Genomic DNA, 115343 nt, shown 5'->3' with positions numbered 1-115343 from the left:
CGCCAAGTTTGCCGATGGAACCGGAGAACATGTGATGTATTGCAAGAATTTTCGCCGCCTTCGCCATCCCATTTCCATCTTCCTGTGCAGATTGAAATCCTTGTTCAATTAAAACTGCAGTTAAATGTTTTCTATCGATAACAGTAAACCGTTCCGTTTTCTGAAGCGCTGCTGCAAGCATATCCATCACGCTTTCTGCTTCGCCGGCTTTCATACCAGCTCGCGATTCAAAAGGGAGTATACCGCAGTTCATCTTTGGTTTTTTAACAACTTGTTCGGGTGCAGCACATCCGAGAAGAATAAAAGAAATGACAAAACAACATACAACAGTTCGGCACATCGTGCACCTCTCTGCAGGTAGATGAGTATAGATTTTTGAATGATGAATTCAGGATGCTCGGTTTTATTTTTTAGTACCAACCTTCTCTTGTACCAACTCTTTGATCAGTTTTTCAAGTTCAATATGGAAATTTTCATTATATCCGCGGTTGATCTTGCGCACAATTCCAAATTTATCTATGACAACAATCATGGGCAGTCCATGCACCGTGTAGAGCTGCGCAAACCGCGTTGCCGGATCGAGAAGACATTGCACATTGTACCCCCTCGACATGTATACCTGTCGGATCGTATCTTCGTTTAATTCGGATTTCTCCATGGTGTTGATAAGAAAGAATTTTATAGGTTCATTCTTCATTTCCTCAGATATTTTTTCAAGAAGAGGGATCTCAACTTTACATGGCTGGCACCACGTTGCCCAAAAACTCAGAACAACAACATAACGGTTTTTATTTTTCCAAGAATCACGAAGAGTCTCGCCCGTGTAATCGCGCAGAAAAACGGCATTATCCGTGAGAAGATCCCGCATAACGAAAGATGGAGCTACGCTGCCCACCTTGAGGGAATCACGTCTATATATATTCGAAGATGCAGCTGGATTGCCGGCACCTGCTGAAACTGATACATTTGAGATTATGAGAATACCTGTGAATATTCCAAGTACTATTGATTTTTCAAAATATTTACAGATTGTCATTCTTTTCTTTCCTCTCTCTTCAATTATTCACACTTTCTCATATAACGAAATCTTAACAAGAAATTACCCCTATGTCAAGGGAAACCAAAGATTCATAATAATCTCAAAGATGTCGCTTCAACACAAATATAGCAATATTAAGGTTACGGTTGCATTTCGTCTGGCACCTTGTTAGATTAGCAACAATTATATTTTAAAGAATCCTCCGTAGTACATACCAAAAAAGGCAGACTTTATGAATCCATCCACGATCGTTAAAGCAGGTCTCAAAAAGTATTACGGTTTCATCTTTGCTGTAGGGACTATTCTACTCGCAGAACTTTTTTTCAATACATCGTTCCTTCCTTCTTTAGGAACAAACCTCTTTCAAGCGATAGAACAGCGTGGATGTGATATGCTCATGCGTGCACGCGGCGTAAGACCGTACGGCAATGACATCATCATGGTCAAAATTGACGATTACACAGATAAATTGCTTGGGTGGCCTATACCCCGTGATCAATACGGTGCCGTCATGACACTTCTCAGTAATTCAGGTGCAAAAGCCGTCGCACTTGACGTTCCTCTTCCTCCCAAAAAAGATGTCGATACAATGCAAAATATTTTGTTAGTAGAATACTTGAAACAAGCACAAGGGACATTTCAAGTTATTGGTCCATATGTTCCTTCATCAACAGAGAGACAACACGTCAGTCGTCGCGATGTAGACAGCGCTGCACATTACATCATAGGACGTTTTGGAATTCCAGCTCCATATCTGAATCATTTCCCACGCGCACCAATCATCAACGATTATCCATTTCTTGAATTGGCTGAAGTTTCGACCGGCATCGGACATGTATTGCTTATTCCCGATACATTAGATGGAATTATTCGCTCAACTCCTTTATTCGTAGAATACGCTGAACGACTCTATCCATCTCTCGGAATGACGTTGGCAATGTATGTATTGAAGATTGATCCAAAAGACATTTCCTTCGAAGATACTGACGATGGAACTATAGTCAGAGCAGGCACAATGGAAATTCACACAGGATTGTGGGGTGAAGTTCGTATTAACTATATCGGAAAGGGAAGCCAACTTCCTTCTGTATCCTTATTTGATATACTCGCAGCAGCTAAACAAGGGAATGAAAAATTCTTTGATCAATTTAAAAATAAAGTTTGCATTATAGGTCCGACTATCCGTTCGGTGGGTGATTACTATGCAAACCCGCTTGAAGAATCATCAGCTGGATTCTTTACTCATGCAAACATTTATGACATGATCGCCACCAACAGATTTTTAATTCCGGCGCACGCATGGATTCAATTCTCCATTCTTGCTCTGATCACTTTGGCAATCGGATTCGTTGCACATACGTGGAAGATGCGTGCTGGAGTTGGAATCCTTCTCTTGGTTGCAGTACTCTATTCCATCTTCGCTTATAGTGCATTCGCATTTTTCAACGTTTTGTTCCATATTGCCGAACCGTTGTTTGCATTCTCCTTATGTTTTGTTTCAACCATTGCTTTTCGCGCTGCAACCGAAGGTCGTCAGCGGAAAATGATTACCGATCTGTTCGGACGTTATGTCGATAGTACCATTGTCGATATACTCATTAACGATCCACAACTTGTTAAACTTGGCGGTGAAAAGCGTGAGATATCCATCCTCTTTTCCGATATAAAAGGATTTTCTACCATTTCAGAAAAAGTAGATGACGAAACACTCGTCAAACTTCTCAATGTCTATATGACTGATATGACAAATGTTATACTCAAGCATCAAGGCACCGTCGATAAATTCATTGGTGATGCGATTATGGCATTTTGGGGAGCACCCCTGAAAGATGAGAACGCTACGTTCCACGCTTGCGTGTCAGCACTTGAAATGCAGTATCGACTCGAACGATTGCAGCCAAAACTGTACAAAATTGGTAATGTGGAAGTCAGGCAGCGTATCGGGGTTAACACGGGGACATGTACGGTTGGAAACATGGGATCTGAGCAAAGACAAAGTTATACAGCAATTGGAGATCCGGTCAATCTTGCCTCGCGATTAGAGGGTGCAAATAAACAGTACGGCACATGTATTCTTATCAGCGAAACAACGTATCAACAAGTAGCAAAACGTGTCGTTGCCCGCGAAGTAGATCGCGTTCAGGTTGTTGGAAAAACTGAGCCGACCCGAATCTATGAATTGATCAATCTCGCCGATAAGCCGATAACTGATAAAATGAAATATTTCCTTGAGATATATGCTGAAGGGTTGAAATCATATCGAGAGCGCCGTTGGGATGAAGGTATTGCATATATGGAACATGCGACGCAAAAAATTCCAGATGACCCGGTGTGTCTGCTCTACATCGAACGGATGAAACTTTACCAAATCTCCCCGCCTCAGTCCGACTGGAATGGCGTCTTCGTGCTTCATTCAAAATAAATAAAAATATTCAGCTCAACAAAGTTCACCTTACATAATCGCAACGTTTTTTCAATCGAGGATTCTCTTGACCTTGACGCTGTGGTGCGTTCGTTGATAATTCACTGTTGTGTGGAAGAGAGGCGAACGTGTAAAAAGATTTATTCGGTAATCGCAAGAACGAGCGGAGTGTTATCGCTTGCGACAGATGTTTTTGTCTCAAGAACTGATATTCAATCGAGATGCACATTTGAAAACATTGAAGGCAGCGTGAAAACTGTAACTTTGGAGGATTGCTGTTTCAGTTGGTTCCGAAGTGCGACAGCTTCAGACGAGGTTGATGAAGTATTACTATTTTGGATACTTGCCAACGTGTTCAGCGTTGGTTTTACCGGGCGGTTGACTGCGAACATGACTGTTTGTGTTGCCGAGTTTGTTGTTTGTGAAAATGCCAAAGGACTCAACACAAGAGCTAGAATAAAGAGTGAACTTATGGAAAGAAGTTTTTTCATGATTTTACTTAATTCGTAAGCGTTAATGTAACCATTCGTGATGTTGCTGGAAGCTCAGTGACATCTGCATTCGCTGCAAATGTGTAACTGATAGTTTGATCTGTCTCGACTCCCGTGCTGATTCCCGTCACGACATTTACCGGAGTCATTGCATTTGATAAATCAACTGAACCGACGCTTGCGGCTTTGCTGCTTGCCAATTTAATCATCAATTTTGTTCCAGCAGGCATCCGATCACTAATGGATGCAACGATTTTCATATTACCAACATTTGTCGATAAACTATATTTTGTATTCTCATCGCTGATCGAAGTAGAGTTGGATCCGCTGGCTTCATCTTTAATAATAAGCTGACTGGGATTGCCTACTACCGAAATCTTGGAAATCGGCTTCACTTCAAGTGTAACAGATTGCGTGGCTGTATTACTATGACCTTGTGAACGTACTTCATCGAAAGCTATGGCTACTAGTAGGAGAAGGACTATGGCAGTAAGAATTTTCACACGTGAGACTTGGATGAGTGTCATAAAAGAACTATTCATTTGCATAATGTATTGTCGACCAAGGGCCAGTAATCAGCTGTTGTGAGAACGGAGAGTATTCTTGATGCATTGAATGAAGTGCACAAGCGTTACGGTGTTTTATATGTCAATGGCACATTGAAATAATTCAGATTATTTTTGATTGAAGTGAAGAAGGGACAAAAACCGAAAGGAGGTTTCAGTAAATTTTTAATGATTTAAATTAGTAGTGAGAGAAATTTTAGTATCCGCAGCCACCACGCTGATAGTTGAGTGTTACCACTCCCTTAGGTTCAATGTCACCGTTCTTCCTAAACGTGTACCAGATATCACGGTGCAAGAAATACACTGGTCTGTCTCAACTACCTTGCCATTTCCGATAACCACATTCTTTGGAGTTCCATCTGACAGATCAACTATCCCAAGACTTGTACCCTTCTTGCTTGACACTTGAATTAAGAGCTTCGTTCTCGCCGGCATTGGTTCGTCAATGGATGCTAGGATCTTCCAATTTTGGGAATAGGTCGACAGGTTATAGTGTCCCTCTACCATTTTACTGTGAAAAGCGAGGAATCGATTGGAACCATTGTTCACGGAAATGGAACCAAAGGGCTTTATTTCAAAAGCACCCAGTGATACAATGGCTGTCATGACTAGTAGTAGGAAAAGGACTATGGCTATAGGATTTTTCAACCTTCGTGTTGGAGTAATATATGCAAAAGGATTATTCATTGTCAAGTGGTATTTTGTATTTATATTCGCAATTAAGTTTTTCATATGCTTGATTTGTTTACTTCATTTTAAATGCCAGACAGACCAAACCTGACTCGCTTTTTAGTGTTCTGTTAAGTTATTTAAAAGAAAGGAGTTAAGAGATAGGAAAAAAACAGCAAATTTTATTTTAGGTATGAAAAATTGAATTTTCTACAATAGCGATTCTGCGTGTACAATTGATATATATGAGAGAATCAGGATGGTAACTGGTAACTAAAGAGGTAGATTGAAGAGATTTTATTGCTATTCGAAATTGAAATTGTGGCCGAAATCCATAGCGTCTTCTCTGGATTTGAAAACACCAATAAAGACGCAAAATCGTAAGCCCAATGCTGGCTCACGTGCAATCATAACGTACGTTTTGAGTCTTGGGAATTTAGTTATTTGTTTCACTACTCGCCTCACTTTTGATCGTGTGGCCCAAGAAGAAACTTGAAGAACGTACCCGGTTTTCTTTATATTGGAAATCACTATGCATGGCTTCTCAGCTTTCATTACTGGCGGAGGAGTTACAATTTTCTTTTCAATGATTGGAGGTGCTTCCTGAATCACCTTGCTTAAAACTTTTTTTTTTCCGCTTTTCATCAGGAGATTGTCCAGCGCCTTCAAACGAGATATTACGCGACGTGCATGGACATTGTCGGGATACTGATCGTTGAGAGCCTGGTAGGTGTCTCGGGCTTTCTCTCGTTCATCTATCTGCTCATACGATCTGCCCAGCATATAGTATGCATCAGGTTTTTTATTAGATGAATCCAGAGCAATAACTTTTTGGAAATGTTCTATAGCGTCACTATAATTACGTGTAGCATAATTGCATTCACCCATCCAGTACTCACAGTTACCGGCGAGAGATTTTTCAATTCCTCTCTCAAGCAAACTGCTAAAGAGGGCATGAGCATCGCCGTAATTTTTCTCTTGGAAAAGTGAAATTGCTTGAGAATATTCTTCACGAAGAGATGAATCTACACTTTTTTTCTGGGTAGGACTTGGTGCCGGTTCGATATTTTCTTTGAGAATGTTGGAATCAATATTGTCTCTCTTGCCGGGCAGAGAGACAATGAACTTTCTGACGGAATCACTCGCTATGACTTTCATCGTATCCACTTCTTGAACCGGTTTTGTCACTTTGAATAGGCTTTCACATACAATGACAAGGTCTTCAATGATATCCCCTTGCATCGAGTGATGCACCGTAACGGCGAGAGGACCGCTCTGCTGGATTGCTTGAAGAAATTTAAGTTGCTCAGGATCAACCGCAAGCGTATAACTCCCGGGTGCGACATTCATCGCATAGAATCCTCCATCTGCAAATGTGCGAAGCGTATCGCCGAAATTTCCTTCGGTTGCCCGCATGATGACGCGGCTTCCACTGAGTGGACTACGAATTCCTTCCCTTTCTAAATAGACGTTTCCAGAAATAGTTCCACCACGATAAAATGGAATTTCGATCCGCCTCATTTGATTCGGATCGACAACAAAAGAAAACTTATCGATTGTGGGCACGAGATTAGGATCGACCTGTTGTTTGTCAACCTCTAGATTGTATCGGAAGTAGCTTTCTAGCTGCGTCACCCGGATGATGCTGTCTCTGCCAAGCTCAATCTTGCCACTTCCTTCGACTTTGACCCCTCTTGCCGGAATGAGCTCGTCTCCAGCATTGTACTTACCGTTATAATTGTTATCGACAAACAGTTTTACATCAACGCCGCCTTTACCAATTTGTTCGCGGTTTGATAAGAACACCGCGCCACGGTCGAGTGCTACCGAGCCATAGAGTGATTGGCGAGATGTCATGCTTTCATTCGAGAAATCAAAGACCGAAGAGGTGCGCGTAAAATTTAAATCCATAATCAGGCCAGCCTCAAACGATGTTGTGTTGCCTGCAAAGTTACGATCAAACCCTAGATTGAATTGAAAGATCTGCATAAATGTTTTAGAAAATTGGAGGCTCGCATCCTGAAGGGACCTGGTCTGCAGATCGTATGTTACGGCACCGCGCAAGAAAAATGCCTGCAAGAAATTTGGGAGAACCGACGAGCGTGGCAGCATGTACATAGCCGTCGTTGTAAGGAGACCATTACCATTAAAGTTCAAGGGACTCACTTCGGTGCCAGTCATTACTTCACTATAGCTCATGAGCCACTGTAAATTGATAAGACGGGTTAAAAGATCGAGTCGTTTCGACAAACGTTTTCCCGACGCAGCATCCGTGTAGTCCTCGGAGATCCTGAATCCGGTGCCAGATGAGATAAACGTTAGAGGCAACGAGAGAGCCAGGCTTGCATTCTGCTGAGGCGATGTGCCGATGAGTGTATCACTCAATAAATATTTTGAATATGAGACAAATACACCTGCATTTGAGGCAAAAATAGCGTTCGCATTGAAGAGGTAATATGCGTCCGGTGCCACATTAACATTGAAAATGTACTGGGAAAACAAGCGGGACGAAAATCCGAAATTATATATCGGTTTCAGGAGATCGGTATTGTTGCTGCGCTCGAGGCCTCCATTGAGCGTCAGCCAGTTCGCAGCACCAAAGAGCAAATTTACATTTCCAAAATATGCATTATTCGCCGGATCTACATTATTATTCACTTTACCTGCTTGTATATTGTAACTAAGAATCCCCTTTGGTACAAACGAGAATGGTATCTGAATTTGTTTCTCACTAACATTTATATCACCATATTTGGAAAACGTTTTAATTGAAATTTTCTCTGTTCCGTACGTAAGTGGAAACTGAAATCGATAGTAGCCTGCCGCGTTAGCTTTCTGAAATCCAATCAGGCGGTCATTCAAAAACAATTCGACCTCAGACTCAGGATCGGTGAACCCATCAACGATGTAATTGTCAAACATGACGCGCGGTTCAATAGGTTCGTTTGATAAAGCAATGCCTGTAACCCTCGGAATAAAATCGCTGCCAGTCGTAATCTGACCTGCCGTGAACGAACTGAAATAATTATTCTGCCGCACGACGTAACGCCAGCGAAGGTCGCTGACAGAAGCGGCCTGCCCTGTTGCACCAACCAAGCTCACCTGAATATCTCCTCCAGCCACTTCACCCCCGCCAGTAAACGTATAGTTCGTTCCCTTTGACGAGAGCTTGTCCAACGAAGTAGATACGTTGTAATCGAGGACGGCGCCACCGAGGACTGAACGATCGAGAGCATAACGCAGTGGATATTTCACCGACGGGCCGAAGTCGCTTCCCACTTCCGAACGCACCAACGCCGCCTTCTTGCGAACGAGCGCAGGTAATTCCTTGGACGTCTCGGCAATAATCTGGAGCCGGTTGATGTTCACTATGCTGCTGATGCCAAAGATTTCTTCGAATTTTTCAGCTGCTATGTAAATATCCATCTCCCCTTTGAACATCTCTTCCAATGTCAGTACATATACTTTATCTCCGAGAGAAATCTCATGCCTGACCGGATTAATTGTCATTGGCATTGCAGAGGAAATATACGTCCCTTTAATGGTATTCTGTCCCTCGATGGTATAATAAACTTCAAAAATATTGAATAATACTGTGACGGGAAGAAAGATTTTATCATTCTTCACTGCAACCGATATGTTATAGCTGCCCAATCCCTTGAGAGTGTACCCAAATACCACTTCATCATATTGGGAGGATTGCTGCGCGAGCGATCGGGATGGAACAAGAAAACAGAATAAAAAAAATATACGAAGAGTTAATAAGAAGGTTTGTACATCGTTATAATAATTTCTTGAAGGGATGAACTCATGCACATGCGGATGAATCCGGGTCGGTCTTGTTTCTTTTTGTTCTAAACAACCTTCGTCCCCGACAAAGTTTCTTCGAACACCTTGTACCGTGTAAATAATCTTTCTAAAATATTCTACAAACGTTCCCGTTACTATCGATAATGAGTAAAAAAAACAACAATGCTTGAATTGTAAATATGGATTTGGGGTATCTGCATTATTGATAGACGGCATAACCCACAGGCTGTCCTGAGTCCCATACAACAATCTTTTCGAGCGAAGCCATAATGAAGCATATGTACCTTCTCTTATGATGCCACATTGCATCATTCAAGATTCACATTCACTTCTTTGGTCACCGGTTGAGCTTGCAATAAGTCTTCCGTCGCAACATCCGACCGCTTGGTTTCAAATGTCACAAGAAGTTTATGCTTACCCTTTGCCACTTTTGAAAGGTCAAGGTCTATCTTGTTTTTCATGCGAAAATAAATTGATGCTGTTGCTTCAGACAAAGCCACTTTTTCATTTGCAGCAGAATACAACTCTGCCTTCATGCTGCCGATGAAAGGCGCATTGCCTGTGCGCTCTACATCCACAACAACTGTTAGCTTATTGTTCTTCAATGATGTCATGACATCGTGTACGATTAGACCGGTAGAGACATTCCCTTTCCTGTAGAAAACAGGGAAAATCTGGTCAAACTTGAAATTGATTTGTGCCGTGACTGCATCTGTTACCTTTTTCTCGACGTCAGGTGTTTTCTGAGCCGACGTTACCTTAACTCTGGAGAAAAAGAAAGCATCTTTCACAGAGCTGTTCGCGCGCACTTGCAACCTGACAGTTTGTTCTTGTTTGGCGTTCAAAATAAAACTTTTTGGATATGCACGAACCATTGGATTTAGTGCATATGTTTTTGCAGCAACCGTATCGTTGTAATTCATTATGGCATTGCCCATACTGTCAGCATCGGTATATCCAAATGCAAAGCTTATGCTCACTTCTTGGGGAACTGCAGAATTGTTTGTGATATACATATTCCCGATCCCGCTCTTCGAATCAATAAAGAGCATTGAGGGCGCTACGGTTACCTGGGCAAGAAGCATTTCGGGCACCAAGAATAATGCGGGTATCAGGAAAATTAATAATCTTGAATTGCAACACGTCAAGTGTTTCATTCTGATACTTTTTTCCTTTCTTAAATATTTTTTAACCCCACAGAAAACGTAAACGTCACTCAATTGGGAAATGAGCAACATAATAACAAACAGAAAGCCCTAAAGGTAAGGGCTTCCTGTCTGTGACATCTTAATAAAGCAATTACTAACGATAATTGCAATGATTTTCTATTTGTACTCAACTGAAAAATTAGCATTACCAGAGAACAAACCCGTTTCTGCTCCTGCTGGCAGAGATCCTCCAACCCACAAAGAGTAATTTCCTGCACCACTAGTTACCACATCAGCTCCTGAGGCTAAAGTACCAGCGGTTGCTTGATTCGCTGCACTGGCGTCGCCATTAACTGCAAGTGTTAACGTCAAGGGCGTTTTACCACTTTGTGTCAGTGAAATAGATGCTGGCCAACTGATCAGAACATCTGTCGAGTTTGCACCAGTGACCGTGACTGTACCAACTGTCACTCCGGAACCTACATATTGATGGGCCAAGCCTTTGGGATCAATAACAGCTGTCTTGCTCGCCGGAATGTTTCCGAACGCCATATTTGTTGCATCAATTGTTAAAGCAGTCATAACAGTAGCAGTTGCAGCGACATTTTTATTAACAGTCTGTGCCTGCATATTGCCGGCGACTAAAACCACCAGCATCGCTACTAATAGGGCAAAACTAAATAAATTGCGTGACATATGAACCTCCATTTAATTGTTTGTTTATTTATTGTGTATTAGTTTTTGTTTTATTTTCTTCTATCAATTTCATAGTTAACTTATATCAATCTCCGTGCCAACACAAATTCCCCTTTTTTCAAACGATTTTCGAGCATTAGATAGATTATTATGCCCATAATGAGATTATTGACTCATATTGAGAACTATTATATTTTGTTTAAATACACGATATTATAAAAAGAATCGACATTTTGATACGGTTTGGTATCATAATGATACAAAATTACATAATTGTTCTTACGATGGTATTTTATGATATTTTTAGGATCATTATAATTAAATCTTGCTGGTACAAAGACTTTTAAAGTGCGCATCTATTTACATGAATATTATAATAGGACATTAAACAAAGAAACCATTGACAAATATTGTGTCAGGAAAACATACAATGAGACAGTTTTTTCGAAGTCCAGAGGTTAAAAAGTTGAAATGTTGAGTGGGTTTTATCGCTATTTGTTGCAGTATGAATCTATTAAGAGGATGGGCATTCTTACATATACTCAAGGGTTATAGTCGAGACCGGCAATGGGCCTTTATTTTTTATTGTGGCTTTCTGATGATGGACTAAGAAAAATGTATATGCGACAAAAAGTGGATCACTGAGTTTCATCGAACGCTTTAAAAGATTATTATTTCTTAATCTGAATTGCATAGAATTCCTGTTTGTGATTGTCGCCCGTGTGAAATAAGTCGTTCCATCATTTAAATAACCACAGTCAATTCGCATCGGATATACACTCTGTTTATTCTTTTCAAACAGCTCTGGATTTGTAAAGCTCAGAAGTACAGTTATATTTTCGTATGCTGAGATAGAGAATCCAAAATCGAGGCTCACGATATCTTCACCTCCGTTTTTTACTGAGACCAATTCATTCATGTGTGTTATATCTTCTGCAAACAGAATTTGCAAGTCGCCATCCATCCTCGTAATATTTATAGATGGCAAGACATTCAGCTTGATTTTCATCGAAGATTTTATTTGTGCCTGACTCTCACCCGACCATCCCGCGAACAATATCAACATGACTATCATAGCTTTAAATAAGCGAGCAGCAAAGCAATGCAATTGTTGATTTGTCAAAGCCATACTATCAATATGTTGTGTAATTAACGGATACATTGATTGTTCCAGTATATGATCCAGCATTCACATTACCCACAGGTCCGAGTTTTCCGTACAGAAATAGATATGCCGTTGCAGGTGGAGCTGTATATCCACCGTGTGCAGGAGTAGGAGGGGGGGCAGGTATACCCGCTGTCCTGCGAATCATCGGAAGCGTAATTGCAGTAAATCCTGCAGGAACTTCAACAGCATGCCCCTTTGCCGTGGCCGCATCGGCACTTCCGAGATTTGAATATGCAAAATTACAGATGAATGGTATCTGGCTGCTTGCTCCTGTTGTTAAGTACGTAGAAGCGAATATTGTTACCGTAATATCCCTTGTCGCATCTGCGTCAATTTTAATATACTGAGTTTCGTTGTCGGTCAATGCGATAGTGACTATAGTATTGCTATTGCTAACAATTACCGGTTGCTTTTCATTAAAGTTCAAAGTAGTAGCACTTGCGACCAGAGAAATTCCCTGAGAAGTTGTATAGGCACCAAAATTAATTTTTTGCGCTGCTCCAAAATGGACTCCAAATACAATCAACAGGATCAGCATTTCCCATCGTTTCAGTATGTGTGTAAGCGAGATCATAAAATGTATTCTACGTCGATTTTCAGTTCCATAGTATAATTACCGGGTATAATGTTTTCCAGACCGGAAAGCTGTCCTCCCACCCACAGATAATACAGTCCACCATCACTCAGCTTGACCTCATTTTTCTGCGTGAGAATAACCGATTTCTGCTGGACATTATCCGTACTTCCGCTAACATTGTAGGTGAAATAAAGTTGTGATTTGCCGTTTTCGTGCTGTAGAATCGATTGCTTTTCATTCGTAATCCGCACGAGACTATTCGGAGAACCAACGATTTTTATCTGTCCGGAATGCGAATCTCTTTGTGGATCCACGATGAGATCTGTCGGCGAGAGATTGCCAACCTCGAATTCCAAGTCCTTCATCACAATCAGATCTACATTGCCCACAACATTTGCGGAGGCAGTGATCTTCGTTACAACCTGAGTTGTCGTTTGTGCATCTGCAATGTAACCGATAAGCAAGCTGATCGCAAGTACATATATCAAGTATTTTATCATCTCAGCACGACCATTTTTTTAGTTTGTGTTTTTTCTGCTGCGGTCATTCTGCAGAAATAGACGCCGCTGGCAACGTTTGTTGCATTCCACAATACGACATGATTCCCGGCAGGATATTCCTGGTCGGTCACCGTGGCGACTCTTTGGCCCAGTATATTGAATACCAAGATCGCTACGCGAGACTTTGTCGGAATTGAAAACGAAATGTTCGTAGTGGGATTAAATGGATTCGGATAGTTCTGTGCCAATTGAGGAGAAGTCGGCAAATAGCCTGTCAAATCGCCGTTCGCCGAGATTACTAAGCGGAAACGGGATGCAGATGTGCTGCTCTTCGATAATTTGGCGTTGGGAACTTTCTGGACAACCGGCTGGGGCAATGCAAACATTGATTGTTGATTTGATGCAACACTGAATTTCTTTTGTAAAAGACTGCTGCCCGATGATATCAAGTCGGATGGTGTTGTGTATTGGAACGTCAACTCGCCCGCTTCTGTGATAGAGGTTGCCGTTCCGGTTGCGTCGTCCATGAGTAAGATGTTCCAGCCAGCCGGAAGCTGTCCGTCCCAATTCCAACGGAGTGTAAATGAGCCGCTCAGCGGTTGACCGCCAACTGTTCCACCAACGTACAATGGAAGTGCAAACGGTCGGGTATAACCCGTATCTGGTAAATTCTGGATCTGCATGGCAGGCTGGTTCGTTCCGGCGACAGAGTATAGTATTAAATAATTATTTGAGAGCGGGACCAGACTGAATGCATCGTATGGATCGTACGTCAACTTTCCACTTTGGCTGAACATCAAATATGCCTGCGTTTGAAATCCATTGGCAGAGAGCTCTAATCCGAGAATGGGCGTTGTTCCTGCGACACTTGTATCTGCTTTGCCAGATGTGTTTTTTTGAAGAGAGGCCAATTTAGCGATGTTCGTGTTTTTCTGTCCAGTGGAGACGGATGCCAACTTGCTATTACTTGATGCTATTTTTCCTAGGAACGCACCTCCGGATGTTTTTACATCGTTGTCGCATTTCAATGAAGGACTGGCAGCATTTGCTTTCACCCAAAACGCCTGAAACGGTGCGATCTTTCCGCTTCCAAGATTTCCCGTGGTGCCATTCCACGACTTGTAGCCACTGGTGGCTGGATCCCAAATATAAATTGTTCCATCCATATTCGTCTTTGTCCACCCTGAAGATGCATCCCAATTGATCGTGGATGGAGTCGGATTGCCAACCAGGTTCCAGCCATAATCGACTGCGTTCGTATCGACGAATGTTGTATCATGTGAGGTTGCAAATCGTGCAGTTGCTGTCACGCTGTAGTCAAATGCTGTAGGATCAAGCGGGTTTTCCGTCCCTGTGGTTGTCATCGTCAACGGAAGGACATCGCTGTAGTTGCTGGCTATATCGGGTCTGAGTGCACCATTAAATACAAAGTACATGTAACCCTTTCCCAGTGTGACAGCATCGGAATTGCCTGAGGGTTGTCTCCACGCCTGCAATGAAGTTCCTTGGCTTGTCTCATCCCACGACATGAGATTGGGCTGCAATGATGGATAACTCGATCCCGTAAAGCCCTGCGTCACAAAGGGATTTGCGAACATCGAGCCGACATTCACGTTGTTAGGAGCGGCGAGCATGCGCCACCCCTCGCTGCCGGTGATCTTGGTTCGTACCTGAAGCATCGGTGCGCTGCTCGTGAGGTTGACATAATTCGATCCTTCATCGAGTATAATTTTTCCGGATCCTTGCGTGCTAACTGTGCCGGAGTTGACAGTGAACCCTATGGTTAAGCCAACCTCAAGAGATGCTCCTGTGGCGACAGACCACGTAGCGGTTGTGAATGTGGTCGAGCTTCCCAGTGTGACAACGCCGTTGGTGTTGTTGATGGTAATGTTTGCACTCATCGAGGTCGGGAGTTCCGGACCTGTCGTTTGATTGCCGCTTCCTGCGTATTCGAGCCCGGCGCCCGCACCATAGGTCAGGCTGTTGCTTCCCAGCGGACCGAACGTGGCTGTTCCTTGCATCGAGAGCGTCGAACTAATGGTTGTGTTACCGCTAAGTGTCTTTATTCCACTTCCCGCCAAAGTCAACTTGTTGTAGGTTCCACTAATCACTGTTTGCGCACCTGATCCATCGTATTGCACGTTGCCACCCCACGTCTTGCCTGTCGGGATCGGGGCAGCGCTGGTCGAAGTGAGAACGGCGGTTCTAATTGTCCCGCTGTTCGTAAGCGTTGCAGACGTCAAAGCCAAGACAACTCCGGATCCGAAATTAAGAACATCGCCAGAAGTGACGATGAGGGCATTGCTCACCGTCAACGTTACCGAACCTGAAGTTGGCTGTAGGTTTACAGAGGAATTGCCTGAGAGGAGCAATCGCCCTATAGATTCGTTAGGCAAATCGGTGATTGTCACAGTTCCACCGCCACTAAACTGAATGACATCATTGGCTGCAGGAGTTGTTCTGGAGGGTGTCCAATTGGCCGCAGTAGTCCACGAAGCAGTACCGGTTTGATTCCATACGTAGATGACATAGGTAATCGTTGATACTGACTGAGTTCCTGTTCCACTTTTCACCGGGTTGCCACCCAACGTCGCCACGAATACGCCACTCCCTGCGGAGCTCGGCGCGGTCACCGTCGCGGTATACGTACCATTACTATTGTCCGTCACCGATCCGATCAACCCCGTGCCGGATGACAACGTAATCGTTACGGTCAATCCACCACTGGTCAGAAAATTTCCATTAGCGTCCTTCGCCGTCACAGTCAGCACCTGTGTGCTCACTCCATCAGCTGCGATGTTTGCACTCGTGGGCGTCAACGTCGATTGCGTTGCATCAGCAGCCCCGGGATTGACATTGAAGGTCGCCGTACCGGTCTTGCCTGATCCGGTGACGATGAATGTCATGCCCGTCCCTGCAACTGTCGGCGTCACACTCACGCCTGAGAGCACTCCTGAAGTAAATGCTGCGGAGGTGCCCGTAATCCCCGCCGTGCCACTGTAACTCACCGTGCTCGTGAAGCTCGTCACCGTGTTGTTGTTCACATCCTGTGCTGTCACTGTAACACCCGTGATCGCAGTCCCCGCCGTCTGTGGTGAGCCGATCGCCGAGAGCGCAAAATGATCCAACGCTCCTGGATTGACATTGAAGGTCGCAGTACCGGTTTTGCCTGATCCGGTAACGATGAATGTCATACCAGTCCCTGCAACCGTCGGCGTCACACTCACGCCTGAGAGTACTCCTGAAGTAAATGCTGTGGAGGTGCCCGTAATCCCCGCCGTGCCGCTGTAACTCACCGTGCTCGTGAAGCTCGTCACCGTGTTGTTGTTCACATCCTGTGCTGTCAGCGTAACACCAGTGATCGCGGTCCCTGCCGTCTGTGGTGAGCCGATCGCCGAGAGCGTAAAATGATCCAACGCCCCTGGATTGACCGTCAAACTCGAACTGGCCGGACCTGTCGTTGTCCCATCGCTCGCTGTAATTGTTGTTGTCTCTGCCTTCGTCAGCGTAGTGGCCAGTGTCGTCGTCGATTGGCCGTTGCTGAAACTCACAGCCGTCGTGTATGTCGGCGAGCCGCCCGGGCCTGTGTAGCTGATCGTCTTTGCACCGCTATACGAGGACAACGTGTTGAAGCCTGCGTCAGTCGCCGTGATCCGTACAATATTGAATGATGTGCCGGCCGTCTGCGCTGTCACCGTCCCTGAGTTGCCCGTTCCCGAAGTAAACGTCTCACCCGGCAGCGTAACCACCAGCTTCGATATCGTGCCGATGTTGATCGTCACGCTTCCCGATGTTCCAGTCTTGCTGTCTGCTGAAGTCGCGGTGAAGGTGCCTGCGCCTGTGTTGCCGATGTACTTCATGCCCAACGTCGTAAGGTTGGCCACACCCGAACTGAAATCCCCAGCACTTGTTAACTTGTTTCCACCCGAAAGACCCGAGACCGTACCTGTCAGCGGCGATACTGCAGCGATCGTCACATTGTTCGCTGAGAGATCGAACGCAGTGAAGGTGGCATTCAGGATATCCTGAGCCGTCAATGTGTTTGTACTCGTAAAGGCCGTACCGTTTATCTGTGGACTACTCAAAGAAAACACGAAGTGATCAAGTTGCTGTTCACCGATTGCAAAATCACCGAACATGGTCAGACCTGTTGCCTGAGTATTTGTCGCATTCTTCGTTCCGATCGTTGTTGTGGTCCAGGTTGAAGAACTGTAATTCCGGATAACAAAATTAGATGTATTCGCACCGCCAATGACATCGCCCGCAGCGAAATTCAAAGTCGCCGAGTAGTTGGTGAACGTAATGCCGGAATTGGTCAGGGTCCAATAGCGATTGACATCCTTTGATGAATTAATTCCGGATGTCGAAATGTTTGGATGCTGACCTGTTGTCGTATTGATTTTCAAGTTTCCGGCTACAGAAACACTGGCAAAAAGGGTCGTTACGGGCGTGTAGTTAGTTGCATCGCCGATGTCAAACGTTTTCGAGACATTCGTACCAGTCGCAATCGGAAGTTGCAAATTGCCGTAAACGTACATCCCTGAACCCGCACCGATGACTGAACCAGAAGATCCTATGACAACGTTATTTGCCCCTGTCGTAATCTTGCCGGAGGAAAACGTCAAGCTGTTAGTAATAGTCACCGAGCTGTTCAGGTTGACACCGTTGGAATTGTTGATGATGACACCACCGGTGCCGCTAAACGTTGCCGGAAACTCGGGTCCTGTCGTTTGAGTAGCTGATCCCTTGTATTGCAATGTTGCTGCTGTGCCGTATGTCGGGACGGCAGAGGCAGTAGCAGTACCCTCCATCGAAAGTATGCCGTTAACCGTAACGCCCGTTGTCGTCTTCGCACCGCTTCCATCGAGCGTTAGATTTGTGTACGTGGTTGGATAAACAGTTACAGGGCCCGCATATATATATTTTACAGTTGCACCTGTTCCGTTAAACGTCATGGTATTAGTTGGATTTGCTGAAAGATTGAATGGTGTAGCTCCACTCAACACAAGTATTCCGGTAGCCGCGCCATTTGCTGTAGTGAAAGTGGAAGTCGGCTTGGTAGCTCCCGAAGTAACTGCATTGACGGTTGTCACTGACCCGCCAACAGTTACAGTTCCACTCTGCAAATCAAAAGTCGGATTATTTACTTTGTTTCCAGTGCCATTGGCGTTGCCGTTAAGAATCAGGTTTCCATTTATTGTCAGATTGGATATTGTCGAGGTTAGAATATATGCATTGACAGCATTACCAGCAGCTGAAGTACCAGTAGAACATATATTAAGAGATGCGCAGATTAATGTCCCTGGTCCAGTTCCATCCTGAATTATAAAGGTACCATTTTTGGCGCCGTCAGGCAGACTCACGGCAGTTGTCACTGTAAGAGTAACTCCCGAATTGACAGCAAGAGTGCATACCACTGCTTGACTTCCAGTGGGGATTGATATAGAATTGCAGGTCCTGTTGCCATCTACCGTCAATGTGAACCCTTTACCGATCACAATGTCATCTGTGGCAGCTGGAATTGTTCCCCCCGGCCATGGAGCATTCGCAACCGTAGAACTCCAATTGCCACTGCCTCCAGTTGTAATGGTTGCAGCTCGGAGGTGAGCTGCTGTAAGCAGCAACCCGGCGATCAGGATGAGACGCAATATGTAAGTTCTCTTTCTCAATATTTAAATTTTAAAAATTTTCGTGTCATCTTAATGTATGTCATAAAAGCATTCGTGACCACCATTTGCACATGCAATAGCTGTCTACTTGAAATGTTTCGTGTACATACCTCCAGAAGTTTACACACAATACTTTTTCCAGAAGTGTTGTGTCCATCTTTTATATTTTCGGCATAGGTTAAAAATACATTTTAATAAGTTCTTGTTCCCCTATAAACTTTCCGAATTTCAATGAACTCAGATGATAAACTGCTTCATCGAGTTTTTGCTATACACATCTGCTCCTTTGATGACCAAGAAAGAATTAGTATCATTTTCTTGAAATCATCATTTGTTTAACCTATTTATTCATATAATTTATGTCAATCTACGTGCCATCAAAATTCCAGTTTTTTAGTATTTTTTAGGCATCAGAAGCATTTCTATGTGCAATATTGAGAATTGTGACTCAAAATGAGAAATGTCAATTTGTCGCTATTAGAAACGTTATTAATTATTATTTGACTTTTATGATACAATCGCGTATCATAATGATACAATTATAATAAATATAACATTTCTATTTAAGCGTTTTTTACAATATTTATAGGATTTCTACAAAGAATTTATGCTGGCATATAGATTGATAGATGTACGATGTTCATTATTAATCAATCGTCAAAAAATGCCCTTCAAAATGGAATCAATGGCAAATAGCGTCGAGAGTACGTTAGATGAGTCTGCTCATTTCGGAATTCAGAGGTTGAAGAGCCGAATTGTAAACCAGATTACACATGAATTTCGCACGCCCCTCACTTCAATCATTGGTTTCGCAGAGATGCTCAGCGAAGATATTCCGATCGATGAACATCAACGTGTGGAATATGCCAGTTATATTCGAAACGAGGGATTACGACTTACGAAACTTGTCGACGATCTTATTAGACTTGATTCTCTTGAACAAGGACAAGTTGATCTTCAGTTCAAGGAATCTGAAATTCAGGAAACAGTAAGAGATGCTATAAAACTTATTGCAGAAACAGCACTCACTAATTTCGTAAGCATTTCCGTAGAGATGCCAAATGAGCCTATCCTCTTAAAGATTGACCATGAAAAAATTGTCCATGCTCTCTATCAGTTGCTCCATAATGCCGTCCGATTCACAAAACATGATGGTCTTATAAATTTAAAAATAGAGGCGACAGATAGACATGTAGAAATCTCTATCCGTGACAGTGGTCCGGGAATTTTAACAAGAGATATACCATTTCTCTTTAGAAGATTTGGGAAGCTCTACCGTCCAGGCAAAGAAACGTGTGGCAGTGGAATTGGACTTGCAATCGTGAAATATATTGTTAATGGACACAATGGTGATATCTCCGTACAAAGCCAAGTCGGAGAAGGTTCAACCTTCACAATCCGAATTCCTATTCTTTCATGTTGATTCATCCGATTTTTTTCTTCGTACATAGAAATTAATCCGATAGTGAGTGCACAACGAATATATATTGTTGATGACGAACCCTCAATTGCAAAACTTCTTGAATTGTGGGTCGGGAAACGATGGGGGTACTCTGTCGAAGTTTTTGCTAATGGAAAGACTTTTCAGGATCGGTTTATAGAACCTCCCGACCTTGTCCTGTTGGACATTATGCTTCCAGACATAAATGGTATTGATTTATTGAAGGAGATCAAGCGGCGAAATCCTGAGATTCCGGTTATTATGCTTTCTGCTCAGGAAAGTATTGAAGTAGCTCTTAATACTCTCAAATTAGGTGCCGCTGATTATTTTAGTAAACCCATCGACTTACCAAAGCTTGAATTCGCAATAAAAAATGCTCTCAAACTTGCTGAATTATCACGTGAAGTAGAGAATTTGCAAGAAAGTGTCGGAGTACGCCTGCACTTCGACAACATAGTTTCACAGAGCGGTGAGATGCAAGATGTGTTCAAACTCGTAAACAAGGTCATTCATGTCGATATTTGTGTTCTCATATTAGGCGAAAGCGGTACTGGCAAGGAGCTCATCGCCCGCGCAATTCATTATAACGGCGAACGCCGAAGCGGTCCATTTGTCGTCGTGAACTGCGCTTCCATTCCTCATGATTTATTGGAGAGTGAGCTCTTTGGCCATGAGAAGGGTGCATTCACCGGTGCCATTCAACGACGAATTGGAAAATTTGAACAGGCAAATGGCGGGACAATTTTTTTAGATGAGATCGGCGAACTCGATCTCACACTGCAATCAAAAATACTGCGCGTTATTCAGGAAAGACAATTTGATCGAGTCGGTGGAAGTGAAACACTCACAACTGATGCACGGCTTATTTTCGCTACACATCGCAATCTTTGGGAAGAAGTGAAACAGAAAGTTTTCCGCGAGGATTTATATTACCGCATTTCGACATTTCCGATTATGCTTCCCCCACTCCGGCAGCGGAAATCGGATATTCTTATACTCGCAGATCATTTCTTAAAAACGCTTGGAAAAGAACTTGGGAAACCAAACATTCAATTCTCACGTAAGGCTCTCGACCTTCTTTACAATTACCCGTGGCCGGGTAATGTACGTGAATTAGAAAATGTCATTCAGCGCGGTCTGGTTTTGACAGAAGGACAGACACTTACGGAGCGGGAATTGCCGATCTTTATTCAGTCCTACGGTTCTGCTGAAACAGACATCAAACAAAGTTCCATCTTCCAAGAAAATCAAGGTACGATCATCCCATTTGAAAAAATCAAAGAAAATGCTGTTCAACAAGCTTTGAAGATTACAAACGGGAATATCGCAGAAGCTGCACAAAAGTTAAAAATCGGCCGTGCTACTTTGTATCGGCTTGTAGAAAAGTACAAAATTAAAGTTTAAAAAACTGCCTCTCAACAAATTCCACAGCATTTAATCTCCTTAGTATGAATTCCTGTCTGCAACATTTAGGAATGAGTTTATTTTTTGATGCCCCGCAAGCTGTGATCCATAAGATCAAAAAAGGAATAGATCCATTCCATTATTTCTGACAGCTTCGAATGAAATATAGATTTCATTTGTGCGTACAAATAAAAACCCCGACCATTGTTCAACAGTCGAGGTCAATAAAGGAAGTTGTATACTCTAGATCATTCTCTCTTCATACAGGAACAAAAGAGATATTACGCAATGTATGTTGATGAGGACGTATCACCACCTCGTCCTGTCCAGTTCGTATGGAAGAATTCGCCGCGCGGCTTGTCAATTCGTTCATACGTATGTGCGCCAAAGTAATCTCGCTGTGCCTGGAGAAGATTTGCTGGCAGACGCTTCTGCCGAAAACCGTCATAGAATGCTAACGAAGAACTCATTGACGGCATTGGAATTCCCACCTGTGCTGCTGTCGCGACAACCTTCCGCCATGATTCCTGACAGTTCGACATGATCTTTTTGAAGTACGGATCGAGAAGCAAATTGGTAAGTTCCGGATTCTTATCATATGCATCCTTGATTTTTCCAAGGAAGGTACTGCGAATAATACATCCGCCCCGCCATAGTAGTGCGATTCCGCCATAATTGAGGTCCCATTTGTACTCTTTTGCTGCTTCCTTCATCAACATATATCCCTGAGCATACGATGTCAATTTAGAGGCATACATTGCTTTACGGATATCTTCGACGAACTTTTTCTTCGTACCGCTGATTTTTTGCTTCGCCGGCCCTTTGAGGATTTTTGAAGCTCTCACACGTTCATCCTTGATCGCAGAGAGGCAACGTGCGAACACAGCTTCCGAAACCATTGTCATAGGGATTCCAAGATCGAGTGCAGAGACACTCGTCCACTTGCCTGTTCCTTTCTGACCGGCTGTATCAAGAATAGAATCGACAACATACTTTTTATTTTCATCTTTATAGTTGAGGATGTCGCGTGTAATTTCGATAAGATAGGACTTGAGTTCGCCTTCATTCCATTCTTTAAAAACATCAAACATTTCTTTATTGCTCATGCCCAGGCCTTCTTTCATCATCTGATAGCATTCGCAAATAAGCTGCATATCACCATACTCAATGCCATTGTGCACCATTTTCACAAAGTGACCGGCGCCATCGCTTCCTACCCAATCGCAGCATGGAGTACCATCTTCCACTTTCGCCGCAATCGCTTGGAAGATTGGCTTCACAACCGGCCAAGCTGCTGCTGAGCCGCCGGGCATAATGGAAGGACCTTTCAATGCACCTTCTTCGCCCCCGGAAACGCCTGTGCCGATAAACAACAAATTTTTGCTTTCCAGATATTTTGTTCTTCTGATTGTATCCGGGAAATGTGAATTACCACCGTCGATAATAATATCGCCCGATTCGAGGAATGGAATCAATTGCTCAATAAAGTCATCCACTGCTTTGCCTGCTTTCACCATGAGCATCACTTTACGCGGGCGTTTCAATGCATCAACAAGATCCTTCATCGAATGCGTTCCAATGAATTTCTTTCCAGCACCGCGTCCCTGGATAAATTTATCCACTTTCTCTACTGTTCGATTAAACACTGCAACAGTAAAACCTCGGCTTTCAACGTTGAGTACGAGATTCTCGCCCATCACTGCTAATCCAACTAATCCAAAATCAGCTTTTTGTTCCATTTTCTTTGTCCCCATCAGTAAGTTGTGAATGTTTCTATTTGAATCATATAAATGATTATTTGAATCGTCCCTCGTGCGCCCATAATCCCAATGCTGGATTTGAAATGTAGAATATTTTCTCTCCATCAGGCATGTTGTTAAAGCCATCTTTGAGTTTTTCAGGGTCGTACTTCCTCGTCATCTCATTCAACTCTGCATATTGAAAGTTGACACTTTCGATTTCCTGTTTCGTAAGATATCCGGGGCAATAAGTAATCGAGAAGCGCCTTTCTGATGAACCGTGAATCAAATGTGCCGCTGCACCGAGATTATTCTTTAAATCATCATTCTCTTTTACTAATTGCAGGACTTTTGGAGTTCCAACATATCCGTACTTACGTATAAGCATATCGATCTGTTTATCTTCCCCGAATTCTTTTAAGGCGGGAGCGAGTACTATCAACTCTCCCCCATCGGCAATGGCCATACGAGTACGATAGATACTCTTGTTTCCAAGCCAAGTGCTCTTAAATTCTGAAGGATCAAGATAGACAACAACTTTTTTCAACGGTTCATCGACCATCTGGAAGTTCACTTTGACCGACAATGCTGCGGCACAATTGAAGCATTCCATATCATCGCCAATAAACAAACCGCGCACCTTCAATTGACCGTCTGCACCTCGTGATACTACTGTTTGCACATATATGATCGGCAGGTGTTTAGCAAAACGATCAGATGCATAATTATAGACTCGGCGCACAGGATTATCTGCGCGGCCCATAATGCGTTCCATTCCATACACAGCTCCAAGGAAATGGCTTTTATTGATTCCCTCCGGCCCGCCGCACCCGACAAGAATATTTTTATTGTAATTCGCCATCCCAATAACTTCATGCGGTACAACCTGACCCAATGACAATATCAAATCATAATTTCCTTCAATCAGCAATTTGTTAACTTGTGCCTTCCACGCATAATCCAATCTCCCTTCCGACTGCTGATAAATAAACTCGGACGGAACTTCGCCAAGCGTTACAACATCTTTTCGCCAATCGTGTACTCGAAAAAGACTCAGCGGAGTGCTGCCAAACATCGTCTTGATTTCTTCCTCGGTCATAGCAGTATGTGTGCCAAGTGCAGGAAGAATGTCAGTCAAGTTCTCTTTGTAATATTCCCAAGCAAGCCTTGTGAGAATTCCTGCATGTGAATGGAAGCGAGTAAAATCAGGTGGAATGGCTAATACTTTTTTCTTCACACCTAATTTTAAAAACGCTTGAGTAAGTCCTTTTTTCAGATCTTCTTCGTAGAGAACGTCACGTTCCGAACCACGGCTATAGAGCAGCATAATATATTGTCCTTTTTCTCTCCACGTACAAAACACGAGAACGTCACCGATCGTTCTCCGATGACGTTCCTGCCAAATTCTTCAACGAAAAGTTAGCGTTGAATACGGGCCGATCCACCTTTCGCGAATGCTTTGACTTGATCAACCGAGACCATCGTTGTATCACCTGGTGTTGTTGTGAGCATTGCTCCATGCGCCCATCCAAGATTGACTGCTTCTTGCGGTTGTTCGCCAGATAAGAGACCATAGAAAAATCCTGCCGCATATCCATCACCGCCGCCAACGCGGTCGATAACGTCCAATTCAGCGGTCGGAGAAACATAAGTTTTTCCATCGATCCATGCAACGGCAGCCCAGCTATGATGATTCGTCGAATGCACTTCGCGCAATGTTGTCGCTACAGCTTTAACATTGGGATGTTTCTTAACAACTTTGTCAATCATTCCCAAAAAGGCAGAAGGGTCAAGCTTTGATTTTGATTCAACGTCCTGACCGGGGATACCAAGACCCTTTTGCAGATCTTCTTCGTTACCAACGAGCACATCAACGTTTTCTACGATGCGGGCAATCACTTCGGCAGCTTTTTTCTCGCCACCCCAGATATTCCATAACTTTGCACGGAAATTAAGATCAAAACTCGTGATGGCCCCGGCTTTTTTCGCCGCCTTCATTCCTTCAATAATTACTTCACCCGTTGTTTCAGACAAAGCCGCAAAAATTCCACCGCTGTGGAACCAACGAACTCCGCCTGCGAAAATTTCGTCCCAATTAAAATCACCCGGTTTTAATAAGGCGCCGCCTTCATTTGAACGATTGTAGAATACGACTGGCGGGCGAACACCATGGCCTTGATCACTATAGACAGTCGCCATATTTGGACCGTTTACTCCATTGTGTTTGAAGTGCTTGTAAAACGGTTTCACGCCCATCGCTCTCACACGCTCAACAATAAGATCGCCGATTGGATAATCTACCATTGCAGAGGCAATACCAGTTTTCATCCCGAAACAGTCTGCTAAATTTGCTGCTACATTGAATTCGCCGCCGCTGACATGAATTTTGCACTCGGTCGCTTTTCTAAATGGAATGATGCCAGGATCCAAACGATGTACCAATGCACCCAATGAAACAAGATCCAATGCACCCTCTTTTTTTATATTCAAACCACTCATTGTTTGCTCCTTTTATTTAAACCGTCAGTTTTCAGCTATCAGCCATCAGTTTAGTCGTTATACTTATTATTTCTTACTTCTTACTTTTATCTTTATTACACACCTGAATATGCCGAGAATCCACCATCGATCGGCAAAACAATACCTGTAACGAATTTCGATGCAGGCGATAACAGCCATAACATTCCGCCTAATAAATCATCAGGCGTGCCAAAACGTCCGCTTGGCGTATGGTCGAGAATCTTCTTGCCGCGTGCAGTTAATTCACCGGTCGCTTTATCCGTGAGAAGGAATCGATTTTGATCTGTTAAGAAAAATCCGGGTGCAATCGCGTTCACACGAATGTTCGGCGTATACTCCTGCGCCATATGAACAGCAAGCCATTGCGTAAAATTGCTGATGGCCGCTTTTGCTGCTGAGTAAGCTGGAATACGTGTCAGCGGACGGAAAGCGTTCATCGAAGAAACGTTTAAAATAATTCCTTCCTTCTGAGCAACCATCTGCTTGCCGAAGATTTGACTTGGGATAATGGCTCCAAGTAAATTAAGATTTGCCACAAATTGAATTGCTTCGGATGGAATATCAAAGAACGACATCTCTGCACTGGTCGTTGCCTTTGGATTATTTCCTCCTGCACCGTTGATAAGAATATCAACCTTACCATATTCGGCAAGAGTCTTATCAGCAGCTTCCTGCACTTTCGCTTTATCAAGCACATCAATAAAAATCGCTTTGTGCTTTCCTTGAGTGCCTGCTAACGTAGCAAGAACTTTTTCGCCAAGCGACATATCGCGATCGAGTATAACAATATTCGCATTACATCCAGCAAGACAACGTGCCATCTCGCTGCAGAGCACTCCTCCGCCGCCGGTAATTGCAATCGTCTTTCCGGTAAAATCATACGCTTTTGTTACTTCTTGTAAGTTCATTTCATTATCCTATATAAAAAGTTTATAGAAGGAGATGTGCTTCCTTCTTATTTATTAATAATCAGTGATTGGTTTATATTTGGGAACCAAGAACTTCATTACACACCAACCGATAAGGTATGCTACGGCACAAATTGAGAAGATGATGAAGTAACCCGATTTGATTCCTTCAAAACCCATGAATTTCATTTGTGTCATATCGCTATAATCGAACAACACACCAGAACCTTTGTTGATCATGTAAGAACCAATCCCTCCAGCCATTCCACCGATGCCTGTCACTGTGGCGATAGCTGATCTTGGAAACATGTCACCAACGGTTGAAAAGATATTGGCAGACCAAGCCTGATGGGCTGCACCTGCAATACCGATAATGATAATTGGGAACCAATAGGAGTAATTCCCCAGTGGTTGGGCTAAAAGCGCTAAAAGCGGGAAGAATGCAAAAATCAACATCGAACGCATACGTCCTGCATATGGGTTCATACCTTTCTTGGTGACAAAATAAGAAGGTAACCAACCACCAATAATCGACAACAAAGTGATTGCGTAAAGGACAAATACCAACAATTGAGCGGTTGAGTTGTCTGAAGGAAGGCCATAAACAGAGCTAAGGTATGCCGGTGTCCAGAACAGGTAAAACCACCATACTCCGTCGGTCATAAACTTACCAAAAGCAAAAGCCCAGGTTTGTTTGTACTTGAAACATTCTTTAAACGTAAGTTTCCGCATAGCCACTCCCTGAGCATCTAAGGGATTTTGATCATTGTCTTGTTGGATGTAAACTAATTCATCTTTATTCACATGTGGATTTGCCTGCGGCTTCTTGTACAAGAAGACCCAAAATCCCATCCACAGAAAACCGAGTGCTCCAATAACGATAAATGCCATTTCCCATCCAAAGTTCGCAGCGATTATCGGAATAGAGAAAGGAGCAACAAGCGCGCCTACAGTAGCACCGGAGTTAAAGATACTTGTAGCATAGGCACGGTCCTTTTTTGGAAAGTACTCGGCCGTAGCTTTAATAGAAGCTGGGAAGTTTCCTGCCTCACCAAGTGCTAGAACAAAGCGTGCGAATACGAACAGAGTAACGGTCACGTTTATTACCAGGCCAACATTTGAGACAGTACTTATGGCTTCTCTTGCCCCTTTAAAACCTACGAGCCATTGGCCTGTAATGACACCAGAAGTTGCTATTCCGCAGAAAGCGTGAAGGCAAGCACCCGCCGACCAAACACCTATGGCCCAAAGAAAGCCTTTTTTAGTATCCATCCAGTCGACAAAACGACCGGCGAACAACATACTAAAAGCATAAAAAATAGAGAAAAGGGATGTAATGTTCCCATAGTCATTATTTGTCCAATGAAACTCAGGAGCAATAAAGTCTTTCCATGTCAAAGAAAGGACCTGACGGTCCATGTAGTTGATGGTGACGCCGAAAAATAACATTGCACAGATAATCCATCGATAGTTGGTTATTTTATTTTTTGGTTCTATCACACCTGACATTTCATACTTCCTTTAATTTATTATTGATTGATATTACAAAAAAAGTATCAGACAAACAGTCCAACGGTGACTACCAATCTTCCATTTCACCTCATTAATATCCGATATTATTCGCTCCTTTAATTTTGTGGCTCATTGTTTTGTTAAAATGGAAATGAACGACTTTGATGAAAAATTGCTGCTTTCAAGCTCACATCAGACATCATACAAGTTCAGAACACTGGTTTTTATCTATGGTAATTATTTGATAATATAAGATAGATTTAACAATTTCACCACATTTTAAGCATTTCTCTTAAAAAGATTTTATTTAGCTCAATTTTTGTACTTACCGTAGATTTTAGTAATAAGTGTATATTAATTAGGGCTTATACCAAATAAATATACAAATTGCGTATACATAAGCCAATTTTATCATCCTCTTGCTGTTTGCAGCATTTGCTCAACAGGCACTACTCTCCATTCATAATTCGTTCAGCAGTTCAGTAGTAAGAAGGTCATATAGCATAATGATTTTTATCAAGGATATTTTCAAAAGGGCCAATTTTTACAAAGATATACTTCTTCTGGATGTATTTTCAGTATGACGTTTATAAGGTATCACTTCAACAATTTAACTTTCCGAAAATTCTTCCGGTATATGAAGATGAAATAGAACTTTTTTATTTTGAATATTTCTTTACTGTCTTTTTTTACGTATTGTTTTTTTGCCTTTCCTTTCCTTTCTCCGTATGTTTTATCATTAGGAAGTATTTTATCACATTTTTATTATACGACGAATAGGTGCCCGTTCCATGAAAATCATCGTTTTTCTTTTTTTTCTTTGCACTTCCATATCATTTTCTCAGTTCTCAGATGAAATACCTCGGTCGGCACCACGGTCTTTTAATCCGATCACATTTGAAGTTATTCCATATTGGACGAACGACACAACATCCATCGACCTCATAGTATTTTACAGAATCAATCCCGAGCTTTTTTTCTTTGCCAAAACAAGCATGGCTCAACAAGAGATCTACGAAGCAAAAGGCGAACTTGTATTTGAAATATTTGATGAAAAAGACGTCGCCATTGCACGCGATTTCAGACCGTTGAGGATCGAACGAAATTCGCTTCCTGCAGAAGGTGTTCCGTTTTCCGAGGAAATACAGGGAGCACTTACTTTCAAATTAAAAAAAGGATTATACAAAATTGTTGTGGAGACAAAAGACAGCGAGTCTGGTAAATCATTCATTAATCGTGATGCGAAAATTGATGCACGAACTTTTTCTGCCGGTCTAAACGTCTCCCCTGCGATTTTTGTTGAGCCACTATCATCCGATACACTTTTAAACAAGCAAAATGAATTCTTTCCGATGAACCGCGGCGGTAGCGTTGTGCTCGGTCAAGTTGGGAGATGTTTGCTTCAAGTAATTTCACCGGATACAAACACAGATATCCATCTCGCATGGAAAGTGAACAGCAAAAACGAAGCTGATGAAGACTCTCCACAAAAATTGCTCGGCGAATATTTCGTTCAGCAAAACGGCACGCCTATCATTATTGAGAATTCAAAACATACTTCAATTTCAATAAAAAAAGATTCGAAGTATAGTCGAATAATCTTTTTTCCAATTCCGACGGAACGGTTAGAGACAGGTAAATATCAGATGAGTATCACGGTGACACAAGGAACACAGAAAGCTACAAAAGATTTCTTTTTCAATATTATCTGGCCATTGAAACCGTATTCTCTCTCCGACTTCAAACTCGCTATCGATGCGGTGCGCCATATAGCAACAGAAGAAGAACTTGATAGCATGACAGCTTTCAGTTCGAGCAAATCCGTAAAAGCGTTCCGTGCATTCTGGCACAAACGCAATCCGGATACGACACGCGCATTTAATCCAGCCATGGCAGAGTATTACCGCAGGGTCGATGAAACGATCAAGCGGTTTTCTTCAACAAACGAAATGGATGGATATAAAACAGATCGTGGACGAATTTATATTTTATTCGGTTCGCCATCCATCACAAACCGCTTGCTGAAACCCAATTCTGCACCGACAGAAATCTGGACGTACGAAAAGTTAAAACGAAGATTTACTTTTACAGATCAGCGGAAAACAGGCAATTATATTCTTATGAAAATGGAGAATTATTGAAACCGGTTATAGCACTTACCATAGGCGATTTTAACGGTGTAGGCCCTGAACTCGCACTCAAAGCAGCACTCAATCATTTAGTACTAAAAAGCTGTACTCCTCTGCTTGTTGGTCCTCTCAGAGTATTTGAACACTCGGCAAGACAATTTAAAATGAAATTGAAATTTGAAAGAGCGACTCTTGCAACGCTCCAGCATTTACCACCACATACAATTCCCATTGTTGATGTTGGCGACGGTATTGGCGCTGATATCCAATATGGCATTCCGACCAAAGCTTCTGGAAGATCGGCCGGAATCGCCCTTGAACGAGCTGTTGAATTGTGTTTGCAAAATAAAGTAGCTGCAATGGTCACTGCACCAGTTTCCAAAGAGGCACTCAATTCTGCCGGCTTTAATTTTCCCGGTCAGACAGAAATGATTGCTCTGCTGACCCGCTCCCAGAGTGTGGCCATGATGCTGATCTCAGACACGATGCGTGTCGGATTGGTGACAATCCATACCGGGTTGAAGAACGTTGCAGCACAAATATCCAAGGAAAAAATCATTGAGAAGATTGCCATTATCGATGATTCGCTGAAGAAAGATTTTCGATTGAAAAAACCAAAACTCGCCATCCTCGCGCTCAATCCGCATTGCGGCGAGAATGGACTTATAGGAACAGAAGAGAATGAAATTATCATTCCTGCAATTGCTGAATCTCAAGCAGCGGGAATTTGTGCCGAAGGTCCTTTTCCCGCCGATGCATTTTTTGGCAACCGCTCGTATGAAAATTTCGAAGCTTTTGTTGCGATGTACCACGATCAAGGATTAATTCCATTAAAGATGAGTTCTTTTGGAAAAGGCGTGAACTTCTCGGCCGGGCTCAAAATTATACGCACATCACCAGACCACGGCACTGCATACGATATTGCCGGAAAGAACAAAGCCACTCTTTCGAGCATGCTCGAAGCAATCAAACTAGCGCTCACCATATCAAAGAATAGGCGGAAGTATGATTGATCTACAAAACGTTAGTGTTTCATTTGACAACCAGCATGTGCTTAACAGTATAAATTTTTCAATGAAACAAAGCGAGTTTGTCTATTTGGTAGGTCAGACAGGTATGGGAAAAAGTACACTAATGCGTTTGATGTATTTTGATCTCCTGCCATCCTCCGGCAAAGTAAGGATTGCCAGTTATGATTCTGCAACCATCACAAGCCGCCAAATACCGCGTATACGGCGGCGGCTTGGAATCGTTTTCCAGGACTTTAAACTGCTGGAAGACCGCACGGTGTATGACAATGTCGCATTTGCGCTGTTTGTAACGAATGCACGGCGCAGTGAAATCAAAAAGAAAGTATTGCACGTCCTTGCAGATGTCGGCTTGAGTCATAAACGTTATCAGATGCCGCACGAATTATCCGGCGGAGAACAACAGCGCGTTGTCATCGCGCGGGCTCTCGTGAATGAGCCGGTCGTTCTCTTAGCAGATGAGCCCACAGGTAATCTTGATCCGACATCTTCTGCAGAAATCATGGAACTACTCACAAAAATTAATATGCGCGGGACTGCCATCTTAATGGCAACCCATAATTACGATCTCGTTAAGAAATATCCTGCCAGAGTTGTTCAATTGAAGGAAGGAAAACTTTCAGAAGTGGAAATGAAAAAAGGAAAGTAACTTTGTAACCATCGCACGGGCACAAAACATAACCTTGGATACCGTGCGAAGATCATTCCTTATTTTACCTGCTCTACGCGTGTTACTTCCGGGTGCTCGATCATTAATGCTCGTTCGATACCAGCCCGCAGTGTCATGATCGACATCGGACAGCCAGCGCACGATCCAAGCAATCGTACTTCAACAATGCCATTATCTTTAATCTGTACTAATTGAACATTTCCCCCATCGATTGCAAGAAATATACGCAGGCGCTCAAGACTCGCTTCAATGGCTTCTTTTGTTACCACGTCTTTATCCTTATAAGAATAAATCTATTCTTTTTTTGTCGAAGATGATATCGAAAGTTCTTCCTTCAGCATCTTCTTCATTCATTAATTCTGATTAGGAACCAATATCTCTATCTTTGGCATCGATGGCGTTCCAAGATATTGAATACTGATTTGTGCCGCAAGCTGCCGCGCTATGCCTTGAATAATTTTCCCCTGTTGGGAATTCGGTTCTCCGTGAACAATGGGGTTACCCTTATCTCCGCCGATCCGTACCTTCGTGTCAATTGGAATTTCGCCAAGGAATGGAACATTGAGTTCTTCTGCCGTTCGCTTGCCACCGCCGCTGTCAAATATATTTTCGCGCTGACCGCAGTGACTGCAAATGAAGTAACTCATATTTTCAACGATGCCCAGCACCGGAACATTCACTTTATTGAACATTACCAGTCCCTTCTTCGCATCGGCAAGTGCCACATCCTGCGGTGTTGTAACTATTACTGCACCTGTCAACGGAATTGTTTGCACGAGCGTAAGCTGAATGTCGCCTGTGCCCGGGGGCAGATCGAAAATAAGATAATCCAAATCGCCCCAATTGACATCAGACATAAATTGCTTCACTGCGCCGCTTGCCATCGGTCCGCGCCAAATAACCGCTTCCATGGGGTCTACAAGGAAACCGATCGACATCACTTTAACGCCGTATCGTTCCAATGGTTGAAGTTTATTATCCAATACTTTTGGCCGCTCGTTGATACCAAACATAAGCGGGATACTTGGACCGTAAACGTCAGCATCAACAAGTCCAACCTTCGCACCATCCAGAGCCAACGCAACAGCAAGATTCACTGCGACAGTCGATTTACCGACACCGCCTTTACCGCTTGCAACAGCAATGGTATTCTTCACACCGGATAAAATGTTGTCCTTTTGCGCATGAGTGTTTCGCTGGACGTTTGAAGTCATAGTGATATCGATCTTCCCGACTTCATCAATGGCGCCGCGAATTGCCTTCTCGCAATCAGCAATAAATTGATCTCGCACCGGACACGCAGGCGTTGTGAGCTGTAAATCGAACTTGATATTGTTTCCTGTAATAACCAGGTTCTTCACAAATCCGAGTTCTACAATGGTACGGTGTAAATCAGGATCTTTAACTTGTTTCAGTGATTCTAGAATATTTTCTTCAGTTAATTTTAACATAGGAATCGGTTTTTCTCTTTAATTTTGTGAGTAACTAAATTTATTGTTCAGATAGAACGAATGCAGCGCGGATTCGGTTCCTTATCCTTTTATCACTCCAACTGGCACCATCTTTGCTACCTTCAAAGAAATACCCGCATTGTGAACAACATCTACCACCGCGCTGACATCTTTATACGCATCCGGCTTCTCTTCTGTGAGACCACTCTTCGACGCACCACGCACATGAATTCCCTTTTGTTTCAGATCATGAATCAATTGATCCGCGCTCATATCTTTTTTTGCTGCATGCCGACTCATTGAACGTCCGGCTCCATGGCACGTAGAACCGAATGTCTCTGCCATTGCCCGTTCTGTTCCGACTAACACATACGAGCAAGTTCCCATACTGCCGGGAATCAGCACTGGTTGTCCTATTGTATAATAGTCTTTTGGAATATCGGGATTGTGTTTTGGGAAGGCGCGCGTGGCTCCTTTTCTATGCACCAGCACTCGTCCTCCAACGCTATGTGTTTCTTCTTTTGCAATGTTATGGGTTACATCATACACCAGTCGCAGATTACTTGAGCCAAGCACACGTCCAAACACCTGCCGGGTCCAATGACTCATCATCTGGCGATTAGCAAATGCAAAGTTTGCTGCTGCGCCCATTGCCTTCAAATAACTTTGCCCTTCTTTCGACCCGATCGGTACACATGCAAGCTGCCGATCGATAACTTTGATGCCATAGTGCGGCATCGCTTCTTGCATGACCTCCAGATAATCTGTGCACACTTGGTGACCAAGTCCGCGAGAGCCGCTGTGGATCATCACGACGATCTGATGAAGCCGCAAACCAAAAAGTTCTGCTGCTTCTTCATTAAATATTTCTTGTACGCACTGTAGTTCGATAAAATGATTGCCAGAACCAAGCGTACCAAGTTGATCTCGTCCGCGTTGCTTCGCGCGCTTGCTCACGGCATTTGAATCTGCCTTGATCATTCTCCCGCACTCTTCAATATGGTCAATATCTTCTTCGGAACCATAGCCGTTTTCCACTGCCCAACGAGCGCCATACTTCAATACTTCATCAAGCTGCTCATACGACAAATCAATAATTCCTGATTTTCCAGCACCGCATGGGATATCCCGGAACATCTGATTGAGCAACTCATCAAGTTTATCATTCACATCTTCCCGTGAAAAATCGGAAGCAAGCAACCGCACACCACAGTTGATATCGAAACCAACACCGCCTGCGGAGACCACACCTTTTTCGATATCCGCTGCCGCCACACCGCCAATTGCAAAGCCATACCCTTGATGCGCATCCGGCATAGCAAGCGAGCGTCCAACAAATCCAGGAAGTGTTGCTACATTCGCAACTTGATTGAGTGTCTCATCATGTTCAATCGCTTTAATTAACGTGTCACTCGCGTAAATTAATCCCTCAATCCTCATTCCACCCTTGAAGGATTTTGGGATCAAATACCGATAGTCGTCTAATTTCTGCAACGTCATTTTTTAGATGTCCACAAACACGCGTGCTATCCAAAGATCACCGAGCTTTTTAACCATCAGTTGATGATAGGTAATTGCTTTGACGTCAAGGTTGAGTTCATGTTTCGATGCATCAAACTGTTGACCAAGAACAGTTGCTTGCAATGAAGTATTATTCATCATATCAAACTTTACATCGGCTGTTAAAAATTTTTCACCATCATACAGGTAGAGAATTTCTGTCAGCCAACGTACTAACAAATTTTCACGATCACGTGCAATAATAGAAATCAATCGCTTTTCGTCCGCTTTAACTTTTGATGATCCGGCAATGATCGACATTAATCCGCGCGCAGCATTTTGGAATGCTTCCGCCATTGTTGCGCCGCGAGCTTCTATTCCAAGATCGGATGGGTGTTCAAGGATTTCAAAGGGCGGTTTCAATTCAATTTAAACCAATGTTCTTCCGCTCAATCGTTTCAGTGCTTCCAAATAAAGTGCCGAGGTTTTTAAAACCACATCAATGGGTAATTTGGGTGCAGGCGGTTTTTTGTTGAAATCGATTGAAAGAAGATAATCACGAACGAACTGCTTATCGTAGCTTTCTTGTGCACGGCCAGCCTCATATTTATCCTGCGGCCAGAAGCGAGATGAATCCGGCGTGAGCAATTCGTCAATAAGTATCAATTCACCGTTTTCATTTAATCCAAATTCCATCTTGGTGTCGGCAATAATAATGCCCTTCTTCTCCGCTATCTCTGCTCCATGACGATAAATTTTCAAGGAGATGTCTCTCACGTTCTCAGAAAGTTCTTTTCCAATGATATTGGTCATCTTTTCGAATGAAATATTCTCGTCGTGTTTGCCGACTTCTTCCTTCGTCGTCGGTGTGAAAATCGGTTCTGGAAGCTTCGACGATTCAACGAGTCCATCCGGCAATTGAATACCGCATACATTTTTACTTTTCTGATATTCAATCCAGCCGGACCCAGAGAGGTACCCGCGCACGATGCACTCAACAGGCAATGGATTCGTTTTCTTCACAAACATTGAACGGTCGTTCAGAGAATCCCAATACGGCTTGCACGCAGAAGGGAAATCATACACAATCGAAGAAATGAGATGATTCTGGATGATGTCCTTCGTTTGGTCAAACCAGAAATCGGATATTTGCGTGAGCACTTTTCCTTTATAGGGAATGCCTTCGTTCATTATAACATCAAACGCTGAGAGGCGGTCAGTTGCCACAATAAGTAATGCATCATCGAAATCATAGATATCGCGTACTTTGCCGCGATTTTTCAATTTCAATGCGGGGAAATTTGTTTGCGTGATAACCGGTTCCATAATATTGCTTATCATAATTCCTCGTCTGTGAATGAACAAGTGATGGTGAGCGATTCTTCCAATCGTTTCATATATTCGCTGCGCGGAATCTCGCGCGCTCCAAATTTTTCCAAATGCGGTGTGAGATACTGAGTATCGAGCAATGTAAATCCGCGTTCCTTCATTCTTTTTACAAGATTCACCAGTGCAATCTTAGAACCATCCCGCAGTCGACTGAACATCGATTCGCCAAAAAATGCTCCGCGAATTGCAACACCATACAGGCCGCCAACGAGTTTATCATTTTTCCATGTTTCAACACTGTGAGCAAGCCCGAGCTGATGAAGCTGAATATAGCTTTGAATAATTGTTTCCGAAATCCACGTTTCCTCTCGTTCCGCACACGCTCGCATTACTTCTTCAAAACGCTTATTAATACAAACTTCAAAATCTTTCTTCTTCAGCGTTAGTGTGAGACTGCGAGGAACATGAAATTCATTCAAATCAAAAATCGTACGGGGATCTGGTGAGTACCAATTTATTTCCCCTGTCTTCGAATCTGCCATCGGAAAATAGCCGTTGCAGTATGCTGTACACAAAAATTGTGGATCAATGATCTTTATGTGCGACGAATGCGCCTGCATTGTTTGTTGATGACTCCATATTAAACTATAGTAATCACATCAGCTTTCCGGTCTTAGTCTCCGAATGAAGTCCCGACCATTTTTGCAGCTTGTATATATTGCGAATCGAGCGGTACAGTTCGGAGTTTTAATATAGCTTCTTTTACAGGCACGGCAACAACTTCGGTTCCGCGCAGACTGACCATGTATCCGAATTTACCTTGCGCTGCCAATTCAAGCGCCATAGCACCAAATCTTGTAGCAAGGATACGATCGTATGGAGTTGGACTGCCGCCGCGCAAAACATGTCCCAACACGACAACGCGTGTCTCAAGTCCGGTTGCCTCTTCAATCTTTCGTCCAACAAGATCACCGATTCCACCTAAACGAACAGGGTCGGTACGTTTTTTATCCATTTCTTTCACGACGACATCACCCTCGGCAGACCTCGCTCCTTCTGCAACACAAATGATGCTGAAACGATTTCCGCGCTTACTGCGAAGAAGGACATGTTCATAAACCTTATCCCACTTAAACGGGATTTCCGGAATCAGAATCGCATCCGCACCACCGGCAATTCCAGAGCCAAGTGCAATCCATCCCGCATACCGTCCCATCACTTCTACTACCATGACACGATGGTGTGAGGAAGCAGTCGTATGAAGACGATCAATTGCTTCGGTTGCAACTGAGACAGCGGAATCATATCCAAACGTCACATCCGTCGCAGAAAGATCATTGTCGATAGTTTTCGGAACACCTATAAAATTGAGACCAAGTTCTGTGAAGCGATCAACGATGTGCATCGTTCCATCTCCGCCGACGGCAATAAGCGCATCCAAATTCCAGTCGCGGTAATTCTGAATGGCATGATGCGAATAATCCAACACTTCGATGCCCTGCGGTGTCTCCACGGGAAACTGAAAAGGATTTCCTTTGTTGGAAGTACCAAGAATTGTTCCGCCCATATTGACAATACCGCCGACATCTTTCGGTGTTAATTCACGCATCCTTCCTTCCACAAGACCTTCAAAGCCATCCAAAATCCCAATGACTATCGAATTAAATTGTGTCATTGCTGGTTTCGCGATACTACGAATAACCGCATTCAAGCCTGGGCAATCGCCGCCGCCGGTAAGAATTCCGATTCTCTTTAAAGTATTTTTCATTTTTATCGTTTCACTCATGAATAATGATTTCACTTGAAAGATACAAAAAAGTGCGATTTGTTTCCATTCGCTCAACCAAACGAAAAAAGCCCCTCCAATTATGCTGGAGAGGCTTCTTTCAAAATCATTTGAACAAATTACGCCTCTTTCTTTTTCTCCTCTGCGCTCTGCTGATATTTCTCACCAAGCCAGGCACCAAAGAGCGAAATCAAGAATCCCATGATCAATCCTGTAATAAGATACGTTGCAGGAACTTTAAGTAAAATAATGAATCTCAGGAAAACCCAATCGAGAATGACTGCTATTAAACCAGCAACTGCAGGCTCTTTGAGTGTCACACCTGGTGATTTTACTCCGACAATAAATCCTGTCACAACAAAACTCAGAATGAATCCGGTAAACGCAATCTTAAAAAGATGGGGGGGAAAAAGAGTTGAGAGTAGAAAAACGAATAACACGTTAAGCGCGAAACCGATAACAATCCCAACCAGCACCCACTTCCAAAGAAACTTATTTACAAGTTTTTCTTCAGCCGAAGATTCGTCTCCCTGCAATTTTTCACCCGCCCAGCCGCCGACCCAAGAAAAACCAACGCCGAGAATCAAGAGAAGCAGGTTGATAGATTTTGTAAATTGGATTTCTGCTTTCGTTATTGTAAGCAGAAGAAGCATCACCACCATCACCAGCGCTCCGCCCACGGATGCTTCATTAATTGTGATGCCAGGAGAAAAGTATCCAATAATAGCACCTGTTACAATAAACCCGCCCAACATAATCAACGCTTGAACTTCGCCGCTATGGAAAGTCGGCGCCACCATGAAATACGATGCCCCAACAATGATAAGTCCTGCAATAACCGATAAGGTGACCCATTTCCAATGCAGCTTGGGCTCTTGGTGTGCATTGTGTACCATAATGTTCTTCCTTTTATTGGTTTGTAAACTGGTGGTATATTTAAACTAAACCAATGGTGAATATCTCAAAACAATAAAGGAAAAGCAAGAAAGTATTGCAATTTATTTTATCTCCTTGACTAAGAAGATTCCCGCACTCCTCTGCCAAACGCCTCGTTCTGGCAGGTATGAATGACTCAATCGACTCAATTGTACTTTTAGAATATCAACAAACTGATAAATATCGTTACTAAAAATAGAAGAGCCATCGAAATCAATTGCAATATACCAATAAGCAGGGTCTGTCCAATCATTTCCATCCGTGACCCATCATACATATGCTTCAATGCCAGATAGAGGTAGATCGGACAAATGATGATGGGCGCCACCAATGTCAACGATGTCCCAACAATCCGATTCACAACCAAGGATACGATGAGCAAAAGGAATAAAAAACTATGATAATGGATTGAAAACACCAAGGTGCCGATGTAATACTGTGCCTTCTTGCGGTTCAGAAGGAAAATAAAAAATGCAAATAAAGGCATCAATGCAAACATCATATATGAAATCCCCTTCACCAAAAAGTGATTGAATCCTTCCTGTCCTTCCGTTCCGATTCGTGCCATTTGACGCACTATGTATCTATTCAGTACTGACAGAGCAATGCCGCGGGATTGAATGAGAGAATCAAGTTGTGCATACTGAAGCCCCCGCAACTCCTGGGAATTAATATTATAGAATGTTATGCCAATGTGAGTCGATGGTGAATCCGCTGGAGAGACCGACTCATGCTTACCGGACAGCAACGATAAAAGAAGAAAAAACAGAAAACTAATGAAGATGTACAGCCTGACAGGAGCAACATACCGTGCACGTTTCCCTTTGATGAATTCTGAAGTCACAAACCCGGGCTTGAACGCTAGTGTTTGTACTGTCCGAACGGATTTTGTATCGAAATGGAAAATTCCTTCCAGCGTCTCTTCCAGGAAATGCCGCAGCGGGACGTTGAGATCGTGGTTCGCCTGTCCGCAGTGCGGACAATACGTGTATGATGTTTCAATCCGCGTGCTGCAATTTGCACATACCGAATATTTCCGTTTTGAAAAAGTTCGATGCATTCGTTTTATTCGTTACCCTAATTTGAATTCTTCACATGGTTTATATGAAGATCATTCGTGTGCGAGGCTCAATTTTTAACTGCACGGCCTCTCTGAAAACTTGTCGGAGTATATTCCATCAATTCGATGTCGTTGCCATCCGGATCTTTAATCCATGCCTGTTTCGAATTATCCATCCCAACTGACACAGGTGAAATATTCACCCCTCTTTTGATCAGAAGCTCCCTGTACGTTTCTATATCCTTCACCTCAAAACATACATGCCGGTATTTATTTCCATGCTGTAATGGCGCTACGCTGCCGCCCCATTGCCGGACTGCACCGGCTTGATCAAATATTTCGATGAACGTTGTCTTGCCGCACTCAATATACCAACCAAAGGGCACACCCTTATTGTTATCAAGAGTAAATGCAATTTTTAATCCGAGTTTATGGACATAGAAATCAATCATTTTTTCAGGTTGATCAGAAAAAAAATTGATGTGGGCTAGTTGGGTAATCATGGAAATCTCCGTTTTTGGATCGTATTAAAGCAACGTTAATTTACTGTCATTCTTTGCAGATTTAAAACATGCATCCAGCACGCGTTGTGTTGTTACAGCCATTAACGGCCACTCTTTATTCAATTGTCCCGAACAGATCTGATTGACAAAATTGCGGATCATGAGCGTATCCTGTGCATGAATTCTGCTTTCGGTATGCTCACTTGTGCAATTGCAGCATTTAACTCGCGCTTCGATATTATTCACATCAAACGATGGCTCATGGATGTTCACTGGATGGACAAAATCAGGAATAGACAAACTCCCTTTCGTTCCGCTGATAGTGCTCCACTGTTGAAATGCTGTCAAGAATGAACAGTAGAAATCGGCAGATGTATCATTGCTAAATATGAGCTCTCCAGAAAAATCTGTAGGTGTCGGTGCGGGGCTTGTCTTGCCGCCGCGCTGAGATAGAATTCTTCCTGTGACAGCATAGGGTACGTGCCACTTCATTGCCCACAATGAAAAACGAATGTTATACCAGCCAAGATCGCCAAGACAACCGGTCGGTTCAAGTTCGCTGTGCAGACGGATGTTCGTGCGCAGATAGTCTTCCGGGGCTCTGAAACTAAACATGGAAGAGATCCGCTTGATCTGACCGATACTCTGGCTATCGTCCAGTACTTTGCGAATGCGCTGTAGACGAGGATTGTGCATAAACATCACACCATCCATAAATTGCACTTTATTTTGCTGGCAGGTTTCTACCATCTCTTGTACATCGTTTAAGTTTATTCCGCATGGCTTTTCGCAGAGCACATGCTTCCCTGCTTTGGCTGTCCGTAAAACCCACTCCTTGCGTAACCCGGTCGGCAGCGGAATATATACTGCATCGATATCCGGTGCATCAATCAATTGCTCGTAATTGCTATATGCCTTCGGCTGGACTTCAAATTTATTCTCGGCCTGGCATGTTTTAATAAACTGCTTGCTCCGTTCAATGGAACGACTTGCCACAGCGGTCACAATAGAGTTTCCGCTGTTGAAAATAGCGCGCCAGTTTTGACGAGCTATGTCTGCTGTGCCTACAATACCCCAACGAAGTTTTTCCATGTTCTCATGCTCGCTTCTATTGTATCAATGAAGATGGCAACCTTGTCAAAGTTCACTTTGATGAAACGTAGGTACCTTTGACAAGGTTCTCTTTTATTCTTTGTCTAACGTACCTTACTAAGATTACGCTGCGTCTGCCACTCACTTTTATCAGCGGGTGGTATGAGAATTTGATCTGATTCCCGGCGTTTTAGATGAAGTGCTTCCGTTGGACAAACAAGCACGCATAACCCGCATCCGAAACAATGTTTTATATCCACAGCAAGTATTGCATCCGGAATCGAGAGCGCATGAAATTGGCATCGGTCGATACAAACGCCGCAGAGAGAACATTTCTCTTCCTCCAATGCAATCTGAAAATCTGAGTGCGCAACAGCGCTGAGAATTCCATATTCAGCAATGCCTCTCATAATCCCGCAGCAGCACGTGCAGCAATTACAGATATATTCTACCCCATCCCGATAATTGCCGGAAGAATGCACAAGTCCTGCCTCTTCCGTCTCCCACAGGATTTTAAGCGCTTCTTCTTTGGTAATCGCCCGATCCACTTTACTCCGATCAAAAGCGTTCTTCAGAGATGCAAAGACCAGGCACGTTTCCAATTTATGATGACACTCTTTACCTAACAACAGCTGCTGCTTACGACAAATACAATCCCTCACTCCCCATGATTGTGCTTTCTCCAGCATTGCGTTTGCCTGCTCATAGGGATCGATATTCACTTTGAGTGGAATTGCCCTCCCAACCGGTATAACACGATGAAGCGCCGGTGTCGGACGCAGCACACCACCCTGCGTCTCCCGGAAATACTGTTCAAATAACTCTGCCATCTCTTTATCCATTCGCGGCAATTGTCCTTCGTAAAATCCCACGATAAACGGACGCAGGGCATAGGCAAACTCTCCTTCTCCTTTTCGCAGATCGATTAATCCTTTGGCAACCATTCGTTTCAATGTATCACGCGCCTCCCTGGGATCAATTCCTGCCCTGTTGGCAATTACTGCTCCAGTTTCAGATTCCAGGTTCATTGCACACGCCAGCACTGCCTCTTCCGGTGCAAAAATTTTAGCCAGCATCCGGTATTCAACACCGTTTTGTGTTTGCGGGAATCGATTGGGAAGTTCGTCTAACTTTTGAGCTAAACGTTGGAATATCTCATCCTTCATTGTCAACTTTAATTATTGAATAAAAAGATTTTTAGAACTATCTATTGAGTTCATTTTTTTTCCTGTCCAACACTTCCCTGATTTTAAGCAAGAGTTGAGTGTTTCTATATGGTTTCTGTATAAAGTCTTCTATTCCGAGTTGTTTCAATTCCCATTTCATGCGCTCATCTAAATAACCACTAGCAACAATGAACTGAACATTGGGATCAATTTCTTTCATTTTTTTGACAGTATCAATCCCATTCATTTTTGGCAAACCAAGGTCACTCAATACAAGTGCAATTTCTTCATGGTACCGAGTAAACAGTTTTAACGCTTTTTCACCATCGGATGCTTTAAAAATAGAGTAATCATGGGATCGTAAGATCATATGAAGCATGCCCAAAATCAATTCTTCATCTTCAACAATGAGAATCGTTTCAGTTCCGCACGGTAGTTCTGCTGGCGACAGTTCTTTTTTCTGCAGCTTTCCTCCAATGAAATTCGTTGCCGGGAAGAATAACGAGAATGTAGATCCCTTGCCAACATTGCTTTCCACACTTATAAATCCTTCATGCGAGTGAATAATTCCATAGACTACAGAAAGCCCCAGTCCTGTACCTTTCCCATACTCTTTTGTCGTAAAGAACGGATCGAAAATGCGTTGGAGTATTGCTTCATCCATTCCGGAGCCGGTATCGGTAATGCGCAAGCACACATAGGATGGATGAATAGCAGTGGGAAAACGTTCCCGTACTGTATTCTGCAAAAGGAGTGTTGCATCGATTGTTATACAACCACCGTGAGGCATCGCATCTCGCGCATTAATACAAAGATTCATTAATGTTTGATGTATTTGTGTTTTGTCACCCATAATAGCAGGAAGATCCTCTGCATAATTCTCAGTGAATGTAATTGTTTTTGGAAAAGTTTGTTTGAGCATGGAAAGCACTTCTTGCATCACCATGGGAATGTTCAACGGAAGAAAATTGACTTCCGTCCTCCGCGCAAATGCCAGAATCTGATCCACGAGGGCTGCGCCCCGTTCGACCGCTTGCACAATGGCACTCATTCCTTCTTTATGCATCACGGCATCAAGTCGGTTCTTCTCCACAAGATCGGCGTAACCGAAAATAATGCCGAGGATATTATTGAAGTCGTGTGCGATACCGCCTGCCAGTGTCCCGATGCTTTGAATTTTTTGTGTTTGCAATAATTGATTTTGCAATTTCTTTTGATCTGTAATATCGCGTACGACTGAAATCATGCAAGCTTCCCCCGCTACTCTGATCGTACTTGCGGAAAGTAAACCTGTAAAAGATATTCCCTGTTTATTGATAAACTCTATTTCTATGTTTTCCACTCTATGCTGATTTTGAAGAAAGATCATTATTCGGTCAGGATCTTCCATGTTCTTCCAGATATTGATTTCCTGCGCACTGTGTCCTATCACTTCTTCCCTCGTATATCCATACTGGCGTGTAAAACCGTCATTCACATCTATGTACACATTGTTTTTCATGTTGAGAAGTGTAAGAGAATCTGGACTCGTCATAAAAACCTGCGAGAATCTTTCTTCAGACATCCTTCGTTGATCTTCCGCTTGTTTTCTTTCGGAAATATCTCGGAGCACGACGACGACTTCGTCGTTTGTGAGGGCGACAACACGTGCTTCCCAGTATTCTTTTTTGCGTTGAATTGGTAGCTCGTATTCAGATTCTTGTATGGATTTTTTTTTCAGCGCTGCTTGCGTTATAGCCATCATTTGTGAAGCAATAGAATCCGGGAGGAGCGATTGAATCTTCTTTCCGAGAAACTCCTGAGGTGACGAAACCAGTGTTTGATCTCGTGGTGCAGAAAAGTCTAAAATTGTACCATCGCGGTTTAAACGGAATACCAAATCCGGAAGTGCGGAAAGTAATGCTCGATTCCGTGCAACACTCTGCCGCAAATTTTCTGTGAGGAATGATACGATGACAGCTGTTACCATAAGTATAATTATCATATCCATTATATCGCGCGTATTGACGTTGAGATTCTGCGATGGTATGATCAATCCTTTTACTTCTGCAATCATAATGAGTGCGAACGAGAAAATAATGGCGACTGTTAATATGAAGAACGAACGTTTACTTAACAGCAACCCTGCAATAACAATGGACACAGGATAAATAAGAATGCTTATATCTCGCGAGCCTTCGCCGGCAAATAAGATGAGTAGTGTCTCCAAAATAAACACTGACACTACCAACATGCGGCTTGCCCATTTCAAGTTCCCCCGATAATTGAGCCATAAAGTAAACCAAAGGAGGACTTCTTCAAGAAGGAGTGTATAGACCGTATTCCAATGCCCTATGGTCGCCCTCGTGTACATGGGAATAAAGATGAGGAATGTTATACTAAGACAGATCGTATGGATTATCTGTCTAATGCGGTTCTCATCCTCATCGAGACTGCGCGGAGGAAGAAACATTTCGATGAATTTCCATTTCATCTTGTGCTTCCTTAAAAGTATAACATATCTTAAGGCGGTTGGTATCGGTGGTTGGAAACTACACTTATTCTAGGCTGAAGTCAACGCAAATAAGAACTGAGTGCGCCAAACTACTTTTTTCCTTGATCATCACTTTCAAAAGGCAGAGCATTTTCATATAAATGAACTGATTCTGAATTTACTATGCCTCTCTCTACGACCTCGTGATACATCCTCCGTGGTTTGAGATATCGAAACCCCTGCCTATCTGAACCTGAGAATCAATTATTATGGTTTTGTGAACACTACGATCGGAGGAGCCCATGTAATGGGATCGTTCAATTTACCCCACTTATAATTTAAAACTTCCATCCGTTCTGGAACGACCTTAATGAGAACAAGATATTTCCAATCGGGAAACGCCTGCTTCCAGTATTCACGTTTTCGTTTTTGTATTTCCATCGTATCGTTGACCAGGACAGCGGTGCCGGTAATTGTAACATTTCCGGTTGCCTTTGAATGGTCCGCATAGTACAGGCATACTTTTGGATTATTCCGGATCTCTTGAACTTTTAGACTCCGTGTATTTGTTGCCATCCACACTGTCATATCTTCTTCGGGAGGAAAAGGATTCATGGTTCGCACATCGGGATGGCCGGAAGAATCGATGGTCGCAAGCGCGCAATACTTCTGCGATGCCATAATTTCTTTTGCAGCTGCGATAAGAGAATCTCGCTCTGCATTGGAAGAGTTTTTTTCTTGTGCGCGCGCACTCGTTATAACAAAGAGGATTATCAATAACCGTTTCATTTCTGTTCCTTCAATGAGTGTACGAATTATTTATGTAATGTAAGATGAGTGACAGTACTCAATTTCTCTTTGACGTGGATTGAAACATATTCTCCATCTTGTTCTCAATCGACTAATATTACTTAAGCAAGAGAAGCGCCTTTGTTTTTACATAACTACCTACCCGGAACTGGTATAAGTATACGCCGCTCGATAAGTTTTTCGCATTCCAATGATTACTCTTCCGCAAACTTCTTTATTGCGTCAAAGTACTTGACGATGGCTTTCGCTTTATTTTTTCCAAACGACAACCAATGCCACGTCGTTTCTGGATTTGGATTATCTACGGTTGGAATACGGATGATTGGCTTGCCTTGATATTCTCCGATAGTAGGCTGCACTTCTTTCTTTTCTTCTTCCATTGGATTCCCCTTTTTGAATAATTATCTGCTATTTATTTTCTTTTCAAAAATACTCTTAACGCACCTTTTCATATTATTCTACTCCAGGTATATCAAAGGGACGTTCAATTGAACGTTCTTACAAATGTTCCTTTTTATCTAATATTGTAAAATATTTCGAACTTTGTCTACAACTCTACCACTTTTTCATTATTTCGTTAAAACATTCAATAAGAAGATACATCAAGTAACAAAAAGGAGAACACTCTCATTTACTTTTCACAAAAAATGGCGCTACCTGCGCACGCGTTATCTCAATCCTTTTCCAAACATTACCTTTAACGTACGGTTCGTTATTGAGCCATTGTTCTTGAAGCTCCTCCCGTGATTGATAATCGCAGACAATCATTGACCCGATCATTTTTCCATCATCGTTGAGAATAGCAGCCGCATAGATCCACTTGCCTGTATCGTGGAGTTCTTTTGCTGACTTTAAATGATCTTCACGAACTGCAAGCCTCCTTTCGAATGCCTTTTCATCAGTTCCGTCGTATGCTATGACAATGAATTGCATCTCAAATCTCCTTGATATTTTTACCGTTCAATAATTTTTTAGTGACGGGATGTTTTTAAGATAGGTTCTAGTCAAATATATGTCCTTTTTTGAATTGACGTACACTGACTAAATTAAGAATTGCGCCGATGCCGAATAAAATAGCAAGATGCGGCACAATAGAGATAAAACCGACACCTCTCCATAAAACTTCCATAAAACCATCAATCGACCAATACACAACCGTCAGCTTACTAAAGAACTGGATAGTTGAGGGCATGAAAGTAGTCGGAAACCATGCCCCGCCGATCGCACTCATACTCAATATCAATAAAGTTCCTAATCCGTTTGCCTGCTGGCGAGTTTGAGAAAACGCAGCAATCAACATCCCGAGCGCCGTGCACGCTACTGATGCAGCAATGATGAGCAGCATGAGATTCAAAAAATTTGCGAATATATCCACCTGGAACATCAACCACCCAAAAACGAACATGAAAAGCAATTGTATAATACCGAGCGACATATTGAAAATATATTTGTTCCAGAGAATATGTGTCCGCGAAACCGGAGAGGTCAGCATTCTCATGAGTACTCCGGATCTCCGCTCATCAAACAACGATGAGGACGTCGCCGTCAATGTGAACATTAGGAACATAATGCCCCACCCGCCGACACTCCGTGTTGCCCATGGATTCTTCATCTCTTTACCGATAAGCTGCTGGTTCTCTATGCGAACGATATTATTAAGAAAATTTGTATTGCCCTTGGTGGAATCATCGCCTGTGGTCTTGAAATTGGAAAGTGCGGGATGCAAAATGGTATTGGTGTCGACCTTGAAATATTTGTGCATCAGAGAAGCCATTTTGTGATTAAAGGCATCACCGGATTCGATTCCTAAATATCTCTCGGCTTGTCGTAGACCGCTTTGCGCCATGACCGATGGAAACTGGCTGAATACAACCTGCTGGATTAATCCCCGCACAGTCTGTGTTTCCATATCATTCTTCGGATCATAATAGAATTTGACATAGAGCCCAACCGATGTATCCGCATACGTATCAGGCGGGAGAACGAGTGCAGCGGCAGCTTTCCCGCTACGAACATATTCCTGAATTGAAAGCGTATCGAATACAATTGTCGTTCCGGAATCCGTCTTAAAAGATTTGATTACCCGGAATGCTTTTATAGTATCAAGTGAAGATTCTATACTCTTCGCTACGGGAGATGTACTTTGATTCAACACCGCAAGCCGTATTCCCTGGGGACCCGAGCCCGATCCGCCGAAAACTGCTCCAAAAATACTCATGAGTACCAGCGGCACAATAAAGGTCAGCGCGACGGAGACTTTGTCGTTCCAGAAAATCCGGTACGAGCTTTTAAATAACCGATAGACTTGTTTCAATCCCGTAACCTCCTTCCTGTCAGTTGGAGAAACAACGCCTCCAAGGTCGGGCGCTGCAATTCAACCCAGGAATATTTAATTCCCTGCTTTTCTATACCCGCAAAAAATTTCGATAGCAAAAATCCCTCTGCTGGTTTCAACTCGTAATGATCGTCTTCTTCAAGTAGCGTTCCGTATTTCTCAAACGCCGACCGGTTCTTTGCAGTCGACGGATTCTTGATAATTGCAATTGTTTCTTCGTACGCAAGTTTTTCTAAAAGTTCATCTACAGTGCCACCTGCAATGATTTTCCCATGATCGATTATTCCGATTCTACTGCAAAGCCGCTCCGCTTCTTCCATATAATGCGTTGTGTAGATAATTGTTTTCCCTTGCTTGTTCAGGGAAGTAAGAAAATCGAAGATCGCGTTGCGCGATTGAGGATCGACGCCGACGGTCGGTTCGTCGCACAGTAATACTTTCGGATCGTGCAATAAGCTTGCGATCATATTGAGCCGCCGTTTCATGCCGCCCGAAAAGGTTTTTACTTTATCTTTACGCCTTTCGAACAACTCAACGGCATTGAGCTGTTCATCAATGCGCTTCTTTAAGAGCTGTCGGGGGATATCGAACATCTGCCCGAATATTTCTAAGTTTTCTTGTGCAGTAAGCTCATCATACAATGCGAGAGATTGAGGAACAAATCCGATTTTCTTCCGGATCTCTAAAGTATCCTGAGTCACGTTGCCGCCATCGATTGTGATCGTGCCGCCGTCCGGATTGATGTACCCAACGAGCAGGTTCATCAAAGTAGTCTTGCCTGCCCCATTTGGTCCTAACAAGCCGAAGAATTCCTGTTGCTGCACCTCTAATGTGATTGCATCCAAGGCTGTGACTGTTGAGTATTTTTTTGTGATTTGTTGGATGGTGATCATAAATTCTCTGTAACTTTCTTTGTTAGTGAAAGTCTCTAACGGATGGATGATACACACAGGATAGTTTACGTAATTATTTGAGAAAAGATATGATGAAATGTGCTTCAGGCGAAGACCATCCCACGCTCTCTTCTGTTATCCCTATATGTTTTAAGCGAGGAGCAAAGTCATAGTTTCCCTGTCCGCCATAAACGGAAATCTCTTAGAGTTTGCAGGTACCTTCTCCTTCAACGAAATTTCATTTTTTCGGTTCAGGTGGAAGATTCTTTACAGACGTCTCCGGCCCAAGTACTATTGCCAGCCATCGTGTTTGTTCATTGTTCTCTAATACAAATTTCAGGGTCATTGTAAATGGAATACACAGCACCATACCGATAATGCCAAGCAGGTTTCCCCAAAAGATTAACGAGAGGAAGACTACCAATGTGGACAAGCCAACTCCCCGCCCTACGAGTTTTGGCTCAATAACAGTGCCGACAATAAAATTCACGAGAATAAATCCAAGAGCCGTAAGTGCCGCATGACCTGGACCCAATTGAATAAACGTCAGAAGTATTGCGGGAACGGCAGCGATAACCACACCGAGGCTCGGCACATAGTTCAGCAGGAATGCCAGAAAACCCCAGAGCACGGGAAAATCCACGCCAAGGAGAGACATCCAGATTCCGATGAGAATTCCTGTTAACACACTGATGCCGGTCTTGATGACCAGATAATGATTGATGTCATCGATGAATTTACTGAATTTTGAAAATTCTACTTTCGGATCGTTGAGAATAGCACCGAGCTTTATTGGAAAACTTGAGAGTTCGAGCAGGATGAATGTGACCGTAAGAAATATCAGAAAGATACTGGAAAGTGTTGACGTCAATCCTGAAAGCAAACCAGCAGTCAAACTCATGATCGAACCCAGATTCACATACTCGAGCACAGCATTTTCCTTGATCGCAAAACCCTTGCTTGCTATGAATCCTCTCAACACATGAAGTTCCTCTTGGATGCGCTGCTGATAAAACGGTATGCTATCGGAAAAGGAAGCGAGCGATGTGCCAACGAATCCTCCGATCAGCAGCAACAGGAAGATCATACACGCCAGAACAGCCAGCACAGCAAGAACAGAGGGGATACGCTTTTCCTTGAGCCAGAGCACTGGCGGTGCTGCGATCACTGCAAGAAAAAGTGCGACGAGCATAAGCACGATTACGGACTGTGCCTGAACGATGCCCCAGGTAAGAATAACAAGCGATGCAGCAACGACAAGTAAGCTTGATCCGCGTTGAATATTACTTTTTTCGGGCATAAAGAAACTCCTTTGATTTTTTTCCATAACAACACTGAAAAGATTGCTTCTATAACAATTCTTTCATGACCACATGCCCACCGCCCGCCAATCACGCATTGATGCCTCCTGCAAAACTCTGGCGGGTACGAATGGATCTGGCGAAGACATTACGTCATGACGTTTGGGGCAAGCCGGTGGCCACTCAATAATGAAATATTTACATCTTGAGAAATTCCAGCAGCTTGTAAATCAACATTGCAGGCCAAATAATGGCTTTCAAGAGACCCAACACTCCCTCCCAGAATGTAGCTGCGTGTTGAATGAAATAAACCGCGGCACCAATGAATGCCATACCATAGATTCCACCCGCAAGGCCGTTATCTTTCATTTTATTTTTCCTGTCGGGATCATTTGTACATATGTTATTTTCTGTTGTCATTTTATTCCCTCGTTTTGTGGTTGTTCATTCCGTAGTTAAAAGTGCAGTCCATAACGATTCCAACTCCCCTTTATGATAATGGGGGTGCATTCGAATGATACACGCAAAAGCGTGCATCCAAAACAGGAAAAGATATTCTTCCGAAGGATGTGGGTTCAGATGACATACATTTAAAATCATCTACAGAAGGCGCGAGGAAGTTTACTGAGGAAAAGCATCCAACTGTTTTTTATCCTGGACGTCAGGAATAGACTGCACTGTTTTGAATTTCTCAGTGAGACCGGCCAATTGCTTATCGGCTTTGTCGTAGTTGTTCTTTGCATTGTTCAATTGTGAACCCAGCGTTTCAAACACGTCGTTGAATTTCCGCAGTTCCGTTCCCAGCAGTTCAAGATTTTGAAATATTTCTTTTGCACTTCGCTCAATCTGCAATCCTTTCAGGCCGAGCGCAATCACACGCAAATACGCATAAAAGCTGTTAGGGGAAACTGGAATAACATGCCGTGAATTTGCATACGATTGCAAACCCTCATCATCAGGAAATGATTCATCCTTAATAATCGTTTCATAAAAAATATTCTCAGCCGGTATATACATCAATGCAAAATCATACGTGCCTTCATCGGGCAGAATGTATTTTCCTGCGATCGCATCGATGTGTTTCTTCACATCCGCTCGAAACAATCTTGCAGTAGATTTCTTTTCCTGTTCAGATTTCGCTCCGAGCATTTTCTGAAAGTTTTCAAGCGGAAATTTCGAATCTACTGGAACCATTCGGCCGGCGAGCCGAATGACGGCATCGACTGCCTGCCCACCTTTAAACCTGTACTGTATACCATAGGCATTTGCGGGAAGAACCTGCTTGAGCAAATCTTCCAGCAACAATTCACCGAGCCCGCCGCGCAGTTTCGGCGCCTTCAGCATTTCTTCCAATTTGGAAACGCTTTGGCCTAACTCTTTAATTTCCTGTGTCGCTTGACCAAGCTCGCCAAGTTTATTCTGCACATCCTGAATAACCTTCGCCGCATTATCCAGACGAGAGCCCATTTGACCTGTGTTATTTTGCAACTGCGATGTAACGCTGCTTAATTGCGAAGTCACAGTTGTCAGCTGCTGGTTTACGGTGTCTGTCGTTGATTGCAGACTTTTAAACACAACGTCAGTCGTATTCTTCAGAGATGTAGCAAGCGTATCTGCGGTGTTCTTGAGGTTCTGACTTACTTCACCGCGCAGCGCATCAACCTGCTGCTGAAATAGCAGAGAAGTATCGGAAGAATTTGCTCCTTTTTGTGAAGAGAGCCGAAGCAATAGGACGACAATCAAAATGACAACTAAAAACAACATAATGAATGATGCAACTTCCATGTTCCCTTTTCCTTTTTACTCTTTCTCATTCCTCAATTCGCTCCTGATGGAGCATAATTGTTATTCTTCGGTTAAGTTCTATGCGCCGAATATGATAGCTTTTCAACTTCAATTTATCTTATTAAAAACATCGCTGTAGTTGTTACCGCGAACATAAAAAATAACAAGCGTGCAAGCGGTAAATGATTTCGCTTCATCCATCCCCATGCAATTGCCGCTCCGCTCATCACCAAAATAAGGGTAAGTGTACTTATCATACATTCTGTTACATTGAATGTTTTTCCATAATAAAAATCCAGGCTACGTTCATTCCAGAACCGTCCATAAATGACAAGGAGGTGTGCCGCGTAGACCATTAACGATTCCCTGCCGACATCTAATACAAACGACTTCTCAGTTTTGCGATAATCTGCATAGAACCAGCAAGCGGTAAGAAGCAGCATGACAATTCCAAGCCGTTCAAAAAAGAATAATGGATTTGCACGGATATCTATTGGAAGGATGCGCATGCCGGATTGCAATTCCATTCCGATCATGCACGCAACAAACAGAAGAGCTCCTTCAAATGCAAAACGTAAGATGAATTCTTGCTCCTTTTTTTGTTCGCGGGCATCAATATATCGGGAAGCGAAGTACCCTCCAAAGAGCATAAACGCCAGCCACGGGAATAGCGGGAAAAGCGAATAATGCAGGCCGTTTATGTATGCTGAGATTGGAGCCGGAATTAAATTCAAGAAATCATAATTCCATACGAAGATCGTTGTAAAAACAACGAACAATCCGCTTGTAAAGAGGAATGTCCGATATGTCCGTCCATTCTTTATAAACAATCTCGTTATAAAAAGCACGAGTAATCCAAACGCGATGCAGTGAAGAACATCTGCCTGATAGAAATTCAGCCACCCCTCTTGTGTCGTATCGCTCATTATGCGACGGAATGAAAAAAATGGCAGATGCAGAAAATACCCTGTGCCCCACACCAATCCGATTCGCCCAAGCTGTTTCCAGAATGCAGATCCGTAGGTCCGAAAAGACTCAAGCTTCCTTTGGCTCGCAAGCACGAAAACAAAACCGGAGATAAAAGTAAAACTTGGCGCAACTAATCCATTGATAAAATTCAGAATGTGATACCAGGGAGTCGTTTTCAACACGGGCAGGATAAAGGTGTTGAACACATGCACTTCAATCATCACAATCAGCGCCCATCCGCGAAGAAGGTCGATGAACGCAAGTCGATTTTTTGCTGGAGCAGCCATGGGAAACTTCTGAGCAGGTTAAATGAGTTTCATTTTCTTTCCAACTTTTTCAAATGCTTCAAGAGCGCGATCGATATCCTTTTTCGTGAGCGCCGCCGACACTTGAGCGCGCAGCCGCGCTGCGCCTTTCGGAACAACCGGATACCACAATCCTTTGATATAGACTCCGGCTTTAAGCAATTGGCTGCTCATTTCCTGCGCGATAGACGCTTCGCCAAGCATGATCGGAACAATCGGATGCATACCTTCGATAATTGTAAAACCGACATTCTTGATTTCTTTTCTGAAGTATGCCGTATTCTCCTGAAGCCGCCTGACAATTGATTTGTCTTTCATCAATAAATCGAATGCCGCCATCGAGCCGCACACGACAGCCGGCGGAAGCGAGTTTGAAAATATATAGGGCCTTCCTTTTTGGCGCAAGTACGCTATCATTTCTTTCGCACCGCTTATGAAACCGCCTGCCGCACCGCCAATAGCCTTGCCGAGAGTCCCAACGGTGACATCAATTTTACCAAGCACGTTGCATTGTTCCGCTGTTCCTCTGCCGGTCTTGCCGCAAACGCCAATACCGTGAGCGTCATCCACAAAGACCACAGCATTATACTTTTGCGCGAGCTCAAGAATTTTGGGCAGCGGTGCTATGTCGCCTTCCATACTGAAGACGCCATCTGTGGCGATCATCCGTATGCGGTAATCATTGTTTTTATCGCCTTCCAATTGCCTTTCCAGGTCGGCAGCGTCTCCGTGATTATAAATTTTACGATCTGTCGTTTCCGCACGGCAGAGCCGCTGTCCGTCAATAATACTGGCGTGATTCAGCCGGTCGCTGTAGATAACATCTTTGTAGTTTTCGTATCCAAGCCTCTCGTTTGTCAGGGCAGAGAAGAATGCAACATTCGCCGCAAAGGACGAGGAAAAAAGAATCGTGTCTTCCGATTTCAGAAACTTCGATATTGTATTTTCCAGTTCAAGATGAATTGTTTGTGTGCCGGTAAGAAAGCGTACCGAGGCAAGCCCGTATCCATATTTCTTGATGCCATCGATTGCAGCTTTGCACACAGCAGGATGATTCGACATTCCCAAATAATTATTCGACGCAAGCATAACGACTTCTTTGCCGCGCACCTTGACAACGCCCCCTTGTGCAGATTGGAGCGCAGTTTCATACTTCATCGTTTGAGATTCTTCGAGCCGTTTCAGCTCGGCGGCAAGCAATTCGTTGAGGTTCATAATCGGCTGGCCTCCACTATTCGTCAAGTAACAGTTATTTTATTTGCAATTGAATGTATGAGATGACTTCTTATACTTTCTTCCTCAGCCGTATCGAGAACGATCCATCCATTCCATGCTTGTGCCTGAAGGTTTCTACCTGTCCAAGATTTCCAACAAGATCCTGATGAATAATGTTGATTCCAGATTCGATAGAGAATTCAGGATGCTGCTCAAGAAATTCTTTAATAAGATTCATATTTTCGTCTGGTTCAATGGTGCACGTGCTATACACAAGGATACCGCCGGACTTCACAAGTTTCGCTGCATTCTCCATAATCGATTTCTGTAAATGCACGAGTTTTGGAATATCATCTGCGTCACGCTGCCACTTTGCATCAGGTTTCTTCGAAAGTACGCCAAGTCCCGAACAAGGTGCATCTACCAAAACTTTATCCGCAGGAGGAATTTCAATTGTTGAGCCATCATCGGTTACTAAATGCACAATCGTGATACCGAGCCGCTGACATGCGTTCTTCACAAGATGGAGACGAGTCTCATAACGATCGACAGCAATAATTTCGCCGATGTTTTTCATCAATTCACCAATAAAAGTCGTTTTCCCGCCCGGTGCAGAACAAAGATCGATGACACGTTCTCCGGGTTTTGGATCCAGTAAAAGCACTGGTATACCGGCACTTTCATCCTGCACGGAAAAATATCCCTGCTGGAAGAGTTCCGAACTGCCGATGCCTGCCATATGCTGAACCCGAACAAAATAATCGAGATACTGCGACCGAGTATATTGAAGCTGATGCTTTTCTAACAATGAAAGGAAATACGTGAAATCAACTTTTAAGCGATTGACGCGCAACGCCAAATCGGGAATTGTATTGTTTGCTTCCATCATCCGTTTCGCGTCATCATACCCGTAGCGTTCCACCCAGCGTTTCGTCATCCACACAGGATGTGATTCGATGACTGAAAGATTTCGGATCTTATCTTCTTCCGGATCTGGATAACGAATGTTATCAATGTTACGGATGATGTTGCGCAGAATAGCATTTACGAGATCGGCTGCTTTTTGACCGCGTAACCGTTTAATGAACTCCACGGCCTCGTTCACCGCGGCAGAATGCGGCACCTTGTCAAGAAATTGGATTTGATACAAAGCTACGCGAAGTGCATTCTTGACATTGGTCTCCGCTTTTGTGAAGTTGCCGTGAAAAAAGCCCGTCAAGACCCAATCGAGTTTCATTTTCCAGCGAACCACACCGGTTACTATTTCATTCATCAGACCCTTATCTAACTCGTTCATATCCTCCGAACGTAATTCGGCATCTAATAATTTATCCAGATACGAGTCTGAACGCTCAATGCGATTGAGAATTTTTACCGCTGTTCCGCGCGGACCGTCATATGCATTGGTTGGTTGAGGTTGATCTTGTTGATCTGTGTTTTCTTGCATTCAATCTTCTTTCAATGAGAATGCCCTGGACTGCAACTTTTTGAGATAGGCTGGCAATGGATGAACAACAGGAATTGTACAAAGTGATCGTCTTTAAACATATAGATTTGTTGTGCCATCGGTCAGGTCTTTTTTGAACGGGTGCTCACGTGAAAGTTCAGTGTTATGAACAATATCACTGCCGACAACAAAAAAGCGGAATGCATGTTTCACAACACATTCCGCCTTTGCAATCTCAACGTCGTACTTATGCTCCAGCAGTTGCCGCCGCCGGCTCTTCTTTCTTTGCTGCATATTTCTTTTTGAATTTCTCTATGCGGCCGGCTGAATCAAGCAGTTTCTGTTTGCCCGTATAGAACGGGTGGCAATTGGCACAAATTTCTATATGGAGGTTGCCTACTGTAGAGCGGGTTTCAAAAACGTTTCCGCATACGCAGGTAACGACCGCTTTTTTATATGTTGGGTGAATTCCTTCTTTCATCACTATCCTCAAGACTTTATATTATGAACTATTTATAAAATAAGAAAAAACGGATTGATTTGCAAAGGTAATTTTTCCAAATCACAGCACACGTGCTGTTGTGATTGATGTTAGAATGCAGGTATATTCTTTTATTAATCAAATACGACAGTTTTTCGTCCATCGACAAGGATGCGATCTTGCAAGTGAAGACGGATTCCACGTGCAAGTACCAAACGTTCTAAATCTCTCCCTTTTCGGATCAAATCATCCAATGAATCTTTGTGTGAGATCCGGATGATGTCTTGCTCGATGATCGGTCCTTCATCAAGGACTTCTGTTACATAGTGACACGTTGCTCCGACAATCTTCACGCCTCTTTCATACGCCTGTTTATAAGGATTGGCACCTGCAAACGCCGGCAAGAATGAATGATGGATGTTGAGAATGCGATGTTCGTATTGTTTAACAATCGTCGGTGACAGCACTTGCATATAACGGGCCAGAATAATAGTATCGATCCGTTCGCGCTGGATCAATTCTAATTCTTTTATTTCCTGCTCCGCTTTATTTTCGTTGCTTACAGGAAACACATGAAATGGAATATGATACCGTTCAGCTAAAAAACCAAGATCGGGATGATTGGAAATAATCAGCGCAATTTCTGCATCGAATTCTCCCAGCTCATGGCGCCATAGAATTTCTTGAAGGCAATGAGCATGCTTCGAGACAAAGATTGCCATCTTCCGCTTGTTTTGATTGAGCCTGATAAACCATTTTGCTTGATATTCACGTGCGAGCGGCTGGAATACCTCTTCCAATGTATCCGGAGGGACGGTAAATGTTTTCATATCCCACGTTACTCTCAGGAAAAATATATGATCATCCTCATCGACGTGTTCATCCAAATCAACGATATTCCCGCTGCGTTCAAATATGAATTGGGCAATCTGGGAAACTATACCCCTTCGATCCGGACACGACAACAACAATGTCGCCGTGAGATTTTTATCTTTCATATCAAACTCCTTTTACTTTATTAAAATAGTTGAGTCTCAGGTTAGTTGCAAGATGTTCGTGAGAATGTTTTAGTATGCGTTTTGCAGAACGACATCGGCGTCTTGCACCTTTAATTCCTTTCACATGCCAGGTAAGAACTGTAGAAATCCGGTCCACATAAAAAACCGGCATTTCGAGTAAACATGCAAGATTCAATGAAATCTTGAATATCAATCTCTTATTCTGTAGATTCTAATCAATGAAACGAATACTATTGATACTGATACTTACTGGTTATACTGTAACAACGCTCCTTGCCCAGCAAGGGATATTCAATTTCCTTCGTACAGATGTGAGCGCGCGCGCCGCCGCATTGAATGGCAGTTTCGTCTCGATGAAGGATGACCCGAATGTCCTATTTTATAATCCGGCATCAATAGGAACGTTGAGTATGCCAAAAGTTTCTGTGAGTTATGTGAACCATCTCATGGATGTCAATGCCGGAACTTTGAGTTACGGACAATATATTGAAGGCATCGGAAATATCGGTGCCGGCATCATTTATATGAATTATGGCTCATTCAACAGGACCGACGAATTTTTGAATGTGCTGGGAACATTCGGCGCTGCCGATGTTGCGCTTGTAGCTGGAATAGCAACCCATTACGATGATGATATTCTTGTAGGTGTCAATGCAAAATATATATACTCTTCTATTGCTGAATATGGTTCCACCGCACTAGCAGTTGATTTCGGATTCCTGTACGATATTCCTTCGCAGAATCTTTCCATCGGCGGCAGCGTATTGAATATCGGCAAACAATTACGAACATACGCCGGCGTAAATGAATCACTTCCTCTTGATGTGAAAGTGGGAGTCACCAAACGACCAGAACATCTGCCTGTTTCACTCAATATTGATTTTCACAGGTTGAATGAAAGCGGCGATAAATTCCTTGACCGCTTCAGTAACTTTACCGTTGGCGCTGAATTTCTCATGAGCAAATCACTATGTGTGCGTGTTGGGTACAATAACAAACAGCGCAAGGAATTCAAAACGGGAACATCTGCAGGGCTTGGAGGATTCTCACTTGGTTTCGGGCTTGTCTTGAGTGAATATCAAATCGATTACGCGTATAATTCATACGGCGATTTTGGCGGGATACAACGATTTTCTCTCGGAATCAATCTGTAGAAGCTGTTACGCAGAATAAGATTTTTTCGTATACACACTTCCACTAGCGTAAAATCAAATCCAATAATTTTTCGCTCAAATAAAAAAGCAGCATCCCACCGAATACTAACAAGGGCGGCATACGGTTTTTCGTTTTATTCACTTCCGGAATTAAATCGCTTGCGCCAACGTAGGTAACTGTCCCCGCGGAAAATGCAAATGCTATTCCAGCAAGTTGTGCATTCACATGTTCCAGCAAGAACACCGAGCACGCACCTAAAAAGGTTGCCAGGCCAATACCAATCGCAGAATATAGGACGATAGTGCGCGAGAAGCCGGCAGTCATCATAATTGAACCGATGGTAAGTCCTTCTGGAAACTTATGCAAGAGAATTGCAAAAAAGATTAAAAGTCCAAGAAAAAAATCATATTGCAACCCGACCGATATAGATAATCCATCGAAGAATGCGTGAACGAACAATCCCGTGAAAGCGGAATATCCGGTCGTTCTCGACACCATCACATCGTGGTGTGTCTCTTCTCCAAAATGCAAATGTCCTACAATCGTGTGTTCAAAAAAGTGTATCGTGGCAAAACCGAGGAGAATCCAAAGAGCGGCAGATTCGCCAATGAATTGAAAACTTGTCGGCACGAGTTTTAGAAAAACGAGGGCCAAAATAAATCCGGCGCTCAGCGCAAGGAGCGTTTCCTGAACAAGCGTTGGCCAGCGTTTGCGGGAAACGATGAGTGATCCGCCAAGTACGACGGCGAGTGAAGCGACGAGAGCAAGAAGAAGTATTTGAATTTTCATTAATTACGCTTATATGGTTGTTGAATATATTTCTTTGCTTCCTGATAAGAATTTTCATATTCTTTCATCACCAGTACCTTGTTATACTGCTGAATTGCATATTGCCGTTTTCCTTGAGCATCGTAAATCATACCTACGATAAGATTCGCAAGCGACATAAAGCCGGATGCACCATCTTTATCTAATTTTCTGGAAAGCTCATCACACGCATACAAATTTTTAAGTGCGGTATCAAACCTTCCTGCTAAGAATTCGAATTTACCAATATAGTAATGCGCTTCCCGCGCATCATACATATCATACCCAACCTGCTGCTGCGTGCAACGATGTATGATATCAATGAAAATATCATTTGCCTCTCCAAGATATCCGGTACTGACAAGACTGCGTCCGAGGTAACGGTAGAACATAGAATTGTTCGGATATTTTTCATGCAGCTTTCTGGCAAGTTCGAGCGCATTGACATAATCTTTCTCGTACGTGAAATAGTTCTGCATAAGAAAGTACGTCGCCTCTACTTGGGCATACTTTGCGTGGAGCGATGCCTGCCGAAGCTGTTCCAGCCCTTTTTTCCGATCACCGCTGGGGAAAAATATCATAGCAGGTTGCACAAAGGGATATTTACCCGGAATAACGGCTGCATAATAATTGTAGATACCAATACCAAGCAGAACATCGTAATTATTCGGTTCAAGTTCATATGCTTTTCGGACCAGCGGCAGCGCGACAATGCCATCGTTTGCTGCGCCAAGCCACTTACCCCTGTTTGCGCGCAAACGCCCTCGAAAACCGATAGCACCGCCTTTAAAAAACATCGCCGCCACATCTTCCGGATTATCATCAAGCCGTTTTTCACATAGATCCACGACGACATCTAACAGTTCATACAGTTTCTCATCCTGCGCTTCATCATCAAATTTACTGATGATGCGTTCCCACTGAACCATAGCTCGAAAAAAATATCCCACCGGATGGTCAGGACGCAGTTTTATGACCTCGGAAAAATTAGAATCAGCTTTGTCAAATTCAAAATTGTAAAGCTCGTCAATACCATGCTGAACTCGCTGGTCTATGGCCCGATCTTCAATCCACTGCGCATGAGAGATACAACAGGTGAATAAAAGAACGAGCAGCGAAAGAAATAAATAATGTATAACGCTTTTCAACGCAAATTGATATTTGAAACGATTGTTGATTACTGATTTCAATGGTACCGTAACATATACCTTCCAGATCATGAGTTGAGTTTTATATCTTCCATTGATACCACACACAAAAGAAGGAATAGAGTATGAGTGGTCACATCAATTTCTTGGCAAAGTAATCCTTCAGGCCTGTACTTGCCACACGTTCCTGCACCATGGTGTCGCGATCACGCACGGTCACGGTTTGATCCTGAAGCGTTTGAGAATCAATGGTCACACAGTACGGCGTGCCTATTTCATCCTGACGCCGATAGCGTCTTCCTACAGCGCCGCTGTCATCATAAAACACGCGGAACGATGACCGCAGATCAGCTTCAATCTTCCGCGTAAATTCCGGCATACCGTCGCGATTGACGAGCGGGAAAAGAGCAACTTTGATCGGTGCAAGTTTCGGATGGAGTTTCATCACCACCCGCAATTCCATCGCACCCTCTGCATTCGGAGCTTCTTCTTCACGGTACGCATCGACAAGGAACGCCATAAACGAACGACTCGCTCCGGCAGACGTTTCAATGACGAACGGTGTGAATTTTTCTTTCGTCTCCTCATCAAAATATTTCATGCTCTTACCGGAGAACTGTTCATGCCGTGAGAGATCAAAATCAGTTCGATTGTGCACACCTTCAATTTCTCCCCACCCGAACGGAAAAAGATACTCGATATCGTACGCATCCTTGGCATAGTGCGCCAGTTTGTCTTTCGGATGCTGGTGCCATTGCAATTTGTCTTTGGTCATTCCGAGATTAATAAACCATTGCATCCTCTCACCGCGCCAGTATTCAAATTGCTGGACGTCGGTACCGGGTTTCACGAAAAACTGCATTTCCATTTGCTCGAATTCTCTCGTGCGGAAAAGAAAATTCTTGGTATTGATTTCGTTTCTAAACGCCTTGCCGATTTGCGCTATCCCAAACGGCAGTTTTTGCCGTGATGCAGACTGCACATTCAGAAAGTTGACGAAGATTCCCTGCGCTGTCTCCGGGCGTAAGAAAACAATCGAGGATGAGTCTTCTACGGGACCAACGAATGTCTTAAACATGAGATTGAATTTGCGGGCTTCGGTGAATGTGCTTTTATTGCCGCAGTTCGGGCAAGAGAGCATCGGAACGATGCGCGCGGCATCTTGATCCGTTGCGACAAGTTTGGCGAATTCTTCTACAATTGTTTCATCCTTCTGTTGACCGCCGAATTTCTGTGGATCAATCTCACGGAGAACATCTTTTTTCTTTTTGAGCGAAAGCTCGTCGCACAGGACATCGATTCGATATCGTGCTTTGCACTGCTTGCAATCCACCATCGGATCTGTAAAATTCTCAACGTGCCCCGAAGCTTCCCACACACGCGGGTGCATCAGGATCGATGCATCGAGTCCTTCCACATTCTCCCGGTATGTCATGCTCTTCCACCATTGCTGTTTCAGATTATTAAGCATCTCCACGCCGAGAGGACCATAATCCCAGCATCCGTTCAATCCGCCGTAAATTTCACTTGATTGAAATACAAAACCGCGCCGCTTTGCTAACGACACGATCTTGTCCATGGTCTTCGCTTGTTCACCTGCGTTTGATTTATTCTGACCCATAGTATTAGATACTCATCATTATTGATTGGATATTTATTGTCACTCATTCATCTGTACTTTTTACTTTCAACTTTTTACTTTTGACTTTTTACTCCTTTTCACGCTACTTCAATTCTACTTTGATCGCCTATCATGAATCGATGGACGCGCGGCTTACCGGCTGCTTCCACCACTTCCACATCGTTGCCAAGTATGCTGCCCTCGATACGGATACCGACGCTTATGACTTTGCAATCCCGAAGAACAATACTGTATTCCATTTCACTGTCTTTAATTTCCGTTCGATCGCCAATAGAAGTGAATGGGCCGATATAACTATCTTCGATACGGCAATTCTTTCCGATGATGACTGGTCCTCGAATTTTGCTTTTGATAATGTGCGCCCCTTTTTCAATCACCACACGCCCCGCGACATCGGACTGTCCGTCAACATCGCCGTCGATACGCGGTTCGATATTATCAAGAATTAACCGGTTCGCTTCCAGCAAATCTGTCGGCTTTCCCGTGTCTTTCCACCAACCCGTGATTTCTGTATAACCGACTTTGAAGCCGCGCTTGATTAATAAGGTATGTGCATCAGAAATTTCCAATTCGCCGCGAGCACTTGGTTTTAAACTCCTCACCGCATCAAAGATATTCCGATCGTACAAATAAATTCCTGCTACGGCATAGCTGCTCTTCGGCTTCTTTGGTTTCTCATCCACACGAATAATTTTACCATTGCGAATTTCCGGCACACCGAAGCGCTCCGGATCTTTCACCTTCGATAGTGTCAGGTAACAATTGCATCCGCTCTTCTCGAATTCCTCAACGAATCGTTTCACACCGCCGACAAGCATATTATCGCCGAGATAAAAGATGAACTTATCGCCCGCAATGAACTTTTCCGCTAACTGCACTACTTGCGCAAGGCCCCCTGGAGTTGTCTGCGGGATGTACGTAATTCTCACTCCCCACTTCGAACCATCGCCGATATAATTCGGCACTTCCTGGCTATCCGCATTATGTACGATGCCAATTTCTTTAATGCCTGCTTCTACCGCTGCTTCGATGGCATAATAGAGAATTGGTTTATTCGCAATCGGAATAAGATGTTTGTTTTGCGTATGAGTAATAGGGCGCAGCCGAGTACCGCGCCCGCCGCTGGCAATGAGTGCTTTCAATGATTTTCCTTTACACTGTCATTTTACGATTTAGTTTGATGTAAGTATTCGCCTGATCTGCTTCGCAACCTTTGGCCTGATCGATTTTTTCTTTACCGCCATCTTGAGGGCCTGCAATCCGATTTGCTGATACAATAAAGCTAACGATGTATCGATTTTTCGAAGCTCAAGTACATGATGTTCAACTGTTTTGGAACTCCCGCGTGCAATGGGCCCAGTGAGCGCCATGTTCGGCGTTAACTGAAAAACGTTTTCTATACTCGTTCGTACCAATGGCTCAAAATGTGAAAGTCTTATTCCTCCGCCAATGTGTTTCGCCAATTCATCTACCACTCCAAGCAGCGCTGCTGAATAGTTGGAAGCAAAAACGCACGCTATATGATACAAAAATTTTTCTTCTTTTGGAATCCGAACGAATGTACCGCGCAAAGCTTTCACGAGTCGGCGGGCTAATGGGACGGCCGCTTTGTTTCCTTCAAATCCATAACAAACATTCTTCATCCGCGCTATTTGATGGATAACCGTTAATGCCTTTGAAAAAGATTGCATCGGATGAAGTGAAAATACCAAAGCCCCTTCCCTTCTCAATGGCAATAAAGCATCACTCGTGAGCGAGCCGGAAGTGTGGACGACGGCGAGTTTTGAGAAATCGAGATGCGGGTGCGTCGCAATCTCTTCTGCGATTCCCAAGATATCTTCCTCTGGCACTGCAATAACAATAATTCTCGTCGCAGGATGAATATCAGAAAGAGAATCTGACATATTTTTACATCCGACAAGACGTGCCAGTTTTCTCGCGGAACTTTTCTTTTTACTCACAACGGAAACGATACGATAGCCTGCACGATGTAACAGCATTGCAAGTGTTGTTCCAACTTTGCCTGCACCAATGATGCTCACTGCGTATAAATTCTTATGCTGCATTTAATTCCCTACTGGTATGACAAAAACCATTTTATATCTTGATAAACAAGGAATGAAAAAGAAGAATGTACATCACCACTTCATCGTGGTTGTCCAAAAAGAAAGAAAATGTCACCCCGAACTTGTTTCGGGGTCTAATTTTTTACAAAAGACAGATGCTGAAACGAGTTCAGCATGACAACTCCGGACTTTTTAGAAAGCCTCAAATCCCGACACGATCTATAATTATATCGGGATGGGGAGGTGGACAACCATATAATAGCTATAATGCTTTTTAAAGAATCTCCAGTGCATAACATCAATTCTTTATACAAATGCAGCTGCAAGGTATCCGACAACGCCGTCCTTTTCACCAGTGACATCGCCGGAGTTACAGTAATAGAGAACCTCTGCTTTACTTGCTCCTAGTTGCTGCGCTGCATTCATGACTGCTGCAATAGGTCCACCGCCGCACGCCTCAAATGAATGTGATTCCATTTTATTGATAAAAGTTTCTGAATTAAATTTCTCCACTTCACTTATGACGCCGTTATCAAGCATCACCGCTTCATCGTAGGGATGATAATGCGAAAGATCACTGCTCGCGACGAGCAGGATATTGCGATTCTTTGCGATTCGTACAATCGCTTCTGCCAGCCCATTGCACAACTCCCGGCGCTGGTCTCCCATAATAACCGGCACAAATGAAAAATCACCAAGCACGCTCTGAAGGAACGGTAATTGAACTTCAATCGAATGTTCTGAACGATGTCCCGCATCCGATGCAACGATACCATTTTTCTCTTCTAATAATTCTTCTCTGATTTCCTTGTTCACAGGAATTATTCCCAGCGGTGTTTCGTATGCATCCCCCGGATAGATTGAAATGCCGTTAAAATATTCACGATGACTTGGTCCCACAACGATAACACAATCATATTTGATTTCTGCAATCATTTTATATGCATGTGCCGCTGTGAACCCAGAATAGACATATCCCGCATGAGGTGATACCAATCCACGCACCGTACCCTTCAATTTCGGAACTCGTGCAAGTTTTAAGTATTCATCAATGTCCTTTCGCAGAACATCCGGTGAGCCCTCATAAAATAGTCCGGCAACGGATGGCGGACGAACGGTATGCTTCTCACGCATTGAAATTATTTCTCCTCTGATAATACGAACTCAGATTCATCGAATTTCTCGACTGTGAATGCAAAGAGTTTTACTTCTTTTCGTTTCCAGGCATCTGGCGGCAATCCAGCTTTCAAAGAGACTTGCTTAAGAAATTGTTTGCGGTCCCAATTGTATTCTGTTGCCACCTGCGGTAATAACAATCCGCGTCGATATCCTGCGTCAATCACCAAACCATGCTTGCCAATTTCAATTGTTTCTATGTCAATCAATTCTTCTAGTGGCGAAAGAACTGATATTTCAATTGATATCCTAATCAATTCAGGCGGTGTAACCGGCATGAACCGCGGATCTTCCATCGCGGCTTTCACTGCGACTTCCTGTGTTGCACTTGCAAGGGGAAACAACGGCTCAATATAACCGATGCAGCCGCGTAGGTCTTCACCGATTCGCAGTGTTACGAAAACACCGGAGCGGCGATTTAAAGCTTCACTTTGAAATTTGAGCGATGGAAGTGTTTTATTTTCAAGTGCCGAAGTAATTGCGGAACGGGCAATCTTTAATAGTGTGCGTTTCTCTTCGTTTGTCAAGTCCATAGAAATTGCCTTCATCTCTTTTTACGATAATAAGGTAGGGATGCAGAGGCAAACATTCAAGAGGATAACACTGAAGAGTCCGACGACTCGTCGGACATTTATCGATTTATTCCTTTTAAGTCCTGTCTAGTTACTTAAATTCCAACCTCTTCGTCTCTGTTTTGAAGCAGAGCTTCAACGATTCCCATTCCCAAACGGAGTTTGGGAACGAGGCCAAAATCTTTCAATACTGTTTGGGAATATTTTTTACAGTGTCAATCCAAAAGCTGTTTCTGTAGAATCCGATCATCAGATCGGATAATCCTAGCCGGGAGAGAGCTTTACTCCCGACCTTAATGGCTAATAAATTTCTTTCCCGGCAGAATGTTTATTTATTCTTGTCCGGTCAGTGACCGGACTCTACACTCATCTACTCAATGGCTCACAGATTCATCGACTCATTGTATCCACAAGTTGGAAGGAAGTTACACTCCCGGCCCCATTCCAACCTCTCATTCCTAATCTCAACGTTGGGAACATTACTACTCCGAAGCTCAGCTTCCATCTCTGTTTTGAAGCAGAGATTCAACGCTTCTTATTCTCAAATTATATGTCAATCTTTTTTCCCTTAGTCTCAGGAAAAACCCAGATCCATGCACCGGTCAGCAATGCAAAAAGGGCAGCGAGTGAGATACCGCCTCCGAGTCCGTACTCCTCGGCAATCAACGCAATGATCACGGGTGTAAAAAATTGTACGCCACGTGCAAGGTTAAACGCCGAGCCCATGGCCGTGTTGCGGATCGAAGTAGGGAAGAGCTCGGCAAAGAGCGGGCCGTATCCGCTGAACATACCTGTCCCATAACCGACGAGAAACATAAAAACCAATGCAAGCAAAGGAAAAACGACAACGACGTCCCACATTAATGTAATCATGATCAAACCGATTGCCATAATGCAGGAATAGATCGAATATGCAGGCCTCCTGCCGAGCGAGTCTGCCGCGTAGCCGAAGGTGAGATATCCGAGCAGCCCGCCGGCCTGTGTTACCAACATCCATACCGCCGATTTGGCAATCGTAAACTGCCTCTGCTGTTGGAGATATCCTGGCAGCCAGCTGTATGTAAACCAATATGCTGACATATCAAAAATTGCAAGAATAAGAGCCTTGGAGAATATGACTCTGTGTGCGGGAGAGAATAATTGTAAAAATTTACTCCTTCGTTCGGCGGCAATTGCTTCCATAGAACGTGTATTTTCTGCGCTCAATCGTTTTCGTTCAAGCCACACATCGGATTCAGGCAATCTTTTTCGGATAAAAAGGACGAGTAGTGCGGGAAGGATTGAGAGAAAGAAACATAACCGCCATCCGATCTCAGGTGCGACAAATCCGCCAACAATCGATGCAAGCACAATACCAAACGGAGCGCCAGTTTGCATCACGGCGCCATATCTCCCCCGCACTTTGGGCGGAAAGGATTCACCTACATATGTCTGGCCGGTTGCCCACTCGCCGCCGACACCGAGGCCAGTAATGATTCTAAAGAGTAACAATACTTCCAGCGATGAAGCTAACCCGCAAAGAAATGTTCCAACACTGTATGTGAGTATAGTCCATTGCAACACGCTTTTACGGCCGAAGCGGTCGGAGAGGACACCAAAAATTACTCCTCCGATCGCAGTCGCGGCAAGCGATGCGCCAAGCACATACGAAAGCCCGACGTTTGAGAGATGAAGCTCTTTACCTATTGGAATGAGCAGGAATGAGAACAAAATAAGATCATAGAAATCAAATACCCATCCTGCCCAGCACATGAAAAGGATTTCGTAATGTTGTTTTACGGGCTTTTCGTATTCACTCAGGAGTGGCATGGTGATTCTATTCTATTATGCGTTTGTGTTGAATGCGAGTGTTTTAAATTTCTCGGAACAGTAAAACGATGGTGCATCGGTAGAGCACCTCCTTCATTTGATCACCAGAACTTTACATGTAATTTATTCCAATTTCAACTTTTAAAAAGCGGCCTTCATCGCCCCTGCTGGTTCAAGAAATGAGTTTCTCACAGTACAAGCTGCCTGCATCTTGCTTCTCCATACCTTTCTGTGTAGATTATCGCTGAAATTATAGGAATTTTTCATGGCATTAATGGTAAGTATCTCTGGAATTCGCGGTGTCGTCGGCGAAACTTTGACCCCCGAAACAATTGTCAAATATGCATCGGCGTACTCTGAGTTCTGCAATCGTGGTCATATTATCGTTGGCAGGGACGGCCGCGTTACAGGCAAGAACATTTTAGACATCGTCGTTTCCACACTACGCCAAATGGGCTGCAATGTGACTGATTTGGGGATCTGTCCAACACCAACTGTCGCACTTGCCGTCGAGAAACTAAAATCCACCGGCGGTATTTCAATTACTGCAAGCCATAATCCTATGATGTGGAACGGATTGAAATTCTTTGCGCCCACTGGATTATTTTTGGATGCAGATGAAAATCTGAAGTTCTGGCATCTTGCCGAACATTCTGCAAAATATGTTCCGTGGGATAAGCAAGGCACGTATGAGTTGAACGAAGCGTTTTTAGATGAACATATCTGCCAAGTGCTATCGCTTGCCTATATCGATACTGGAAAGATTCGCGCTCGCAAATTTAAAGTTGTGCTAGATTGTGTGAATTCGGCTGGCGGAATTATCGTTCCGCGTTTGTTGGAAAAACTTGGCTGTGAAGTCACTCCGCTTTATTGTGAAGTCACCGGCATATTTGGTCATACACCTGAACCAATCCCGGAAAATCTTACTGCACTATGTGCAAAGGTCCGCGAAGTCAAAGCTGATATTGGAATTGCCGTCGATCCCGATGTTGACCGTCTCGTCCTCATCAACGAGAAAGGTGAACCATTTGTTGAAGAATACACAATTGCAACCTGCATCAACTTTGTTTTGAAAAAGGAAAAACTGAACAATCTGAAAGTTGTAGTGAATCTTTCAACGACAAGAGCGGTCGATGATATAGTAAACCGCTATGGAGGAACAACATATCGTACAGCCGTCGGTGAAATCAATGTTGCGAAAAGGATGAAGGAAGTCGGGGCAATTATTGGTGGTGAAGGAAGCGGCGGTGTTATTCTTCCGAAAGTGCATCTTGGCCGCGACGCCATAGTTGGCATCGGACTTGTTCTCCAAAGTTTATTGGAGTTCGGCGGCACGATGTCGGAACTAAAAGCTACACTTCCTCAATATTTGATTACAAAAGGGAAAATAGAACTCGGCAGCCTAAACGCTGACGCGATTATGAAGCGTCTTCAAGAGAAATTTTCTTCAACTGGAGTAATGAATACCGACGATGGATTGAAGATTGATTTCCCGGATGCATGGGTGCATCTCCGGAAATCGAACACCGAACCGATCATCCGCATTATCGCGGAAGCACATACGAAAGCTGAAGCAGACGAATTCGTGAAGAAGTTCACCGAGGAGATACTCGCGAAGTGAGAGCTTTTTTTCGCCTGCAAATTCTTTTCATTGCCTTCCTCTCCTTTTGTTATTCTGTCAAGTCACTCGCACAGGAAAAGAATTACTTCTTTTTCCATCCAGTCAACTATGGTTCGGAGTCAACCTTTAATCCTATATCACTGATCGCAAATGGTGGGTTTGACGAACTCCAATCGTACTGGCGTTCATCTGCCCTTTCGGATATTCCATGGAAGAATGGCGAGAAGAATGTCCGATATAACATCATCGCACCGTTTCCACAAATTAACAAGTATGGATGGCATGAGTTCATCTTCCACGAAGTAATTCCGGGCAGCTTCAATATGGATAACGCTCAGTACTTTCCCAATTACACATTACATCTTATCGGCGGCGGTATGGAGTACCGAAAAGCCGTAGAATGGTTCGATTACTATGGCTATTCGGTACCATCAGTGTGGGCGATCATCAGCACTATGGGGTATCACTATATCAACGAAATAGTCGAGAATGGCGACTATCAAGGTCCAAACGTCGATCCGATCGCCGACCTCCTTATCTTTGATCCTTTGGGGATACTGTTATTCAGCTTTGATGGAGTTTGCCGATTCTTTTCTTCAGAGGTGAGCTTGAACGATTGGAATAATCAACCTGCGATCTCATTTTCGCCGTTGGGCATTCACAACACAGGACAAAATTTTATCATGAAGTATCCGCTCACCGCATCGGGAAAAACCAGTCTTTTGTATCATTTTGGTTCCTTTGGAGAGTTGGGACTTTCTTTAAAAACGAACAACGAAGATGCTCTCTCTCTAGGAGTCGGAGTAACTTCTCGAACTGTTGAAACAACCTTTAACGCTAACGGTGTACCGCGAAATACCATAACAACGGGGCCTCGTGCTGGAATATATTGGGATCGCAATAATTCTCTTATGGCGTCGCTCATCGCCTCCGATAATTTTCGCGGTCTTGTACTTTTAAACATCTATCCCGGTGTATTCTCCATTAAATCATTCTCACCAGGATTTTTCTTGCTTGTTGGCAAAGGCGGCACATTCACTCTTGGAATAACGGCATCGTTTCTTCCTGTTGGTATAAGTATGAATAAACCTTGAGTGTTTGAAGAGCAGCAGATATCTATCTGCTGTAAGCACTATGAGGAAACTGCTTGCATCATTGCATGATTCCGAGTATTATCTTAATGATTTTTGACAAAGATTATTTCAGAATGAAAGATATGTTAGTACAAAAAATTATTATCATATTATCTTTATGTCTCATAGGGAACACTGTCGTCTTTGCTCAAGAAAAGAAGTACTTTTTCTATAGGCCGCTCGACTACGGCTCGGAGGCAATGTTTAATCCTATCGGTGTCCTCATGAACGGCGGATTTGATGTACTTCAGTCATACAGCAGTTCAACCAGGGCAGACGACATTTTATGGAACACACAGGGCACAAGTGTCTGGCGAAGTGTTACATCACCGGCTTACTATATTAGCGAGTATGGCTGGAATAAATTTCTCAGTCAGGAAGTGATTCCTACAAGTTTCAATATTACAAAAGCACAATGGGCCCCGAATTATACTCTTCATCTGATCGGCGGCGGCATGGAGTACCGAAAACTTTCTGAATGGTACGACTATCACGGTTATCCGCTGCCCTTTGTCTTTGGTGCAGCGACAGCGATGGGTTATCACTTCCTCAATGAACTTGTTGAGAATGGCCCCTCTATTCACGGGAACACTGATGCGATTGCCGACTTCTGCATATTCGATCCGCTTGGAATTGTGTTTTTTAGTTTCGACGGTGTTGCAGAATATTTTTCTTCCGAGTTTGGTTTGAACGACTGGTCGCCGCAGCCGTCTTTCTCTTTTAGGCCGCTTTCTTTTAGAAACTTTGGCCATAGTTTTGTCGCGCGCTATCCGATCACTGAATCGAAACACACCAGCGCATTCCTGTATCTCGGCAAATCGACATTGCTCGGCCTCTCGGTGAAAACGGATAACGAAAACGCCGTCTCTTTTGGCGCGGGCGCCACACAAACGGGCGTATGGGTCGTTGATGAAACAAATGGCATCGGAACCAATTCTATCCATGTTGGAGCATCGTGCGGATTATTTTACGATCGGAACAACTCACTTCTCGCGTCGCTGCTCATTTCCGAATTCTACCTGGAACGCATTCGTCTCAACATTTACCCCGGTGTCTTGAGCGCTTCGCCATTTTCACCGGGATTCTTTTTTACGATTGGTGATGGCGGAACATATTCCGCTGGTATCACCATGCAATATTCTCCGTTTGGATTTGGATTATATGCACCGCACTAATTGAGGAATGAACCATGATTCTCTCGAAAGTCATCGGTACTCTTGTTGCCACACAGAAGAACCAGACACTGCGTGAATACAAATTGCTTATCGTTCAGCCTATTGATCTCACGGGCGCATTCATAGGGCGCGATTTAATTGCTATCGATCATGTAGATGCCGGCATAGGCGATACCGTCCTGGTGATGCAGGAAGGCACCGGCGCCCGGCAAATTCTGAAGCGTGAAGACATTCCCGTGCATTCGGTGATTGTTGCGGTGGTAGATGGAATGGATATTCCGGCGGCATAACTACTCTCAACCAATATATTTTTGAATATGATCAACGTTCGCGAACTTCTCCGGCTTTCCTCCGTACCGCGTATTGGTCCGCAGAAAATTCGCGCGCTCGTCGCGCACTTCAAAACATCCGATAATGTTTTCCATGCATCTGCACACGAGCTGATCGCCGTTCCTGGAATCGATAAAAAACTCGCTTCAAACATTCTTCATCACGTAACAGGAGAAAAGTTTGCCGATGAGCAATTGAAGCGGTTGAACAAACTCGGCGGTAGAATCCTCACCCTGTGGGACAAAGAATATCCTGATCTCCTTCGTAAAATTTATGATCCGCCTGCACTCCTTTTTATCCTCGGAAAATTTAAAGAAGTTGATGCTCGTTCCCTCGCGCTTGTTGGTACACGTCATCCCTCTCCGTACGGTCATACTGTTGCGGAAAGTCTTACTCGTGAAATTGCTCAACGATCCATTACTATCGTAAGCGGATTAGCCCGCGGCGTGGATACAATTGTCCATTCAACTGCCCTGAAATGCGAAACTCGAACTATTGCTGTTATTGGCTCCGGCTTGGACGTCCCGTATCCTCCGGAGAATAAAAAACTGATGGAACATATAGCCGAAGAAGGTGCGGTCGTTTCGGAATTTTCTATGGGCACGAAGCCCGACGCACCGAATTTTCCGCGGCGTAATCGCATTATTAGCGGTCTTTCTTTAGGTACTGTCGTTATCGAATCTGCTGAACAGGGCGGTGCTTTGATTACAGCAACAACAGCACTTGATCAAGATCGCGAGGTCTTTGCTGTGCCTGGCAACATTACAGAAAAACGCAGCGGCGGATCAAATAAACTTATCCGAGAAGGACGCGCCAAGCTTATTACAAATGCTCAAGATATTTTTGATGAGCTGGCATCTCAGCTCCATCTTTCATTTGACCAGAACGATAGTAAGGTACACGTTGACCTGACACCGACTGAACAATCACTCTTTCAACTTCTTTCAGATGAGCCAATGCACATTGACGCGCTTTCTGAGAAGACAGAAATGTCCACACCTGATGCATTAGTGACATTGCTTTCATTAGAATTCAAGGGCGTTGTCCGTCAACTTCCGGGTAAGTTATTCATCCGGTCATAAGTTGCAATCCTTTTCTCTCAGGTGATTTTTCACTATACTACATCATATTGAGAGAGAGAAAAATGTTAGAGCTTCAACAAGTAATCATAGACGATACGATCCCGCGAACCAAATTTGCATGCAACCTTTCCGCCTGTAAAGGAGCATGTTGTACGCTTGCTGGCGGCACAGGCGCACCGCTGTTAGATGATGAACTTGAACAAATTGATTATGCATTCCCCATCATTCAATCTTCACTCCCGAGAGAACATCTTGAATGCATCACACAATTGGGACTGTACGAAGGCAAACCCGGAGCTTATACGACGATGTGTTTTGACAATCGTGCATGCGTGTTTGTGTTGTACGAAGAGGGAATCGCCCATTGCGCCTTCGAAAAGGCATATGGAGAAGGCAAATTGAAATGGAAAAAGCCCATTTCCTGCCACCTTTTCCCTATTCGAGCAAGTCGTGAAGAGCCCAAACGATTGCGGTACGAACGAATTGCAGAATGCAATTGTGCAATAGATCGGGGCGAGAAGGAAAGCATATTATTAAGTTCATTCCTACAGGAACCCCTCATTCGAGCTTTTGGTTTAGCTTGGTATGAGGAATTTCAACTCACGTGCAATTGGGATCGAAATGACAACGAGAGTGAATAAGTATCCATTCAGAATGAAACGATGATTAATCTTTCGCAACAGCTTCGGCTTGGTTTAAAACTTACGCCGCAGCAGGTACAGTATTTAAAACTTCTCCAGTTACCGACGCTTTCACTTGAGCAGAGAATCAAGCTGGAACTTGAATTGAATCCTATGCTCGAGCTGAATGAAGAACAAGAATTATCCCTTGATCAAGAAGAGCGAACTGAGGAACCCGAAGAAAAAACTGAAGAACCGGCTGAAGAAAGTGAGCCCAAAGACGATTATTCTATTGAAGACTATTTGAACGACGACCTTTCAGGTTTTAAAAGTCCCGAGGCATATAAATCGAATGACGAAGATGACACGTATGAATCGCCACAGCAATCAACTATCCCACTCTCCGAACGCCTTCTTGGCCAGCTCAAGATGTTCTTAAGTGACGATGAAGAGATTTTGCTTGGAGAAGAAATTCTTGGCAATGTCGATGAGGATGGGTATCTCCGCCGTGATTTGGCTCTTATCGTTCAGGATCTCAATTTAAGTTTTGGACTCTCCATTCCCGTTGAAAAGGCAGAAAGCGTTCTTCAAAAAATACTTCTCCTGGACCCACCCGGCATTGCGGCGAGGAACTTGCAGGAATGTCTTATCGCTCAACTCCATGCGGGGAAGTATGCATCCTCACTCAAAGAGCTGGGAATTAGAATCCTGAAAGATTTCTTTGAGGATTTCAAACTGAAACGTTTTGATAATCTTGAACACAGTCTCAACATTGGCCGAGAAACCTTAAAGAAAGTTATCGAGCTGATTCAGCATCTCAACCCGAAACCGGGTGAGGGCGAGTTCTCTGCACAGGAAAATTACATCACACCCGATTTCATTGTTGAAAAGGATAATGGCGATTTCATTATTACACTCAATGATCGCAATATTCCGACATTGCGAATCAATAGTGCCTATAAACAATTAGTAACACCAAAAGGAAAGAAAGTTTCGACGGAGACAAAAGATTTCGTCAAGAAGAAATTTGAAGCGGCAAAATGGTTCATCGCCTCCATTCACCAGCGGCATGAGACATTGATGAAAGTGATGAAGATTATTGTTGAAAGACAACGGACATGGTTTGAAGAAGGTGAATCGCTTAAGCCAATGATCTATAAAGATATTTCTGAAATTGTTGGCGTGGACATCTCTACCATTAGTCGTGTTGTCAATAGCAAATATGTGCAAACAGAATTCGGTGTTCACTCCCTGCGTTTTTTCTTTACATCCGGACTTGAATCCGAGAACGGTGAAGATGTTTCCAACCAAGTTGTCAAACAGCGCGTGAAAGATATTATTGCAAGTGAACCCCCGCAGGATCCATTGAATGATGATAAGATAGCCGACATCCTGAAACAAGAGGGCATTCACATTGCCCGGCGCACTGTCGCAAAGTACCGAGAGCAGCTTGGACTTCCCATCGCGCGGATGCGCAGAAAGGTTTGATTCACTATGGGGAAAACATTCATGGAAGATAATTTTCACGCAACCACGATCATAGGACTCCGGCATAACGGGCACGTCGCCATCGGCGGTGATGGTCAAGTAACACTTGGCAATACCGTGATGAAACAAAAATCAAATAAGATACGCAGACTGTATAACGACTCCGTCCTTGTCGGATTTGCAGGTTCTGCAGCAGACGCATTTAGTCTGCTGGAACGTTTTGAAGAAAAGCTGGAGCAGTACCAGGGTCAGCTTGCACGAGCGGCTGTGGAACTTGCCAAGCTATGGCGAACAGATAAATACCTCCGTCAACTTGAAGCGCTGCTTGCCGTACTCGACAAAGAACATGCACTTATCATTTCCGGTACAGGAGATGTCATAGAACCTGACGATGGTATTGTTGCCGTTGGTTCCGGCGGAAGTTATGCATTGTCAGCGGCACGAATGCTTGTCAAACACACAGAATTAAGCGCGCGAGATATTGTGCAGGAATCTCTCAACGCCGCTTCAGATATTTGCATCTATACAAATAAAAATTTCACTATTGAAGAATTGTAGGCACCGTGGCAAAAAAACAGTCTGTACTTCAACAAAAAGAACTGACTCCACGACAAATCGTCTTTGAGTTGGATAAATATATTATCGGTCAACACGCTGCAAAGAAAGCAGTTGCCATTGCATTGCGAAATCGCTGGCGGCGCCTCCAAGTCACCGGAACATTGCGTGAAGATATTATGCCGAATAACATTATTCTTATCGGCCCTACTGGTGTCGGCAAAACAGAAATCGCGCGGCGCCTGGCAAAACTTTCCGGCGCACCGTTTCTCAAAGTAGAAGCGTCGAAGTTCACAGAAGTCGGCTACGTCGGCCGTGATGTAGAATCGATGGTGCGCGATCTTACGGAAATTTCCGTGAATATGGTGAAGGCGGAAAAAGCGGCAGAGGTGGAAAATAAAGCACGAGAGCTGACAGAGGAACGCCTTCTTGATATTCTCGTTCCATCGAATCGGCGCACGAAGACAGGAGAAACGAAAGAACTGCCGGTGAATCCGGAGATCGCTAGTGAACAAGAGAGCGAAACCACGCGGCAAAAATTCCGAGAGAAACTGCGTTCAGGCAGTCTTGATGAACGTATGGTAGAACTTGAATTATCAACATCACCAATGCCGATGATGCAGGTGATGGGACCGTTCAATATGGAAGAGATGGGTATTAATTTGCAGGAGGTATTCGGCAATATTCTTCCCAAGAAAGAAAAACGCCGTAAAGTGACGGTTGCTGAAGCCCGCCGCCTTTTGATTATGGAAGAATCACAGAAGTTGATTGACATGGAAAAAGTGACAAAGGAAGCGCTTGAGCGTTTAGAAAATTCCGGTATCATTTTCATCGATGAGATTGATAAAATAGCAAGTTCTCGAGGACAAAGTTCCGGGCCGGATGTCTCACGTGAAGGAGTCCAGCGCGATCTTCTCCCTATCGTGGAAGGCTCCAGTGTCCTTACAAAATACGGCATGGTGAAAACCGATCACGTTCTCTTCATTGCATCCGGCGCCTTTCATATTGCGAAACCGTCGGACTTGATCCCGGAATTGCAAGGGAGATTCCCGATTCGCGTGGAATTAAAAAGTCTGGTCGAAGAGGACTTCGTCAAGATCCTCACATTACCGCAAAATGCACTCATCAAACAATATGCGGCTTTATTGAAGACAGATGGAATCGACATCACGTTTAATAACGAAGCTGTTCGGGAAATTGCAAAGATTGCTTTCGAAGTAAATGATCAAGTCGAAAACATCGGCGCACGCCGCCTTCACACGATCATCACAACGCTGTTGGAAGAAATTCTTTTTGATGCTCCGGATGGAATCAAGGAGACATCCATTATGATAACGCAGAAAGTTGTTCAGGACAAATTGAATTCCATAGTAAAGAACCGCGATCTCAGCAGATATATACTCTGAAGATTTGACAGTACACACAAACGGGCAAGATCATCTTGCCCGTTTGCATTTTGGATCCCTCCATTCGTAAATTATTATATTCGTACTTTCAAGCCCATCCCAAAAGATGCTACATTAAAGCTTTTTGGCGAGAACAACATTCCAAAGTTGTCGCTGGCGAAATCAAGAGTAAGGAATCGGAAATCTAATCCAAACCCGAACGCCCAGCGTAACTTATCACCTCCGCCAAGCATTATTCCTGAACGCAACGGTAAGAGTGGAATAATCCGATATTCAGCACCAAGCGAAATACGAGGTTTCGTTATATTTCCTAAAGATTCATTGAAGCCCTGTGCATATTCAACTGAAAGCAATAAACGTCCGGGCAAAAATTTGAGGAATGGCACTTTATCAGATTCAGCAGTTGCACCAATTCTAAAAACCGTAGGCAAATTCGTCACAAAAGATTCACCAGTGCTATTCTTTCCCTTAATAACATTTTTAATTGAATCGATAATTTCCTTTGTATATCCACTATAGGTAATCTGTCCGCCGCCGGTGGTGAGCATAACATTTTTATCCCACGTAATCTTGCCGATATCAGTGACACTAAGCCCTACAAGGAATCCATCGAAAAATTCGGCTGATATTCCAACATCAAATCCAGTTCCCTTGCCTACTGGATCCGGCAGAGGTGTAAATGAATGATCAGAGTTATCATTATTAAAGAAATCTACACCTGCACGACGTGCAAGAAAATCGAATTTGCCAACGATGCTATTCATGCCTGTATCGGTGAGTGCAGTTTTATTTTCGATTGAAGAATTATTTTTTGTTGTCTGGAATATTCCATACCCGCGAATTAATTTAACAGAAGCGCCTGCATAAAGATTCTTGAGAAATGGAATCTTCACAGGAAGTTTTCTTCCGTAAGAAATATTGTATTCGCGGTACCACCATGCTTCAAATGAAGTACCATCAAACACATATTTTGCATTGGAAGGTAATCCTTGAAGATAGAGCATATCAAAAAAATCGCGCGAAAACGCAAAATTGACGCCGGCATGTTCAATCACCGCAAAACCAATCCCGCCCAATACCGCAGTTTCAAAGGAAACGCCGGCAAGCATTGACTCTATGTTTATTCTTGTCATCCCGTTCTCGGGTAATTGACTTCGAATATCATTTTTGTCTTGCTGTGTCAAAGGATACGAAGCATGCTTCGTTCCGCCGGTATCGATGCCTGTAAAATATTTTTGATAAATGTCGTACGTAAATAATTCAGTACTGATTCGGAAACTCGAATTGACAAGACTGAGATTGAAATGGCCGATATCAGAAATAGCAATGTTTGCCGGATTGATACCGATAGCGTCTGTTCCCCGAGATGCCGCAACCGCAGTTCGTCCCATGCCAAGAGCACGCAGACTCGTTCTATCGGTGGAAAAAGCCGCTTGAGCCAGAGAAACGACCAACACAAGGATTGAAAATATTCTTATCGTTTTCATGGTCATTCTCCTATGGCTTATTCACTGTATATGTTATATCGCCTTTTGCGTAGACACGAATGTAATCCGTATCCCGCACCCGGACAACCTGACCATTGTTGCTTGTTGCCATATCGAACCGAATATACAACGAATCAGCTTTATTAAATTGCACCATCTGGGCCCCATTCAGCGAAATAGATGCTTTTGAAAACCGTGGTGCTGTTGTCAAGCCATTAATATCAACAGGTGCGGCTTGAATTGTATCGCTGGGTGTAATGAAGAGCAGCGTATCTCCTTTATGCGTTTGGGGATTATAATTTCCCAAAAAATTCGCATGAATGAACATTTTAAACGGAAGTTTGTTGTAGAAATAGAATGTCAATGTCCCTTGGCCGACAGATTTAGTAAAATCTTTTGGTATTTCCTCTTTTCCAAATGCGACAACTTCTTTCATAACGCCATTTGCAATGCCCAATGCCACAGGAAAATTCAAATCAAACGAAGGATATACTTTTGTCGTATCAGCAATCTGATACGTCTGAGTTTGCGCAAAGATGATTGGGGGATCCATTGTCAAAGATCCGCGTACGAAAAACGAATCAGGGACATTAGGAAAAAATTTACTGATGAAGCCATCTAAGTCGATGCCCGTACTGTTCGATATTTGAATTACCGATGCCGCCGATGGGTTCGCCGGATCCGGGTTAATTCGCGGAAGACCGTTTAATCCTGAGATTAATTGTATTGAATCAATCAGATTCTTTTTAGAGTTTTTAGCAATAAATGCCAAATGATAATCTGTCGGGAAACCGCCCGTTACGAGCAGTTTCAGTGTCAACTGCAATCCTTTCAATGCTACTTGTGCTGAGAGATTTCCAAGATCAGCTCCGTTAATGCCAGAACTTACTCCTGAATTAATTTGCACAATAGTAGGCGCGATTTTTCCCTTAATAGAATGGACGACTAATGAATCTTGTGGAATGAATGAAGCTTGCACAAAATCATTTTTTGTCACTAGTTGTTTGGCACCTTTAGAATCAAGAGTAGTTATACCAACTGAAAATTTTACATAGGTGCCGTATTGCCTCAATGTATCAGCCTGAATACTTATCTGATTAAAGTTGAGCTGAAAATCTTGTGTTTGTTTTGCAGTCATGGATTGATTGATGGAATAGCTTGTTCCATTTTGTTTAATTTCATTAACAGTAAAATTGACACCGACATCTATACCAAGATTATTCACTAAACGAAGGAGAATTATCCCTTTTGTAAAGTTAGCACTTTCGATAACCGCCAAATTATCAACAATAAGGACAGAGTCTTTTATCGATGCGATTGGTGTTGGCGGAATCACAGCTGAGGCACTATCAGCGCGGAGAGTGCTCGATGAAAACTGTACATTTATCCCGTTACTGCTTTTTAATGAAAACGGTGTCGAACGCTGCTGCGTTGTAAATGAAATAGAATCAAACTTCATCTGACCGCGTAATATTTTCCCTGCGAGAGAGAATGTGCCGTTATAATTCGCAAAGGAATCAATAACTCCCAAATTAAAAGTTGCAACAATAGAAGTATCTACAAATGGTTGAAATTGATTATTGCGGAGAACAATGGGACGATTAAAACCCAATCGCAGCGGCAGATTATTCGTAAACTGAAGAGTGAGAGTACCGGAATTAATCGCTACATACCCAAACTGTGAGGAAAAATTAAGCGTATCACCAGGCAATGATACATATGATGCGGGAAAAGGCGGAGGAATGCCCTGTGCAATCGCATTTGCCCCTGGATAATCATAAGGATTCAATCCCAATTGGGCAAGTGTAGTATTGGCCGTAGTGCCCGGAAGCCCCGGTACATCGAATGTCCCAACACTGACTTGCTGCGAAGAAGGCTGCGGCATAAATTTTATTGGCGGAATGCCTTGAGGCGTTAATGATTCAGATTTTTTATAGTAGCTTGTTCCATCTGGATTTCTTTTGAGTGTTGTATCCTTTGCTAAAAAATCAGCGAATGTTCTTGTGAGATCAATCAGTGAGATTCCTTCCAACTTTACATCGGACATCGGTGCAACAGGAGCAAGCGGCATATCCATGCAACTGAAGGATAGGAAAGCAAACAAACATATGACAAATCCTCCAATCACTGCCCTGGGTAATGCTTTGACAATATTCTTCATAGTACTCGCCTTGGTATATAAATGAATAGTATTCCTTATGAAATAATATATCGACTGCACAAGGCATTGTCAAGAAAACGCCTCATTATTATCGTTTCATAGCCATCTTTTGTGCCTGTCATCACAGAATAACAAAAAAAGCTGATGCCGTTACAATCGACATCAGCTTTTATGGTTACATGTTGAGAATGGAATTAGTGAAATTTCTCTTCTTTGGTAGGCGGTTGAAAACCGAACGTTGGTCCGCCAGGAGGTTCGCCTAAAAGTTTTATCTCACCGAATTTTTTCTCGAACTTGTCAACGTTGTCATGAATTGCGTTCAGCAACATTTTTGTATGCTGCGGCGTCATAACAATTCGGGCGTGAACCCTTGCCTTTGGAATTCCGGGAAGCACTCGCGTAAAATCGATGACAAATTCCGCCGGCGAATGTGTAATAATTGCAAGATTGGAGTAGATGCCCTCTGCTTCCTTCTCTCCAAGCTCAATATTAATTTGCTGCTGAACTGGTTGATCAGTCATACCAAAATCCGTTTCTCACTATGATAAAATCGTTCACTTGCCGGCTTTGCGTATCTTATCTGCCTCATCAAGTGCTTTCGTTGCCTTGTCTGCTTGACCAAGAAGTGCATAGATGGTTCCAAGTGTTTCCCAAATTTTCGCATCATCTTTTTTAATCTCAGTCATTTTTTCCATCCATGGCAAAGCTGCCTGGAATTTTGCTTTATACTCTACACTCTCATCTCCTACTTCTTGAGACTCTTTCTTCATCTTCACGCCCCAGTTGTAGTAGGTCGCACCGATGTCATAGAATGCATCACTAAACTTAGGATCTAGTTTTATTGCTTCGTTAAATTCTGCAATTGCGCCTTCGTAGTCATTGACCGATCTATAAAGAAGACCAAGAATATAATGATTCATCTTGTTGCCCGGTTCATTATCCACGGCAAGCTTGAACGCTTTTGTCGCTTCGACAGAACGGTTTGCTTCATAATATGCCTGCAGAAGGAGATTCAAATTTTCATTGTCTTTTGGATCTGCTGCTTTGATTGTCTCAAAAACATCGACAGCTTTATTAAATTCGACAACTGCTTCAAAGTATTTTGTAGAATCTATGTTCAAATCGTACGGTTTTTCAACCTTTTTATTAACAACACGTTCGCCATCCATGGTCAAAGTCATCGAATATTGATTATAGATCCAATCTTCCTTCTTTGTATTCTTTTTATCTTTCTTTTGACTGTCTGGAGATCCTAACGCCTGCATGACATCACTTTTATAGCTTCCTTTGTCGATATCCCTCAGATTTTTTTGCAGCTTGAGTTTTTCTGCATTTGCTGTTTTGAATTGTTCTTTTTTATCTAAGCCCTGTTGAACATATAATCTTCCAACCGATTTATACACTTCTTTATCATGATCCATTTCCCATACTTTGATGAGATACGTGATTTCGCTCGTAATATCCCCTTTTCCTCTATATGCTGCAGCGATATAGAGATAGGTAATAGAGGTATCCGGCCGCATTTTACGCGCAGCGTTGTAATCCTCAATCGCTTTGTCATAATATTGGAGAGAGTCGTTCGTTGCACGATTTTTGTTAGCGACACCACTGTTAATAAACTGGACCCAGTAATATCCGCGAAGAGCCCGAATATCGTTTGAAAATTCTTTGGAATATTTTTCCGATTGCTGAAAAGCTTCAATCATTCCATCAAAATCATTTAACTGCATTCCGCGGATACGGCCTAAACGAAACCATGCATCAGCATTTGCTGGATTTTTTTGAACTTCTTTTTCATACAATTTTGCCGCTTCAGGATAATTCTTATTTTGTTCCTGTACTTTTGCACCCGTAAATTCTGGAGAACCGCATTGAAATCCCTGGGTTAAGAATCCCACAAGGAGTAATGCAAAAAACAAATAGAATAAATTACTTTTCATGGATTGTACCCTTCATATTGGTCTTTGAATTAAATATTACGGTCGAAAATATACCAAAAGGTGCTGGCAGAAGCAACACTAAATTCTCGTTCCGTGGCCGTTTGTGCCAGATTTCATAACTGATGGTACGCAAAACCGTCTTAATATGCTGATAAATATGGAATGGAGGGGAAGTGAACAACTCTATAAAATACTTTATTTTTTAAATAAAGAATATACAGTGCGTACCATCCGTTCATAATAAAATAGCCCAACAAAATGTGTCGGGCTATCGTGCAAAGCAAGAGAACGATTCTGCTGTTACGGTGCAATATCAACGGAAGATGTATCTTTCCAAATACGCATGTGCGTGGAGGGACGCGGTATTCCGGGTGCAAGCATTTGTTTCCGAAAACGCGGCTGAACAACAACGCGCATCGGTTGTTGATTTTCATCATCGCCGGGAACGTTAATATCCACGCTAAAGAATTCTCCTCCGCCAAATATCTGATCCGTCGCTGGGAATTGCACATTCCTTGGCACTCGTTGGAATTGCCTGGCCATAATTTTTCTCAGCATTGCTTCTCTACGGACTCCGGCGGCGGCAAAATTCTTTTCCATTTGACGTTGGAGACTATCGAAATCGATATGAATCTCTGAATACATCATTGTGTCCGTCGTGATGACAACAAACCGATTACCCTGAGGAAATTTTGGGATGCGCTGGAAATAATCGCCGGTTTTTTCAGTCGGCACGCGCTTCGTCGTAACGGTGTAAGGTGCATTGTTGGCTTCAAGCAAACGCTCGAAATTCACCCGCTGAAGCGGTTCCAAACACGAAGCAATATTGGTCACCATCAATCGATTCAATTTCGGCAGATCAGGTGCTATTGCCATTGTATTATTTTCACCAATGAGAACAGATGATTCGATACGCCTGCCGGTTAATTCCAAGAGTGAATCAATTATTTTCTTCTGATGAGCAGACGGTTTCACTTCAGCAATAAAGCGGTCAAATGTCACTGACTTCGTTTTGTTCTTTAAATTATTCCCAACTTCTATGCGGTACCCTTTCTCTGATTGTTCATCGACGCGAAGCGCAGTTTCTGATTTGTCGTCAAGCGACAGTGTGCCAAAGAGTGAAAACTGCAGTGCCCGTTCTTTATCTACTTTGGCAAAAAGCGGTAAGAGAGAACTCTGCAGGATTTTCTTTTCGTACACTTCCCGAACCGCTTGCGATTTCTCCGAGAAGAATTGCATAAACTGCATCCGATTTTGAATGACCAGTGTTCCCACAACGACAACAAGAGCTGTCACAATAACAGTCATCGCGGGAAGAAACTTGCGTGGAAATGGAAGAAGATTATGTTCTTCTTCCTTCTTTTCTTGCATGGCCACCGAAAACCGAGTCCAGAATCCAATGTCCGGATTCAGCCTCGGCTGTGATGCCAATAATACTTTCAGACTCTTGAGTTCTGCAAGGTGTTGTCTGGCAGATGCATCCACCGCCAGTAACGATTCTACGTGCTGCGTCTCCTTCTCGGAGAGCACTCCATCGACATATTGCGAAAGCAGAGCTTCCAATTTTTGTTCATTCATTTTTTTCATGATTATACTTCCTCCATCAACGGCTTTAATGCTTTCCTCAGCATTGCCCGTGCTCGGGAGATTCTTGATTTCACAGTACCGAGTTCACACTGCATCACCTCGGCTATTTCTTCGTACGAAAGCCCTTCGATATCCTTCAGCACAACTGCCGTTCTAAATTTTTCAGGTAAGGTCTGTAACCCCATCGCTACCAATTCCTGAGTATCCCTGTTTTCCGGTGGAACTGAAAGACGGACATTTAATTCTTTTTCGATTCCTTCATCAAGTGTCTGAAAGGAAAAGAAACGGCGTGCTTTTTTCTTTCGAAGTTCATCCCTGCTTTTATTGACAGCAATCCGATAGAGCCATGTATAGAATGATGCTTCGAATCTAAAATGCGGAAGCGCCTGATATGCCTTGATGAACACTTCCTGAGCAAGATCATCGATGAAGTCCCGATCGTGGAAAATTGAAAACAGCAAATTACGTATCCGTTCTTGATAGCGCTCCACGAGAAACCGATAGACATCGATATCACCGCTCTGAAATGCGTTAATCAGTACCTCGTCATCCATCTTGCGGAGAACATCAGCATTGGGTTTAGGAAGAGCTTGATCGTTGGTCATGGAGTCTGCATCATTCGTTCTTGGAAATGAAGGTACAAAACTTCTTGCACGAACTCCAATCTGAAAAGGTTGATTCTTTGGCTGCCAATCAGCTCCCGGCATCGGTATTGCCACGCTCCCTCCTGTTTGGAATGATTTCATGCTTGTATCTCTTCTCTCTCGCTGAATACTTCAGTCCAGTACTCACATTGTTTATTGCAGGTATTCGATTTATTAGACGGTAAGAGGGAATCGATGGTTCCCTGGTGAAAAAGAAAAACCCGCATCGAGTGTCTCGGGGCGGGTATCGCGGGAATACTGTAAAAATGATTCAAGCAACTATTTGATGATGCGATTCCTGCACACGTTTTTCAAATTCATCCCTGAAACGGCGTATCATCGATTGCACCGGCCAGGCGGCAGCATCGCCAAGCGCACAAATTGTATTTCCTTCAATGTTATTAGCGACGTCCATCAGCAAATCAATATCTTCTCTCTTCGCTTCATAGTGCTCGAAACGTTTGAGAATTTTGTACATCCACACGGTTCCCTCACGGCATGGCGTGCATTGTCCGCACGATTCGTGATAATAGAACTCCGTAATACGCGTGATCACTTGAATGAGATCAGTATCCGAATCCATCACAATGATTCCCGCTGTACCAACAGAAGAACCGGCAGCTCTCAGTGAATCTACATCCATACGAATTCCTTCGAGCTGGTCGCCTCGCAGAATCATGGTAGATGAACCGCCGGGAATAACAGCTTTGATTCCTTTATTGCCGGGGATCCCGCCTGCCCATTTGTGAATAATTTCAAGTAACGGTTCGCCCGTCGGCATTTCGAAGACGCCGGGATTATTCACATGCCCACTGACACCAACGAGTATAGGACCTGGATGTTTTACAGCTCCAATTTGTGAATACCATTTCCAGCCATTATTGATGATAATGGGAATATTGGAAATCGTTTCTACGTTATTGATCGTCGTAGGACAACCCCAGAGACCGTTCTGAGCAGGGAACGGCGGCTTCACACGAGGATATCCGCGTTCACCTTCAATGGAATTCATGAGCGCTGATTCTTCACCGCAAATGTATGCACCGGCACCGCGATGAATGATGATCTGTGTCGTGAAATCTGTTCCAAGAATTTTTTCGCCGATGAATCCATTTGCATATGCATCGTCTAACGCCTTCTGCAGCATTTTGATCCATTTGCCGTATTCACCTCGTATATAAATATACGCAGCAGTCATTCCCATCGCGTAACATGCGATGAGCGTTCCTTCGATAAGCACATGTGGATTGAATTCAAAAATCTGCCGGTCTTTAAATGTGCCCGGTTCTGATTCATCCCCGTTGACGCAAAGATATTTTGGTTTGTCGGAATTCTTCGGCATGAATGACCACTTTAATCCAGTTGGAAAGCATGCACCGCCGCGTCCGCGCAAGTTCGATTTTTTCACCTCATCAATCAATTCTTCCGGTTTCATCTCCAGCGCTTTTCTAAGTGCTTTATAACCGCCGTTCGCAAGATAGAAATCAATCTTGTGCACATCGGGCACGTCAGGGAGTATCACATGCTTCCACATTGTCAGCTTTTCGGTATTTGCAGGTTGCATGTTCATTGCAGAGTGTCTAAAAGCTTATCTACTTTTTCTAAAGTCAGGTTTTCATAATACTCGTCACCAAGGGCAAGCATAGGTGCAGTACCGCAGGAACCGAGGCACTCTGCTTCAGAAAGTGTCCATTTTTTATCCTGCGCTCTTTCACCTGCCTTGATGCCCAGACGTTTTTCTATATGTTCGAGAATTTTTCCTGAGCCGCGCAGCATACATGAAACGTTCGTACACACTTCTATGTGATGTTTGCCAACAGCTTTTTTTTGTAGCATTGTATAGAATGTAACAACGCCCAGTATGTGTCCGTAAGGAATATTCAAAAGCGTGCCGGTATACTTCATCGATTCTTCTGAAATATAACCTTCTTGCTCCTGTATCATCCATAACACAGGCAATACCAGCGCTTGCGCTGTTGGATAACGTTTTCGCAGTTCTTCAACCTTTTTCTGATTTTCTTCGTTTAACATATTCAATGAGATTATGCTTGAAAATAAATTACAAGATTGTGTATTAACATCTTTTCAATCGTCAGTCGAAAATTGTAAATCGTACGTTCTACTTATCCGCTTCTCCCATGATCGGATCCAGACTGCCGACAATTGCCACAACATCGGAAATCATTGCCCCTTTCATCATTGTAGAAATTGATTGAAGGTTGACAAATGACGGCGATCGAATCTTCATCCGCCATGGCTGTCCTTCGCCGTTGCTGTAAATGTAAAAGCCCAATTCACCCTTCGGCGATTCGACTGCGTGATAAATTTCACCAACAGGCGGATTCACTCCAAAATTAATAAGCATAAAATCGTGTATAAGTTCTTCCATTTTCTTATAGACACGCTCTTTATTCGGAAGCACCTGTTTCGGCTGGCCTGCTTTCACTTCTCCGGCTGGTATTTTATCCAATATTTGCCGAACAATTTTAATACTTTCTTTTATCTCTGCCATACGCACGTAATAGCGCGCAAGACAATCGCCGCCTTCGTAAATCGGTACAGTAAAATCAAGATCATTATAGACAAGGTAGGGATTTGCGTGCCGTAAATCATGTTCTACTCCGCATGCACGAAGACATGGACCGGTGAGACCAAGATCCATTGCACGTTCCTTCGTGATGATACCGACGCCATCAACGCGCCCAAGAAAAATCCGGTTGGTGTTGAGCAGCTTTTCGCACTCAAGTACTTTTTGGGGAAGATCATCGATAAAACCGCGGATAATCGAAAGTGTTTCTCCTGTAATATCTTGCGCCAAACCGCCAATGCGGGTGTAACTTGTAGTGAAGCGAGCGCCTGCAATTATTTCGAAAATGTCGTACATCTTTTCTCGTTCACGGAATGACCACATCCACACCGTCAATGCGCCGACATCCATTGCCAGCGAACCGAGAAACATGAGGTGGGAAGAAATACGGGCAAGTTCTGCAATAAGCGTGCGAATATATTGCGCTCGCGGCGGAGCTTCGATGCCGAGCAATTTTTCAACAGCAAGGACATATGCTACATTGTTAGAAAGCGGCGAGAGATAATCCAGACGGTCTGTGTGCGGAATAAATTCATGGAAGCTGCAATTCTCCGCTAATTTTTCGTACCCGCGATGCAAATATCCAAGTTCCGGAACTGATGCCAGCACTGTCTCGCCATCCAGCTTGATGAGCAGCCTCAAGACACCATGCGTCGCAGGGTGCTGAGGTCCCATATTTAGCACCATCTCATTCTCAAGCGGGTCATCGAACGTAATAGAGACATGTTCGTTCTCTAATGCTTCGAGAATTCTTGACTTTCGGCTGCTCTGTTCTGATTTTATTTCCATCATTTTTTCGGCAAGTCTAACGATCCACGAATACCCATCAGCGGAAAATCTTTGCGAAGCGGATGATATTCGAATTCATCCGGCATGTACATTCTACGCAGGTCAGGATGCCCTTCGAAGATAATGCCGTACATATCGAAGGTCTCACGCTCGTGCCAATTTGCGGTTCCCCATACACCAGTGACGGTCGGTACTGTCGGATGTTCCTCATCCGTAAATGTCTTTAATCTCATACGGTATTTATTCGTGTACGAAAACAAGTTGTAGATGACGCCAAACCGTTTCGTTGGTGTGTTCATATCAATGCCGCACAAATCGGCAAGGAGCTCAAAGCGTAGTTCCTGATCTTCCTTTAAAAATTTACAGACTTCAACGATTCGCTCTTTTGGGATGACAAGAGTTAACTCGCCGCGAAATTCGTTTGCTTCTCCTATTGAATCCGCAAACTTCGTTTTGAGCTGCTTGAGAACTTTTTCGTTGATTATTTCCATCAATACGTACTCTTCCGAATTTCTTTTTGGAGATTATTTTGAAACTGAGCTTGACCCGATGCGGCCGTGAAAATCACCGATGAATGCGGGAGCCGTTCCCTTACTTTCTCCCCGCTGTACTTTTTGCTGGAGAAGCATAAGCGCATTTAAAAGATTATCGGGGCGCGGCGGGCAGCCGGCAACATAAACATCCACCGGCAGAAATTGGTCAATCCCCTGAACCACAGAATAGGTCCTGTACATTCCTCCAGAGGAAGTGCACGCGCCCATTGCAATAACCCATTTCGGTTCAGGCATCTGATCATAAATCTTACGCACCACTTTTGCCATCTTGTACGTTGTTGTTCCTGCTACAATCATCACATCACATTGACGCGGAGTAAAACGCATTACCTCCGAGCCAAACCGCGCAATATCGAATCTCGGCCCTGCCGCAGCCATCATCTCGATTGCACAACATGATATTCCCATCGGCATCGGGTAGAGAGAATTCTTACGGCACCAATTTATGACATCTTCAAGCTTCGTCGCGATATATCCGTCACCCATCCAACTCTCTAATCCCATTCCAATGCTCCTTTTCTCCAAACGTAATAGAAACCAATAAGCAGGATGAAGATAAAGACAAACATGACCACAAACCCCTGCACACCGAGTTGTTTATAGGTCACTGCCCAGGGATACATAAATACAATTTCGATGTCGAAGACGATGAAAAGCATAGCGACTAAATAATACTTTACCGAAAACCGCTCGCGTGCTGTCCGCACCGGCTCCATACCGCTTTCGTAGGTAGATTGTTTTTCATCGCTTGGGCGTCTGGGTCCAAATAACTCGTTCGCTTTACCCATGAAGACGCCAAATGCAATGGCACATCCGATCATCAGAAATATTGGAATATACGTTTCAATCATGGCGTAGAATAATTTATCCGTTAAAATTTTAAAAATAATTGCTTGAGAAACAAATCACGCTCATCTTCAACCTTATCTTCTCAAACAAGAAACGAGTACTTAAAATTCCCATACGCAGCCTTTCGAAAGAAATGGAAAAGCTGCACGCTGAGGCAACCTTGTCAAAGTTCACTTAGTTACGCACGGCAACTTTGACAAGGTTTAGGTTACTTCATCTCAATCTTCAAGCCTTCCAATGGCCAGCGAGAACGAATTTTGAGCGTGTCGGAGAACGAACTGAAACGTTCCGAATAGATGAAAGGAAACGGCTTTCCTGAATCATATGTGCCGTTGTTGTTTCGATCTCTGAACGATTGAAAAACGTAACGTCCTTCGGCAATTTGCGGAAAGAAAAATTTTCCTGTCGCATCCGCTGCGGCAATATAATGTTTTGGAGTATTCTCTCCAATTTGAACAGCTGTAATATATATATGCCCAGCGGTATCTATTTTATTTTCATCGAGAACAATTCCTTCAACACTGCTTAAATCTTCGATATCCAGTGTCTCAAAGTGCCACGACTTTGTGGAATCACGGCACGCACGTCCGGCCCAATTATGGACACGTTTTAACTCTGCACGAAGCGTGTACCATGTCCGGTTCGATAATTCATTTTCTGGTCGAATCGAAACCACTGCATCACTGATCCATTTCTTTTCAACAGGCACGTATTGTTTATTGTTGTCGAAAAGATTTACAAAATCAAGTGAAGTTGATTGTGCACATGCATCAGAAAATATCATCGTCAAAACCGGTTGAAGCTCGACAGCGAGTGCACTGTCTTTCACCGACACAGTAGTTACTTGCGGGCCGAGCGAGTCTGCTTTCAGTGAACTTCCAAAAAGGAGTGTATTCGCAAGCTGATTGATTTTATTTTTTGCAGAATCTGTTACGCCCTGCACGGTCAGACAGAATACTCTGCCTGAATCTTGTTTCTGTGTGACCGCAAAAAGTGAATTCGACGCTGCAGGAGATGGATACACAGCGAAAAGATTAAGCGGCTTGCGGTCTAAAGTATCGGTAACAGAAAACGATGAAAGACTCACGGAGGCTGGATTTATTGATTCCGAAAATTCTGCAAGAATATGATTCCGATCCGGTGCCGTAACTTTAACAAGCCGCGGACCGGTTGTATCTTCTTTCGCAAGTTTCATCAATATATCTTTTGTCAACGAATCCGAAGCGGAAATATTGATGATGCCAGACGGTACGCCATATTCATCAACTTCACGATCGTATATAAGATTCCGATACTCATCCCGTATCGCAAACACGCGGTAACTCCCAAAGGGGATGTGACGAAGAAAGAAATCTCCGTTTTTCCCGGCTTGCGTAATAAAATCCGGTTTTTCTATGATGGGATTCAGCGTATCGGGATTCAATCCGTTCAATCGATATGCAAAGATCATAATACCGGAAACTGCATCACCATTATTTCTGGGATATACGCGCCCTTCGATGACACCGCGATCTAATTCTCTTCCAGTTGAAAATGCAAGCGTAAATGCCTGCGCCATTCTGTTGTTATTAAGGTCAACGACATCCGTTCCGACGTTCATAACGTACGTGGTGTTCGATCGAAGTTTTTCAGAAAACAGTATTTCTAATTCTTTCCCGCTCCAGTTAAACTCCAGCGTTCCGATATACGGCGAAATAAAGATTGCTTCTTCAACACTTCGTTCATTCACGTAGCGATCAAATTTTAATCGGATCTTCGTATCGTTAAAATTTCGCATACTGCTGCTATCTGGATATGTTGAAACAATTTCCGGCATCGTTCTATCAATTGGTCCTCCTTCCGGTGGCTGTTGATTAGCACAGCCCGCAAGAAAGAGTGCAGCACCATACAACATCATTATATAATACATGAAGCCCTGTTTCATTTCTGGGAAGCTCGCTGTAACTCACGCCGCGTGCGATGATACTTTATTATGTTTTTTTGGTGATCATTAAAGCTCCTGGCGAAATGATGGCCGCCCACACCTGTGGCGACAAAATATAAATACTCATGCTGCTGAGGAAATAACACAGCACGAATGGAAGATTTTCCCGGATTGTTAATTGGGCCGGGCGGCAATCCATAATGCCGATATGTATTGTATGACGAATTAAATTCTAAATCCCGATGGTTCAATTTTTTCCCATCGCCAAGTGCGTATTGCACCGTCGGATCAGCTTCAAGCCGCATTCTCTTTTTTAATCGATTCCAGTACACACCGGCAATGACCGGCCGTTCATCACCAATGCTCGATTCCGCTTCTACAATCGAAGCAAGCGTGATAATTTCTTGCTGCGATGCTTTCATTTCGCGCTGTCGTTCAAGAAGCGTATCATTATAGAAATGTTTGAATCCCTCCAGCATTCGCTCTAAAATATCGCGCTCATCCGTCTGCCAGTAAAATGCGTACGTCTCCGGCATGAGATATCCTTCCAGCGACTTCGCTTCAATGCCCTGTTCATGAAGGAACACACTATCAGTGCACAGTGCAAGAAACTTTTCTGCATCAATGCCAAGTTCATGTTTGTACCGGCGCGCCATCTGTTCCATCCGCCATCCTTCTGGAATGGTGACCGGAATAATCAGGCGTGATTTTCCAATACGAATATCTTTCAGGATGTCGAAATTGGACTGACCGGAAACAAAAAGATATTTTCCTGTTTTTATTGTTTTCGTATACCCCAGCAATCGGCCGGCAATTTGAAACGACCATCGGTTCCGAATGGCTTGTGAGCTACCTAAGGAATCAACCGCTGAGTGAAACGATGCACCACGCGGGATTGTCACTACTTTTCCTTTCGGATCATGATAATAAAACGGCAACAGGAAGATATAATATGCAAACGCTAACACAAGCACACTCACGACAACTGCGATAATAACGAATCGATGGAACATCCGGTTTGTCATGCGTTTTTTTTCAAACGTTTCTTTTTTTCGTCCATCGTAATACGCTCAGCACTACGTGATTCATCGATAATGCGTTCGAAGAGCCGCTGGATGGCTTTTGTAGACAGGGGGCCGCAGTTCGCCGCAGAGACATTTCGTTTCACTTCTTCTTCCCGTTCAGGTGAATATGCATCCATCCCAAGAAGAAGTTTGATATTGCCAATTTCTTCAGCGCATGTCGTCCGCTCATTCAACAATTTCACCAACTCGAGGTCAATTGCATCTATGCGATCACGCCAGCGGCACATTTCTTTCTTAGGATCAGCCATAATTAATTCAATTGGAGGTTCGGTTCAGCTGTGAGTTCAAGATTTGAAATGAATCCTTTGCGCATGCGTTCATATCCAGCTTGTGCCACCATCGCGCCATTATCCGTACAGAAATCTAATCTGGGAATAAAGAGATGCAGATGATTGATTTTTGCTTCTCCTTCGAGACGACGGCGTAGTTCAGAGTTTGCCGATACTCCGCCGCATACTGCAATATCGTTCACCCTGTATTTTATTGCAGCAGCGATCAACTTATCAATCAGTACATCGACAACTGCCGTTTGAAAACTTGCGCATACATCGGCAACAAATTGTTCGTTCCCTTGTGCAGTTTTATCAAATCCAACTTTACGCAAATAGTACAGCACAGAGGTTTTCAAGCCACTGAAGCTGAATTGATGCGATCCTTCTTCAAGATAGGGACGCGGAAACTTGACGGCGTTCGCATTTCCTTTTGCAGCAAGCTTGTCAACAAGCGGCCCGCCTGGATAACCGACACCGAGCATTTTTGCTACCTTATCAAAGGCTTCACCTGCCGCATCATCCATTGTCTCACCCAGCAATTCACATTCAAAATAATCCTTTACCAATACAAGCTGCGTGTGCCCGCCGGACACGGTGAGGTTGATGAAAGGAAATGACGGTTTTGGTTCTTCAATCATATTTGAAAATATGTGTGCTTCCATATGATTGACACCGATGAATGGAATGCCAAGCCCCATCGCCATTGCCTTCCCGAAACTTAAACCAATCAAAATTGATCCGATAAGTCCTGGACCATAGACTGCGGCAACTGCATCTAACTCTTTTTTTTCAACCGAGGCTTTTCGAAGCGCTTCTTCAACAATCGGGACAATGATCCGTTGGTGCGCTCGCGATGCAAGTTCCGGCACTACTCCCCCATGTTCTGAATGAAAGAGCTGCACTGCCGTAACATTTGAGCGGAGCTCTCCATCCTGCACGAGCGCAGCAGAAGTTTCGTCACACGATGTTTCGATTCCTAAAATGATCATACTAATTGTAATGATAACCAAATTTGATTCTTTGTGCAACGGAACAACTGAAATTGTCTGCTCGAGCATGAACCATGGCTCATACAGAAATTTGAGCTTGAGAACAGCTTTTTTATGAATGTATTCTTCTTGATGCATCATTGTTCATTGCGGAATTTCTCCTTGCCTCTCGTGGGTTTTCTCATTATATTGTTTGGTAATTGAAAAACATTGAAATGAGTGGAGTAGCACATGGCAAGAATTTGTGAAGTGTGTGGCAAGAAACCGATGGCAGGCAATCACGTCAGCCACGCACATAATCGTGTTCCAAGACGTTTTCTCCCCAATCTTCAGAATGCACGAGTAAAGCTGGCATCTGGCGCTGTCAAAAGCATTCAGGTCTGCACAAACTGCATTAAATCCGGGAAGATTCAAAAAGCAGCATAAGTCTTTAGGGCATTGTAAATTTTTGAAATCCCGCCCCCTCAGCGGGATTTTTTGTCAGCCGCCTATGAGAGGCAACCATGACGGCGAGCGTTTATCTATCGGTAAATTCGTCAGGAATATTGTCTTCGAGCGATGAAATTCTTTTCACCACCAAATCAATTGACCTTTCTGAGAATTTTACTCACTCCGGTGTTTCTTGTCTTCTTGTTATCTTCCAATTCCATTTTACGTCAGTGGTCGCTTGCAGTTTTCATTTTCGCCGCCATTACCGACTGGTATGATGGATGGCTTGCGCGGCGCTGGGGGTATGTTACTCAATGGGGAGCATTTCTCGATCCGTTAGCTGACAAAGTCCTTACATCAGCTGCACTGATAGCGTACGCGTATCTCGGATTAGTATCAAGTTGGATGGTATGGATCATTGTCATCCGGGATGTCGTCATCACCGTACTTCGCTCGTATGCAGAGTACAAAGGCAAGCCGGTCGATACATCCAAGCTGGCGAAGACAAAAACTTTCGCACAATATGTTCTCATCTATTATCTCTTGTTTTTATATGTCGCGCAAAATACTCCATCGATTGAAGAACAATTTAGCGGACTTATTAAAACGCTCCTCAATTATTCTTTCATTAATTCTGCAATGCTGATGATCACCGGCATTACTTTGTGGACCGGTATCGTTTATATAATCGACAATTGGAAAACCATCCGTGAACTCTACGAGTCCTCAAACAAATTTTCTGAACCCGAATAAAAATGTGACGGCAGTTGAACCGTCACTTGCCACAAAGGTATTTGCATCTGCTCTCTTCTCCGGATATTCACCCTTCGCATCCGGCACAGTCGGCAGCGCTGTAGCACTTGCAATTTATTGTATCCCCGGATTTGAATCACCTCTGATCATCGGCATAACAACACTCGTTGTATGCATTCTCGGTATTCCAGCAGCGGAGGCTATGGAAAAATGGTACGGTCATGATCCAGCCGAAGTGACCATTGATGAAGTTGTCGGAATGTGGATTTCGCTCTTTCTTCTTCCAAAAAAAATATATGTGGCGCTGGCGGCATTCGTACTCTTCCGGCTTCTTGATATCATCAAGCCGCCCGTGTCACGGCGGTTCGATTCCATGCACGGCGGCATAGGCATTATGATGGATGATGTCATTGCCGGTGTTTATGCAAACGTCATCCTCGAGCTTGCATTGATGATTCCAGTGATCAAAGGATTATTGCTGAGATAAAGACAATGAAGGCAGAGATCATATCGATCGGCGATGAATTGCTCATTGGTCAAGTTATTAATTCCAATCAGGCATACATTGCGGAAAAACTCAACTCCGTTGGCATCTTTGGCGACAAGATGACAACGGTTGGCGACGATGAGCAGGAAATTCTTTCGGCGTTCCAAGAGGCATACGCGACTCATGATGTCATCACCGTCACCGGCGGATTGGGACCAACCCATGACGATATTACACGCAGCGTCGTTTGCAGGTTCTTTCAGACGGATTCCATTATAAACGACGAAGCTCTTGAGAATGTGAAACGAATTTTTGCGCAGCGAAAATCAGCTCCTCGTAAAATCAACGAAGACCAGGCTCTTGTGCCGCGCGGATGCATTGTCATTCAGAATCGGCTCGGCACTGCACCGGGATATTTCTTCGAGCGGGATGGAAAGTATTTCATCGTCATGCCCGGCGTACCTTACGAAATGAAGGCAATGATGGATGACTTCGTCCTTCCCTTCTTCGAAAAACACAAAACCGGATTGATCATTCGCCATAGAACTTTAAAGACAACAGGCATCGCTGAATCATTTCTCGCCGAACAAATTGGCGACGTGCATAAAATATTTTCTCCGGACTCCGGCATCACCCTGGCATTTCTCCCAAGTTCGCTTGGTGTGCGATTACGTATTACAGCCAAAGCGAATTCTGTAGAGGAAGCTGAAAATAAAATTCGCGGTGTTGAAACAGCGCTCCGTGGTACAATTGATAAATTTATTTACGCGGCCGGTGATGTGGAATTAGAAGATACCATCGGCAAATTACTCAGCGAACGCAAGTTGACAATTGCTATTGCCGAGTCCTGCACCGGCGGATTGATCGCAGATCGAATGACGAATGTATCGGGATCTTCGAATTATTTCGAGCGCGGCATTATCACGTACAGCAATAAATCAAAAACGGATGAACTTGATGTGCCATCAGAACTTATCAGCCAGCATGGCGCAGTGAGCCGGGAAGTAGCTGAAGCAATGGCGCTTGGTATTCGTACCAGATCCAATACTGATATCGGTATCTCGACTACCGGTATAGCTGGCCCGACAGGAGGTTCAACGGAAAAACCCGTTGGACTTGTCTGGATTGGATATTCCGATAAAGACAAAACATTTGCGCTGCAATTCAATTTTGGCGGCGGACGAAGAATTATCAAAGAACGGGCGGCTCAAGCGGCTCTGGAATTGGTACGGCGAAAGATTTTGAAGATCACGGATTAATTCGATGCCCGGTATTCGAACATTTATTGCGCTTCCTACTCAGTCAAATGCCCAACAGGCGATCGCCGAGGTTCAAGCAAAACTGAAAGCGACACAAGCGAATGTGAAATGGGAGTCGCAGGATAAGTTTCACATCACGCTGGTGTTTTTAGGAAACGTTGAACAATCAAAGCTCGAATTACTTTCGGCAGCACTGGCAAAGTCAATTCAACAATTTCCATCATGTGCAGTTACATATGAATCCATTGGCGCATTTCCCAACATACACAGCCCGCGCGTTGTTTGGATCGGCACAAAAGCCAACCAAACGGTCCTTGATCTTCAAACGGCAATAGCCAATGTATGTGCAGAATTCGGATTTCCCAAAGAAGACCGTGTGTTTCATCCGCATATTACACTCGGCAGAGTGAAAGAAACTCGTAATTTTGTTCGCTTGACTGAAGCGATAAAAACCATTACTTTTGAACCTATTGAAACACGTTGCTCGGAGATTTTGCTGATGAAAAGTGAATTACGTCCGGGCGGTTCCATCTACACAATTTTGAAATCATTCCCACTTCACACTTAACCGGAGAGAGGTCCATGTCCGAAACTATTAAAGAATCAAAAATGCAAGCGCTCAAAATTGCCATCGATCAAATCGAAAAACAACACGGCAAAGGTTCTATTATGCGGCTTAATGAAGGGCCCATTGCCAAGATCGATGCAATTTCCACAGGATCTATTTCGCTGGATGCGGCACTTGGCATCGGCGGTGTACCGCGCGGACGTGTCATCGAAATCTATGGCCCGGAATCCTCCGGTAAAACGACGATTTGTCTGCATATTATTGCTGAAGCGCAAAAGACCGGCGGATTAGCGGCGTTCATCGATACAGAGCATGCGCTGGATATTGCGTACGCAAAAAAATTGGGCGTGGATGTTAACAATCTTCTTCTTTCTCAGCCGGAGTTTGGCGAGCAGGCGCTTGAAATTGTTGAAACGCTTGTGCGCAGTAATGCCATAGATATTATCGTCATCGATTCCGTCGCGGCATTGACACCGCGGGCAGAAATAGAAGGTGAAATGGGCGACCCTACCATGGGAGTTCAGGCAAGGTTGATGTCTCAAGCACTGCGCAAACTTACATCCGCAATCAGCAAATCGAAAACCAGCGTCATGTTCACAAACCAGCTTCGCCAAAAGATCGGCGTGATGTTTGGAAATCCGGAAACCACAACCGGCGGCAACGCGCTCAAGTTTTACGCGTCTGTTCGAATGGATGTCCGCCGCATCGAAGCAATCAAAGACGGCACCAACGTCATCGGTAACCGGACACGCGTGAAGGTTGTAAAAAATAAAGTTGCACCGCCGTTCAAAGAAGCTCAATTTGACATTCTCTATAACGAAGGAATTTCCAAACTTGGCGACTTGATCGATACAGCAGTTGAAAAGAACATTATCGTGAAAAGCGGATCATGGTTCTCCTATAAAGAGGATCGCATCGGACAAGGGCGCGACTCGGTAAAAGTATTTCTTCAAGCTAATCCAGCTGTTGCGAAAGAAATTGATACGGAGCTCCGCAAACAGCTCGGACTGACAAGTGAAGAACCGAAACCGGCTGCAGAAAAAACAGAAGCACATGCAGCTGCCGCAACAAAGAAAAGTAAAGCATAATCACGATAAGTTGATAACGAATCTTTTTTAGAAAACAGAGAACTAATTCGCCAGATATCTGATTATATAAAGAGTATTTTTCTCATCGTGTCACGATTCTTTCGGGATCAGAATATAAGCTGCATATACTGAAGAACTACACAGTCGTCGGGCAAGAGTTAAACAAGAATTGATACAACTTTTACACAACCTCAATAAAAAGCATTCGATAATCAACTTTTAATTAGGGATGGGGAAAAATGATGAATCGATTCTTGCTTACACTACTAGCTTTTATTCTCAGTTCAAACCTGATTGCACAAAACCAAGTTGCGACCCAGAACGCAACAAATGCGCAGCAGAAAAAGTATTTTTCTATTCAAAAAATAACAGCGGGTGATGGGACAACGTTTGATAGGATTACCATTGCTGGCCCGCCAAAGCCACCTCCAGGTTTAGTGCGAGTCACAGCATCAATGCTCCGATCGAATAAAACTGTCGGTATAAACATGATTACGGAAGTGCCTGCATTCGACTGGAGTTTTGGCTGCTCTCCTACTTCAGCAGCTATGATAGCTGGATATTACGACAGACATAGGTATGGCAATATGTACACAGGGCAAACCAACGCTGGCGTCATGCCGCTAGACAATAGTTCTTGGCCATCAGTAGTGATCAATGGAGATACTAATAAACAGTGTCCATTGAGTGCCACGCAGAATGGACTGGATGGACGGACAACACGAGGACATGTGGATGATTATTGGATTTTATACAATGCGAAGGGACCAGACCCATTTGTGACCAATGGCTGGGAAGAACATACTCTGGGAGATTGTACAGCCGATTTTATGAAAGCGAACAAATGGATTGTACCAGATCCCAATGGATATAATTTAGATGGTGCAACAATCTTCAATTTCAGAACCGATAACTTGCCGGCGACACCCTGGAATATATTAGTTTGGAATGTAGAAAACGAAGATGGTGGATACGGTATAAAACTTTTCTATGAATCCAGAGGTTATACGGTCACAAACATGTACAATCAGTATATTGATGGACACAATGGTCTTTCTGCTGGATTTACATTTGCCCAATACAAAGCTGAAATCGATGCCGGTCGACCGGTTATGATCCACCTTAAGGGACATACGATAGTCGGTATAGGATACGATGATGCAACCAATCTCGTGTACCTTCATGACACATGGGATTATAGCACACATACAATGACCTGGGGAGGCACATATAGTGGATTACAACAAATAGGAGTAACAATAGTTCAACTAGGCGTGCCGGAAATAGATATCCGGGGAAACGGTAATTCCATTACTAATGGAAATACAATAGCAACGGTAACTAATGGTACGGATTTCGGTTCGGTAAGTATTGGCAGTAGTGTGAAACACGAATTTTTGATATATAGCACAGGTGATGATACATTGCGGTTGACAGGTTCGCCTATCGCGCAAATCAGTGGCTCAAATGATTTTACTGTGACTTCTCAGCCTTCAACGACATCTCTGGCTCCAAACAGTTGGACCACTTTAACTATACGATATAATCCGAGTGGGCCAAGTATACAATCGGCTACAATAAGTATTGCCAACAACGATTTTAATGAAAATCCATATAACTTTACAATTCAAGGAACCGGAAACACCTTACCCATTATCGTCTCCTACACCCCAACCTGCAATGCACTCAATGTTGCGAAGAACGCAAATATCATTGTTACTTTTTCAAATGATATTATTTCTCCCACACTTAACAATTCAACAATTAAAATCAACGGTTCTCTCAGCGGCTTACATTCAGCTACATACAACTATAGCAGTTCGACTAACACCGTAACGATAACGCCAACTTCGCCTTTTAAATACGGCGAGGTTGTTACAACGACATTGACACGCGGTATTAAAAATGCGGCAGGCGATTCGCTTACAAAGAATTATACACTTAGCTTTACGACGCAAAGCAATGGAGGCACTGGTAAGTATATACAAACCTCCACGCCATTTGCTGGAATAAATCCAATATCAGTTAAAGCAGGAGATTTTGATGGTGATGGTTCTCTTGACCTTGCAATTGTAAATAACGGTTCCAGCACGGTTTCCATCCTCTTGAATAATGGAAGCGGCTTATTTACAAAGAACTCCGCTCCGAGTGTTGGGAGTAATCCCGCTGAAATCACATCCGGAGATTTTAATAGCGATGGTTCTCTTGACCTTGCAATTGGAAATAACGGTTCCAGAACGGTTTCCATCCTCTTGAATAATGGAAGCGGCTCATTTACACAAACCTCCATACTGAGTGTGGGGGGCTTTCCAAGATCAATTATATCCGGAGATTTCAATGGCGATGGCTCTCTTGACCTTGCGGTGGTAAATAGTGATTCCAATATGGTTTCCATTTTCTTGAATAATGGAATCGGTACATTTACAAAAAACTCCTCGCTGAGTGTTGGGAGTTATCCGGGTTCAATCTCAGCTGGAGATTTCAATGCTGATGGCTCTCTTGACCTTGCGGTTATTAACCAAAAAATAAATAGTTACGGTACGGTTTCCATTCTACTTAATAATGGGACTGGCACATTTACACAAACCTCCACGCTGAGTGTTGGGAGTTATCCGAGTTCAATCACAGCTGGAGATTTCAATGCTGATGGCTCTCTTGACCTTGCGATTACAAACAATAATAATAGTTACGGTACGGTTTCCATTCTAATTAATAATGGGAGTGGCACATTTACACAAACCTCCACGCCAAGTGTTGGAAACTCTACAACCTCAGTTATAGCAGGAGATTTCAATGGTGATGGCTCTCTTGACCTTGCGGTTGCAAATAGTAATTCCAATACGGTTTCCATTCTCTTGAATAATGGAAGCGGTACATTTACACAAACCTCCACGCCGAGTGTTGGAAGCTATCCAACCTCAGTTATAGCAGGAGATTTCAATGGCGATGGTTCTCTTGACCTTGCAGTTGCAAATAATTGGTCCACCACCATTTCTATTTTAAAGAACCTGAGTATCATTCCTGATCCCCCAACGGGTCTTGTTGTCACGGATTCCTCAAGACAGACTATTGCTATTAAGTGGAGAAAGAATACAGAGTCAGACTTCTTGCGTTATCGTATCTATCGCGGTACATCACCAAGTCCTACAATAAAAGTGGATTCAACGATTGGAGGAACAGCGGATACATCGAAGACATTCACAGGACTAGTGAATGGTACAAGATACTACCTTCGAATAACAGCTATCGATAGTGCAGGAAATGAAAGTGGGTACTCGAACGAAGTAAATGGAGCACCTGCAGATCGAGTTGCCCCTGCTCCACCACAGGCACTTGTTGTTACAGATTCTTCTAGTCAAACTATTACCATTAAATGGCAAAAGAATACAGAGTCAGACTTCTTGCGATATCGTATATATCGTGGCACATCATCAAGTCCACCAATAAAAGTGGATTCAACAATAGCCGATACGACAAAGATGTTCACGGGATTAACGAATGGTACAAGATATTACCTTCGCATAACAGCCATCGATAGTGCAGGAAATGAAAGTGGATACTCGAACGAAGTAAATGCAGCACCTGCAGATCGAGTTGCCCCTGCTCCACCACACAACCTTGCTGTTACGGATTCATCTAGTCAAACTATTACTATTAAATGGCGAAAGAATACAGAGTCAGACTTCTTGCGATATCGGATTTATCGTGACACTTCGCCAAGTCCTACACTAAAAGTGGATTCAACAACTGGAGGAACAGCAGATACGTCGAAGAAGTTCACAGGTTTAACGAATGGTACAAGATATTACCTTCGCATAACAGCCATCGATAGTGCAGGAAATGAAAGTGGATACTCGAATGAAGTAAATGCAGTACCTACAGATCGAGTTGCCCCTGCTGCACCGCAGGCACTTGTTGTTACGGATTCCTCTAGTCATACTATTGCTATTAAATGGCAAAAGAACACAGAGTCAGACTTCTTGCGTTATCGTATCTATCGCAGGACATCATCAAGTCCTACAACAAAAGTGGATTCGACGACTGGTGGTATAGCAGATACGTCGAAAACGTTCACCGGATTAACAAATAGTACAAGATACTACTTCCGTATAACGGCGGTAGATAGTGCAGGAAATGAAAGTGGATACTCGAATGAAGTAAATTCAGCACCTGCAGATCGAGTTGCCCCTGCTCCACCACAGGCACTTGTTGTCACGGATTCGTCCAGCAAAACCATCACCATAAAATGGCGAAAGAACACAGAGTCAGACTTCTTACGTTATCGGATTTATCGCAGCACATCGCCAAGTCCTACAATAAAAGTGGATTCAACAATAGCCGATACGACAAAGATATTCACGGGATTAACGAATGGTACAAGATACTACCTCCGCGTAACGGCGGTAGATAGTGCAGGAAATGAAAGTGGATACTCGAACGAAGTAAATGCAACAACTGCTGATCGAATCGCACCTGCTCCACCACAAGCACTTGTTGTTACGGATTCTTCTAGTCAAACTATTGCTATTAAATGGCAAAAGAACACAGAGTCAGACTTCTTGCGATATCGGATCTATCGCAGCACATCGCCAAGTTCTACAATAAAAGTGGATTCAACAACTGGAGGAACAGCGGATACATCGAAGACATTCACAGGACTAGTGAATGGTACAAGATATTACCTTCGCATTACAGCCATCGATAGTGCAGGAAATGAAAGTGGATACTCGAATGAAGTAAATGGAGCACCAGATGCTTCACTTTCTGTTGAGCTTGCTGCACTTAATGTACCAACAGTATTCTCACTTGAACAGAATTATCCCAATCCCTTCAATCCGACAACAGTAATCGGGTATCAGCTGCCAAAATCCAGTTATGTAAATTTGAAGATTTATAATTTATTAGGGTGCGAAATAGCAACTCTTGTAAACGAACAAAAGTCGGCAGGAACATACATATATCAATGGAACGCGGCAAATAGGCCAAGTGGGCTTTACTTTTACCGTTTACAAGCAGGTTCGTTTAGCGAAACAAAAAAATTAATTCTATTGAAGTAACCGGCAATTCTTTATTAGGACTGCACCATATAAGGGATTGTCGAAAAAGAATTGTAATATTAATACTAAGTAATTACATTGATTATTACTAAAATCAAAAGATTGCGCGGAAGGCGCCAGCGGTACAGCGTGCATCTCGACGGCGTACCGGCATTAGAACTGAGCGATTGGACGATCGGTAAGTGCGGCTTGCGTACCGGCGATGATCTTGATGAGCCATCTGTCGACAAAATCAAATCGACGGAAGCTGAGACGCAGGCGAAAAATATTGCGATCAATTATTTGTCGTATCGACAGCGAAGTGCAAAAGAGATTATCGATCATTTGATTAAGAAAGGTTTCGAGCGAGCGTGTGCTGAAGATGTAACACGCCAGCTTCAATCCGCGCGCATGGTGAACGATCTCGAATTTGCCCGCTTATTTGTGCGTGACCGGCTGAAACGAAAACCAACGGGTCAGGCACTTTTGCGGATGCAACTGCTTGCCAAAGGAATTACATCGTCCATGGCCGATATGGTACTTGCCGAGTTGATTTCACCGCAGAGCCAGCAGGCGTCTGCACTTCAAGCGGCAAAACGTAAAATTCAATTGACGCACTACTCAAAAAAAAGTATTGACGAAGAGAAACGAAAAAAACGTCTTCTCGATTTTCTTCTTCGCCGCGGATTTTCTTATGAGATTGCACTCAAAACTATTCACACCACACTGGATCGCTAACCGATGCTTGCTTCAGCTTCCCTATCGAACAAACCATTTCTCAAAGTCATTGCGTTCTTAGGACTTATTATTTTCCTTTTCTGGATCGCGTCGTTCTTTCCTGATCTTGTGTTAACGTTGATCCTGTCCACTCTTATAGCGTTCGTACTCAAACCGCTTGTTCGTATCTTAGAATCCAGACTTAATCTGAAACGCGGAGTTGCTATTGGTGTGGTCTTCTTCCTGGTGGGAGGAATTGTTGTCCTTACATTGGTTGAAACAATTCCGTTCCTGATCGCCCGCCTCCGGCTGATGTATGAGCAGCTACGGCAATTTCCATTTGAAGCGAAGTTGACCGTGGCAGCAAAGGAAATGACAGCACACATGCCTTTTGTGAATTCCTCAACCATTGATAGTAAGGTTCACGAGTTTATACAGCGGATCATTCTCTCTGCCGGCGATGCAACGAACACTGCGGTTTCTTATCTGGCAAATCTTCTCATCATTCCCTTCATCACGTATTTCATTTTAGCAGAAGGCGACATTGGGATAAAAACATTTGTGGAGAAAATTCCGAATAAATATTTTGAGATGTCGCTGAATATTATGGACAAGGTCGGGAAAGAACTTGTCTCCTACCTGCGAGGGTTGATTCTTGAGTGCAGTATTGTCGGAGTAATCTCAATCATAGGATTCATGATTATCGGTATTCCTTATGCAATCATTATTGGTGTGCTGACGGGAATTGCCAACCTTGTTCCGTATCTTGGGTTTATTGCCGGTGCCTGCCTTGCGCTCTTCGCATCTTTGACGCAGACGGGCGATTTCAGGATGGTGTTACCGATTGTAATTCTCACCGGAATCGTCCGGCTTATCGATGACCTTGTCCTGCAGCCACTGTGTTTTGGCAAGTCGCTGGATATGCATCCTGTCGCGGTGGTACTCACACTTCTCATCGGACATCAACTCATGGGAGTTTCAGGAATGATCATTTCCATTCCTATCGCAACGATTCTTCGCGTGTCAGCAACGGAAACATACTGGGCTTTGAAACACTACACTATCACAGCTTAAAAGATCATGTCAACAGAACACAAACGTCTCATGATGGCAACATCCAATAGGCCTTTGGTAAAGGTGCTCCTCCTTCTTGGAATCATTATTGGCGGGTTCTGGATTAGTTCCTTCTTCCCGGATCTGGTTCTGACACTCATCATCTCCATCCTTTCAGCGTTCATTCTTCGTCCCCTTGTCGCTTTCCTCGAATTCCGATGCGGCATACGTAGAATATTTTCCGTGAGCATTGTTTTTCTTCTTATTGGCGGCAGTCTCATCTTGATGGGTATTGTATTTATTCCAATGATCATTGAACGGCTCCAAATATTGTACGATGGATTTAAGAACTTTCCATTTGACCAGAAATTGAACGAAGCCGCTATCAGCTTAACGGCGAATATTCCATTCCTCGATCCGGAAACAGTGACGCAAAAAGTACATGCGTTTGTTCAAAGCGGATTAGAGGGATTGAGCGGGTTCCTCGCTTCCGCCGCCGGATTTCTTGTGAACCTCGTTATCGTCCCTTTCATCACGTTCTTCATTCTTGCTGAAGGCGATACAGCAGCCAAGAAATTCATCGAGCGGGTTCCCAATAAGTACTTTGAAATGGTTCTCAATGCGCTCGATAAAATTCAGAAAGAGCTCGTCGGCTACTTGCGAGGCTGGATTCTCGATTCTGTTATTGTCGGCGTACTGAACATTGCCGGTTTTTATCTGATCGGTGTGAATTACGCAATTCTACTCGGCATTATCGCCGGAATCTCAAATCTCATTCCGTATGTAGGACCGTTCTTTGGCGTTGTTCCGGCGATTCTGATTTCTCTTTCACAATGCGGAGATTTCAGGCAGGTATTTCCCATTCTCGCTGTCTCGATCATTCTGATGCAGCTGCTCGATAATATTGTCATTCAGCCGCTTTGCTTTTCCAAGTCGGTCGATATGCATCCGGTGACGGTGATTTTAGTTCTCATCATTGGAAACTCTATGATGGGAATTGCCGGTATGCTGCTCGCCATACCGATTGCAACAATTCTTAAGTCATCAGCTGTTGAAAGCTATTGGGGGTTGAAAAACTACCGCATCACTGCTTAGAAAGGGGATACTATGTCGCACGTCGTGCTTGATATTGAAACCCTTGGCTTCCCTGTCGAATCGTTTGATGAAATCCAGCAAAAATATTTACTGAAGTTTGCTGAGACAGATGCAGAACGTCTTGAAACAATCCAGAAGCTCAGTCTCTACCCGACCACCGCACAAATTATCGCCATTGGCATGTTGAATCCTGAAACGAATCGCGCCAAGATTCTTTTCCAATCGGATGAGAAGCTGGATTATCATTCGGATGATGAACTCGTGCATTTCAAATCGGGAAGCGAGAAAGAAATTGTTGAACAGTTCTGGCTGGATATCGGACATTATGACCAATTCGTGACGTTCAACGGGCGCGGATTCGACTGTCCGTTCTTGATGCTGCGCTCTGCGATTCTCCAGGTCCAACCGACACGCAACCTGATGCCGTACCGGTACGATGCGTCCATTCATTGCGATTTGCTTGAACAATTCACGTTTTACGGTGCACTGCGCAAGTTTAATTTAGATTTCTATTGCAAGTCTTTCGGCATTGAAAGTCCGAAAGCGCATGGCGTAACCGGATTGGATATGAAACAATTAACTGACGAGAAACGATTTCGAGAAATAGCGGAATACAATCTTCGGGATTTGCAGGCAACGGCTGAGTTATTTAGAAGATGGGAAAAGTTTTTGAGTGTGTGAATGGTTCTGTAGAATCCGATCACCGATCGGATCGTTCACTCGCAATTGTCCGATGTGATCATCCTTCATCATATCTTCTCATCGTAGGATCCGATCACCGATCGGATGATTAATCCAGGAATGTCCGATGTAATCATCGGACTCTACTCTCTCTTTTTGTGTCTTACCGGTTTTGAATGGGATGGGATCAACCTTTATCGATTCTTTTCACCGTAGAATCCGATCACCGATCGGATAAAACATCCACAATTGTCCGTTGTGATCTTCGGATTCTACGCTTTCCACTCCACAATCTTTTTCATCCCAAGGCTTATCGTCAGCTACGTAGCGTCCGACTCGCAGTCGGACATTCAAGTTCTTTTCCTGCTTTTTGTCCAGCTACGAGCTGGACTCTACACTTTCCATCTCCAACATCCTGAGCGTATCATACTCGTTCTTCCATAGTTATTACTACCTTCCCTCGAGCATGTCCTGCTCCAAGATACCGAAGCGCTTCGGCTGCCTCTTGTAACGGATACCGTCTATCGATAACGGGGATGACTTTGCCCGCTTCCAGAAGCTCTTTGAGAATAAGCAAATCTTTTTGGCTTCGTTTTGCCGATACGCCTCCCATTTTCCTGCCGCCTTTTTCCGACATCCACGATCCCAAGAGCATAGCCTGGAAAATTTGTGCCTTGGATCCTCCCGCCATCACATAAATACCTTTGGGAGTTAAGGCGCGCTTATAAGCTGAAAGCGGATGATATCCGTTTGCAGCAAAAATGAGGTCATACTGCTGACCGCCTTGGGTAAAATCTTCTTTGGTGTAATCGATCACATGGTCTGCCCCAAGCGAGCGCGCCTGATCCACGTTCCTCGTGCTGCACACGGCGGTCACTTCAGCCCCGAATGATTTGGCAATCTGCACCGCAAATGTTCCCACGCCGCCCGAGGCACCATTGATCAAAACTTTTTGTCCTGCTTGAATCCGCCCTTCATCGCGCAGGCCCTGCAGAGCAGTGACCGCCGCCATAGGTACGGCTGCTGCTTCCTCGAACGATAGATTGGACGGTTTCAGCGCCAATCCATCTTCAAGAGCACATGCATACTCGGCAAAACCGCCCCGCACCATCCCGAAGACCTCATCACCCGGCTGAAACTGCTTGACGTTTTTTCCAACCGCTTCAACCCGGCCCGCTATGTCGGCGCCGAGTCCAGTAAATTTGGGTTTAAGCAGTCCCCCGCCCATCAGACGTAACAAGAATATGTCAGCGGTCAGGAAATGCCAGTCATATGCATTGACGGACGCCGCATGAATCTTTATCAGGACTTCATTCTTCTTGGGCGCAGGTTTCTCGATGTCCTTGAGTTGAAGAACATCCGGCGATCCATATTTTGTGTATACAACCGCTTTCATAAATATTCCTTCAAGATTACTTTAATTTTTTCGAGGCTTTCTCCACTCAAAATACTTCACCTTCACCACCAGCAGCCGATAAATCTTTTCTTCCTTCTGGATGAGCCGAGCTTGTTTATCCGCCATCTTGTTGGGCGGGAGTGCTTGGTTAGACATTTTCCCTTCGTTTAATAGAAATTGCTTCTGCAACTGGCTGAAGGAACTGAGGTATTTTTCCATCGTCATTGTATATAGATTTACACTCTCCAAGCGTTGGATGATCAAAACGATGTCTGGTGATTTCAAAGCATTTATGTAAGAATTCCCCTTTGTTTGTAATGCCAACAACTTGAAGCATCTCTCCCCTGATAGGAAGACTTGATATTGCGTGATATCTTGAGATGTCATCTGGCATTTTCCTAATCCATGCTTCAGAAACAAAATACATGCAATACGGATTCTGACTTGCTAAACGGTCCGCTATTTCACGCCAGAATATAAATTTTACGGCGCTATTGTAGAATGCTGCTGAAATGAGGTCGATCAGATTCATCTTCGAGTCAAAAGAGAAAAGCATTGGTATATGGTATCCATCATGGATGAATAATTCTGCTGCATTATTCGAGAGGATTTCCATACCAACTTCAAAGTTATCTATCTTTTTAAAACGCTCCCGTTGTTTATCTAGAAGCTTTTTATTGGCCTTGAATCCGGGATCTCTATCAATTCGAAAAGCCTTGAGTTGTTTAAACTCTTGGCCTTCCGAGTCTATATAGCGGATATGACGTGAATCCTTTAACCCAGTGTCCATTTCTATTGGTTCGGGAATTTCAGTCGACAGAGTTGATCCTACTTGATTACAAGCTTCTTTGCAGATTTGATACTGGTGATAATATATCATATTGAGAACCCATAATAGCTCTTCATTGGGGAGCGTATTTGCTGTCCACCGGCGTTCGACTTTTATCGCCCATTCATCATCAGAAATAAAGGTCAATTCCGTTTTCAAATAGTTATAGATTTCTGTTATTGCTACGAAGAGATATTTATCTTCTTGAATTTGAACAACTGTATCCTGAGCTTCAATGTACGATCTCACCAAAGATATTTTGATAAAACTAAATAGATCAAGATCGCCCATCTTCTCAATTACATTTCTTGAGTCTTTAGCCCACAAGAGAATTTTATCATGTTTCCAAAATAAAGTTGCCTGCTCATACCACTTATCAAAATCTGGGATTTCATCCTTTTTCTTTTGAATAATGAAAGTCACCGTTCTCGAAGTCTGAAGAAATTGATTTAAGCTCAAGCGAAACCGCTCAGGCTCAAAATAATACCTATGGCAGGTGTTGAGTATCATCGATAAATCCTTCAACCGCCTTTCCCAAGCTTTCATCAATTTCCTCGAAAAAGTTTAACGGGCTGGCGCAAAGCTGCGACGTTGATATTTTTCACCTTATTGATAATGAAATGAACTCACGTTCCTTACTTTCAAATTTAGTATCGCACTTCGCGTGATTCAATCACTTGGACAAGTTGAGTTTGCTTACCCGCCATCTTATTTGGCGGGAGCGCCTGGTTAGGTTATGTTTTGTTAATATTCATATTGAAAATTCTTTTTAGTGAAGATAAATTCTACTGATGACTCTTCTGGATTCTGAAGATTGAGTCTCTTGAACTAATAGTTCAAGTTCCTTTCGCCAAGCATATACAGGTATTTTATTCTGTTGCTGACTTGTTGGTTGAACAGGAAAATGTTCATCAAGAAGATTAATGGTTTCTTTTATCATATATGTCTGGTCTTCATTAACGCTAGAGAGATCAACAGCACGTTGGAGAGTGTGGTCTATATCGAGCAATTGCTCCTTGACTTGGTGTGGAGACATATCGTTGATATTTGCAGCAAGAGAATCAACTTTGTGTATAACAACTTTTAGAATTCCAGGAACAGCCGTACGTCTCTCAACTCGAAATATTTGAGACTCGTTGGGCTTGAAATCGTGGATAACCAATTCGTTTAATTTTTCTGCGACCATCTTAGCGTCTTTTGCAAGATATTCGACCCCACTACGGAATTCACCATAGTTGCCAATGCCAATATAAAGAGTACCTGCAATCCAAAGCCAACTTTTAAGAGAGCCTTCTTCATAGTCTGAGATTATTTGAACTTTCATCTTATAGATGTCAGATATCACAGGTATTACTCTTTCACGTATTGAAGAGAGCTCCTTTAATTGTGATTCTGTTGCGGTAAATGGGTTAAGATGCACATATCCGACCGACAATATCGTTCCAGTATATTCTGATTTGATCTTCATTTATATTTTCTCTTAGGAAATTGGTACAAAACACGTTCAATAAAAAGGCAGCTTTTAGTATTTCACCACTTTCTCCAAAGCTCATTATATCCAGACGAGAGTAGTGTCTTAAGCCTAGGAATTTCTTTAAAACGAATTGGTCGAGTTATTCGTCCTGATCCTCTTGTTATCGCATGACTTAGATCTGATTCGAGGCGACGTTTATGTATTGTGATAACTGCATTGTACAATAAAGGATATTTATGTGCAAACCTACTACCGGCTTGCATGACTGAACCAAAATTACCAAGGATACGATTACCAATTGTACTATCATGCTGAAAAAGCCTATCCAAAATTAAATCATTAATTGTGTCAGTTAGATTCACCCAGGCAGTTGCATCTGTTTGCGCATAAGCAGCCCAACGTACAATTTTACCGAGGATATCGGTATATTTATTGCCACAAATATTCTTCCAACGTATTCCTGCAGTTCGATTTCCTAGTGTGGAAATAATGAAGCGAGATAATATGCAAACTCCTTCAACGACTCTTCCAGTTTCACCTGCATTGCGAAGACCATATTGCCCTATGATATTAATTTCACCGAGATTGCCTGCAGGATGAAGTGCTGCACTAAGAAGATGCTCAACTGCAACTACTGACACATCTGGCGATCGATCTCGCATTAGTAAATCAATTAAATTCTGGTAAGAAGGAATACCGATTAGAGAAATATTAATATCACCGATAATTGCTGAACGAACCCACCAACTTTGACTCCAAGAAACATTGTACTTGGCTTGAGCCCATGTGAGTTTACCGTTTTTTAGAAGCACGCCGACAACAACAGCTCGAAGCTCGGGATCGCTCGTAAGAAATCGACCATTAAGACGAGATCGACAATAATTGTATAAATTAGGTAACTGCTTTTTATTTAGATTATCGCGCACAGATCGAATAAGCGAAGCAGAGAATGAAGCATAAAGATCGTTCGTCTTAAGTAATTTAATACACAGAGAAGATACCTTTGAGGAGAGTTTGGGTGCTCTCGTTAAGTGGCCAAATATTGAACGATAGAGATGTGGTTGCTTCTCAACAACCTTTAGAAGACGCTCAGCAAGTTCAGCTTTTGGTGCGGCGCGACCAAGAACATATTTGAATCGAGTTTCATTCGAAACTTTATATCGTGGTGTTAATTTGACAAGTCTATCTCTAATTGATTTCTGATTTGGATCAAAAGACATTGCTTCCCATTCAGGAGGATGACTTATGCTTTTAATCTCCTCATCGATGTTTTTAACTTTGTGTATTTCTATCTTTCCACTTTGAGGGAAAAGACCAATTTCTTTACTGCTTTTATCAAGCTTGACAAGTTCACTTCGAAGCGAAGATTCTGATTTTGAAAAAAGTCTGATGTCATCAACATAACGGAAGTAGGTAATTTGTCTTGGATTGCGCTTATCTTCATCAAAATGCCTTAAAACAACTTCAGATAACAATCCAGAGGGTAATGGGCCTTGAGGAATACCATGACCAATAAATATTGGACGTTCATTTTGTGCCACAGTCCAATGAAGAAGACAATCACAAAGAAACTTGCAGAACTCCTTCTGAAGACCAAGCTTTTCAAGAAAATGGCAGAGGACTTTATGATCAATTGAATCGTAACAAGCAGTAAGGTCAAATGAAGCTGAATAGATAAAACCACGATCTACTGTATCTCTGATGACTTCAGAGAACGCTCCGTATCCTTTTCGCCAATCTTGATAGAAATATAGACTTTTTTTGCCAGCATATAAGTTTCCGAAAATACTTTTTTGATATCTTGAGCCAACTTGTCTTACCAGCTTATTAGCCACAATATTGACCAATGCTTGGTAAACTATCTGATCTTCTACACAAAGAAGAGAGTAAGGTCTCAGGATACCAGACTTCTTGGGGAAATAAAATTTTGTAGCATAAGATGGAGTAAAGGTTTCTTTGTTTAATCTATTACGCAAGTACTGAAGAGATCGTGGAATTGTAATTGCATAAGCTCGATAGATATGTCGGAAGTACTGCTTATATTCTCTATTCGAATTTGTTCTAGTCCACAACCATGCTTGTTCAATATTTTCTTGTGAAAAAGCCTCCTTTAAATCAGAACTTAGCATAGCCTATCCCCATACTTCGACGCTTTTATTCTACTAATGAATGCTGCCTTATTATTTCAAAACGCAACCTAATGGATGACCAGCCAGACTTTGTCTATATATTGTTCGCAATAAACACAAAAAGCCTCCATCGTTCTTTTCCTAAAAGATCGTTGGAGGCTTCTCGAAATTTTTTGTAACGCGCTTTGCCCGGTAGAATAAGTCCCTGGATGGACTTTCTGTTCTTGTTGTGAAATTCTATCAGAGGTAAAGTTGAATCCCGAACTCCCAACGGGTACAACCTGCAAAACCACCGTTATGGTAACAATGCTTTACTTGAGATGCAAGTGAGCAGAAGAGCCAATGAGCGAATAAGCCAGTAAGCAGTTGAGCCTATGAGTAGTTAAGTCTTTGAGTCTATGAGTTGTTGAGTAGAAACAGGTAAGCAGAAGAACTGAGGCGCTGTTAAGACCAAGAGATATTGATATTATGAGAGTATGAGTAAATAAATAGTAGCGGCTATGAGAGATTTCCACCAAAGGCGGATGCGCCCGCCTGCCAAAGTGGAACGGCGGGCAGGCCTCTGGCGCAGAGACATTGAGACTATGAGTAAATTAGTCAATGAGCCTTTGAGTAAATGAGTAATAGATGACACGACTCTTAAAATTTATTCTCGATCCCAAGTTCTGCTTGGGATTGAAACTTACAGAAGCTCCGCTTCCACGGTTATTTCGAAGCAGGTCCTTGATATATTAGCTATTATAATGTCTGCGTTTTTATAGCATCCGGCTAACGCCGGAATGATTTTATACGCTCAAACGGAGTTTGGGAACGAGGTTATGAATAAATGAGTCTGTGAGTCTATGAGTATGTGAGCAGATGAGCCTATGAGCAGTAGCGACTATGAGAGATCCAGGATCGGTCAGGACGATCACCCAACAAGTCAGCGTGATGGTGGGTTGCGTGGAACTCACTAAGGACAAATGTATGTTTTATATGAAGACGAAAATGTTTATAATAATAGCAAGTACTATACGACATATTTATGTTCACTTTATACATCGCTCTCATCCTATTCTTCGCTCATCCGCCCGGTGCAAATCATCTGGCACGCGGTGATGAATACTATCTTGCTCTCGACAACAAGAATGCATTGACGGAATACGGACAGGCATACAAAGAATCCCCGACAGATTATACTACGCTCCTCCGGATGGTGCGCATCTATAACGACAACGGAAAAATTCATCTGTGGAACGATAAAGTGTCGGAATCGGAATACCGCACAGCCGTCATGTATGCAGACTCGCTTGCGCATTATTATCCCGACAGTGCGGAGACGCAATTCTGGAACGCTCTTGCCAAAGGAAGTCTTCTGCCCTTCATCGGAGTTTGGAAGAAGATTGCCATGGGGAAAGAAGTAAAGCAGCATGTGCAGAAATCGCTGGAGCGGGATTCAACGTTTTCATATCCGTATGTCATTCGTGCCATCTTCGAACGGGAAGGATCCAAGCTCAGTTGGATCGAGAAAGGCATTGTCCGCGTAGTGTTCGGCGAAAACCTATCCGGAACGCTAACGGCATCGGAACAGAATCTGAAAACCGCACTGCATTACGATCCGGCTAATTCATACGCGTATTTCGAACTTTACTTGACCTATCAAGCGATGGGAGATACGGGGCAAGCCGCCTCTTCCCTGCGTCACATCCTGGCAATGCAGCCGAAAAGCCTTCGCGAGAAATACCAGCAGGATGA

General features: G+C 43.4%; 101 protein-coding genes (2 of these 101 only partly in view). 28 read left to right on the top strand and 73 right to left on the bottom strand.

The annotated features are described in order from the left end of the window. Together NTX44_02090 and NTX44_02085 are read right to left on the bottom strand one after the other, a co-directional pair. Positions 1-340, bottom strand: the 5' portion of a protein-coding gene (locus NTX44_02090) for a hypothetical protein (GenBank protein MCX6120394.1). 161 nt of this gene lie to the left of the window's left edge; the window shows 340 of its 501 coding nt (coding positions 1-340); the start codon lies at positions 338-340; its stop codon lies off the left edge, out of view. 63 nt (positions 341-403) lie between these two features. Continuing rightward, positions 404-1036: a TlpA disulfide reductase family protein gene (locus NTX44_02085; GenBank protein ID MCX6120393.1), complete on the bottom strand. Its 633-nt coding sequence runs from the start codon at positions 1034-1036 to the stop codon at positions 404-406. A 235-nt stretch (positions 1037-1271) separates the two neighbouring features. Between NTX44_02085 and NTX44_02080 the strand changes: the two genes are divergently transcribed. Further along, a complete protein-coding gene (locus NTX44_02080; GenBank protein ID MCX6120392.1) occupies positions 1272-3461 on the top strand; it encodes an adenylate/guanylate cyclase domain-containing protein in 2190 nt (729 codons plus the stop codon). Positions 3462-3673: 212 nt separating this feature from the next. Here NTX44_02080 and NTX44_02075 read toward each other — a convergent pair whose 3' ends face one another. The 10 genes from NTX44_02075 to NTX44_02030 form a co-directional block, all read right to left on the bottom strand. Continuing rightward, positions 3674-3952 (bottom strand): hypothetical protein, encoded by a 279-nt coding sequence (locus NTX44_02075; protein MCX6120391.1) that lies wholly within the window; start codon positions 3950-3952, stop codon positions 3674-3676. A gap of 8 nt (positions 3953-3960) precedes the next feature. Next, positions 3961-4479, bottom strand: coding sequence for a hypothetical protein (locus NTX44_02070; GenBank protein ID MCX6120390.1), 519 nt, complete (start codon positions 4477-4479; stop codon positions 3961-3963). 270 nt (positions 4480-4749) lie between these two features. After that, entirely contained in the window at positions 4750-5250 is a 501-nt protein-coding gene (locus tag NTX44_02065) for a hypothetical protein (protein MCX6120389.1), read from the bottom strand. 240 nt (positions 5251-5490) lie between these two features. Beyond that, a complete protein-coding gene (locus tag NTX44_02060) occupies positions 5491-9213 on the bottom strand; it encodes a tetratricopeptide repeat protein (GenBank protein MCX6120388.1) in 3723 nt (1240 codons plus the stop codon). A 92-nt stretch (positions 9214-9305) separates the two neighbouring features. Next, positions 9306-10082, bottom strand: a complete 777-nt coding sequence (locus tag NTX44_02055) for a hypothetical protein (protein ID MCX6120387.1) — start codon at positions 10080-10082, stop codon at positions 9306-9308. Positions 10083-10322: 240 nt separating this feature from the next. After that, positions 10323-10841, bottom strand: coding sequence for a DUF4402 domain-containing protein (locus NTX44_02050; protein ID MCX6120386.1), 519 nt, complete (start codon positions 10839-10841; stop codon positions 10323-10325). A gap of 532 nt (positions 10842-11373) precedes the next feature. Beyond that, entirely contained in the window at positions 11374-12003 is a 630-nt protein-coding gene (locus NTX44_02045; protein MCX6120385.1) for a hypothetical protein, read from the bottom strand. Then, positions 11975-12583 (bottom strand): hypothetical protein, encoded by a 609-nt coding sequence (locus NTX44_02040; GenBank protein MCX6120384.1) that lies wholly within the window; start codon positions 12581-12583, stop codon positions 11975-11977. The genes NTX44_02045 and NTX44_02040 overlap by 29 nt, the downstream gene beginning before the upstream one ends. Then, positions 12580-13074 (bottom strand): hypothetical protein, encoded by a 495-nt coding sequence (locus tag NTX44_02035; protein MCX6120383.1) that lies wholly within the window; start codon positions 13072-13074, stop codon positions 12580-12582. The genes NTX44_02040 and NTX44_02035 overlap by 4 nt, the downstream gene beginning before the upstream one ends. A gap of 8 nt (positions 13075-13082) precedes the next feature. Further along, positions 13083-18734 carry a T9SS type A sorting domain-containing protein gene (locus tag NTX44_02030; GenBank protein MCX6120382.1) on the bottom strand — a complete coding sequence of 1884 codons (5652 nt, stop codon included), beginning with the start codon at positions 18732-18734 and terminating at the stop codon, positions 13083-13085. Positions 18735-19362: 628 nt separating this feature from the next. On the opposite strand from NTX44_02030, the gene NTX44_02025 reads away from it, so the two are divergent. Together NTX44_02025 and NTX44_02020 are read left to right on the top strand one after the other, a co-directional pair. Next, positions 19363-20178 carry a HAMP domain-containing sensor histidine kinase gene (locus NTX44_02025; GenBank protein MCX6120381.1) on the top strand — a complete coding sequence of 272 codons (816 nt, stop codon included), beginning with the start codon at positions 19363-19365 and terminating at the stop codon, positions 20176-20178. A 42-nt stretch (positions 20179-20220) separates the two neighbouring features. Further along, positions 20221-21600, top strand: a complete 1380-nt coding sequence (locus NTX44_02020) for a sigma-54 dependent transcriptional regulator (GenBank protein ID MCX6120380.1) — start codon at positions 20221-20223, stop codon at positions 21598-21600. Between the two features lie 281 nt (positions 21601-21881). Here NTX44_02020 and gnd read toward each other — a convergent pair whose 3' ends face one another. From gnd to NTX44_01995, 5 genes are all read right to left on the bottom strand, one after another. Continuing rightward, the gene (gene gnd / locus NTX44_02015) at positions 21882-23339 is read right to left on the bottom strand and encodes a decarboxylating NADP(+)-dependent phosphogluconate dehydrogenase (protein MCX6120379.1); all 1458 of its coding nucleotides are present in this window, start codon (positions 23337-23339) and stop codon (positions 21882-21884) included. Positions 23340-23394: 55 nt separating this feature from the next. Continuing rightward, positions 23395-24666, bottom strand: a complete 1272-nt coding sequence (locus NTX44_02010) for a lactate racemase domain-containing protein (GenBank protein MCX6120378.1) — start codon at positions 24664-24666, stop codon at positions 23395-23397. Between the two features lie 92 nt (positions 24667-24758). Next, positions 24759-25838 carry a sugar kinase gene (locus tag NTX44_02005; GenBank protein ID MCX6120377.1) on the bottom strand — a complete coding sequence of 360 codons (1080 nt, stop codon included), beginning with the start codon at positions 25836-25838 and terminating at the stop codon, positions 24759-24761. 95 nt (positions 25839-25933) lie between these two features. After that, a complete protein-coding gene (locus NTX44_02000; GenBank protein ID MCX6120376.1) occupies positions 25934-26767 on the bottom strand; it encodes an SDR family oxidoreductase in 834 nt (277 codons plus the stop codon). Between the two features lie 54 nt (positions 26768-26821). Beyond that, on the bottom strand, positions 26822-28276 hold the full coding sequence (locus NTX44_01995; GenBank protein ID MCX6120375.1) for an MFS transporter: 1455 nt from the start codon (positions 28274-28276) through the stop codon (positions 26822-26824). A 794-nt stretch (positions 28277-29070) separates the two neighbouring features. Here NTX44_01995 and NTX44_01990 point away from each other — a divergent pair. The 3 genes from NTX44_01990 to ftsE are packed head-to-tail and all read left to right on the top strand — an operon-like array spanning position 29071 to position 32085. Further along, positions 29071-30420, top strand: coding sequence for a GWxTD domain-containing protein (locus tag NTX44_01990; protein ID MCX6120374.1), 1350 nt, complete (start codon positions 29071-29073; stop codon positions 30418-30420). Further along, the gene (pdxA, locus tag NTX44_01985) at positions 30417-31421 is read left to right on the top strand and encodes a 4-hydroxythreonine-4-phosphate dehydrogenase PdxA (GenBank protein ID MCX6120373.1); all 1005 of its coding nucleotides are present in this window, start codon (positions 30417-30419) and stop codon (positions 31419-31421) included. The genes NTX44_01990 and pdxA overlap by 4 nt, the downstream gene beginning before the upstream one ends. Continuing rightward, positions 31414-32085 (top strand): cell division ATP-binding protein FtsE, encoded by a 672-nt coding sequence (gene ftsE / locus NTX44_01980; GenBank protein MCX6120372.1) that lies wholly within the window; start codon positions 31414-31416, stop codon positions 32083-32085. Before pdxA ends, ftsE begins: the two co-directional genes overlap by 8 nt. Positions 32086-32144: 59 nt before the next feature. Here ftsE and NTX44_01975 read toward each other — a convergent pair whose 3' ends face one another. The 26 genes from NTX44_01975 to purU all read right to left on the bottom strand — a co-directional run bounded on the left by NTX44_01975 (position 32145) and on the right by purU (position 57941). Further along, positions 32145-32375: a NifU family protein gene (locus NTX44_01975; protein MCX6120371.1), complete on the bottom strand. Its 231-nt coding sequence runs from the start codon at positions 32373-32375 to the stop codon at positions 32145-32147. Between the two features lie 84 nt (positions 32376-32459). Continuing rightward, the gene (gene apbC, locus NTX44_01970; protein ID MCX6120370.1) at positions 32460-33557 is read right to left on the bottom strand and encodes an iron-sulfur cluster carrier protein ApbC; all 1098 of its coding nucleotides are present in this window, start codon (positions 33555-33557) and stop codon (positions 32460-32462) included. A gap of 81 nt (positions 33558-33638) precedes the next feature. Then, positions 33639-35057 carry an RtcB family protein gene (locus NTX44_01965; GenBank protein ID MCX6120369.1) on the bottom strand — a complete coding sequence of 473 codons (1419 nt, stop codon included), beginning with the start codon at positions 35055-35057 and terminating at the stop codon, positions 33639-33641. Positions 35058-35060: 3 nt separating this feature from the next. Beyond that, positions 35061-35480 (bottom strand): archease, encoded by a 420-nt coding sequence (locus NTX44_01960; protein ID MCX6120368.1) that lies wholly within the window; start codon positions 35478-35480, stop codon positions 35061-35063. A 6-nt stretch (positions 35481-35486) separates the two neighbouring features. After that, positions 35487-36398 carry a phosphoribosylaminoimidazolesuccinocarboxamide synthase gene (locus NTX44_01955; GenBank protein ID MCX6120367.1) on the bottom strand — a complete coding sequence of 304 codons (912 nt, stop codon included), beginning with the start codon at positions 36396-36398 and terminating at the stop codon, positions 35487-35489. After that, positions 36395-37006, bottom strand: a complete 612-nt coding sequence (aat, locus tag NTX44_01950; GenBank protein MCX6120366.1) for a leucyl/phenylalanyl-tRNA--protein transferase — start codon at positions 37004-37006, stop codon at positions 36395-36397. The genes NTX44_01955 and aat overlap by 4 nt, the downstream gene beginning before the upstream one ends. Positions 37007-37059: 53 nt before the next feature. Then, the gene (locus NTX44_01945; GenBank protein ID MCX6120365.1) at positions 37060-38154 is read right to left on the bottom strand and encodes an ATP-dependent 6-phosphofructokinase; all 1095 of its coding nucleotides are present in this window, start codon (positions 38152-38154) and stop codon (positions 37060-37062) included. Positions 38155-38291: 137 nt separating this feature from the next. Further along, complete coding sequence (locus NTX44_01940; GenBank protein ID MCX6120364.1) at positions 38292-39068, bottom strand: hypothetical protein; 777 nt, start codon at positions 39066-39068, stop codon at positions 38292-38294. Between the two features lie 197 nt (positions 39069-39265). Continuing rightward, positions 39266-40168: a DUF3667 domain-containing protein gene (locus NTX44_01935; protein MCX6120363.1), complete on the bottom strand. Its 903-nt coding sequence runs from the start codon at positions 40166-40168 to the stop codon at positions 39266-39268. A 68-nt stretch (positions 40169-40236) separates the two neighbouring features. After that, entirely contained in the window at positions 40237-40671 is a 435-nt protein-coding gene (locus NTX44_01930; protein ID MCX6120362.1) for a VOC family protein, read from the bottom strand. A 24-nt stretch (positions 40672-40695) separates the two neighbouring features. Further along, positions 40696-41763, bottom strand: coding sequence for a Gfo/Idh/MocA family oxidoreductase (locus NTX44_01925; protein MCX6120361.1), 1068 nt, complete (start codon positions 41761-41763; stop codon positions 40696-40698). Between the two features lie 104 nt (positions 41764-41867). Beyond that, a complete protein-coding gene (locus NTX44_01920; protein ID MCX6120360.1) occupies positions 41868-42929 on the bottom strand; it encodes a 4Fe-4S binding protein in 1062 nt (353 codons plus the stop codon). Positions 42930-42966: 37 nt separating this feature from the next. After that, a complete protein-coding gene (locus NTX44_01915; protein MCX6120359.1) occupies positions 42967-45402 on the bottom strand; it encodes a PAS domain S-box protein in 2436 nt (811 codons plus the stop codon). 267 nt (positions 45403-45669) lie between these two features. Next, positions 45670-46191 carry a pyridoxamine 5'-phosphate oxidase family protein gene (locus NTX44_01910; protein ID MCX6120358.1) on the bottom strand — a complete coding sequence of 174 codons (522 nt, stop codon included), beginning with the start codon at positions 46189-46191 and terminating at the stop codon, positions 45670-45672. Between the two features lie 215 nt (positions 46192-46406). Beyond that, positions 46407-46592, bottom strand: a complete 186-nt coding sequence (locus NTX44_01905) for a hypothetical protein (GenBank protein ID MCX6120357.1) — start codon at positions 46590-46592, stop codon at positions 46407-46409. Between the two features lie 247 nt (positions 46593-46839). Beyond that, positions 46840-47145, bottom strand: coding sequence for a YciI family protein (locus NTX44_01900; protein ID MCX6120356.1), 306 nt, complete (start codon positions 47143-47145; stop codon positions 46840-46842). A gap of 67 nt (positions 47146-47212) precedes the next feature. After that, complete coding sequence (locus NTX44_01895; protein MCX6120355.1) at positions 47213-48526, bottom strand: ABC transporter permease; 1314 nt, start codon at positions 48524-48526, stop codon at positions 47213-47215. Then, positions 48523-49440, bottom strand: coding sequence for an ABC transporter ATP-binding protein (locus tag NTX44_01890; GenBank protein MCX6120354.1), 918 nt, complete (start codon positions 49438-49440; stop codon positions 48523-48525). Before NTX44_01890 ends, NTX44_01895 begins: the two co-directional genes overlap by 4 nt. 238 nt (positions 49441-49678) lie before the next feature. Then, complete coding sequence (locus tag NTX44_01885; GenBank protein ID MCX6120353.1) at positions 49679-50740, bottom strand: AI-2E family transporter; 1062 nt, start codon at positions 50738-50740, stop codon at positions 49679-49681. Positions 50741-50939: 199 nt separating this feature from the next. Next, entirely contained in the window at positions 50940-51110 is a 171-nt protein-coding gene (locus NTX44_01880; protein MCX6120352.1) for a hypothetical protein, read from the bottom strand. Positions 51111-51362: 252 nt separating this feature from the next. Next, a complete protein-coding gene (locus NTX44_01875; protein ID MCX6120351.1) occupies positions 51363-52526 on the bottom strand; it encodes a DNA recombination protein RmuC in 1164 nt (387 codons plus the stop codon). Positions 52527-52639: 113 nt separating this feature from the next. Further along, positions 52640-53782, bottom strand: coding sequence for a heparan-alpha-glucosaminide N-acetyltransferase domain-containing protein (locus tag NTX44_01870; GenBank protein MCX6120350.1), 1143 nt, complete (start codon positions 53780-53782; stop codon positions 52640-52642). An 18-nt stretch (positions 53783-53800) separates the two neighbouring features. Beyond that, entirely contained in the window at positions 53801-55015 is a 1215-nt protein-coding gene (locus NTX44_01865) for a glycine C-acetyltransferase (protein ID MCX6120349.1), read from the bottom strand. Positions 55016-55085: 70 nt separating this feature from the next. Beyond that, the gene (gene rsmB / locus NTX44_01860; GenBank protein MCX6120348.1) at positions 55086-56462 is read right to left on the bottom strand and encodes a 16S rRNA (cytosine(967)-C(5))-methyltransferase RsmB; all 1377 of its coding nucleotides are present in this window, start codon (positions 56460-56462) and stop codon (positions 55086-55088) included. Between the two features lie 247 nt (positions 56463-56709). Next, the gene (gene rpmE, locus NTX44_01855) at positions 56710-56943 is read right to left on the bottom strand and encodes a 50S ribosomal protein L31 (protein ID MCX6120347.1); all 234 of its coding nucleotides are present in this window, start codon (positions 56941-56943) and stop codon (positions 56710-56712) included. Between the two features lie 134 nt (positions 56944-57077). After that, a complete protein-coding gene (gene purU / locus NTX44_01850; GenBank protein ID MCX6120346.1) occupies positions 57078-57941 on the bottom strand; it encodes a formyltetrahydrofolate deformylase in 864 nt (287 codons plus the stop codon). A gap of 239 nt (positions 57942-58180) precedes the next feature. Between purU and porQ the strand changes: the two genes are divergently transcribed. Further along, positions 58181-59116, top strand: a complete 936-nt coding sequence (gene porQ / locus NTX44_01845) for a type IX secretion system protein PorQ (protein MCX6120345.1) — start codon at positions 58181-58183, stop codon at positions 59114-59116. A gap of 43 nt (positions 59117-59159) precedes the next feature. Here the strand turns inward: porQ and NTX44_01840 are convergent, their stop codons facing one another. From NTX44_01840 to NTX44_01805, 8 genes are all read right to left on the bottom strand, one after another. Then, positions 59160-59906 carry a ZIP family metal transporter gene (locus NTX44_01840; GenBank protein MCX6120344.1) on the bottom strand — a complete coding sequence of 249 codons (747 nt, stop codon included), beginning with the start codon at positions 59904-59906 and terminating at the stop codon, positions 59160-59162. Then, a complete protein-coding gene (locus NTX44_01835; protein MCX6120343.1) occupies positions 59906-61144 on the bottom strand; it encodes a tetratricopeptide repeat protein in 1239 nt (412 codons plus the stop codon). The genes NTX44_01840 and NTX44_01835 overlap by 1 nt, the downstream gene beginning before the upstream one ends. 61 nt (positions 61145-61205) lie before the next feature. Next, positions 61206-62693 carry a glycine--tRNA ligase gene (locus NTX44_01830; protein ID MCX6120342.1) on the bottom strand — a complete coding sequence of 496 codons (1488 nt, stop codon included), beginning with the start codon at positions 62691-62693 and terminating at the stop codon, positions 61206-61208. A gap of 98 nt (positions 62694-62791) precedes the next feature. Beyond that, on the bottom strand, positions 62792-63856 hold the full coding sequence (locus NTX44_01825; GenBank protein ID MCX6120341.1) for a glucose-1-phosphate thymidylyltransferase: 1065 nt from the start codon (positions 63854-63856) through the stop codon (positions 62792-62794). A gap of 30 nt (positions 63857-63886) precedes the next feature. Beyond that, positions 63887-64780, bottom strand: coding sequence for a DUF2520 domain-containing protein (locus tag NTX44_01820; protein MCX6120340.1), 894 nt, complete (start codon positions 64778-64780; stop codon positions 63887-63889). A gap of 306 nt (positions 64781-65086) precedes the next feature. Then, positions 65087-65914, bottom strand: coding sequence for an AmmeMemoRadiSam system protein B (gene amrB / locus NTX44_01815; GenBank protein ID MCX6120339.1), 828 nt, complete (start codon positions 65912-65914; stop codon positions 65087-65089). A gap of 5 nt (positions 65915-65919) precedes the next feature. After that, positions 65920-66489 carry an AmmeMemoRadiSam system protein A gene (gene amrA, locus NTX44_01810; GenBank protein ID MCX6120338.1) on the bottom strand — a complete coding sequence of 190 codons (570 nt, stop codon included), beginning with the start codon at positions 66487-66489 and terminating at the stop codon, positions 65920-65922. A gap of 585 nt (positions 66490-67074) precedes the next feature. Further along, positions 67075-68337 carry an MFS transporter gene (locus NTX44_01805; GenBank protein ID MCX6120337.1) on the bottom strand — a complete coding sequence of 421 codons (1263 nt, stop codon included), beginning with the start codon at positions 68335-68337 and terminating at the stop codon, positions 67075-67077. Positions 68338-68602: 265 nt separating this feature from the next. Here NTX44_01805 and glmM point away from each other — a divergent pair, with 265 nt between their 5' ends. The 9 genes from glmM (at position 68603) to hslU (ending at position 77747) form a co-directional block, all read left to right on the top strand. After that, positions 68603-69958: a phosphoglucosamine mutase gene (gene glmM, locus NTX44_01800; protein MCX6120336.1), complete on the top strand. Its 1356-nt coding sequence runs from the start codon at positions 68603-68605 to the stop codon at positions 69956-69958. Then, the gene (locus NTX44_01795) at positions 69955-71052 is read left to right on the top strand and encodes a hypothetical protein (protein ID MCX6120335.1); all 1098 of its coding nucleotides are present in this window, start codon (positions 69955-69957) and stop codon (positions 71050-71052) included. Before glmM ends, NTX44_01795 begins: the two co-directional genes overlap by 4 nt. A gap of 122 nt (positions 71053-71174) precedes the next feature. After that, positions 71175-72266 carry a hypothetical protein gene (locus NTX44_01790; protein ID MCX6120334.1) on the top strand — a complete coding sequence of 364 codons (1092 nt, stop codon included), beginning with the start codon at positions 71175-71177 and terminating at the stop codon, positions 72264-72266. Positions 72267-72280: 14 nt separating this feature from the next. Continuing rightward, on the top strand, positions 72281-72556 hold the full coding sequence (locus tag NTX44_01785; GenBank protein MCX6120333.1) for a EutN/CcmL family microcompartment protein: 276 nt from the start codon (positions 72281-72283) through the stop codon (positions 72554-72556). 27 nt (positions 72557-72583) lie between these two features. After that, on the top strand, positions 72584-73678 hold the full coding sequence (gene dprA, locus NTX44_01780) for a DNA-processing protein DprA (protein ID MCX6120332.1): 1095 nt from the start codon (positions 72584-72586) through the stop codon (positions 73676-73678). Between the two features lie 62 nt (positions 73679-73740). After that, complete coding sequence (locus tag NTX44_01775) at positions 73741-74319, top strand: DUF3109 family protein (GenBank protein MCX6120331.1); 579 nt, start codon at positions 73741-73743, stop codon at positions 74317-74319. A 21-nt stretch (positions 74320-74340) separates the two neighbouring features. After that, on the top strand, positions 74341-75786 hold the full coding sequence (gene rpoN, locus NTX44_01770; protein MCX6120330.1) for an RNA polymerase factor sigma-54: 1446 nt from the start codon (positions 74341-74343) through the stop codon (positions 75784-75786). Between the two features lie 21 nt (positions 75787-75807). Continuing rightward, positions 75808-76344 (top strand): ATP-dependent protease subunit HslV, encoded by a 537-nt coding sequence (hslV, locus tag NTX44_01765; protein ID MCX6120329.1) that lies wholly within the window; start codon positions 75808-75810, stop codon positions 76342-76344. A gap of 41 nt (positions 76345-76385) precedes the next feature. Next, complete coding sequence (gene hslU, locus NTX44_01760; protein ID MCX6120328.1) at positions 76386-77747, top strand: ATP-dependent protease ATPase subunit HslU; 1362 nt, start codon at positions 76386-76388, stop codon at positions 77745-77747. Positions 77748-77821: 74 nt separating this feature from the next. Here the strand turns inward: hslU and NTX44_01755 are convergent, their stop codons facing one another. From NTX44_01755 to tsaD, 16 genes are all read right to left on the bottom strand, one after another. Further along, positions 77822-79234: a DUF5723 family protein gene (locus NTX44_01755; protein ID MCX6120327.1), complete on the bottom strand. Its 1413-nt coding sequence runs from the start codon at positions 79232-79234 to the stop codon at positions 77822-77824. A gap of 10 nt (positions 79235-79244) precedes the next feature. Further along, positions 79245-81395 (bottom strand): hypothetical protein, encoded by a 2151-nt coding sequence (locus NTX44_01750; GenBank protein ID MCX6120326.1) that lies wholly within the window; start codon positions 81393-81395, stop codon positions 79245-79247. A 194-nt stretch (positions 81396-81589) separates the two neighbouring features. Continuing rightward, positions 81590-81916, bottom strand: coding sequence for a DUF3467 domain-containing protein (locus tag NTX44_01745; protein ID MCX6120325.1), 327 nt, complete (start codon positions 81914-81916; stop codon positions 81590-81592). A 33-nt stretch (positions 81917-81949) separates the two neighbouring features. Continuing rightward, complete coding sequence (locus NTX44_01740; protein ID MCX6120324.1) at positions 81950-83335, bottom strand: tetratricopeptide repeat protein; 1386 nt, start codon at positions 83333-83335, stop codon at positions 81950-81952. A 300-nt stretch (positions 83336-83635) separates the two neighbouring features. Continuing rightward, a complete protein-coding gene (locus tag NTX44_01735; GenBank protein ID MCX6120323.1) occupies positions 83636-84922 on the bottom strand; it encodes a hypothetical protein in 1287 nt (428 codons plus the stop codon). Positions 84923-84924: 2 nt separating this feature from the next. Continuing rightward, a complete protein-coding gene (locus NTX44_01730) occupies positions 84925-85668 on the bottom strand; it encodes a sigma-70 family RNA polymerase sigma factor (protein MCX6120322.1) in 744 nt (247 codons plus the stop codon). Positions 85669-85837: 169 nt separating this feature from the next. Next, on the bottom strand, positions 85838-87136 hold the full coding sequence (nuoF, locus tag NTX44_01725; GenBank protein MCX6120321.1) for an NADH-quinone oxidoreductase subunit NuoF: 1299 nt from the start codon (positions 87134-87136) through the stop codon (positions 85838-85840). Beyond that, the gene (locus tag NTX44_01720; protein ID MCX6120320.1) at positions 87133-87597 is read right to left on the bottom strand and encodes an NAD(P)H-dependent oxidoreductase subunit E; all 465 of its coding nucleotides are present in this window, start codon (positions 87595-87597) and stop codon (positions 87133-87135) included. The genes nuoF and NTX44_01720 overlap by 4 nt, the downstream gene beginning before the upstream one ends. A gap of 88 nt (positions 87598-87685) precedes the next feature. Next, positions 87686-88945, bottom strand: coding sequence for an NADH dehydrogenase (quinone) subunit D (gene nuoD / locus NTX44_01715; GenBank protein MCX6120319.1), 1260 nt, complete (start codon positions 88943-88945; stop codon positions 87686-87688). Beyond that, the gene (locus NTX44_01710) at positions 88942-89433 is read right to left on the bottom strand and encodes an NADH-quinone oxidoreductase subunit C (GenBank protein MCX6120318.1); all 492 of its coding nucleotides are present in this window, start codon (positions 89431-89433) and stop codon (positions 88942-88944) included. The genes nuoD and NTX44_01710 overlap by 4 nt, the downstream gene beginning before the upstream one ends. A gap of 33 nt (positions 89434-89466) precedes the next feature. Further along, on the bottom strand, positions 89467-90000 hold the full coding sequence (locus tag NTX44_01705; protein ID MCX6120317.1) for an NADH-quinone oxidoreductase subunit B: 534 nt from the start codon (positions 89998-90000) through the stop codon (positions 89467-89469). Beyond that, positions 89991-90347: an NADH-quinone oxidoreductase subunit A gene (locus NTX44_01700; GenBank protein ID MCX6120316.1), complete on the bottom strand. Its 357-nt coding sequence runs from the start codon at positions 90345-90347 to the stop codon at positions 89991-89993. The genes NTX44_01705 and NTX44_01700 overlap by 10 nt, the downstream gene beginning before the upstream one ends. A 206-nt stretch (positions 90348-90553) precedes the next feature. After that, positions 90554-92254, bottom strand: coding sequence for an Ig-like domain-containing protein (locus NTX44_01695; protein MCX6120315.1), 1701 nt, complete (start codon positions 92252-92254; stop codon positions 90554-90556). A gap of 11 nt (positions 92255-92265) precedes the next feature. Beyond that, complete coding sequence (gene mltG, locus NTX44_01690; GenBank protein MCX6120314.1) at positions 92266-93294, bottom strand: endolytic transglycosylase MltG; 1029 nt, start codon at positions 93292-93294, stop codon at positions 92266-92268. Then, positions 93291-93602 carry a chorismate mutase gene (locus NTX44_01685; protein MCX6120313.1) on the bottom strand — a complete coding sequence of 104 codons (312 nt, stop codon included), beginning with the start codon at positions 93600-93602 and terminating at the stop codon, positions 93291-93293. Before NTX44_01685 ends, mltG begins: the two co-directional genes overlap by 4 nt. A gap of 2 nt (positions 93603-93604) precedes the next feature. Then, positions 93605-94756: a tRNA (adenosine(37)-N6)-threonylcarbamoyltransferase complex transferase subunit TsaD gene (gene tsaD / locus NTX44_01680; protein ID MCX6120312.1), complete on the bottom strand. Its 1152-nt coding sequence runs from the start codon at positions 94754-94756 to the stop codon at positions 93605-93607. Positions 94757-94846: 90 nt separating this feature from the next. On the opposite strand from tsaD, the gene rpmB reads away from it, so the two are divergent. From rpmB to NTX44_01625, 11 genes are all read left to right on the top strand, one after another. Then, a complete protein-coding gene (gene rpmB / locus NTX44_01675; protein ID MCX6120311.1) occupies positions 94847-95041 on the top strand; it encodes a 50S ribosomal protein L28 in 195 nt (64 codons plus the stop codon). A 132-nt stretch (positions 95042-95173) separates the two neighbouring features. Further along, positions 95174-95797 carry a CDP-diacylglycerol--glycerol-3-phosphate 3-phosphatidyltransferase gene (pgsA, locus tag NTX44_01670; protein MCX6120310.1) on the top strand — a complete coding sequence of 208 codons (624 nt, stop codon included), beginning with the start codon at positions 95174-95176 and terminating at the stop codon, positions 95795-95797. Next, on the top strand, positions 95754-96284 hold the full coding sequence (locus tag NTX44_01665) for a phosphatidylglycerophosphatase A (protein MCX6120309.1): 531 nt from the start codon (positions 95754-95756) through the stop codon (positions 96282-96284). Before pgsA ends, NTX44_01665 begins: the two co-directional genes overlap by 44 nt. Positions 96285-96289: 5 nt before the next feature. Continuing rightward, entirely contained in the window at positions 96290-97543 is a 1254-nt protein-coding gene (locus NTX44_01660; GenBank protein MCX6120308.1) for a competence/damage-inducible protein A, read from the top strand. Positions 97544-97547: 4 nt separating this feature from the next. Then, entirely contained in the window at positions 97548-98111 is a 564-nt protein-coding gene (thpR, locus tag NTX44_01655; GenBank protein ID MCX6120307.1) for an RNA 2',3'-cyclic phosphodiesterase, read from the top strand. A 14-nt stretch (positions 98112-98125) separates the two neighbouring features. After that, positions 98126-99199: a recombinase RecA gene (recA, locus tag NTX44_01650; protein ID MCX6120306.1), complete on the top strand. Its 1074-nt coding sequence runs from the start codon at positions 98126-98128 to the stop codon at positions 99197-99199. A 239-nt stretch (positions 99200-99438) separates the two neighbouring features. Beyond that, the gene (locus NTX44_01645; protein MCX6120305.1) at positions 99439-104256 is read left to right on the top strand and encodes an FG-GAP-like repeat-containing protein; all 4818 of its coding nucleotides are present in this window, start codon (positions 99439-99441) and stop codon (positions 104254-104256) included. A 78-nt stretch (positions 104257-104334) separates the two neighbouring features. After that, complete coding sequence (locus NTX44_01640; GenBank protein ID MCX6120304.1) at positions 104335-104973, top strand: RecX family transcriptional regulator; 639 nt, start codon at positions 104335-104337, stop codon at positions 104971-104973. Between the two features lie 3 nt (positions 104974-104976). After that, positions 104977-106026, top strand: a complete 1050-nt coding sequence (locus NTX44_01635) for an AI-2E family transporter (GenBank protein MCX6120303.1) — start codon at positions 104977-104979, stop codon at positions 106024-106026. Positions 106027-106032: 6 nt separating this feature from the next. Beyond that, on the top strand, positions 106033-107100 hold the full coding sequence (locus NTX44_01630; protein ID MCX6120302.1) for an AI-2E family transporter: 1068 nt from the start codon (positions 106033-106035) through the stop codon (positions 107098-107100). Between the two features lie 12 nt (positions 107101-107112). Continuing rightward, a complete protein-coding gene (locus tag NTX44_01625; GenBank protein ID MCX6120301.1) occupies positions 107113-107781 on the top strand; it encodes a ribonuclease H-like domain-containing protein in 669 nt (222 codons plus the stop codon). Between the two features lie 207 nt (positions 107782-107988). Here NTX44_01625 and NTX44_01620 read toward each other — a convergent pair whose 3' ends face one another. The 6 genes from NTX44_01620 to NTX44_01595 form a co-directional block, all read right to left on the bottom strand. Next, positions 107989-108135 (bottom strand): hypothetical protein, encoded by a 147-nt coding sequence (locus NTX44_01620; GenBank protein ID MCX6120300.1) that lies wholly within the window; start codon positions 108133-108135, stop codon positions 107989-107991. Positions 108136-108205: 70 nt separating this feature from the next. Then, a complete protein-coding gene (locus NTX44_01615) occupies positions 108206-109177 on the bottom strand; it encodes an NAD(P)-dependent alcohol dehydrogenase (protein ID MCX6120299.1) in 972 nt (323 codons plus the stop codon). A 21-nt stretch (positions 109178-109198) separates the two neighbouring features. After that, a complete protein-coding gene (locus tag NTX44_01610) occupies positions 109199-109333 on the bottom strand; it encodes a hypothetical protein (GenBank protein MCX6120298.1) in 135 nt (44 codons plus the stop codon). Next, positions 109326-110552, bottom strand: coding sequence for a hypothetical protein (locus tag NTX44_01605; GenBank protein ID MCX6120297.1), 1227 nt, complete (start codon positions 110550-110552; stop codon positions 109326-109328). Before NTX44_01605 ends, NTX44_01610 begins: the two co-directional genes overlap by 8 nt. Before the next feature lie 223 nt (positions 110553-110775). Continuing rightward, the gene (locus NTX44_01600) at positions 110776-111474 is read right to left on the bottom strand and encodes a hypothetical protein (GenBank protein MCX6120296.1); all 699 of its coding nucleotides are present in this window, start codon (positions 111472-111474) and stop codon (positions 110776-110778) included. Positions 111475-111536: 62 nt separating this feature from the next. After that, the gene (locus NTX44_01595) at positions 111537-113609 is read right to left on the bottom strand and encodes an RNA-directed DNA polymerase (GenBank protein ID MCX6120295.1); all 2073 of its coding nucleotides are present in this window, start codon (positions 113607-113609) and stop codon (positions 111537-111539) included. Between the two features lie 1024 nt (positions 113610-114633). On the opposite strand from NTX44_01595, the gene NTX44_01590 reads away from it, so the two are divergent. Further along, on the top strand, positions 114634-115343 hold the 5' portion of the coding sequence (locus NTX44_01590; GenBank protein ID MCX6120294.1) for a hypothetical protein. It continues 37 nt past the right edge of the window; only the first 710 of its 747 coding nucleotides appear in the window; its start codon is at positions 114634-114636; its stop codon lies beyond the right edge, outside the window.

The organism is Ignavibacteriales bacterium (genome assembly GCA_026390575.1).
Taxonomy (GTDB): domain Bacteria; phylum Bacteroidota; class Ignavibacteria; order UBA10030; family UBA10030; genus Fen-1298.
Note: the sequence above shows the minus strand (reverse complement) of the source record. Positions and strands in the feature narration are given on the sequence as shown.

Coding starts and splice junctions, on each gene's coding strand:
- NTX44_01840 (MCX6120344.1), bottom strand. CDS start 59,906: ATGAAAATTCAAATACTTCTTCTTGCTCTCGTCGCTTCACTCGCCGTC.
- rsmB (MCX6120348.1), bottom strand. CDS start 56,462: ATGCAAGAAAACACAGATCAACAAGATCAACCTCAACCAACCAATGCA.
- NTX44_02010 (MCX6120378.1), bottom strand. CDS start 24,666: ATGCTGCTCTATAGCCGTGGTTCGGAACGTGACGTTCTCTACGAAGAA.
- pgsA (MCX6120310.1), top strand. CDS start 95,174: ATGAAATTCTTTTCACCACCAAATCAATTGACCTTTCTGAGAATTTTA.
- NTX44_01905 (MCX6120357.1), bottom strand. CDS start 46,592: ATGGAAGAAGAAAAGAAAGAAGTGCAGCCTACTATCGGAGAATATCAA.
- NTX44_01965 (MCX6120369.1), bottom strand. CDS start 35,057: ATGACGTTGCAGAAATTAGACGACTATCGGTATTTGATCCCAAAATCC.
- NTX44_02065 (MCX6120389.1), bottom strand. CDS start 5,250: ATGAAAAACTTAATTGCGAATATAAATACAAAATACCACTTGACAATG.
- NTX44_01910 (MCX6120358.1), bottom strand. CDS start 46,191: ATGAAACGGTTATTGATAATCCTCTTTGTTATAACGAGTGCGCGCGCA.
- NTX44_02085 (MCX6120393.1), bottom strand. CDS start 1,036: ATGACAATCTGTAAATATTTTGAAAAATCAATAGTACTTGGAATATTC.
- gnd (MCX6120379.1), bottom strand. CDS start 23,339: ATGGAACAAAAAGCTGATTTTGGATTAGTTGGATTAGCAGTGATGGGC.
- NTX44_01600 (MCX6120296.1), bottom strand. CDS start 111,474: ATGAAGATCAAATCAGAATATACTGGAACGATATTGTCGGTCGGATAT.
- NTX44_01735 (MCX6120323.1), bottom strand. CDS start 84,922: ATGAAAAAAATGAATGAACAAAAATTGGAAGCTCTGCTTTCGCAATAT.
- recA (MCX6120306.1), top strand. CDS start 98,126: ATGTCCGAAACTATTAAAGAATCAAAAATGCAAGCGCTCAAAATTGCC.
- NTX44_02080 (MCX6120392.1), top strand. CDS start 1,272: ATGAATCCATCCACGATCGTTAAAGCAGGTCTCAAAAAGTATTACGGT.
- purU (MCX6120346.1), bottom strand. CDS start 57,941: ATGAAAGATAAAAATCTCACGGCGACATTGTTGTTGTCGTGTCCGGAT.
- NTX44_02060 (MCX6120388.1), bottom strand. CDS start 9,213: ATGCCGTCTATCAATAATGCAGATACCCCAAATCCATATTTACAATTC.
- NTX44_01750 (MCX6120326.1), bottom strand. CDS start 81,395: ATGAAGAATATTGTCAAAGCATTACCCAGGGCAGTGATTGGAGGATTT.
- NTX44_01685 (MCX6120313.1), bottom strand. CDS start 93,602: ATGGCTGATCCTAAGAAAGAAATGTGCCGCTGGCGTGATCGCATAGAT.
- NTX44_01645 (MCX6120305.1), top strand. CDS start 99,439: ATGATGAATCGATTCTTGCTTACACTACTAGCTTTTATTCTCAGTTCA.
- NTX44_01790 (MCX6120334.1), top strand. CDS start 71,175: ATGTTAGTACAAAAAATTATTATCATATTATCTTTATGTCTCATAGGG.
- NTX44_01920 (MCX6120360.1), bottom strand. CDS start 42,929: ATGAAGGATGAGATATTCCAACGTTTAGCTCAAAAGTTAGACGAACTT.
- NTX44_01720 (MCX6120320.1), bottom strand. CDS start 87,597: ATGTTAAACGAAGAAAATCAGAAAAAGGTTGAAGAACTGCGAAAACGT.
- NTX44_02050 (MCX6120386.1), bottom strand. CDS start 10,841: ATGTCACGCAATTTATTTAGTTTTGCCCTATTAGTAGCGATGCTGGTG.
- NTX44_01900 (MCX6120356.1), bottom strand. CDS start 47,145: ATGCAATTCATTGTCATAGCATACGACGGAACTGATGAAAAGGCATTC.
- amrB (MCX6120339.1), bottom strand. CDS start 65,914: ATGCGTGAGAAGCATACCGTTCGTCCGCCATCCGTTGCCGGACTATTT.
- nuoF (MCX6120321.1), bottom strand. CDS start 87,136: ATGAACATGCAACCTGCAAATACCGAAAAGCTGACAATGTGGAAGCAT.
- NTX44_01805 (MCX6120337.1), bottom strand. CDS start 68,337: ATGCCACTCCTGAGTGAATACGAAAAGCCCGTAAAACAACATTACGAA.
- tsaD (MCX6120312.1), bottom strand. CDS start 94,756: ATGATGCATCAAGAAGAATACATTCATAAAAAAGCTGTTCTCAAGCTC.
- NTX44_02000 (MCX6120376.1), bottom strand. CDS start 26,767: ATGAACTTACAAGAAGTAACAAAAGCGTATGATTTTACCGGAAAGACG.
- NTX44_02025 (MCX6120381.1), top strand. CDS start 19,363: ATGCTGGCATATAGATTGATAGATGTACGATGTTCATTATTAATCAAT.
- NTX44_01710 (MCX6120318.1), bottom strand. CDS start 89,433: ATGGAAATAATCAACGAAAAAGTTCTCAAGCAGCTCAAAACGAAGTTT.
- NTX44_01700 (MCX6120316.1), bottom strand. CDS start 90,347: ATGATTGAAACGTATATTCCAATATTTCTGATGATCGGATGTGCCATT.
- NTX44_01740 (MCX6120324.1), bottom strand. CDS start 83,335: ATGAAAAGTAATTTATTCTATTTGTTTTTTGCATTACTCCTTGTGGGA.
- apbC (MCX6120370.1), bottom strand. CDS start 33,557: ATGTTAAAATTAACTGAAGAAAATATTCTAGAATCACTGAAACAAGTT.
- NTX44_01605 (MCX6120297.1), bottom strand. CDS start 110,552: ATGAAAGCTTGGGAAAGGCGGTTGAAGGATTTATCGATGATACTCAAC.
- NTX44_01615 (MCX6120299.1), bottom strand. CDS start 109,177: ATGAAAGCGGTTGTATACACAAAATATGGATCGCCGGATGTTCTTCAA.
- porQ (MCX6120345.1), top strand. CDS start 58,181: ATGAAACGAATACTATTGATACTGATACTTACTGGTTATACTGTAACA.
- glmM (MCX6120336.1), top strand. CDS start 68,603: ATGGCATTAATGGTAAGTATCTCTGGAATTCGCGGTGTCGTCGGCGAA.
- NTX44_01595 (MCX6120295.1), bottom strand. CDS start 113,609: ATGCTAAGTTCTGATTTAAAGGAGGCTTTTTCACAAGAAAATATTGAA.
- thpR (MCX6120307.1), top strand. CDS start 97,548: ATGCCCGGTATTCGAACATTTATTGCGCTTCCTACTCAGTCAAATGCC.
- NTX44_02075 (MCX6120391.1), bottom strand. CDS start 3,952: ATGAAAAAACTTCTTTCCATAAGTTCACTCTTTATTCTAGCTCTTGTG.
- nuoD (MCX6120319.1), bottom strand. CDS start 88,945: ATGATGGAAATAAAATCAGAACAGAGCAGCCGAAAGTCAAGAATTCTC.
- NTX44_01870 (MCX6120350.1), bottom strand. CDS start 53,782: ATGGCTGCTCCAGCAAAAAATCGACTTGCGTTCATCGACCTTCTTCGC.
- NTX44_01730 (MCX6120322.1), bottom strand. CDS start 85,668: ATGAAATCATTCCAAACAGGAGGGAGCGTGGCAATACCGATGCCGGGA.
- hslV (MCX6120329.1), top strand. CDS start 75,808: ATGGAAGATAATTTTCACGCAACCACGATCATAGGACTCCGGCATAAC.
- rpoN (MCX6120330.1), top strand. CDS start 74,341: ATGATTAATCTTTCGCAACAGCTTCGGCTTGGTTTAAAACTTACGCCG.
- NTX44_02045 (MCX6120385.1), bottom strand. CDS start 12,003: ATGTATCCGTTAATTACACAACATATTGATAGTATGGCTTTGACAAAT.
- NTX44_01940 (MCX6120364.1), bottom strand. CDS start 39,068: ATGGTACACAATGCACACCAAGAGCCCAAGCTGCATTGGAAATGGGTC.
- NTX44_01865 (MCX6120349.1), bottom strand. CDS start 55,015: ATGAACCTCAACGAATTGCTTGCCGCCGAGCTGAAACGGCTCGAAGAA.
- NTX44_02005 (MCX6120377.1), bottom strand. CDS start 25,838: ATGAGTGGTTTGAATATAAAAAAAGAGGGTGCATTGGATCTTGTTTCA.
- NTX44_01695 (MCX6120315.1), bottom strand. CDS start 92,254: ATGTATTATATAATGATGTTGTATGGTGCTGCACTCTTTCTTGCGGGC.
- NTX44_01880 (MCX6120352.1), bottom strand. CDS start 51,110: ATGAAAGATAACGGCCTTGCGGGTGGAATCTATGGTATGGCATTCATT.
- NTX44_01705 (MCX6120317.1), bottom strand. CDS start 90,000: ATGGGATTAGAGAGTTGGATGGGTGACGGATATATCGCGACGAAGCTT.
- NTX44_02040 (MCX6120384.1), bottom strand. CDS start 12,583: ATGATCTCGCTTACACACATACTGAAACGATGGGAAATGCTGATCCTG.
- NTX44_01890 (MCX6120354.1), bottom strand. CDS start 49,440: ATGATCACCATCCAACAAATCACAAAAAAATACTCAACAGTCACAGCC.
- amrA (MCX6120338.1), bottom strand. CDS start 66,489: ATGGACTTGACAAACGAAGAGAAACGCACACTATTAAAGATTGCCCGT.
- NTX44_01915 (MCX6120359.1), bottom strand. CDS start 45,402: ATGAAATGGAAATTCATCGAAATGTTTCTTCCTCCGCGCAGTCTCGAT.
- rpmE (MCX6120347.1), bottom strand. CDS start 56,943: ATGAAAGAAGGAATTCACCCAACATATAAAAAAGCGGTCGTTACCTGC.
- NTX44_01935 (MCX6120363.1), bottom strand. CDS start 40,168: ATGCATCGAACTTTTTCAAAACGGAAATATTCGGTATGTGCAAATTGC.
- mltG (MCX6120314.1), bottom strand. CDS start 93,294: ATGACAAACCGGATGTTCCATCGATTCGTTATTATCGCAGTTGTCGTG.
- aat (MCX6120366.1), bottom strand. CDS start 37,006: ATGCAGGCGCATTCGTCGCACATAAAGATCATTGATCCACAATTTTTG.
- NTX44_01635 (MCX6120303.1), top strand. CDS start 104,977: ATGCTTGCTTCAGCTTCCCTATCGAACAAACCATTTCTCAAAGTCATT.
- NTX44_01925 (MCX6120361.1), bottom strand. CDS start 41,763: ATGGAAAAACTTCGTTGGGGTATTGTAGGCACAGCAGACATAGCTCGT.
- ftsE (MCX6120372.1), top strand. CDS start 31,414: ATGATTGATCTACAAAACGTTAGTGTTTCATTTGACAACCAGCATGTG.
- NTX44_01820 (MCX6120340.1), bottom strand. CDS start 64,780: ATGCAGCATAAGAATTTATACGCAGTGAGCATCATTGGTGCAGGCAAA.
- NTX44_01930 (MCX6120362.1), bottom strand. CDS start 40,671: ATGATTACCCAACTAGCCCACATCAATTTTTTTTCTGATCAACCTGAA.
- NTX44_02070 (MCX6120390.1), bottom strand. CDS start 4,479: ATGACACTCATCCAAGTCTCACGTGTGAAAATTCTTACTGCCATAGTC.
- NTX44_01990 (MCX6120374.1), top strand. CDS start 29,071: ATGAAAATCATCGTTTTTCTTTTTTTTCTTTGCACTTCCATATCATTT.
- NTX44_01785 (MCX6120333.1), top strand. CDS start 72,281: ATGATTCTCTCGAAAGTCATCGGTACTCTTGTTGCCACACAGAAGAAC.
- NTX44_01755 (MCX6120327.1), bottom strand. CDS start 79,234: ATGAAAACGATAAGAATATTTTCAATCCTTGTGTTGGTCGTTTCTCTG.
- NTX44_01955 (MCX6120367.1), bottom strand. CDS start 36,398: ATGATAAGCAATATTATGGAACCGGTTATCACGCAAACAAATTTCCCC.
- NTX44_01885 (MCX6120353.1), bottom strand. CDS start 50,740: ATGCCCGAAAAAAGTAATATTCAACGCGGATCAAGCTTACTTGTCGTT.
- NTX44_01630 (MCX6120302.1), top strand. CDS start 106,033: ATGTCAACAGAACACAAACGTCTCATGATGGCAACATCCAATAGGCCT.
- dprA (MCX6120332.1), top strand. CDS start 72,584: ATGATCAACGTTCGCGAACTTCTCCGGCTTTCCTCCGTACCGCGTATT.
- NTX44_01660 (MCX6120308.1), top strand. CDS start 96,290: ATGAAGGCAGAGATCATATCGATCGGCGATGAATTGCTCATTGGTCAA.
- rpmB (MCX6120311.1), top strand. CDS start 94,847: ATGGCAAGAATTTGTGAAGTGTGTGGCAAGAAACCGATGGCAGGCAAT.
- NTX44_01775 (MCX6120331.1), top strand. CDS start 73,741: ATGTTAGAGCTTCAACAAGTAATCATAGACGATACGATCCCGCGAACC.
- NTX44_01625 (MCX6120301.1), top strand. CDS start 107,113: ATGTCGCACGTCGTGCTTGATATTGAAACCCTTGGCTTCCCTGTCGAA.
- NTX44_01945 (MCX6120365.1), bottom strand. CDS start 38,154: ATGAAAAATACTTTAAAGAGAATCGGAATTCTTACCGGCGGCGGCGAT.
- NTX44_01830 (MCX6120342.1), bottom strand. CDS start 62,693: ATGGGTCAGAATAAATCAAACGCAGGTGAACAAGCGAAGACCATGGAC.
- NTX44_01835 (MCX6120343.1), bottom strand. CDS start 61,144: ATGATCTGGAAGGTATATGTTACGGTACCATTGAAATCAGTAATCAAC.
- NTX44_02055 (MCX6120387.1), bottom strand. CDS start 10,082: ATGCTTCTTGCCCAGGTAACCGTAGCGCCCTCAATGCTCTTTATTGAT.
- NTX44_01610 (MCX6120298.1), bottom strand. CDS start 109,333: ATGTCTAACCAAGCACTCCCGCCCAACAAGATGGCGGATAAACAAGCT.
- NTX44_01995 (MCX6120375.1), bottom strand. CDS start 28,276: ATGTCAGGTGTGATAGAACCAAAAAATAAAATAACCAACTATCGATGG.
- NTX44_01745 (MCX6120325.1), bottom strand. CDS start 81,916: ATGACTGATCAACCAGTTCAGCAGCAAATTAATATTGAGCTTGGAGAG.
- NTX44_01875 (MCX6120351.1), bottom strand. CDS start 52,526: ATGGAAGTTGCATCATTCATTATGTTGTTTTTAGTTGTCATTTTGATT.